General features: G+C 61.7%; 94 protein-coding genes and 3 pseudogenes (2 of these 97 cut by a window edge). 47 read left to right on the top strand and 50 right to left on the bottom strand.

Features of this window, described 5'->3' with window-relative positions:
- A pseudogene (locus ABEG21_RS19155) lies at window positions 1–326 on the bottom strand (response regulator); its annotated part reaches 94 nt to the left of the window's first position; the annotation flags it as partial.
- A 19-nt stretch (window positions 327–345) separates the two neighbouring features.
- Window positions 346–2,778 carry an ATP-binding protein gene (locus ABEG21_RS19150; protein ID WP_347557009.1) on the bottom strand — a complete coding sequence of 811 codons (2,433 nt, stop codon included), beginning with the start codon at window positions 2,776–2,778 and terminating at the stop codon, window positions 346–348.
- Between the two features lie 221 nt (window positions 2,779–2,999).
- On the opposite strand from ABEG21_RS19150, the gene yghX reads away from it, so the two are divergent.
- The 5 genes from yghX (at window position 3,000) to ABEG21_RS19125 (ending at window position 8,388) form a co-directional block, all read left to right on the top strand.
- Window positions 3,000–3,905, top strand: coding sequence for a YghX family hydrolase (gene yghX / locus ABEG21_RS19145; protein ID WP_347557008.1), 906 nt, complete (start codon window positions 3,000–3,002; stop codon window positions 3,903–3,905).
- Between the two features lie 120 nt (window positions 3,906–4,025).
- On the top strand, window positions 4,026–4,928 hold the full coding sequence (locus ABEG21_RS19140; protein WP_347557007.1) for a DUF3348 family protein: 903 nt from the start codon (window positions 4,026–4,028) through the stop codon (window positions 4,926–4,928).
- Window positions 4,929–4,938: 10 nt separating this feature from the next.
- A complete protein-coding gene (locus ABEG21_RS19135; RefSeq protein ID WP_347557006.1) occupies window positions 4,939–7,236 on the top strand; it encodes a DUF802 domain-containing protein in 2,298 nt (765 codons plus the stop codon).
- On the top strand, window positions 7,233–7,892 hold the full coding sequence (locus ABEG21_RS19130; RefSeq protein ID WP_347557005.1) for an OmpA family protein: 660 nt from the start codon (window positions 7,233–7,235) through the stop codon (window positions 7,890–7,892). The genes ABEG21_RS19135 and ABEG21_RS19130 overlap by 4 nt, the downstream gene beginning before the upstream one ends.
- Window positions 7,885–8,388, top strand: coding sequence for a DUF2894 domain-containing protein (locus tag ABEG21_RS19125; protein WP_347557004.1), 504 nt, complete (start codon window positions 7,885–7,887; stop codon window positions 8,386–8,388). Before ABEG21_RS19130 ends, ABEG21_RS19125 begins: the two co-directional genes overlap by 8 nt.
- Before the next feature lie 34 nt (window positions 8,389–8,422).
- Here the strand turns inward: ABEG21_RS19125 and ABEG21_RS19120 are convergent, their stop codons facing one another.
- Window positions 8,423–9,331 (bottom strand): SDR family oxidoreductase, encoded by a 909-nt coding sequence (locus tag ABEG21_RS19120; protein WP_347557003.1) that lies wholly within the window; start codon window positions 9,329–9,331, stop codon window positions 8,423–8,425.
- A 296-nt stretch (window positions 9,332–9,627) separates the two neighbouring features.
- On the opposite strand from ABEG21_RS19120, the gene ABEG21_RS19115 reads away from it, so the two are divergent.
- A complete protein-coding gene (locus ABEG21_RS19115) occupies window positions 9,628–11,163 on the top strand; it encodes a methyl-accepting chemotaxis protein (protein WP_347557002.1) in 1,536 nt (511 codons plus the stop codon).
- A 62-nt stretch (window positions 11,164–11,225) separates the two neighbouring features.
- On the opposite strand, the gene ABEG21_RS19110 is transcribed toward ABEG21_RS19115, so the two are convergent.
- A complete protein-coding gene (locus ABEG21_RS19110) occupies window positions 11,226–11,852 on the bottom strand; it encodes a glutathione binding-like protein (RefSeq protein ID WP_347557001.1) in 627 nt (208 codons plus the stop codon).
- A 69-nt stretch (window positions 11,853–11,921) separates the two neighbouring features.
- Here ABEG21_RS19110 and ABEG21_RS19105 point away from each other — a divergent pair.
- From ABEG21_RS19105 to ABEG21_RS19080, 6 genes and pseudogenes are all read left to right on the top strand, one after another.
- Window positions 11,922–12,032, top strand: a pseudogene (locus ABEG21_RS19105) (allantoinase); the annotation flags it as partial.
- A gap of 277 nt (window positions 12,033–12,309) precedes the next feature.
- Entirely contained in the window at window positions 12,310–13,494 is a 1,185-nt protein-coding gene (locus ABEG21_RS19100; protein ID WP_347557000.1) for a branched-chain amino acid ABC transporter substrate-binding protein, read from the top strand.
- 102 nt (window positions 13,495–13,596) lie between these two features.
- On the top strand, window positions 13,597–14,721 hold the full coding sequence (locus tag ABEG21_RS19095; protein ID WP_347556999.1) for an asparaginase: 1,125 nt from the start codon (window positions 13,597–13,599) through the stop codon (window positions 14,719–14,721).
- A 100-nt stretch (window positions 14,722–14,821) separates the two neighbouring features.
- Window positions 14,822–15,727, top strand: coding sequence for a LysR substrate-binding domain-containing protein (locus ABEG21_RS19090; protein WP_347556998.1), 906 nt, complete (start codon window positions 14,822–14,824; stop codon window positions 15,725–15,727).
- Window positions 15,728–15,795: 68 nt separating this feature from the next.
- Window positions 15,796–16,218 (top strand): annotated as a pseudogene (locus tag ABEG21_RS19085) (lytic transglycosylase domain-containing protein); the annotation flags it as partial.
- Between the two features lie 264 nt (window positions 16,219–16,482).
- Window positions 16,483–17,595: a hypothetical protein gene (locus tag ABEG21_RS19080; RefSeq protein WP_347556997.1), complete on the top strand. Its 1,113-nt coding sequence runs from the start codon at window positions 16,483–16,485 to the stop codon at window positions 17,593–17,595.
- Window positions 17,596–17,768: 173 nt separating this feature from the next.
- On the opposite strand, the gene ABEG21_RS19075 is transcribed toward ABEG21_RS19080, so the two are convergent.
- The 14 genes from ABEG21_RS19075 to ABEG21_RS19010 form a co-directional block, all read right to left on the bottom strand.
- Entirely contained in the window at window positions 17,769–18,554 is a 786-nt protein-coding gene (locus tag ABEG21_RS19075; protein ID WP_347556996.1) for a response regulator transcription factor, read from the bottom strand.
- Between the two features lie 523 nt (window positions 18,555–19,077).
- A complete protein-coding gene (locus ABEG21_RS19070; protein WP_347556995.1) occupies window positions 19,078–21,468 on the bottom strand; it encodes an HrpF/NolX family T3SS translocon protein in 2,391 nt (796 codons plus the stop codon).
- Window positions 21,469–21,845: 377 nt separating this feature from the next.
- Window positions 21,846–22,688, bottom strand: a complete 843-nt coding sequence (locus ABEG21_RS19065; RefSeq protein WP_347556994.1) for a hypothetical protein — start codon at window positions 22,686–22,688, stop codon at window positions 21,846–21,848.
- A 253-nt stretch (window positions 22,689–22,941) separates the two neighbouring features.
- Window positions 22,942–23,124, bottom strand: coding sequence for a hypothetical protein (locus ABEG21_RS19060; RefSeq protein WP_347556993.1), 183 nt, complete (start codon window positions 23,122–23,124; stop codon window positions 22,942–22,944).
- 202 nt (window positions 23,125–23,326) lie between these two features.
- Window positions 23,327–25,525, bottom strand: a complete 2,199-nt coding sequence (gene sctC / locus ABEG21_RS19055; protein WP_347556992.1) for a type III secretion system outer membrane ring subunit SctC — start codon at window positions 25,523–25,525, stop codon at window positions 23,327–23,329.
- The gene (locus tag ABEG21_RS19050; protein ID WP_347556991.1) at window positions 25,518–27,017 is read right to left on the bottom strand and encodes a helix-turn-helix transcriptional regulator; all 1,500 of its coding nucleotides are present in this window, start codon (window positions 27,015–27,017) and stop codon (window positions 25,518–25,520) included. Before ABEG21_RS19050 ends, sctC begins: the two co-directional genes overlap by 8 nt.
- A 249-nt stretch (window positions 27,018–27,266) precedes the next feature.
- Window positions 27,267–28,085, bottom strand: a complete 819-nt coding sequence (gene sctT, locus ABEG21_RS19045; protein WP_347556990.1) for a type III secretion system export apparatus subunit SctT — start codon at window positions 28,083–28,085, stop codon at window positions 27,267–27,269.
- Complete coding sequence (locus tag ABEG21_RS19040) at window positions 28,078–28,575, bottom strand: hypothetical protein (protein ID WP_347556989.1); 498 nt, start codon at window positions 28,573–28,575, stop codon at window positions 28,078–28,080. The genes sctT and ABEG21_RS19040 overlap by 8 nt, the downstream gene beginning before the upstream one ends.
- A gap of 7 nt (window positions 28,576–28,582) precedes the next feature.
- Window positions 28,583–29,905, bottom strand: a complete 1,323-nt coding sequence (locus ABEG21_RS19035; protein ID WP_347556988.1) for a FliI/YscN family ATPase — start codon at window positions 29,903–29,905, stop codon at window positions 28,583–28,585.
- Window positions 29,902–30,798: a type III secretion system stator protein SctL gene (gene sctL, locus ABEG21_RS19030; RefSeq protein WP_347556987.1), complete on the bottom strand. Its 897-nt coding sequence runs from the start codon at window positions 30,796–30,798 to the stop codon at window positions 29,902–29,904. Before sctL ends, ABEG21_RS19035 begins: the two co-directional genes overlap by 4 nt.
- Window positions 30,795–31,490, bottom strand: a complete 696-nt coding sequence (locus ABEG21_RS19025; protein WP_347556986.1) for a type III secretion protein HrpB4 — start codon at window positions 31,488–31,490, stop codon at window positions 30,795–30,797. Before ABEG21_RS19025 ends, sctL begins: the two co-directional genes overlap by 4 nt.
- Window positions 31,490–32,326, bottom strand: a complete 837-nt coding sequence (sctJ, locus tag ABEG21_RS19020) for a type III secretion inner membrane ring lipoprotein SctJ (RefSeq protein WP_347558088.1) — start codon at window positions 32,324–32,326, stop codon at window positions 31,490–31,492. The genes ABEG21_RS19025 and sctJ overlap by 1 nt, the downstream gene beginning before the upstream one ends.
- Before the next feature lie 28 nt (window positions 32,327–32,354).
- A complete protein-coding gene (locus ABEG21_RS19015) occupies window positions 32,355–32,834 on the bottom strand; it encodes a hypothetical protein (protein ID WP_347556985.1) in 480 nt (159 codons plus the stop codon).
- Window positions 32,835–32,845: 11 nt separating this feature from the next.
- Window positions 32,846–33,328: an HrpB1 family type III secretion system apparatus protein gene (locus ABEG21_RS19010; RefSeq protein WP_347556984.1), complete on the bottom strand. Its 483-nt coding sequence runs from the start codon at window positions 33,326–33,328 to the stop codon at window positions 32,846–32,848.
- A 266-nt stretch (window positions 33,329–33,594) separates the two neighbouring features.
- On the opposite strand from ABEG21_RS19010, the gene sctU reads away from it, so the two are divergent.
- The 13 genes from sctU (at window position 33,595) to ABEG21_RS18945 (ending at window position 46,164) form a co-directional block, all read left to right on the top strand.
- Window positions 33,595–34,692 (top strand): type III secretion system export apparatus subunit SctU, encoded by a 1,098-nt coding sequence (sctU, locus tag ABEG21_RS19005; RefSeq protein WP_347556983.1) that lies wholly within the window; start codon window positions 33,595–33,597, stop codon window positions 34,690–34,692.
- 58 nt (window positions 34,693–34,750) lie between these two features.
- Window positions 34,751–36,766 (top strand): type III secretion system export apparatus subunit SctV, encoded by a 2,016-nt coding sequence (gene sctV, locus ABEG21_RS19000; protein ID WP_347556982.1) that lies wholly within the window; start codon window positions 34,751–34,753, stop codon window positions 36,764–36,766.
- Window positions 36,763–37,767, top strand: a complete 1,005-nt coding sequence (locus tag ABEG21_RS18995) for a type III secretion HpaP family protein (RefSeq protein ID WP_347556981.1) — start codon at window positions 36,763–36,765, stop codon at window positions 37,765–37,767. The genes sctV and ABEG21_RS18995 overlap by 4 nt, the downstream gene beginning before the upstream one ends.
- 34 nt (window positions 37,768–37,801) lie before the next feature.
- On the top strand, window positions 37,802–39,016 hold the full coding sequence (gene sctQ, locus ABEG21_RS18990) for a type III secretion system cytoplasmic ring protein SctQ (RefSeq protein ID WP_347556980.1): 1,215 nt from the start codon (window positions 37,802–37,804) through the stop codon (window positions 39,014–39,016).
- Window positions 39,009–39,659 carry a type III secretion system export apparatus subunit SctR gene (gene sctR / locus ABEG21_RS18985; protein ID WP_347556979.1) on the top strand — a complete coding sequence of 217 codons (651 nt, stop codon included), beginning with the start codon at window positions 39,009–39,011 and terminating at the stop codon, window positions 39,657–39,659. The genes sctQ and sctR overlap by 8 nt, the downstream gene beginning before the upstream one ends.
- 4 nt (window positions 39,660–39,663) lie before the next feature.
- On the top strand, window positions 39,664–39,924 hold the full coding sequence (gene sctS, locus ABEG21_RS18980) for a type III secretion system export apparatus subunit SctS (protein ID WP_347556978.1): 261 nt from the start codon (window positions 39,664–39,666) through the stop codon (window positions 39,922–39,924).
- Window positions 39,921–41,129, top strand: coding sequence for a hypothetical protein (locus tag ABEG21_RS18975; RefSeq protein WP_347556977.1), 1,209 nt, complete (start codon window positions 39,921–39,923; stop codon window positions 41,127–41,129). The genes sctS and ABEG21_RS18975 overlap by 4 nt, the downstream gene beginning before the upstream one ends.
- Window positions 41,130–41,150: 21 nt before the next feature.
- Entirely contained in the window at window positions 41,151–42,593 is a 1,443-nt protein-coding gene (locus ABEG21_RS18970) for a hypothetical protein (RefSeq protein ID WP_347556976.1), read from the top strand.
- Between the two features lie 18 nt (window positions 42,594–42,611).
- Window positions 42,612–42,851, top strand: coding sequence for a hypothetical protein (locus ABEG21_RS18965; protein WP_347556975.1), 240 nt, complete (start codon window positions 42,612–42,614; stop codon window positions 42,849–42,851).
- A 133-nt stretch (window positions 42,852–42,984) separates the two neighbouring features.
- A complete protein-coding gene (locus ABEG21_RS18960) occupies window positions 42,985–43,209 on the top strand; it encodes a hypothetical protein (RefSeq protein WP_347556974.1) in 225 nt (74 codons plus the stop codon).
- A gap of 145 nt (window positions 43,210–43,354) precedes the next feature.
- Window positions 43,355–43,810: a CesT family type III secretion system chaperone gene (locus tag ABEG21_RS18955; protein ID WP_347556973.1), complete on the top strand. Its 456-nt coding sequence runs from the start codon at window positions 43,355–43,357 to the stop codon at window positions 43,808–43,810.
- A 16-nt stretch (window positions 43,811–43,826) separates the two neighbouring features.
- Window positions 43,827–44,282: a hypothetical protein gene (locus ABEG21_RS18950; RefSeq protein ID WP_347556972.1), complete on the top strand. Its 456-nt coding sequence runs from the start codon at window positions 43,827–43,829 to the stop codon at window positions 44,280–44,282.
- Window positions 44,283–44,478: 196 nt separating this feature from the next.
- Complete coding sequence (locus ABEG21_RS18945; RefSeq protein WP_347556971.1) at window positions 44,479–46,164, top strand: alanine racemase; 1,686 nt, start codon at window positions 44,479–44,481, stop codon at window positions 46,162–46,164.
- Window positions 46,165–46,458: 294 nt separating this feature from the next.
- Here ABEG21_RS18945 and ABEG21_RS18940 read toward each other — a convergent pair whose 3' ends face one another.
- Window positions 46,459–48,369, bottom strand: a complete 1,911-nt coding sequence (locus tag ABEG21_RS18940; RefSeq protein ID WP_347556970.1) for a hypothetical protein — start codon at window positions 48,367–48,369, stop codon at window positions 46,459–46,461.
- Window positions 48,370–48,747: 378 nt separating this feature from the next.
- Between ABEG21_RS18940 and ABEG21_RS18935 the strand changes: the two genes are divergently transcribed.
- From ABEG21_RS18935 to ABEG21_RS18915, 5 genes are all read left to right on the top strand, one after another.
- Window positions 48,748–49,830 (top strand): helix-turn-helix domain-containing protein, encoded by a 1,083-nt coding sequence (locus ABEG21_RS18935; RefSeq protein WP_347556969.1) that lies wholly within the window; start codon window positions 48,748–48,750, stop codon window positions 49,828–49,830.
- Window positions 49,831–50,086: 256 nt separating this feature from the next.
- On the top strand, window positions 50,087–53,353 hold the full coding sequence (locus tag ABEG21_RS18930) for an efflux RND transporter permease subunit (RefSeq protein WP_347556968.1): 3,267 nt from the start codon (window positions 50,087–50,089) through the stop codon (window positions 53,351–53,353).
- Complete coding sequence (locus ABEG21_RS18925; protein WP_347556967.1) at window positions 53,343–54,554, top strand: efflux RND transporter periplasmic adaptor subunit; 1,212 nt, start codon at window positions 53,343–53,345, stop codon at window positions 54,552–54,554. The genes ABEG21_RS18930 and ABEG21_RS18925 overlap by 11 nt, the downstream gene beginning before the upstream one ends.
- On the top strand, window positions 54,547–56,088 hold the full coding sequence (locus ABEG21_RS18920; RefSeq protein ID WP_347556966.1) for an efflux transporter outer membrane subunit: 1,542 nt from the start codon (window positions 54,547–54,549) through the stop codon (window positions 56,086–56,088). The genes ABEG21_RS18925 and ABEG21_RS18920 overlap by 8 nt, the downstream gene beginning before the upstream one ends.
- 263 nt (window positions 56,089–56,351) lie before the next feature.
- Window positions 56,352–56,681: a hypothetical protein gene (locus ABEG21_RS18915; protein ID WP_347556965.1), complete on the top strand. Its 330-nt coding sequence runs from the start codon at window positions 56,352–56,354 to the stop codon at window positions 56,679–56,681.
- 139 nt (window positions 56,682–56,820) lie between these two features.
- On the opposite strand, the gene ABEG21_RS18910 is transcribed toward ABEG21_RS18915, so the two are convergent.
- The 5 genes from ABEG21_RS18910 to ABEG21_RS18890 form a co-directional block, all read right to left on the bottom strand.
- The gene (locus ABEG21_RS18910; RefSeq protein WP_347556964.1) at window positions 56,821–57,564 is read right to left on the bottom strand and encodes a winged helix-turn-helix domain-containing protein; all 744 of its coding nucleotides are present in this window, start codon (window positions 57,562–57,564) and stop codon (window positions 56,821–56,823) included.
- 85 nt (window positions 57,565–57,649) lie between these two features.
- Window positions 57,650–59,065: a HAMP domain-containing sensor histidine kinase gene (locus tag ABEG21_RS18905; RefSeq protein WP_347556963.1), complete on the bottom strand. Its 1,416-nt coding sequence runs from the start codon at window positions 59,063–59,065 to the stop codon at window positions 57,650–57,652.
- Between the two features lie 9 nt (window positions 59,066–59,074).
- Window positions 59,075–59,755: a response regulator transcription factor gene (locus tag ABEG21_RS18900; protein WP_347556962.1), complete on the bottom strand. Its 681-nt coding sequence runs from the start codon at window positions 59,753–59,755 to the stop codon at window positions 59,075–59,077.
- A 173-nt stretch (window positions 59,756–59,928) separates the two neighbouring features.
- Window positions 59,929–60,180 carry a hypothetical protein gene (locus ABEG21_RS18895; protein WP_347558087.1) on the bottom strand — a complete coding sequence of 84 codons (252 nt, stop codon included), beginning with the start codon at window positions 60,178–60,180 and terminating at the stop codon, window positions 59,929–59,931.
- Window positions 60,181–60,452: 272 nt separating this feature from the next.
- Entirely contained in the window at window positions 60,453–60,701 is a 249-nt protein-coding gene (locus ABEG21_RS18890; RefSeq protein ID WP_347556961.1) for a pentapeptide MXKDX repeat protein, read from the bottom strand.
- 163 nt (window positions 60,702–60,864) lie between these two features.
- On the opposite strand from ABEG21_RS18890, the gene ABEG21_RS18885 reads away from it, so the two are divergent.
- Together ABEG21_RS18885 and ABEG21_RS18880 are read left to right on the top strand one after the other, a co-directional pair.
- Complete coding sequence (locus ABEG21_RS18885) at window positions 60,865–61,437, top strand: sigma-70 family RNA polymerase sigma factor (RefSeq protein ID WP_347556960.1); 573 nt, start codon at window positions 60,865–60,867, stop codon at window positions 61,435–61,437.
- Window positions 61,434–62,075 (top strand): DUF1109 domain-containing protein, encoded by a 642-nt coding sequence (locus ABEG21_RS18880; RefSeq protein WP_347556959.1) that lies wholly within the window; start codon window positions 61,434–61,436, stop codon window positions 62,073–62,075. The genes ABEG21_RS18885 and ABEG21_RS18880 overlap by 4 nt, the downstream gene beginning before the upstream one ends.
- Before the next feature lie 63 nt (window positions 62,076–62,138).
- On the opposite strand, the gene ABEG21_RS18875 is transcribed toward ABEG21_RS18880, so the two are convergent.
- On the bottom strand, window positions 62,139–62,912 hold the full coding sequence (locus ABEG21_RS18875) for an SDR family NAD(P)-dependent oxidoreductase (protein ID WP_347556958.1): 774 nt from the start codon (window positions 62,910–62,912) through the stop codon (window positions 62,139–62,141).
- 47 nt (window positions 62,913–62,959) lie between these two features.
- On the opposite strand from ABEG21_RS18875, the gene ABEG21_RS18870 reads away from it, so the two are divergent.
- Window positions 62,960–63,649, top strand: coding sequence for a TetR/AcrR family transcriptional regulator (locus ABEG21_RS18870; protein WP_347556957.1), 690 nt, complete (start codon window positions 62,960–62,962; stop codon window positions 63,647–63,649).
- Window positions 63,650–63,897: 248 nt separating this feature from the next.
- Window positions 63,898–65,343 (top strand): HDOD domain-containing protein, encoded by a 1,446-nt coding sequence (locus ABEG21_RS18865; RefSeq protein WP_347556956.1) that lies wholly within the window; start codon window positions 63,898–63,900, stop codon window positions 65,341–65,343.
- 22 nt (window positions 65,344–65,365) lie between these two features.
- On the opposite strand, the gene ABEG21_RS18860 is transcribed toward ABEG21_RS18865, so the two are convergent.
- Window positions 65,366–66,400 (bottom strand): NAD(P)-dependent alcohol dehydrogenase, encoded by a 1,035-nt coding sequence (locus ABEG21_RS18860; RefSeq protein WP_347556955.1) that lies wholly within the window; start codon window positions 66,398–66,400, stop codon window positions 65,366–65,368.
- Between the two features lie 139 nt (window positions 66,401–66,539).
- Between ABEG21_RS18860 and ABEG21_RS18855 the strand changes: the two genes are divergently transcribed.
- The 4 genes from ABEG21_RS18855 to ABEG21_RS18840 all read left to right on the top strand — a co-directional run bounded on the left by ABEG21_RS18855 (window position 66,540) and on the right by ABEG21_RS18840 (window position 73,757).
- Entirely contained in the window at window positions 66,540–67,532 is a 993-nt protein-coding gene (locus ABEG21_RS18855; protein ID WP_347556954.1) for a LysR family transcriptional regulator, read from the top strand.
- Between the two features lie 377 nt (window positions 67,533–67,909).
- A complete protein-coding gene (locus tag ABEG21_RS18850; protein WP_347556953.1) occupies window positions 67,910–69,472 on the top strand; it encodes a TolC family protein in 1,563 nt (520 codons plus the stop codon).
- Complete coding sequence (locus ABEG21_RS18845) at window positions 69,472–70,626, top strand: efflux RND transporter periplasmic adaptor subunit (RefSeq protein WP_347556952.1); 1,155 nt, start codon at window positions 69,472–69,474, stop codon at window positions 70,624–70,626. The genes ABEG21_RS18850 and ABEG21_RS18845 overlap by 1 nt, the downstream gene beginning before the upstream one ends.
- The gene (locus ABEG21_RS18840; protein WP_347556951.1) at window positions 70,623–73,757 is read left to right on the top strand and encodes an efflux RND transporter permease subunit; all 3,135 of its coding nucleotides are present in this window, start codon (window positions 70,623–70,625) and stop codon (window positions 73,755–73,757) included. The genes ABEG21_RS18845 and ABEG21_RS18840 overlap by 4 nt, the downstream gene beginning before the upstream one ends.
- A 104-nt stretch (window positions 73,758–73,861) precedes the next feature.
- Here the strand turns inward: ABEG21_RS18840 and ABEG21_RS18835 are convergent, their stop codons facing one another.
- Window positions 73,862–74,995 (bottom strand): alpha/beta hydrolase, encoded by a 1,134-nt coding sequence (locus tag ABEG21_RS18835; RefSeq protein ID WP_347556950.1) that lies wholly within the window; start codon window positions 74,993–74,995, stop codon window positions 73,862–73,864.
- 561 nt (window positions 74,996–75,556) lie between these two features.
- Here ABEG21_RS18835 and ABEG21_RS18830 point away from each other — a divergent pair.
- Window positions 75,557–76,864, top strand: a complete 1,308-nt coding sequence (locus tag ABEG21_RS18830) for an NAD(P)/FAD-dependent oxidoreductase (RefSeq protein ID WP_347556949.1) — start codon at window positions 75,557–75,559, stop codon at window positions 76,862–76,864.
- Between the two features lie 6 nt (window positions 76,865–76,870).
- Here the strand turns inward: ABEG21_RS18830 and ABEG21_RS18825 are convergent, their stop codons facing one another.
- Complete coding sequence (locus ABEG21_RS18825; RefSeq protein WP_347556948.1) at window positions 76,871–77,041, bottom strand: hypothetical protein; 171 nt, start codon at window positions 77,039–77,041, stop codon at window positions 76,871–76,873.
- Here ABEG21_RS18825 and ABEG21_RS18820 point away from each other — a divergent pair.
- Complete coding sequence (locus ABEG21_RS18820) at window positions 77,040–78,350, top strand: FAD-binding oxidoreductase (protein ID WP_347556947.1); 1,311 nt, start codon at window positions 77,040–77,042, stop codon at window positions 78,348–78,350. The two genes, ABEG21_RS18825 and ABEG21_RS18820, sit on opposite strands and share 2 nt — an antisense overlap.
- 7 nt (window positions 78,351–78,357) lie before the next feature.
- Here the strand turns inward: ABEG21_RS18820 and ABEG21_RS18815 are convergent, their stop codons facing one another.
- The 8 genes from ABEG21_RS18815 to ABEG21_RS18780 form a co-directional block, all read right to left on the bottom strand.
- A complete protein-coding gene (locus ABEG21_RS18815) occupies window positions 78,358–79,179 on the bottom strand; it encodes a glucose 1-dehydrogenase (protein WP_347556946.1) in 822 nt (273 codons plus the stop codon).
- On the bottom strand, window positions 79,176–80,180 hold the full coding sequence (locus tag ABEG21_RS18810; RefSeq protein ID WP_347556945.1) for an NAD(P)-dependent oxidoreductase: 1,005 nt from the start codon (window positions 80,178–80,180) through the stop codon (window positions 79,176–79,178). The genes ABEG21_RS18815 and ABEG21_RS18810 overlap by 4 nt, the downstream gene beginning before the upstream one ends.
- A 4-nt stretch (window positions 80,181–80,184) precedes the next feature.
- Window positions 80,185–80,856 (bottom strand): amino acid ABC transporter permease, encoded by a 672-nt coding sequence (locus ABEG21_RS18805; RefSeq protein WP_347556944.1) that lies wholly within the window; start codon window positions 80,854–80,856, stop codon window positions 80,185–80,187.
- Window position 80,857: 1 nt separating this feature from the next.
- A complete protein-coding gene (locus ABEG21_RS18800; RefSeq protein WP_347556943.1) occupies window positions 80,858–81,532 on the bottom strand; it encodes an amino acid ABC transporter permease in 675 nt (224 codons plus the stop codon).
- Between the two features lie 51 nt (window positions 81,533–81,583).
- Complete coding sequence (locus ABEG21_RS18795; RefSeq protein WP_347556942.1) at window positions 81,584–82,633, bottom strand: ABC transporter substrate-binding protein; 1,050 nt, start codon at window positions 82,631–82,633, stop codon at window positions 81,584–81,586.
- On the bottom strand, window positions 82,630–83,577 hold the full coding sequence (locus ABEG21_RS18790) for an allantoinase PuuE (RefSeq protein WP_347556941.1): 948 nt from the start codon (window positions 83,575–83,577) through the stop codon (window positions 82,630–82,632). The genes ABEG21_RS18795 and ABEG21_RS18790 overlap by 4 nt, the downstream gene beginning before the upstream one ends.
- Window positions 83,574–84,104 carry an ureidoglycolate lyase gene (locus tag ABEG21_RS18785; protein ID WP_347556940.1) on the bottom strand — a complete coding sequence of 177 codons (531 nt, stop codon included), beginning with the start codon at window positions 84,102–84,104 and terminating at the stop codon, window positions 83,574–83,576. Before ABEG21_RS18785 ends, ABEG21_RS18790 begins: the two co-directional genes overlap by 4 nt.
- Window positions 84,105–84,471: 367 nt before the next feature.
- A complete protein-coding gene (locus ABEG21_RS18780) occupies window positions 84,472–86,022 on the bottom strand; it encodes a methyl-accepting chemotaxis protein (protein WP_347556939.1) in 1,551 nt (516 codons plus the stop codon).
- 355 nt (window positions 86,023–86,377) lie between these two features.
- Between ABEG21_RS18780 and ABEG21_RS18775 the strand changes: the two genes are divergently transcribed.
- Window positions 86,378–86,623, top strand: a complete 246-nt coding sequence (locus ABEG21_RS18775) for a hypothetical protein (protein WP_347556938.1) — start codon at window positions 86,378–86,380, stop codon at window positions 86,621–86,623.
- A gap of 308 nt (window positions 86,624–86,931) precedes the next feature.
- Here ABEG21_RS18775 and ABEG21_RS18770 read toward each other — a convergent pair whose 3' ends face one another.
- Window positions 86,932–87,489, bottom strand: coding sequence for a hypothetical protein (locus ABEG21_RS18770; protein WP_347556937.1), 558 nt, complete (start codon window positions 87,487–87,489; stop codon window positions 86,932–86,934).
- Window positions 87,490–88,185: 696 nt separating this feature from the next.
- On the opposite strand from ABEG21_RS18770, the gene ABEG21_RS18765 reads away from it, so the two are divergent.
- Both ABEG21_RS18765 and ABEG21_RS18760 read left to right on the top strand, forming a co-directional pair.
- Window positions 88,186–88,752, top strand: a complete 567-nt coding sequence (locus ABEG21_RS18765) for a carboxymuconolactone decarboxylase family protein (RefSeq protein ID WP_347556935.1) — start codon at window positions 88,186–88,188, stop codon at window positions 88,750–88,752.
- 72 nt (window positions 88,753–88,824) lie between these two features.
- Window positions 88,825–89,496, top strand: coding sequence for a peroxiredoxin-like family protein (locus tag ABEG21_RS18760; protein WP_347556934.1), 672 nt, complete (start codon window positions 88,825–88,827; stop codon window positions 89,494–89,496).
- Between the two features lie 120 nt (window positions 89,497–89,616).
- Here ABEG21_RS18760 and ABEG21_RS18755 read toward each other — a convergent pair whose 3' ends face one another.
- Together ABEG21_RS18755 and gudD are read right to left on the bottom strand one after the other, a co-directional pair.
- The gene (locus tag ABEG21_RS18755) at window positions 89,617–90,549 is read right to left on the bottom strand and encodes a LysR family transcriptional regulator (RefSeq protein WP_347556933.1); all 933 of its coding nucleotides are present in this window, start codon (window positions 90,547–90,549) and stop codon (window positions 89,617–89,619) included.
- Window positions 90,550–90,714: 165 nt separating this feature from the next.
- Entirely contained in the window at window positions 90,715–92,064 is a 1,350-nt protein-coding gene (gudD, locus tag ABEG21_RS18750) for a glucarate dehydratase (protein WP_347556932.1), read from the bottom strand.
- 306 nt (window positions 92,065–92,370) lie between these two features.
- Here gudD and ABEG21_RS18745 point away from each other — a divergent pair, with 306 nt between their 5' ends.
- Window positions 92,371–93,075, top strand: a complete 705-nt coding sequence (locus ABEG21_RS18745; RefSeq protein ID WP_347556931.1) for an FCD domain-containing protein — start codon at window positions 92,371–92,373, stop codon at window positions 93,073–93,075.
- A gap of 112 nt (window positions 93,076–93,187) precedes the next feature.
- Here ABEG21_RS18745 and ABEG21_RS18740 read toward each other — a convergent pair whose 3' ends face one another.
- On the bottom strand, window positions 93,188–94,258 hold the full coding sequence (locus ABEG21_RS18740; protein ID WP_347556930.1) for a hypothetical protein: 1,071 nt from the start codon (window positions 94,256–94,258) through the stop codon (window positions 93,188–93,190).
- Window positions 94,259–94,481: 223 nt separating this feature from the next.
- On the opposite strand from ABEG21_RS18740, the gene ABEG21_RS18735 reads away from it, so the two are divergent.
- The gene (locus ABEG21_RS18735) at window positions 94,482–96,776 is read left to right on the top strand and encodes a TonB-dependent siderophore receptor (RefSeq protein WP_347556929.1); all 2,295 of its coding nucleotides are present in this window, start codon (window positions 94,482–94,484) and stop codon (window positions 96,774–96,776) included.
- 16 nt (window positions 96,777–96,792) lie between these two features.
- On the opposite strand, the gene ABEG21_RS18730 is transcribed toward ABEG21_RS18735, so the two are convergent.
- The 4 genes from ABEG21_RS18730 to ABEG21_RS18715 form a co-directional block, all read right to left on the bottom strand.
- Window positions 96,793–98,535 carry an ATP-binding protein gene (locus ABEG21_RS18730; protein WP_347556928.1) on the bottom strand — a complete coding sequence of 581 codons (1,743 nt, stop codon included), beginning with the start codon at window positions 98,533–98,535 and terminating at the stop codon, window positions 96,793–96,795.
- Complete coding sequence (locus tag ABEG21_RS18725) at window positions 98,535–100,052, bottom strand: ATPase domain-containing protein (protein ID WP_347556927.1); 1,518 nt, start codon at window positions 100,050–100,052, stop codon at window positions 98,535–98,537. Before ABEG21_RS18725 ends, ABEG21_RS18730 begins: the two co-directional genes overlap by 1 nt.
- Window positions 100,053–100,307: 255 nt before the next feature.
- Window positions 100,308–101,429 carry a DSD1 family PLP-dependent enzyme gene (locus tag ABEG21_RS18720; protein ID WP_347556926.1) on the bottom strand — a complete coding sequence of 374 codons (1,122 nt, stop codon included), beginning with the start codon at window positions 101,427–101,429 and terminating at the stop codon, window positions 100,308–100,310.
- A gap of 71 nt (window positions 101,430–101,500) precedes the next feature.
- Window positions 101,501–104,023 (bottom strand): glucose/quinate/shikimate family membrane-bound PQQ-dependent dehydrogenase, encoded by a 2,523-nt coding sequence (locus tag ABEG21_RS18715; protein ID WP_347556925.1) that lies wholly within the window; start codon window positions 104,021–104,023, stop codon window positions 101,501–101,503.
- A gap of 572 nt (window positions 104,024–104,595) precedes the next feature.
- On the opposite strand from ABEG21_RS18715, the gene ABEG21_RS18710 reads away from it, so the two are divergent.
- Window positions 104,596–105,117: a lipocalin family protein gene (locus tag ABEG21_RS18710; protein ID WP_347558086.1), complete on the top strand. Its 522-nt coding sequence runs from the start codon at window positions 104,596–104,598 to the stop codon at window positions 105,115–105,117.
- An 18-nt stretch (window positions 105,118–105,135) separates the two neighbouring features.
- Here the strand turns inward: ABEG21_RS18710 and ABEG21_RS18705 are convergent, their stop codons facing one another.
- The 6 genes from ABEG21_RS18705 to ggt form a co-directional block, all read right to left on the bottom strand.
- Window positions 105,136–106,251: a histidinol-phosphate transaminase gene (locus ABEG21_RS18705; RefSeq protein WP_347556924.1), complete on the bottom strand. Its 1,116-nt coding sequence runs from the start codon at window positions 106,249–106,251 to the stop codon at window positions 105,136–105,138.
- Between the two features lie 217 nt (window positions 106,252–106,468).
- Entirely contained in the window at window positions 106,469–108,184 is a 1,716-nt protein-coding gene (locus ABEG21_RS18700) for a thiamine pyrophosphate-dependent enzyme (protein WP_347556923.1), read from the bottom strand.
- 192 nt (window positions 108,185–108,376) lie between these two features.
- Window positions 108,377–109,915, bottom strand: coding sequence for a cytochrome c (locus ABEG21_RS18695; RefSeq protein ID WP_347556922.1), 1,539 nt, complete (start codon window positions 109,913–109,915; stop codon window positions 108,377–108,379).
- A gap of 16 nt (window positions 109,916–109,931) precedes the next feature.
- Complete coding sequence (locus ABEG21_RS18690; RefSeq protein WP_347556921.1) at window positions 109,932–111,713, bottom strand: GMC family oxidoreductase; 1,782 nt, start codon at window positions 111,711–111,713, stop codon at window positions 109,932–109,934.
- Window positions 111,714–111,791: 78 nt separating this feature from the next.
- Window positions 111,792–112,502 carry a gluconate 2-dehydrogenase subunit 3 family protein gene (locus tag ABEG21_RS18685; RefSeq protein WP_347556920.1) on the bottom strand — a complete coding sequence of 237 codons (711 nt, stop codon included), beginning with the start codon at window positions 112,500–112,502 and terminating at the stop codon, window positions 111,792–111,794.
- A 244-nt stretch (window positions 112,503–112,746) separates the two neighbouring features.
- Window positions 112,747–114,438, bottom strand: a complete 1,692-nt coding sequence (gene ggt, locus ABEG21_RS18680; RefSeq protein WP_347558085.1) for a gamma-glutamyltransferase — start codon at window positions 114,436–114,438, stop codon at window positions 112,747–112,749.
- 491 nt (window positions 114,439–114,929) lie between these two features.
- On the opposite strand from ggt, the gene ABEG21_RS18675 reads away from it, so the two are divergent.
- On the top strand, window positions 114,930–115,343 hold the 5' portion of the coding sequence (locus ABEG21_RS18675) for an MBL fold metallo-hydrolase (protein WP_347556919.1). 318 nt of this gene lie beyond the right edge of the window; the window shows 414 of its 732 coding nt (coding positions 1–414); it begins with the start codon at window positions 114,930–114,932; its stop codon lies beyond the right edge, outside the window.

Genomic DNA, 115,343 nt, shown 5'->3' with positions numbered 1-115,343 from the left:
CCCAGCTCATAGCTATCCAATAAATCCTGCTCTTCGCGCGAGGAAGTCAACATCACGATCGGGATGTGACGCAGGTCCTTATCCGAGCGAATGGCCGCCATGACTTCGTGCCCGTCCATGCGCGGCAACTTCTTGTCGAGCAGGACGACGGCCGGATCGTCATCGTCACGATCCGCCCAGGCGCCTTCCCGGCGCAAGTAGTCCATCGCCTCGACGCCGTCGCGCACGGTGATGACCGGATTGGCCAAACGGCTCTTCTCCAATGCGATCAAGATCAATTCAAGATCATTCGCACTATCCTCAACGATCAGGATCGGCTTCAACATCTGCTCACCTCACGATTTCCTATTTGCTATTTTTTGTTCGTGCTTCATGCCTGCCACCCTTGCGTACGCCGCCGGTGGGTGACAGTTCGCCCGTGGCCGCCAGCCGTGCGACGGCCGCCGCCGGCGTCTCGCGCACACCGCTTTGCGCCCGATAGTGCAGCGGCAAGGACAAGAAGAAGGTTGCCCCCTTCCCGGGTGCCCCCTGTGCCCAGACGCTGCCGCCATGCCGCTCCATGATCCGCCGCACATGCGCAAGCCCGATCCCCGTTCCGGTGAACTCGTCGTCTGCATGCAGGCGCTGGAAGACGCCGAAAAGCTTGCCGGCATACTTCATATCGAAACCGGCGCCATTGTCCCTGACGTACACGACATGCTGCCCCGCATACTGCGCGGGCACCTCGTTCGCCGGCAAGGTGCCGATTTCGATTTTGGGATGCGCCACCTTCCGGGAGAACTTCGCCGCGTTCGACACCAAATTCTGCAGCGCCAGTCGAAGGAATGTCGCGTCGCCTTCCACACGCGGCAAATCGCCGATTTCCCAGGTGATTTCACGCGGGTGCTCGGCGTCACGCTGCGACTCGGTCGCCAAGCGGGCTTCCCCAGCGACCACGTCGTCGACGATCGCGCGCAAGGACAGCTCGTGCACATCGAGCGCCGCCCGGCCCATCTGGGCGAACGCCAATAAATCATCCACCAGACGGCCACCGAATTCCGACGACGTCAGAATACGCTTAATGAAATTTTGACCGCGCGTACTCAGATTACCGCCATCGACCTCTTCCAGCAGCGCCGCGAAGCTATGGATATGCCGCAACGGCGCCCGCAGGTCGTGCGACACCGTGTACGAAAAATCTTCCAGCTCACGGTTTGCCTGGCCCAATGCCATCGCCAGTTGCGCCAGCTCTTCGGCGCGCGTCAGGACAATGCCCAGCATCGCCGTCCGGAACTCGAACGCCATTTCGCGCTCGGCCGCCAGCCAGGGCATCGAACGATCGCGCACCGTATCGGTCCACGTCTCGAAGCTCTCGCGCGGCGACAAGGTATCCGACAATGTCGCCAGTTTCGCCCGCGGATCGCCAGCCCATTCGACGGTCTGGATTACCTCGGGGCGGAACCATATCACATAATTTCGGAACACCTTGGAAAGCGATACGGCGAGCACACCGGCGATCGGACCGTCTGCCATCCAGGCGCACACGTCCCGTGCGCGGTCCGTATGCACGATATCGTCCGGTTGCTCGACCAACCAGTCGACCAGCTTCTCGATATCCCTGTCGGCCGGCGTCTCGCCGATCCGCGTGATCCGGCCTTCGAAGACAATCGCCGCACCGGTACTGGCAGTAAATGCCAACAGGTCGTCCTTGTCCGCCACGAGTGCATCGACAAAACTGTCCGTCTTCGCCATCTGGGCGAGCAAGGCGGACAGAATCTTTCGCAGAGAGAGCCGGTAAGCCGCCTCGAATTGCAGATCACGCGCTTCGATCTGCAATGACAGGATCTGCGCGATATGCGCGCAAGCCGTGCGCGTCTCGAACGGGGCGATCCGCGGCGCATCGTGATGGCAGGAGATCAGTCCCCACAAGGTGTTGCCGACGACGATCGACATCGACATCGACGCCGCTGTCCCCATATTCCGCATGTACTGCACGTGCACCGGCGACACGCTGCGCAGCGACGCCAAGGTCAGATCGGTCGCGGCACCGGTATCGGGGTGGAGCGCCGGCACCAACACCGCGGGCACATAGTCGGCATCGGGAATCAGCCGGATACGATTCAGCCGATACAGCTGCCGCGCCTGCGCCGGGATATCGGATGCCGGGAAGCGTTGTGCCAAAAACGAGGGGAGATCGCCACGCAGCGCCTCGGCGATGACATGGCCGTGGCCTTCGTGATCGAAACGATAGACCAACGTACGACCGAAGCCGGTGATTTTCGAGATTTGATTGGCCGCCAGGACGGCGAGTTCGCTTATCTCGATATCGCGTTGCAGTCCACCGAGAAAATCCTGCACCAGCGGATACATAGCGTTATACAGATCGCCCTGATGCTGGGCCTTCTCCAGCTCGACGACCCGTACGCCCTTGTATTGATGCAAGACGACAAACCAGCCGCCGGGCGCGCGCGGCGCCGCATCGCCGTCTCGCGCCGCCGCCGGCGCGTTGGCATCGACCACGCCCAGGACCATCGTCTCGCCTTCTTGCAGACGCGGCAAGGCGTCCGCGACCATGGCCGCCGGCTTGTCGCCCAGCGCGTCCGCCAGCGGCGCGCCGATGAGGCGATCCGGCGCATGACCGCACCACCGGTCAATATTCGCGCTCACCTGCGCCACGCGACCTTGCGCATCCAACGTCGCCAGATAGCCGTGCGGCTGTATCGCTCCGGGGACGTGGATGGGCTCTTTCGCACACGCATGATCCATCGGAGTGCGTGACTGCTGCGCGGATACGGACATGGGCAACCGGGTGGCGATCAAAAACCTATTGTCGCATGGGGCGACCCGGCGCATCCGGCTTTATCCCTAAATCCGATGATTTCAATATCCATCCAGCGACCGCCATGTCATAGTTTTGCGGTAAAAATGGCCGGCGCGCATCAAGCCTCGCCCCGCCGGCCGCCCTCAGCCGATTTGCCGCCTCATATCTGTTTTCTCAAAAACGATCCAGGGAGTGATGTATGCCGCGTTTGACAGCCAAGGACTTTCATCCCGCATTGCTGGAACTGTACGATCACTATGCGCATGGGCAGATCACCCGTCGGATGTTCCTCGATCGGGCAGCCAAATACGCGGTGGGGGGCATGACCGCCGCCTCGATTCTGAGCTTGATGAGCCCGGATTACGCGTTGGCGAGCCAGGTCGCGGCGGATGACCCCGACATCGTCGCCCAATACATCACCTATCCCTCGCCGAACGGCAACGGTACCGTGCGCGCCTATCTGGTACGCCCACGCTCGGCGCAGGCGCTCGGCAACGCGGCGGGCGGCCTTCCTGGCGTGGTCGTGGTCCATGAAAACCGCGGACTGAATCCCTATATCGAGGATGTGACGCGACGGCTGGCCAAAGCCGGCTATCTCGCATTGGCGCCGGACGGCCTGTCCTCGGTGGGCGGCTATCCCGGCAACGACGAGCAAGGCGTCGCGTTGCAGAATCAAGTCGATCCGACAAAACTGATGAACGACTTTTTTGCCGCGGTCGAATTGCTGCTGACGCCCAGCATGACGAACGGAAAGGTCGGCATCGTCGGATTCTGTTACGGCGGCGGCGTCGCCAATGCGGCGGCGGTCGCCTATCCCGAATTGAAAGCGGCGGTGCCGTTCTACGGCATGCAGCCCAAGGCCGAGGACGTGCCGCGTATCAAGGCGCCGCTACTGCTGCACTACGCGGGGCTCGATCAGCGCATCGATGCGGGCTGGCCGGCGTACGAAGCGGCCCTGAAAGCGAACGGGAAAGTCTACGAAGGGTATATCTATCCGGGCGTCAACCACGGATTTCACAACGATACCACCCCTCGCTACGACGAAAAAGCCGCTACGCTGGCCTGGGACCGCACACTCCACTGGTTCCGTAAGTATTTGGCCTAGCAGGATTTTCTCAGGATTTTTTGCGATTTGTCGCGCAGCGGCCGCGCGCAATACGCAAGAACCGACGGCGCGGGCGTCATCCCCGTGTAAACTACCGGCTTTTCGTTTGTCGTCGGTACTGTGCTCGTCCCCCCGCGCGCGTCACCGGGCAGCACGCCGCTGGCCCGCCTTTTGGCGGACCTTCAGGCCCGCCCGGTGCACGCCTCCCATTCCGTTTCCGCCCAGACGCTGTCTGACCAACTGAGCCATTGGCTGAGTTGGACGGACGCGATCGCCTTGTCGTCGGCGCTGTCGTCGGCGCTGTCGTCAGCACCGACGTCTGCCCCGTTGTCGGCATCGCAACCGTGCGCCCAGGGCGCCACGCATCCGGATGTCGCCATGGCGGCGCAGGTCCGGCGGGGGCTGACCGAGACGATCCATGCCGACAGCGCCTTCATGGCCCGCAAGCCTGCCCCGGGCGCCCGTCCGGGCACCGGCAGCGCCTCCCTTGCGGGACGGGGGGGTATCGCGGCGGGAAGTGACGCAAATCGAACGACCGCTACCGCTGCGCCCGCTGCTGGCCCGCGTGCGACGCAGGCCTTCGTCTCCGATGCCGCATTGGAGGAGACGTTCTTTCGGCAGCGTTGCCTGTCGTTGCAACAGACGATGGAAACCCGGATTGCCCATTTGCGCGCGCATCTGCGGCAATCATTGACCGCGTGTTCGGCGGACGGCGCGCGTCTCGCGGCCGTGGACGCCGTCCTGGAGCGCGCCTTGTCTCAGAAAGAGCGCGCGCTGTTGGCGGGCGTGTCGGATACGCTCGGCCGCTATTTCGGCCGACTTCATGCACACGCTCAAGACGTCGCAGCACAGGAATCCGGCGACGTCCCACTCGAACATCTTTCATTGCAGCCCGCACCGCGGGCCTGGATCGACGGTTTTCGCGACACGATGCGCGGCGTCATGCTCGCCGAACTCGCATTGCGCTTTGCACCGATCGAAGGCCTCGCCGCGGCGCTGCATGCACTACACACCTCTTGCTGAATAGGACGCCATGTCCCGATATCGTCTTCATTACGTCATTTTCCTGATCGGCCTGGCCGTTTTGTGCTGGGTAGGCGCCGGCTATCTCAGCCAGGCCGGCAGCAGTCCGCTGGCCTTCCTGATGACCGTCGTGATCGCCGCCTGTTATGCCGGCGGCGCGTTCGAACTGCATCGGTACCGCGGCGAGACGCGTGCCTTGGCACTGCGGCTGTCCACGCTGCAAGCGGCCCCGCCCGCCTTGGACGAATGGCTCGCGCCGCTGCCGGCGTCATTGCGCCATGCGGTGCGCACGCGGATCGAAGGTGAACGCACGGCCTTGCCGGGGCCGGTGCTGACGCCCTATCTCGTCGGCCTGCTGGTGTTGCTCGGCATGCTCGGCACTTTGCTGGGGATGGTCGTCACCCTGCGCGGCACCGGCACCGCAATGGCCAATGCGGCCGATATCGATGCGATCCGCGCCTCGCTCGGCGCACCGATCAAAGGCCTCGGCTTTGCATTCGGGACCTCGATCGCCGGCGTTTCCGCCTCGGCGATGCTGGGCCTCCTCGCCGCGCTGTGCCGTCGCGAACGCCTGCAGATCGTGCAGGTGCTCGACGGTCGCATCGCCAGCATCTTGCGTGTCTTCTCGCAACGGCATCAACGCGATACTTCGTTGGCATTGCTGCAGCGGCAGGCGGATGTGATGCCGGCACTGGTCTCGCGGCTGGAAGCCACGATGGCGGCGATCGAACAACAGCATCTGGAAGCGCAGAAGCGGCAAGCCGCGCAGCAACAGACCTTCCACGCACATACGGAACGGGTCTATCTCGAATTGGCGCGTTCGGTCGGCGAGGCCATGCGACAAAGCGTGGCCGAGGGCGCTCAGGCTGCCAGCGCCGCGTTGCAGCCGGTGGCACAGGCGACGTTCGACAGCATCGGCCATGAAATGCGCGAACTGCAACGGACCGTAGGCGAAGCAGTGCAGCATCAACTGGCAGGTCTGACGGACGGTTTTTCGAGATCGACGACGGAAGTCGCTACCTTGTGGCAGGACGCCCTCCACGCCCATACGCAAGCCGGGGCCGATCAAGCGATGCACTTGCGCGATGCATTGACGCAGTTCACAACCGGTTTCGAGACACACGCCCGCGAGATGCACGGCACGCTGGCGCAACAATACGAGACAAGCGTGCGTACTGCGGCGCAGGCTTGGCGCGACACGATCGCCGAACAAGCGCGCGCCGGCGATCAACTGGCCGCGCGGCACGAGAAGTCGCTGGTCGATGCGCATGCCGCGTTCACGAGCGGCGCGCAATCGTTGCTCGACAATCTGGGCGGTGCCCACACCGCGTTGCGCGCGCAGCTCGCCGACGACGAGAAGACGCGTCTCGACGCATGGCATGCACGGCTGGAAGCGACCACCAACGCCCTCCGCGACCAGTGGACGCAATCGGCGGCACAGGACGCCGCCCGCCTGGACGCCTGGCGTGCCCAGATGGAAGCTATCGCGGAGACGATGCGTACGCAGGTGGCAATGGGCGCCGATCAGGATACGGCCCGCCTCGACGCGTGGCGTGCCAATATGGATGCCGCGTCGGAAACGATGCGCGCACAGTGGGCGCAGTCTGCCGAGGAAACCACGCTGCGCCACCAGGCTATCTGCGATGCCTTGTCCGATACCGCCACGACCATCTCGGCGCAAAGCGCGGAACATGCGCGCGGCGTGATCGCGGAGATCTCGACCCTGGCCGCCGCTGCGGCAGAGGCACCGAAAGCCGCGGCTGCGGTGATCGGCGAGATGCGCGAACAACTCTCCGAAAGCGTGGCGCGCGATACCGCGACGCTCGACGAACGCGCGCGTCTGCTCGACACGCTGCAAACGCTGCTGCAAGGGGTTAACCTCGCGGCCACCGAGCAACGCACGGCGATCGATACGCTGGTCGGCCGCTCGTCGGACCTGCTCACGCAGATCGCGGCGGAATTCGCGCAACGGGTGGCGGACGAAAGCGGCAAGCTCGACGGCATCGCCGCGAACATCAGCAGCGGTGCGGCCGATGTTTCGAGCCTCGCCGAAGCGATGACGCACGCGGTCTCGCAATTCGACGCGGCGAACGGCACCCTTGTCACCCACCTCGAACGGGTGGAAAGCGCGCTGGACAAGTCGATGACGCGTAGCGACGAACAGCTCGGCTTCTATATCGCGCAAGCACGCGAGGTCATCGATCTGAGCATGCTGTCGCAAAAGCAAATCATCGAGAATCTGCAACATCTCAGCGCGCAGCGCGGCCATGACGTGCGCGGCACTGCGCCAGGAGCCGCCGCGGCATGAGCGACGACATCGAAGACGGCGTCAGTACGGCAACACCGGTATGGGCCGCATTCGGCGATCTGATGTCGGTGATGCTGGGAGCGTTCGTGCTGATTCTGGTGGGCGTGGTCGGCGTGCAGATGCAGTTGTCGGCCAAGCTGTCGCATGAAACGCAGCAGCGGCAACAGGAGATGGCGCGCCGCAAAACGTTGGAGCAGGCACTAGCAGCTCCGCTGGCCGCCGGCCGCGTCACGTTGATCAATGGCCGTATCGGCATCAATGGCAGCGTCTTGTTCGAAGTGAACTCGGATCAGCTGCAACCGCAAGGGCAGGCCTTGCTGAAGTCATTAGTACCTCCGCTGACCTCGTATCTACAATCGCACGACGAAATTTTGATGATCAGTGGTTTCGCCGACGATCGTCAGGTGCGACGCGTCGGCAATGCGCGCTTTACCGACAACTGGGAGCTGTCGGCGCAGCGGGCACTGACCGTGACGCGTGCATTTATCGATGCAGGGATCCCCGCGGCATCGGTATTCGCCGCGGCTTTCGGCTCGGAACAACCGGTCAGTTCGAACGATGACGATGCGGGACGGGCGAAGAATCGCCGCGTCGAAATCGCCGCGGTCCCTCGGCCGTCATCTGGCAACGCTGCCCCGGGGAAGACCAGTGAATAAGCCGTCTAGCGACGATGTCCGTCCCGCATCGGGCGAAAACGCCAAGCAGCCAGACGGCGGGCTGCGTGAACTAACGCGCTTGCTCAATGAGCGAACGCCGCCTCTCACGCTAGTGATGGAGCAGAGCGCGGGACCGGCAGTTCCGCGCTATCCCGAAATGGTCGTGCTGCCCTACTTCAGGCAGACGTGGGCCGCGCTGCGGCTCGATGGCCAGATGCGCCGCTCCTTGCAGTACGTCCCGGAGAACGCCGGTCCGTTGAACTCGCGAAGCCTCGTGCATCGCGCGCTATCGCTAATGCAAGGCACGGCCCCCGGCTATCTGCAGCATCTGCTGGCATACGTCGACGAGCTTAGTAACCTGTCCGCCGTCGCCTCTGCCGGATCGAATGAGGGTGTAGCCACGGCAGCACCAGCCAGCGGAACCGCGCGAAAGGCAAGCAAGACAGCCGGCAAGTCTTCTTCGAAAAATACCGGCAAACGTGCAACACCGGGCTGACATCAAAGCCCCGCGTGACACGCGCCTGCGCACTTTACGGCAGTGTTTGCCCGCCGGTGACCCCCATCACTTCACCGGTGATGTAGCTTGATTCCTGCGAAGCCAGCAAGACATACATCGGCGCGATCTCGGCCGGTTGACCGGGGCGCTTGAAAGGCACTTGCTCGCCGAAGGTCGGAATCGCTTCCGGGGGTTGTCCGCCTGACGGTTCGAGCGCCGTCCAGAAAGGCCCCGGCGCGACGGCGTTGACGCGAATGCCCTTGCTGATGACCTGTTTCGACAACGCTTTCGTGAAGGCGACGATTGCGGCCTTCGTCGGTGCATAGTCGAGCAGATTTTGCGACGGCTGATAGGCTTGGATCGATGCCGTGTTGATGATCGTCGCGCCTTCCGGCAAATGCGGCAATGCCGCCTTGCTGATCCAGAACGTCGCAAAAACGTTCGTACGGAAAGTCGATTCGAACTGCTCCGTCGTCAGATCCGCGATCTCCGCCTGCGCGGTTTGGCGACCCGCGTTGTTGACGACGATATCCAGCCCGCCCAAGTGTTCGACCGCATGGCGGACGACATTCTCGCAAACATCTTCTTTCGACAAATCGGCACTCAGGGCAAGCGCCTTTCGTCCCGCCTTCTCGATCAAGGCAACCACCTGCTTCGCTTCTTCCGCCTCTTCTGGCAAGTGTGTAAAGACAATATCAGCGCCCTCGCGTGCGTAGGCGATGGCCGTGGCGCGCCCGATGCCCGAATCGGCGCCAGTGATCAGCGCCTTGCGCCCTGCAAGTCGGCCGAAGCCCTGATAGCTGTTTTCGCCATGATCCGGTTTCGGCTGCATCTTCGCGGCCAGACCCGGGCGCTGCTGTACCTGATGCGCGAACGGCGGCTGGGGATATTGCGTCAACGGGTTGCGCATCTCGAATTGATTGCGGACGGTGTTGTCACTCATCGTTAGCCTCCAAAAGCGTTGGTGAACGTACCTACCCTGTCGCAAACCCCGTTCCTCGCCTCCGCAGTTATGGCCGACAGCCGTGCCTGGCGTGCGATTGCGCGCCCTTCCCAGATCGAGGGTCGACCCCTATCGCCCAGAATCGGCGCATGCAAAAAAGAACTTTTGACAATCCGCGCACACCCCCGGTGCGACAATCCGCCGCTTCATTCTGCCCTCTTCCCGCCGTTATCGAATCCGTCTGCGCGACTTCTGTAAAGCGTATCGCGGCGTTTCACGCCTTAACCGAGAATGCAATGAGTCTTACCATCAAGGCCCGTGTTGGCCTGACATCGGGCCTCCTGGCCGTCATGCTTGTGGCGATCGGTAGTTTGGGCATCTATGGCCTGAGCCGTTCCAATGCCGCGCTGCAAAACACCTTCCAGAATCAGATGCCGGCCGTTCGCTATGTCGGCGACTCGGTGCTGGGCGCCACGCAGGAACGCACCGCCGCACGGCAAGCCATCGAGGGCATTGGTAGCCCGGCGTTGGAAACCGCGATCAACCAAGGCATGGCGTTGCGCGCCGATTCCGATAAGGCATGGCAGACGTTCATGGCCATCAAGAAGTCGAAGGAATCGCTGGCACTGGCTGCCGGCATGCAGGAAAAGCGGCTCGCCATGCAACAGGCACTGGATAGCGTCTACGCGGCAGCGCGCAGCAACGACGGCAGCAAGGCGATGGATCAGATGCTCCAAGTCGGCACAGCCTATTCCGCGTTGCTGAAGTCCCGCGAAGGTCTGAACACCTTTCTATCGACGAAGGCAAGCAATGGCTACGACGACGCGACGGCAACGATGCATCTGGTCATGGACTTCACGATCGCCGCATTGATCGCCGGCGTGTTGCTGGCGCTCTGGTCCTGGTGGTCGCTGGGTCGCGCGATCGGCTTGCCGCTCCGTTCCGCGCTCAGCCATTTCGATGCGATTTCCGCCGGCGATCTGCGCGCACGCATCGCGGCGTCGAGCAACGATGAAATGGGCCAATTGATGGGTGGCCTCTCGAAAATGCAGGCCAGCCTGGTTCAGACCGTGTCGTCGGTGCGCACCGGCAGCGAAGCGATTGCCACCGCCAGCCAACAGATCGCGGCCGGTAACAACGATCTGTCCTCGCGGACCGAGCAACAGGCCGCATCGCTGCAGGAAACGGCTGCGAGCATGGAGCAACTGACGGCAACGGTACGCCACAACACCGAAAACGCGCGACAGGCCAATGGCCTGTCGTCGACGGCGCGCGAAGCAGTCGTCGAAGGCAGCGAGATCGTCGCGCAGGTCGTGCAAACGATGGCGGGAATCAACGAAAGCTCGGGCAAGATCGCCGAGATCATCGGCATGATCGAAGGCATTTCGTTCCAGACCAATATTCTGGCCCTGAACGCAGCCGTCGAAGCGGCACGTGCCGGGGAACAAGGGCGCGGGTTTGCGGTGGTGGCAGGCGAAGTACGCTCGCTGGCGCAGCGCTCATCGGCGGCGGCCAAGGAGATCAAGGATCTGATCGAGACATCGGGACAACGCGTACAAATCGGTACGGATCTGGTGGGTCGCGCCGGGGAGTCGATGGAGCGCATCGGCGGCGCCATCCAACGCGTGACCGATATCATGGGCGAGATCGCTGCGGCGTCCGACGAGCAAAGCCGCGGCATCGAGCAGGTTAATCAAGCCGTTTCGCAGATGGACGAAGTCACGCAACAAAACGCCGCGCTGGTGGAAGAAGCCGCCGCGGCTGCCGGCTCGCTTGAATCTCAAGCAGCGCAGTTGCGCGATCTGGTGTCTGTTTTCAAGATGGCTGCTTGAACCGGGAGCGCCTGGGATACAGGCGCTCGCTGAGTGCCGGGCGGCTATGCATTCCGCGCGCGTCAATCCAGTTTCACGGCAAAACCGCGCTGCACGGCGGGCCGACGCATCAACGTCTCGTACCACCGGCGCACATTCGGGAAATCTTCCAGCGCGACCTTATGACGTGGATGCCGCCATGCCCATGGCAAAATGGCGAAGTCCGCAATCGACAAATCGCCTGCCACGAATTCGTGTTCCCCCAGCTGCTTGTCGAGCACGCCGTACAAGCGGCGCGTCTCGGCGCTATAGCGCTTTAAACCATACTCGCGGTCAGTCTCCGATTCGACAGACAGAAAGTGATGTACCTGTCCAGGCATCGGGCCAAAACCCGCCATTTGCCACATCAGCCACTCCAGTACCGGAATCCGCGCCTGCAAGGGCTTCGGCAGAAATTGGTTCGTCTTTTCGCCGAGGTATAACAAAATCGCGCCTGACTCAAAGAGGCTGACTGGCTGACCATCCGGGCCCTCGTCATCGACGATCGCCGGAATTTTGGCATTCGGGCTTAGCTTCAGGAAGGCTTCGCCATGTTGCGCGCCGCTGCGAATGTCGATCGGATGCACCGTATACGGCAGCCCCATTTCCTCGAGCGCCACGCTAATTTTCCGGCCGTTCGGCGTGTCCCACGCAAATAATTTGATAGACATCTGCACTGTCCCCTAGAGATCCGTTATGTGCCGCCATCGTGACATGATAACGGGCATCGGGCGGGACCTCAGCGCTGTATCGATTCCGTGCAACAGCACGAACCGGTCTGGATCGCGCGTCGTATCGATATCGCCCGCCATCGGATTGCGCAGCATCCTTATGTCGCGCCGGGCGCGTAGCAGTCCGCAGAGACGAACAGCCCACGACGGTCATTTTGCCCCCTCCGCGCCGAATCGTCGCCGCAGCGGACAATGCCGTAATCAGGCGTCGCGTAATAGTAATTCGATCGATGTCGCGTTTGTTCTATTTTTCTGCCCGTACGTTCAATTCGAATCAATTTGGTGCCTCTACATTGGGCCCTGTCGTCTCGCGGTACTTGCAAAAAAACAGGGTGCGGGCCATCCCAAAAACGCTGCCGCTCTCGCCACCACGTTCACGAACAACGAGCCTATTCCTATGTTAATCAAGCCTCTGTCGTCGATCTTCGCCCTGCCGTCGAATAAAGCGGCGCTTCCGTCCATCGGTACCGCCCTGGGTGTCGGACTGCTGCTGTCCCTCAGCGCGCACGCCCACGCCGACGAAATTGTCAAAATCGGCAGCGCCGCGCCGCTGACCGGCCCGAACGCGAACTACGGCAAGGACACAGAGAACGGCGCGCGCCTTGCCGTCGAGGAAATCAACAAAAAGGGCCTGACCATCGGCGGCCAGAAGGTCACGCTGCAATTGGACGGACAGGACGATGCATCGGATCCGCGTCAGGCAACGCAGGTCGCACAGCGTCTCGTCGACGATAAAGTGGCTGCCGTCGTCGGCCATATGAATTCCGGGACGACGATCCCCGCCTCGAAGATCTATAGCGACGCGGGCATCGTCCAGGTGTCGCCGTCGGCCACGAACCCGGCCTATACCGAGCAAGGTTTCAAAACCGCCTACCGCGTGGTCGCCACCGATGCGCAGCAAGGCCCGGCACTGGCCAACTACGCCAGCAAGAACCTGAAAGCCAAGACCGTGGCGATCGTCGACGACGCCACCGCCTACGGCCAGGGGCTCGCCGACCAATTCGAGAAGCAGGCGAAGGCCAATGGCCTCACCGTGCTGTCGCATGACGCAACCAACGACCATGCGGTGGACTTCCGCGCCATCCTGACCAAAGTCAAGGGCGAGCGCCCCGACGTGATCATGTACGGGGGCATGGACGCCACCGGCGGCCCGTTCGCCAAGCAGGCACGACAACTGGCCATCCGCGCCCACGTGCTGGCAGGCGACGGCCTGTGCACCCCGACGCTGCCGTCGCTCGCCGGCGAAGCCGCCGACAACGTCATCTGTTCGATCGCTGGTGCCCCGCTGGAGAAGATGCCCGACGGTCCGGCCTTCGCCAAGCGCTTCACGGCCCGCTTCGGCCAACCGCCGCAAGTCAACGCGCCCTTCGCCTATGACGCGGTCAATGTGATCGTCGATGCGATGAAGGCCGCCAACTCGGTCGACCCGGCGAAGATCCTGGCCGCCATGCCGGCAACGAATCACCAAGGCGTGCTGGGCAGCGAGCAATTCACCTCGACGGGCGACCTGAAGCAAGGCGTCATCTCGGTCTACACCTTCAAGTCGGGCAAGCAAACGCTGCTGGACGCACTGAAGATGTAAGCCGCCGTACCAGGCATCAAATCAACAGACACAAAAAAGGGAGATACGATGCGGCCCGGGCGGATGATGCATCCTGCGCCCGGGCCCGCGCGTGAAAACCTCATGACGGGCATCGACACCCAAGCAGCGCCCCCGGCGACATCGCGCAATCGGCATAGTCCCCGGCTGCCGCGTAAGCCGCGCATCGTTTTAATCGGCACCGGAGGGACGATCGCCGGTCGAGGCGAATCGACCACGAATACGTCGGCCTACGACTGCTCGGTGGTCTCGATCACCGACATCCTGGCGGCCGTGCCGGCTGCCGCGGACGTTGCCGACATCACCGCGGAACAGCTGTTCCAACTGGGTTCGGAAAATTTCGGCAGCGCCGAACTGCTGCAGCTCGGCAAGCGCATCTCATCACTGCTGAAACGCGATGACGTCGATGGCGTCGTCGTGACCCATGGCACGGACACGCTGGAAGAAACCGCCTACTTTCTGCATTTGACGCTGCCGAGCGACAAGCCGGTCGTTCTCGTCGGGGCCATGCGTCCGCCCTCGTCGTTGAGCGCCGACGGACCGCTCAACCTGTTCAATGCGATTCTGGTGGCGGGATCGCCCCTGTCGCGCCGGCAGGGGACGCTGGTCGTCGTCAACGACGAGATTCATACGGCGCGCGACGTGGCGAAGGTCAATACTTTCAAGCTCGAAGCATTCAAATCGCCATTCGGGCCGCTGGGCTATGTGGTCGAAGGCGAGGTATTGTTTTACCGCAGCGTGGCGCGACGTCATACGATCATCAGCGAATGGTCCGTCGACGATATCGACACGCTGCCGTCGGTCGGCATCGTCTACGCGCATGGCGGCATCGACGCGATCATGCTCGAAGCCGTCTTGAAAAGCGACGTCAAAGCAGTGATCTACGCGGCAACCGGCAACGGCAATATCGCCGCCGATTTGATTCCGCTGCTGATCGAAGCGCGGCAACGGGGCATTCATGTCGTGCGGGCTTCCCGCACCGGCAGCGGCGTGGTCGTGCGCAACGCCGCGCAGCCGGACTATCGTTTCGGCTGGCTCGTGGCCGACGATCACGCGCCCCAAAAGGCGCGCATCTTGATGATGCTGGCTTTAAGCGGCGAGCAAAACGTCGCGGGCGCGACGGCACGAGATCACAGCGTGGCAGGCCACGCCTCTTCCGAAGGCCATGCAGGCGATGCGTCGCTACAGCAAGCCTTCTTCGACTACTAACGCGCGTTCGGAATCGTCTCGATGCTGGCACTGCAAGCACTCCTCGGTGTGCTTGCAGCGCTCGCGTCGGCGTCGGCTTCGCCGCGAATGGAGTGGATTCATGCGAGATTTCGATATTCCTGTGCTGCGCAGCTTCCTGTTGATCGCCAGCGGCAAGAATTTTATCGAGGCAGCCTCCCTGATGGGCCGCTCGCCCTCGGCAATCACCCAGCAAATCAAACGGCTCGAAGACGATCTCGGCGCCAAGGTATTCCGGCGCACGTCGCACCACGTCGTACTGACGCCCGACGGCGAGCGCCTGATCCACCATGCGCAACGATTGCTGCGTTTGCACGACGAGGCCTTGATGGCCTTTGTCGATGCACCCGGTCGACGCTTTCGCCTCGGCCTGACGCAGGACCTCGCCGACTGGTTCATGCCGTCCTTGCTGGCCGCATTCAATCAACGTTACCGCGACGTGTCGCTCGAATTCCGCGTCGATCGCACCGACAACCTCATCGTGATGGGCCGGCGTCAGCAACTGGATCTGGTCATCGCCGAGCGCCGCGACGACGCGAGCAATCAAGGCGAAGTCTTCTCCTTGCCGATGGTGTGGTTGGGCGCGCCGAATTTCACGCTGCCCGAGTCCGACCGGATCCCGGTGGCGATGCTCGAGGAACCCTGCCCCTTCCGCTCGACCGCATTGGCGGCGCTGTCTTCCTCATCCTGGTTCGGCGATGTCTTGTACAGCAGCCCCAGCCTGCAAGGCATCTTCGGCTATTGCAAATGGGGCGAAGCGGTGACGGTTCGTACCAGTCTCGCCTTGCACCATACGGGCTTGACCGATGTCGGCGAGCGCCTCGGATTGCCGCAACTGCCACTCGCCTGGTACTGCAGCTATAGCAGCAATCCGGATTTCAAGAAAATCAACGAAGACCTGATCGAGATGGTCAAAACGCAGTTACTGGGCGCAATGCGGCCACAAGCCATCGCAAGAAGGCTCGTCGGCGAAGCGGTTGCCGCCTGACCGAAATACGATCCACGCAAGCGACATCGTTCGGCCTATCCTCAAGCAGCCCCTATTCGAGGATAGCGATGAAGCTCCGGCTCACCTTCTACCTTCTGCTGCTCGCCAGTCCCGGCGCCTACGCCAACTGCTTCGATGCGGCAGCCGCCTACCATCACGTCAATGGCGATGTGCTGCGCGCCATCGCCTGGCTGGAATCGCATAATCAGCCGACGGCCGAGCACAAGAACGAAAACGGCTCGGTCGACTACGGCGTGATGCAGATCAATTCGATCCATCTGTCGCAGTGGTCGCGGTACGGGGTCGATCGCGCCGCCTTGATGCAGCCTTGCAAGAACGTCTATGTCGCGGCCTGGCATTTGCGTCATATGATGGATCGCTACGGCAATACCTGGGCCGCCATCGGCAGTTACCACTCCGCCACGCCGGTGTATCGCGATCAGTACGTCGCGCAGATCAAGCGCATTCTGCGCGGATGGCATCGCCTGCCCTACGGCACCGATACCGCGTTGGCCGATGCCGATATCGACGGGAGCACCGCGCGGCGCAAGGACGATGCGATCACGGTCGGGGCGCAGAACGGGCCGAGAACGAACGCCCTGACACGCTTCCGAAATGTTTCCGCACGCGCGGCCAACCAGGACTTGAACGCCAGCCAGGGCGCGCCTACCCTGCAATAAGCGTCCAACGCCGAACGAGCGCATCGCAGGTTCAGCGATGCGCCCTCGCCACCGGCTTATTTTGGGACATAGCTCATGCCGCCACCGTTAAAAATCGCTTCGCGCCTGATTCAGATCCTCGGCACCACCCTCCCGGGGACGGCGCAGCGCACCGCGCGTGCCAAGCCGCCGGCAGCAAAAAAAACGCAAGAGGTGTCGGGCACCTTGGCGGCATTGAAAAACAGCACCTCGGCCAGACCGAGCCGGGCCCTGAATGCGATGCCGACCGCGCGACGCGAGGTGGGTGGCAGCGCACTGCGCCGCACACAATCGATGCCGACAATGCGCAGCGACGCGTCAGCTTCCACGCCCCACGGCGCGCGCGGACCGCAGCAAACGGCAGCGTTGCAACAATCGCCCCAGGCGCCACACGTACCGCGCAAGCCGCTGCAATCCAATAGCGATTTGCAACAAGCGCTGACGGCAATTCCGCGTGCGGACTTCAAACCGCCGATCGACACTGCGGACGAAGCAGCGCAGTTGCAAACCGCGCTGGCCAATAGCCGAGCCGACAGCTTCCTGGAACCGTCGACCCACGGCGAGGAAGACGCACAGCTGCGAAAGGCCCTGCTCCATAGCCGCGCCGATGCATTCATGCCGGCACAGCGCAGCGATGATCCGCATGAGGCACAACTGCAGCAAGCGCTTGCGCTTAGCCGGGCGGAAGCGTTTAATCCGCCGATGAGCGCCAAGGATGAGGATGCGCAATTGCAGCAAGCGCTCGCGCACAGTCGCGCGGATGTATTCATGCCGCCGTCCGCGGGTCATGATGCGGAGGACGCGGCGCTTCAGCAGGCCCTGGCACTGAGTCGCGCGGACGCCTTCATGCCGCCGTCCAGCCTCGACGAGGAGGCGGCGCAGTTGCAGCAAGCGCTGGCGCATAGCCGTGCCGACGCCTTCATGCCGCCGTCGAGCCACGAGGAGGAAGCAGCGCAATTGCAGCAAGCGTTGAAGCAGAGCATCGCACAGGCACCGACGCCCGAACACCAGCCACCTGCCGCGGAAGAGCCGTCGCCCACCAAAGCGATGAATGCGCATGAATCGATCGCCGCATCGACCCTGATGCAAACGAAATTGCAGGCAGCGATCGAAGTCAACAAAGCCCGAACGATGGTCTCCAAGGCCACGGTCGACCTGACGCGGAACTGAAGCGCGCGCCGACGGCAGACTTACGCAGAGGAGCAGCGCATGGCGCGGCCGGATCACCCCGGCACGCGTCGTTATCGGATCAGGAGGTCATACAGAAAGGCGCGCGGCCGTGTGAAGGACACACGGCCGGCATGGAATAGATCAAAACGAGAAAGCGCAATCCGAGCCGACGCTCAGCTCCAGGCAATCGCGTGAGGATAGTGGCCGGCACGCTCGGACATCGCGTCGTTTGCCGACCGGGCATCGTCACGGAGGCCGCGCTGACTGCCCGGCGCCGGTTCGAGCCGATAACCTGCTGCATAAACCGCCTTCAGTTCGACACTGGCATCGCCCAGAAGGGACAGCTTGCGCCGCAATTTATAGACATGCTGTTCCAACGCGCGTCCCACATGATCCGAGGCCTGCCCCCAGATCTCCATCGCAATGCGCGGACGGCTCAACAACGCGCCGGGATTCGAAAAGAACAGCCAGGCAATGGCGAATTCGCGCGCAGTCAGTTTGACGTATTCGCCGCGATGGCTGACCCGCTGCGACCACTGGTCGAGTACGTAATCGCCTAATTCGATATGAGTGGTTTCGCGCTTCTGCGAACGCAGTTGCGTATAGCAGCGGGTTGCCCGTGCATAGACTTCACCGACATTGAAGTGTCCCACCACGATATCGTCGCCGCCCATCTCGAACGCGCGCGCCATCGCTTCGGCGGAAAGAAACTGTCCCAATACCAGTATCTTGAAATCCGAACGCGTATGGCACGACCGCCACGAGGCGATGCGTCCCACCGCTTCGAGATCTTGATCGGCATCGATCACCACCACGTCGATGGCCGCGCGGGACGTCAGGTGCCGGATCAGGTCCGTGCGTAACTCAAAATAGAGCGGCTGGCAATCCGCTTCCCTCTCGACGAATTCCGAAATTGCATTTCTTACCGTTTCGCTCTTGGTGAGTAAGGCAAATATCACGACGCTCTCCAGTATGCAAACTGACTCATGTCCAACGCCGGCGTTGAGCGCAGCGTTGTCAGCAATGCCGTTCAGTACCGAGAAATCATAATTCAAGAAATTTGCCGAGTGATTAATTTTTTTTCAATTGTAAATCTCTAACAAATCAACTTCACGCCCCGACGGTACTAATTTCCGAAAAGAACGACCATGCTGATGCGACAAGTCCGTCCTTTGATACATTTGATAAACTTTTGAAACATCTAAACCGTTAAAATTACAAATTGTTTGGATATTTGACATATTTTCATATGGAAAATGACCATAAGCTTCCTCATAAAGGCATCTTATAGTCACATTTAGTTACAATCGTAACGTCTGAAAGCAATATGAAACTTTTCCCAAAATAAAAAATCTGTGCCATGTCATACGCATGGCACAGATCAGTTAATCACCCATTGTCAAAATCTATAATCCCGGATAGGCGAAATCTATACAGATCGTCCTAATTGTTAAATGGGGCCAGGAACGCGCCCCATTATCATCAGGCTGCCGTGCGCTGTTGGTACTCCTGCTGCGCTTGGCTCGTGGCGGCGTCTTCGGCATTGTCCTTGGCCGCATCCGTTACGCCATCTTTCAGGCCGCTCTTGACGGCCGTGCTCGTGGCCGTAGTGGCAGCGTCGACGCCTTCTTCCGCGCCCTTCATCAACGCCCCACCCACGCCCGGCACCGTCACGGCGCCGATAGCTGCTTCGCCGGCACCTTCGAAGGCCTGCTCCTCGTCCTTGCCGATCTGCTCCTTGCTTGCGCCGCCGATGGCATCGGCGGCCACGTTCGCCTCGCCGGACACCAACTTTGTCGCCACCGATGCACCGGCAAAGATTTCGCCGATCCCCGGGATCTTCGCCAAGGCGCCCAGGATCGTGGACGCGACGTCGAGAATCTTCGAGAAGACGTGCAAGATGCCCTCGAAGAACTTGATCAGTCCGCCGCCCTTCGACTTCTTCTGCTCGGGCTGATCTTCGGTGCCAGCCTCCATCGCCTGGGTAGCGGCTTGATCCGCAGCCGTCGTCGGTTCGTGCGTGGCCGGCGTGCTGGCCACCTGCCCGGCCGTCGTCAGCTTCGACTTGAATGCCTCGAAGTCCCCCTTGCTGATCTTGCCGTCGTCCGCGGCATAGAGCAGATTACCCGAACTGCCCTTCTTGCCGTTGTCCAACATCCCGAACAGCATCGGATCGTTCAACAGCTGCTGCGCCGCGGTTTTCACGGCATCGCTGCTCTTGGGGTCATTGACGATCGAGGTCAACTTGTCGCGCGTCAGATTGCCATCGCCGAAGAAGGTGCTCTCGTTATCCGACAGCGTCTGCATCGTCGTGTTTTCGTTCTGGTCGAGCGTGATGTTTTTCGAGATCGCGTCTTCCATATGACCACGCGATACCGATCCGCTCGAACCGGCCACGGTCGACCAGGCACTCGGATTACTGAGCATGTATTCCGCCGCCGCCTTTAACTGCGCCGGCGCCTTGCCCTCCGAGCCGGTGCCGTCGACGATATCCTGCAGCGACTGTTTCGAGATATTCCCCGGCAGATAGTCGGAGTAGCGATACAACTCGCGCATCGCATCGTTCGCATCCATCTCGCGCGGCTTGGCGTCCGGGTCGTCGGTGTCGTCCGACGGAATGTAGTTATCGACATAGGACTGCGCCTGCTGCTCGTTATAGGCGACCATCTCCGGACGCTTCGACGTCAGTCGGCTGATATCCTCCTTACCGATCTTGCCATCCACCTTCCCGTTCTTGCCGGCATCCAGCATATTCAGCAGCGAGGGGTCCTTCTGCAACTGCTGCAAAGCCGCTTTCAGATCGGACGGCGTGCTCGGATCGTCGATCTTCTTCTGGATATCCGACGTCTTGCCGGCGATCGCATCGGCATGGCGATCCAATACCGACAGTGTCGACATTTCGTCGTCGGTCAACGGCGTGGACGTATCGTTCGCAACGTATTTGCCGAAGTCACCCGTGCTGGCCTTTCCGTCCTTGCCACCGATCGTCGCCTTGAATTGCGCACCGCCGTCGGACAACATTTCCTGCGCTGCCGCCTTCACGTCGTCCGATGCGCCGGCGCCCTTGCCGGTGCCGTTGACGATGTCCTGCAGATCGTCCATATCGATCGACGCATTCTTGCCTTGCGTCGTCGACGAGGTGTTCATCCAGTTGTTGAGCGTCTTTGCCGCTTGACCGAAGGTCGGCGCGCTGCTCGACGAGCCGTCGTCGTCATCGGACGTGACGCTGGCCATATCCGACGTATCGGTTTCCGCCGGCGTGAAATCATAATCCGGGTTGACCAGACCATTCGACAACATCTCCGAACTCGATCCGTCCGTGCTGCTGGAGGACGATGCGCTCGACGTGCTGCTGTTCGCACTGCTGCCCGTCGTCGAGGCGGTCGTGCTGCCGTCCGTCGTGGATCCTGTCGTGCTGCTATCCGAGGCATCGATGTAATCCGCGTCGGGGTTCATCAAACCGCCCGAAAACATCGACGACTGCGCGCTGCTAGTACCGCTCGTGCCGGAACCGGTATTCGTTTTCAGTCCGATAACCGTCGCGCCGCCGGCGACGCCGGCGCCCGTCGGCAAGACCGTGCCGATTCGGGGCTGCAGGAAAGGACTGGTTTGCGGCAAGCCGCCGGTGGTCGGCTGCAGCACCGTGCCGATGCTCGGCTGGAGCAGCGTCGTCTTGTTCTGCAACAGCGGGTTCTGTTCGTTCAGGCCGCCGCTGGAGGGCAGCGAGACGCCCGACAAGCCGCCGGTATTGCCGAAAATACCGGCCAGTTGATTCTTGATCGCTTCGGTATGCTCGTCCGCGCTGGCGGGATCGCCTGGCAGGTCCTCCAGCCCCAGCTGGTTCGGAGGTTGATTCGAGATGCGTACGTCCATGATAGCCTCACGGTGTGCTCTGAAGAACCCGGCGCGGTCGCCGGACTAGATTGCTTCTTTATCGAGATAACGCGTCCGCGGCATCGCTCCGCACGCGGCATCGGCTCAAGGCAACGCGAGACGCCGTGCAGGCGCGCGCGATGTCGACCGAGCGGCCGCTCGATGCGAAGCGCGTGAAATGGCAATGCCGGCATCGCATGCCGGGGTCTTGCGCCACGGTGCATGATGCGTCGTCAAGGGGAGAGACAAGGTAGAACCAAGCGAAGCGTTTGACGCCATCGCGAAAATTCTTACCTCGCCTTGTCGGAAGAGGCGCTAAAGCTTTCCAATACTTCCAGTGTCGCCTCGCGCGACGCAAGCACGCGGTGACGCAGTCATTACGTCTGCGCCGTGGCCGTCGTGCTGCTGTCGTCGCCCGAGTCGATATAGTTGGCGTTCGGATCCATCAGGCCATCCGAGGCCGACGAGGACGTATCGCCGGTATCACTGCTATCGCTGGTGCTGTCGCTGCCGGCGTCGATGTAATCGGCATCCGGATTCAACAGGCCATTGGACAACATCGACGACGAGTCGCCATCGGTCGTGCCGTCACTGCTGTCGCCAGCATCGATGTAATCGGCTTCCGGGTTCATCAGGCCATCCGACAACATCATCGAATCCGAACCGTCGCTGCTGCCGTCACTCGCGTCGCTTACATCGTCGACATCGGGGCTCGCCGAGGCGCCCGTCGAGGACGACAAACCGCTGGGCGCCGAAATACCGCTGGTGCCGGAGCCGCTCGAATCGCCGCTCTCGCCTTCCAGGCGTTGGAGCAATAGCTTGATCAGATCTTCATCGGACAAACCCGAACCTTCGCTCGACGCGTCGGATACCGGGCTGCTTTGCAGCGAGCCGCTCGAAGGCGTACCGGCTGCATAGGAAGAAGGCGAGGCGGCCGACGAAGACGACGGAATGCCGCTCGTACCGCTGGAATCGCTGCTGTCGCCTTCGAGGCGCTGCAACAGCAATTTCAGGATGTCTTCGTCCGACATGCCGTTGCTGCTGCCGTTCGCCAAGTTGGAGGACGAATCGTTTTGCGATGCGTTCTGCATCGGATTCTTCGACAGCATATTCGACAGCGCCGTCTTCAGCTCCTCCGCATCGGGCCCCGAAATCGATATCGTGTCCTGCGACGATCCCACATCGCCGACTGACAGCCCTTGTGTCGCGTTAATCTGCATGACCACCTCGATGGATAGATGATGAACCGGCAAACCGGCCGGGTTTGACTTCCTCCGAGATGATGTGGCGCGGGACCAAGGCATGGCCTGGCCGCAAGCGAAGCGTTTGACGTCGCTGCGAAACTCGGGCCGTGAAAGCGCTAAATTCGCCGGCGGCTTCGCCGCTTCGCTCTGCCGTCGACGGCGCGGCCGATCGGTTCTAGCCTAGGGGCTTCCGCGATCCATGACCAGGAGACCTGCGCACCATGAAAGTTCATTCGAGTTCCTCCAGTACCTCCAGTTCGACCAGCTCGGATACGCCTTCGACATCCTCGACAAGCCATCCGTCCTCATCCTCGTCGTCGAGCAGCAGCAAACCCAATAGCAGCAGTAGCACGTCCAGCACGACGCCGTCCTCCAGCACCTCGTCGACCGACACGACGTCTAGCTCGTCCAACAGCAGCGACGTCAGTCAGGCCCTTAACAGCCTGATCGTGCAAATGGGCCAGAACGTCTTGAATACGGCCAAGAAGAACGCCGCGATGATCAAGGATAACGACGACGACAGCGACAGCTGATACGGTCTTCGCAAAGCTCCTGTCTGCCATCGCGGGAGTGCAAGCTATTGCGTCACGGCCCTTCGCGGGCCGTGACTTTTTTTAAGACGAGCCGCCCTGGCGCACGTCTTCGCTCGGCGGATACGCGGCCGGCCCCGACGTCGCACGGCGCGAATGCACCGTCGGCCCGAGGACCCGATCCTGCGGCGCCTGCTCGAAGGTCCGGCGGCTCTGCGTTATGACCGCCTGATCCGCCATATCCGGGGGATCGGTGTATCCCATGGGGGGCGCGCTCACTTCGGGATCCTGCATCGGATCGTCGCGCGGTCCGCCCGCTACCAGGATATGCGGCGTCACGAGAAACAGCCGCTGGAACTTCTGGCCCGTATGGCTCTTGTATTTGAAGAGGCCGCCGATCAGCGGAATCTTGGAAAGCCCCGGCACGCCGGTGCCGGTTCGCTCGTCCTGATTGACTTCATAGCCGGCGATCAGCAGGCTTTGCCCCTGACTGATCAAGGCCTGCGTATCGATCGTGCTCTTCGAGACCACCGGCAGATTGCTGACCGTCTGCGTCGTCAGTTGGCCGTCCTCGATATGCACATTCAAGCGCATGCGGCTCGGCCCCCCGCCGTCTTCGTCCATGCCGCTGCCGCGCACGATCATCGGCAACACCCGTAGCGAGACGCCGGCCGAGATGCTGTAGAGATCCGCGGACTGATAGCCGGACACCGGCACATAGAAGGTTTGCTTGTTGTCCATCACCGCTTCGACGTTGTCGAGCGTCGCCACCTTCGGGCTTGCGTTGACGGTGGCCTGATCGGTCTGCTCCAGCGCGCTGATACGCGCCATCAGATACTTGCCGGCGCCACCCAATACGGCGGTGAAGACGCCTCCCACCGGCGTGGCCGCGACGGCGGACGTCGTGGAGGTCGTGGTGGAAGTGAGGTTCGGGAAACCGTTCGGGCTAACCGACGCAGTCGACCCCTGCACGTTCTGGCCATTGCCTATCTCGATATCGCCGTGACTCGAATGCGCGCGCCAATCCACGCCCAATTGCTTCAACGCGGTATCGGTAATCTCGATAATGCTCGCATCGATTTCGACCACGGCGGGACGCACATCCAGCGAGGCAATCAACGATTCGAAAGCAGCCATATGGTCGGGCGCACCCCGGATCAAAATCGAGTTCGTGCGCGGATCGGGCGTGATCACCGGCGCATCGCTGGGATCGATTCCGATCGATTGTCCGCCCGATCTGCGGCTGTTCATATAAACGCCGCCACCGCCACCGCCGTCGCCGTCCATGCCGACACCGTTCTGCGGAAAGGGTCCGGACGGCGCGGCACCGCCACCGCCGCCCAGCAGCCCTGGCAGGCCCGTGGTCCACGTGCCATTATTCGACTGCGGCTGCGCACGCGCGCGGCTGCCACCGCCATAGCCGATGTCGGCTGTCCCGCCGCCGCCCGCCGATTCGGCGACATTGCGCAGACGACGTGCATCCGATTCCGGCGCCGTCTGCGAACCGATCGGGCCACCTTGTTCCGAGTAGAGGCTACGCAGGATCGAGGCCACGCCGGTGATGCGAATCGTCTGGCCATCGACGGTGATCGTATGGTCTTCCGCCCAGGCATAGCGCAAGGGGAAGATTCGCACGCCCTGATCGCGCTGCGATGCCTGGTGATTCTGATCGACCAATTTCGAGATATCCGAGACCAGCTCGACATATCGCGGCGGTCCCGACACCAACGCCGTGCGCGTTGCGTCGTCGTAGCGCAGCGGGAAACGCGGATCCACCGTTTCCAGACGCGCCAGGGTACGTCGCAACTCCGACATCGTTGCCGTACGCAAGCCGATCGTCGTGCTCGTCATCTCGCTCGAATCGTAGATCCGCAGCACGGACCCGTCGTAATACCAGACGAAACCGAACGACGCCGACATACGGTTCAGCAATTGCTGCGGCGAGGTCTGGAAGTGGCCGGTCACGTTGCCCTCGACCTTCGGCGATATCCAGACAGGTACGCCGGCACTCGCGCTGACATCGCGCAGTACATCGCGTAGCGCCTTGTGATCGGCAACGTAGTCCAACTGCATCGTGCGCCACGGGATCGGCGCGGCCGAGGCGGTGCTGGGCGTAGCGGCGATGGTCGCCAGCACCGTTGCCGTGGCGGCCGCGGCGATCGCGTGCCGGTTGAATCGCGTACCGATGCGTGCGACGCGCCGTGCGGCGCCGGTTGCGGACGTCTTTGCATTGCGAATGGAACGGCGTGGCATCGTGCCCTCGGGTGCGACGGGTTTAGCCATTGATGGTCTCTGACGGGGACTCGTTGAATTGTTTGCGATAGCTCTTGATCAGCGCGGAACGGCTGGTGACGCCCCAGCGATTCGCCGTATCGAGCACCGAGGGCACGACATGCGACTCATCCTGCAACTCGCGACGAATGCCCTGCAGACGAAGCTGGCGAATCAGCGCGCTGGGAGAGAGACCCAGCGAGCGCTTGAACACGATCTGCAGCGAGCGTTCCGTGACGTCGATATAGGCCGCGACTTCGCGCGTCGCCAAGGTGCTGTGCGCGATGTTGTCGACGATGTAGCGGTAGGCCGGCCGATATTTCGGCGGCAGGCGTCCGATCACGTCGTCGCACCGCGTGGAGACGGCCCGGTCGAAACGCGGATCGAGGGAATGCATCGCCAGCACTTCCGTGCGCAGGCAGTGCAAGGCGCCTTGCGAATAATTGGAATAAAGCGTCAGGGCATTCAAGGTCTTGCCGCGCAATGCCGCCACCTTGGCATCGGCGTACATGAAATCGAGATGCGAGTGGATCGCCGACATGCCGGCATCGCGGCGCCCCACCGCATAGTGCAAACGCTCGGCCATGGCCGCATAGCCGCCGGCCAATGCCGCCAGCAAGGCGCTCAATTGCATCTCGGGAAGCAGGCTGGCACTGCCGCCATGACGCATATCGTCGAGCAGGCGCGTAAGACGGTCCGCGGCGACATCGTCGCCGACACCGGTCTGCGCCAGCCATTCGAGATAGTCGCGATGACGTTGCATCACTTTCGGTACCGGCGCGGTGCCATGCACTCTGCCATTCAGGGCGGCGGGCATGCCGGCGCGCAGGCCGGAGCCGACGACGGCGGCCGGCGCACCGTCGTCCAGCGTCGCGAGTGGCGGGCGATAGCCGCTGGTCACGCGCGCCGATTGCCAGAAGACGTGATCGGACAGCGCGCCGGAACAGCGGATCGCCGTTTGAATCTCGATATCGTCGATCAGCAAGGCGACGACTTCCGCCCAAAGCGGATCGGTGAGATGCTCGGCGAAGCCCATCGCATAATCGAGCGCCTGCACGGCGGTGCCTTGATGCCCGAGTCGATAATCGACCAAGGCGAGACCGATGCAGGCTTCGGTGGCCTGTTCCGCACTGGCGGCTTCGTCGCGCACGATGCGGGTGAAGCAGTTACGGGCCAAGCCGAAGCGATCACGCTTCAAGGCCTGCCAGCCCGCATTGCGGCAGGAGATCATGCGGATCTGATCATCGCCCCGTCGGCAGGCACGTTGTGCACGCGCATAGGATTGCTCTGCTTCCTCATCGAGGTCGCGCAGCGAAAGCGCGTCGGCCAGTGCAATCAGACGGAGATCGCCATCCGGCTGTGACCGATCGTTATCGTCGGCAATCGACGCAACGGCACTATAAGCGGCCTTCCAATCGCCATCGAGCAAAGCATTCGAATACGTGGGCAACAACGACCGTGAGGCAATACCCGAAACCAAGGCAAAGTAGATTCTGCCAAGCATGAGATTCACCCTTTCGCAAGACATACCCTTAGAGAAACATCTGCAGCACGCCGCTGAACATCAGGCATACAGATGTTTGCTGGAACTGGGTACACAATAACGAAAAGTGCGAATTCGAATAATCAAGAAATCGGCTGACGATTCTCAAGTAAATGCATGCGACGAAGCGAAATTTTCCCACCGTTTTCGCGGCACAGAACAATCCGTCTTTTCTGTCGAACGACTGTTTACCGTAGCAGGCGCCACCTTTTATGGTTGATTGGTAAGCCCCGAGAAAATCGAGGCGAAGCCCGTGAAATGCAGTGCGTCCCTGACCTGTACGGCGACCGCCGACGTCAAGGCGATCAACAATACGACCGCCACGAGGCCGCGTACCGGCTGACTCATGGACTGCGGTTCGAGCTTTCCCGCCGCTTTGCCGATGGTGCCCAGACCGATGTCGATCAACACAAGCATCAGCATGATCGGCGTGCAGATCTTCGCCGCCATCACGAAGATATTCTGACCTTGATGAATCGCGAGGTCCGCGGCGGCGGCGTGAAAATCCGGCACCTTGCCCGTCAACGGCCACCATCGATATGACTCGAACAAGGCCCCAAGCAGCACCGTCATGCCGCCCGACACATAGAACAAGGTGATCGCCAATTGCAGCAGCAGATTGGCCACCGGCGTGCTCTGATCGCCTTGCTGCGGATTGGTCATCTGCACATTGTTGAAACCGGACAGATCGTCGATCAAGGTCCCCGCTGCCTGCGCGATCCAGAAGATCGTGGAGGCGACATAGCCGATCAACAAGCCGATAAAAGCTTCCTTGCCGGTCAGCAGCAAGAGTTGGGGAATCGAGTCGTCATCGAAGGCGGCCGGCGTCTGCCCCGCCGCAATGAACCAGGTCATCAGATAAACCACGCCGGTACGGGCGGCGCCGGGAATCGCCTGCGAGCCGGTGGCCGGCAGCACGGTGAAGATGCACATCGTGCGAATGCTCGACAGCGCCAGCATATACAGCAAACTCTGGACGCTCGTATGCACGCCGGTAAGCGATTCGGCAAGCGTTTGCAGATCAGGCATGGGCCATCCTATAAAGCCGCTGCGCGGCGGTTTCGCACGACTCCTCGTCGGCGGCTTCGTCGATGGCCCGCGCCCGTTTGTCCTTCAACGCCTTTTCTTTCTCGGCACACGCCTTTAGCGATGCCTCGGCGCGCGTCAAGATCTTCTGCGCCTGATCGACCAAGCCTTGCGCATGGGTCGCGTGACGGCGCGCGGCGTCACAGGCCTTACCCGCCTCCTCGATATCGCCGTCGAGGCGTTTCATATAGGACTTGTGCAGCAGATACGATTCGGGATCGAAATTCGTCGCACTGGACAGCGCGTCGTCGAGGGTGAATTTCGCCGCATCGCGTTGCTGCTGCTTGGCAGCGCGTTCCGCTTCCACGGTATTCAGCGCCTGCATGCGCTTCTGCCATTCCTTGCGGCAGGCCAGCAGGCTTTCCTCGGCGCGATCGCGCGCCCGCTGCTTCACATACAGGATCGTGCGCCAGGCACGCAGCGCGTCATTCATCGCGATCTCATGTCGGCGCGAACTGGCTCACCAGATCCGCGGTCTCGCGCGCATCGGCAAGATCGGTCGTGCGCTGCGTCAGGAACGCTTCGAGCCAGTCATGACGTTCGATCGCTTCGTCCGCCACCGGGTCATTGCCACTCTGATATTCGCCCACCTGCAGCAGCGTCTCCACTTCGCCATACCGCGCCATCAGTTGCCGCATCCGCGATGCGCCGGCCAGATGCTCGGGCGTGACGATCAGCGGCATCACTCGGCTCAAGCTATTTAAGATATCGATTGCGGGATAGCGATTGCGGGCGGCAATATCGCGCGACAGGATCAAGTGCCCGTCGAGAATACCGCGAACCTCTTCGGTGACCGGATCGCTACCGCTCTCGTCTTCAGCCAGCACCGTATAGAGCGCCGTGATCGATCCGACCGCACCGGTACCGGCGCGCTCGAGCAAGCGCGGCAATTCCGCGAAGATCGACGGCGGGAAGCCGCGCCGCGTCGGCGGCTCGCCTGCGGCCAGACCGATCTCCCGCTGCGCACGCGCGAAGCGCGTCAGCGAGTCCATCATCAGCAACACGCGCAGCCCTTTGTCTCGAAAATATTCGGCCACCGCCGTTCCGACATACGCCGCCTTTGCGCGTTCGATCGACGAGCGATCCGAGGTCGCGCAGATCACCACGGTCTTGCGCATGCCCTCTTCGCCGAGAATCAGCTCGATGAACTCGCGTACTTCACGGCCCCGTTCGCCGATCAGTACGATGACGCTGACGTCGCAATCGGTACCGCGCGCGAGCATGCCGAGCAAGGTACTCTTGCCGACGCCCGCAGGCGCGAAAATACCGAGACGCTGCCCCTCGGCGAGCGTCATCATGCCATCGATCGCGCGCACGCCCGTGGCCAGCGGCGTATCGATCAACTTCCGCGTCATCGGATCCGGCGCGGGCGCATAGACCGACGCATAGGCCTGCGCCGCGATCGGTCCCTTGTTGTCGATCGGACGCCCTAGCCCATCGATCACCCGCCCCAGCAAGGCGTTGCCGACACCGATGGCGAGCGGACTGCCGCTGCCCATGACCCGCGTCGATCGCGACAGGCCGATGGTGTTGCCGAACGGCGCGAGCAGCAGGTATGCACGACTGAAGCCGACGACCTCGGCACGCTGCAGCACGGTGCCGTCGGGCGCCTGCAGTTCGCAGATCTCACCGAGTGCCGCGTCCATGCCGCCGACCTTCAACAAGGTCCCCGACACGTCGATGACTTTGCCGAAGCGCTGCGATTGCTGCGTCTGGTCGAGGGCGAGATCGAGGCGATCGAGAAAATCGGGCAAGGCGCTCATCGTACCCCCTGACCCTGGGCCGTCAACGGATGTCCGATCGCGTCATGCGCGGCGTCATGGTCCGAGGCGTAGTCGCTTTCGTGATCCGCTTCATACGCGTCGTCATCGTCGTAGGCGTGGTCCGCGGACGCGTACAGCCCGCCTTCAGGAACCGCCGCGTCATTGTTGGCGCCATGAACGCCGCCCGCCGCCTCCGCGGCGCGATCCGCCTCTTCCGGTTGCGCGAGCAGCGCGCGTCGTATCGCACCGAGTTGGGTGTCGAGGCCCGTTACCAAGACACCGTAATCCCATTCGCATACGCAACTTCCCAGCGCCGCATCCGCATCGACAATCACATCGAAACCGCCGCGCCAGCCCGCGCTTTCGGCGGCTTGCTGCAGGGCGACACGCGCCCGCGCGGCATCGTCGCCGTGCACGCGCAACGTCAGATACGATTCGCTATCGATCAGGCGCTGCAAGGTCAGGCCGATGCGCGCGAACAAGGCGTCCCGATTCGTCTCGTAAACAATCTGTTCGACCGCCTTCATCACGACGCCTGCCAGCCGCCGCTGCGCTTGCACCGCGGCCTGACGCGCGTCCCAGACCTTGACCTGCATCGTCGTATGCGCTTCGTCGAGCGCACGCCGCAGGCCGGCCGCATAGCCCAGTTTGCCGCTGGCGGCATAGCGCTCCTCGGCGCGTGCGGCGCTTTGCGCTGCCGCCTCTCGCGCCGCCGCCAGCAGGGCATCGGCTTCCTCCCGCGCCGCGGCGACGATCTCGGTCGCCGTGCGCTGCGCGCGGACCAGCGTGGCATCGGCATCGAGCAAGGCAGCGTGCTCGTCCGCCCGCAGCACATCGCCGTCCACGCCCAGATGGGCCGGATAACGTTCGCCCTGATTCAGCCAAAGGATCATGACAACTCCGGTATCAAGTACGGCAGACGCTCGAAAAAAGACGCCGACTCACTGCTCACGACGCATGCGCCGCGCGCGTCGGGCAGCCCGTCGCCCTTATCGGGGTTTGTATCGATGCGCGGCGGTGCACCGTCGAGCTGCATCAGGACGAAATGCACGACCACCGGGCGCATCGCCGGGGACTCGCGCCGCAGCCGTGACAAACCGTCATGGGCAAGGTACATCGGTGTCAGCATGGCCGGCAGCGGCATGTCGCCCTCCACGCCTGCCAGCCGCTGCAGACGGTCCAGCCTTTCTCGCCCGGCCGCGCCGTCGCCAAGCGCTACGCGCAGTTGCGTCAGGACCGTGCGATCGATGCATCGGCGCACCGTCGACCGACGCGCATATAGCGCCCTGGCGACCAGTCCCGCCAGCATCAGAGGCGGCTCCGACAAGGCCAGCCGCACGGCCGGATCGTCGAACAGCGGCGCCGGCAAACTGCCCATCGCGGCGGGCAGCACCATTTCACGGTGCCAATGCCAATCGGCCAGTTTGCGCGGCGACGGGCGGGAGACAGCGCCCGTATCGGTCACACCGGCACCGAGTGGGCGTCCCAGACCCTTTATCCGCGCATCGTAGCGGCGCAGCGCCGCGACCAGGTCCTGCAGGCGCTCAGGCGCAACCGTGAGGTCCTCAGCCGCGGGTTCGGCCATCACGTCGCCTCACGCGGCTTACCCTTCGCATCCTTGGCGGCCGCGCGACGGGTAGCGAGCGCGTCGGTCAGATTGGACCACGCCTGCGCCACCCGTTCGCGGAAGACGATGCCGAGGACGATCAAGAGGATCAAAGGGATGACCGTGGACAGTGTCATCACCCACGGGAATGCCTGGGGCAACACCTGCGTCGGGTCTTCGGGCATCGCCGCGGGCACGAAGGTCACGCTGACATCGTCGTAGCTCAGGCCTTCGACGCTGTGCACCACCATGTTCTTGATGCTCGGCAACAGCGTGGCCACATCGGTGTTGGGGCGATATTTGATAAAGACCGCCGCCGACGACGGCTTGATCGTGTTCGACAAGGGATCGTTATTCGGCAGGACGATCTCGACATTCGCATAGGCGACGCCGTCGATCCGCGACAGCACCGACGACAGCTGCTGGGACACGCCATAGATGAAGCGAACGCGTTCCTCCGTCGGCGTGGAAATCAAGCCGTCCTTCTTGAACATGTCGCCGAGATTCGTGTATTTCTGGTGCGGCATGCCGTGTGCGCGGAGCACCCGCATCGACTGCGGAAACTGATCATCCGGTATCGACACGGTCCAGGTCTTGCCGCCGTCGGGCGTGTCCTTGTCCGGACTCAGCCCCGCGTCGAACAACACGCTGAGCATGTCGTCCGCATCCTGCTCGGTGAGCTGCGAATACAGCTGCTTATCGCACCCGGCAAGCGCGGCCACCATGCAGAGCGCCAGCGCCAGCCGCACGCCACGGCGCGCCGCACCGGTCGCGCGCGGCCGCTGCCGCGTCGCATCGTCTGTCGTCTGCCGCATCGGGGTCGATTTCATGTCGGTCACCGTCTTACTGATTCTTCATCAGATTCTGCACGGCGCTCTTGCCACCCTGCGCGAAGCCTACACCTAGCTCGATCCGCGCCATCGCGTCGGCCACCTGGAATTGCATCCGCACCATCGTCGCGGTGAATTCGCGCGGGTCCATCGTCGTGGCATTCGCCTGGAACGATTGCATCTCGGAACCGATCTGATTGAATGCGGCGTCTTGCGAGTCCACCACGTTCGCGATCGCCGACGGGCCGGTGGACGCGTGTGGATTCGACTGCGCGTTCAAGGTCGCCTGATCGAGCATCGTCTTGAATTTATCCACCTGATCGGCAGACGCTGGCGCGATCGCGTCGGGCGTGCCGCCGGTGCCGCTGGCGATGTTCGGCGTGGCGGTGGCGGCGTCGGGCCGGGCAAGCGAGGCCGCCGCCGAAGCGGCGGAAGTGCCACCGACGGGATCCACGGCGCTAACCCGCGTAATCGAGGAATCGAATGTCATCATCGTGATCGGCCTCAGGCACGCATGAAGAAAGCGGTGGAGAACGGCGACACTTCCGGCGCCGAGCGCTTGACGCTGGCCGCCGTCGACGACTTCACTTGCGCATGCTCGTCCTTGACGCCCATCAGCAGATTGACCAGGGCGACCGACTCCGGATCCTCTTCCCGCGCGATGACCTCGTTCGCGAAAATGCGCCAGCTGGGATCACGCACCGAGAACAGGCAGATCGCCATCAGCGCCGCCACGTAGGCGTTGTACGGCGCCTGCAGCTGCTGGCTCTCCAGCGTACGCAGCAACTGGATGGCATCGACGAAGCGGTTGCGGCCCATCAGCAACCAGACGTCGTAGACGTGCAATTCGCGAAAACGCGGCCGCATCACATGCAAGGCGGCCAACAGCCGCTCGGCCTCGTTCAGATACTGCTTGTTGACGGCGGTGACCAAAAGTTCGATCAGCGACGAAACGAATTTGTCGGAACAGGATGTCAGGTCGAGCACGATATGCCTCCAGGGTTTGACCCATCGCTCAATTTGCCATCCCGAAAAAGCGCCGAATTCGGCACCGGTAGGGGATCGCGAGCCGTGTGTATAGCCGGACCTTATCCCTCCCCCCTGTCCCAGCCGGTCCCATAAAGCGAAACGGATGCGCCAAGGGCGAATTCTGCGACAGAGTTTCGTATTTGGCGCGCCGCCTTCGCCGCCACGCCGTGGCGCGTCCCGCGCACGCACGATCATCGGCTGGCTTCCTTACAAGGCAGAGCGACATGGCCGACGAAAAAACCGAGCAGCCTACCCAGAAAAAGCTGGACGACGCCAAGCGCGACGGCAAATCGCCGAAGAGTGCCGACCTTCCCGCCGCCGCCACCTTTCTGGTGGGCGCCACCGCGCTGTCCTTTACCGGTGCGCAGCTGAGCGAGCATTTGCGCGATCTGATCCGAATCGGGCTGGATGTCGGACGCGCCACGTCGCCGCAACTCGACATCGCGCAGCAGATCACCGCGATCATGGTCGATGCCGCCTGGATCCTGATACCGGTGCTGATCGTCGCCCTGGCGATCCCGATCCTGGCACTGATGGCTCAGATCGGCATCAACATCACGTTCAAGCCACTCGAATTGAAGTTCGATTCGATCAATCCGGCAAGTGGGCTGAAGCGCATCTTCTCGCTACGCTCGTTGCTCGATCTGGTGAAGATGGTGATCAAGGCCGTCGCGCTGCTGGCCGCGCTGTACGAGCTGACGATGATGATGATTCCGGTCACGGCAAGTCTCTCCTACCAGCCGGTGCTCGATGTCATCGCGATCAGCTGGATGGTGTTGTGCCGCTTCATCGCCGTGGCCGGTGGTGTCTTGCTGGTACTCGGCGTAGCCGATTACGGCTTGCAATATTGGTTCTTCATCCGTGAACACAAAATGACCAAAGACGAAGTCAAACGCGAATACAAGGAATCGGAAGGGGATCCTGAAATCAAGGGCAAGCGCAAGCAGATCGCCAAGGAAATCGTGAATTCCCCCCCGCCGACCCGCGTCGCCGATGCGCAGGCGGTGATCGTCAATCCGACGCACTACGCCGTCGCGATCCGCTACGTGCCCGAAGAACACGGCTTGCCGCGCGTCATCGCGAAAGGCGTGGACGCCGATGCCCTGGAGATCCGTCGCTTCGCCCAGGAGTGCGGCGTGCCCATCGTGCCCAGCCCGGCACTGGCACGCGCGCTGTATCTGACGCCGGTCGAGCAGGCCATCGCCGACCCCTTATTCGAAGCAGTCGCCGAGGTGCTGGCATGGGTCGGCTCGATGTCCGGCCAGGTGGGCGCGGCAGGCGAGGAACGCACGGCCTTCTCCGACAGCCGACTAGGACTGTGACCGCTTTGCTTCACCTTGGCGCGTTGACCGCGCTTCTTCTCCTGACAGGAACAGCATCATGATTCTGCGCATAAAGGAATATTCGGGCGAATTCAGTATTGCGACATTGATCGTCGCCATCGTCGCCCTGATGATTCTGCCGCTGCCGACGTACATGATCGACATGCTGCTGTCGATCAACATCACGCTCAGCGTCGTCCTGCTGACGGCCACGATGTATGTACCGAACGCCACCACGCTGTCGGCGTTTCCGTCGATGCTGCTGTTCACGACGCTGTTCCGCCTGTCGCTGAATATCGCTTCCACGAAGTCGATTCTGCTGCACGCCGATGCCGGCCACATTATCGAGAGCTTCGGGGAACTGGTGGTGGGCGGCAATCTCGTCGTCGGCCTGGTGGTGTTCCTGATCATCACGACGGTGCAGTTCATCGTGATCGCGAAGGGCTCGGAACGGGTGGCCGAAGTGGGTGCGCGCTTTACCTTGGACGCGATGCCAGGCAAGCAGATGAGCATCGATGCCGACGTCCGCGCCGGGAGTCTGACACCCGAGGATGCCCGCGAACGTCGCGCCATGCTGGCCGTCGAAAGCCAGTTGCATGGCGGCATGGATGGCGCGATGAAGTTCGTCAAGGGCGATGCGATCGCCGGCCTCGTGATCACGCTGGTGAACATTACCGCCGGGATCGTGATCGGGACCAGTTATCACGGGATGACGGCCGGCGAAGCGGCGGCACGATTCTCCGTGCTGTCCATCGGCGATGCGATGGTGTCGCAGATCCCGTCGCTGTTGATCTCGGTGGCGGCGGGCGTGATGATCACGCGCGTCTCCAAAGAACACGAGAAGCCGCGATCGCTCGGCATGGAAGTGGCCGCGCAATTGACGTCGAGCTCACGCGCCTTGACGACGGCATCGGTGCTGTTGGCGGGCTTCGCCTTGGTTCCGGGCTTTCCGAAGACGATCTTCCTGTTGCTTGCCGCAGGGCTGTTTTTCGGTGGGCATGTCGTGCGCCGCGCCATCGCAAAAAAGAATCCGATCGGCGATGCCACGCTGTCGTCGCTGCAGCGCGAGGGCGCGAAGATCGAGGTCAACAATATGCTGACCACCGCGCCGGCCTTTGCCGCGCCGCTGGCGGTCAGACTGGCCAGCGATCTGGCGAGCAAGATCGATCCCCGACGCCTCGATCAGGCTTTCGAGAAAGGGCGTCGTATCGTCACCGAGGAACTCGGCCTACCGTTTCCCGGGATCGTCTTCTGGGCGTCGGATCTCGTCCCCGCCGGTTCGTACGAAGTCTTGATCCACGATGTGCCGATGGCGACGATCGGCGCCGTGCTCAACCCGGCCCTCACGGCGCCGGTCAAGTCAGCCGACGCGGCCGCGTCCGACGCCGGTGAGACTGCCGTGGCATCGCAGGTGGTTCCGGCCGCCGACGCCACGCCGGATCGCGAACAAACGATCGCCGAACAGGCCATCCGCACCCTTCGCAGCGAGGCCCGGCTGTTTATCGGCGTGCAGGAAACGCAATGGATCCTGGATCGCGTCACCGTCGAATATCCGGGCCTGGTGGCCGAAGTACAGAAAGCCTTGCCGGTGCAGCGCATCGCCGAAGTGTTGCGCCGTCTGCTGGAAGAGCAGATTCCGATCCGCGACATCCGCTCTATCCTGGAAAGCATGGTGGCATGGGGACCGAAGGAAAAGGACCTGATCATGTTGACCGAATATGTGCGCAGCGATCTGGGCCGGATGATCGCGCACCGCGCCACGCAGGGCTCGCGCAGCCTGCCGGCGATCGTCCTGGACCAGGATCTCGAACAGACCATCCGTCAAGCAATCAAGCCGACGCCGGCGGGGAATTTCCTGACGCTGGAGCCACGCCAGGTCGAGATCATCCTGGCGCATCTGGACCGCCTTGTAACATCAACGCCACCCGAAAACCTCGCCGTGGTGACCGCCGCGGACATCCGTCGGTACTTCCGCCGCATGATCGAAAAGCGGCTCGGCTGGCTCAATGTCTATTCCTTTCAGGAGCTGAACGGTGAAATCGATCTGCAACTGGTGGGAAGTCTGCGCCTATGAAGACGCACTTCCCGTTTCCGGGCGCGATGGACGCTTCGCCCCCGCCTCCCGCGCATGACACGCCCGTGCACCCTGCCGCGAAGGCGGGCGATCCGGCCACTGCCGATGCCGCCCAGCCCGAGGCGGCACGGCGTTTTCGGGCGCTGATGGCGCAACAGCAAGACGCGGCAGCGGCGGCACGGCAGCAGGATGACATCGCACCGGACAGCGCGACCGAAGGCGACAAACGCCACACCGCCGCGGACGCGCTCCCGCCTCAGGCACGACCTAAGCGCGACGAAAGCGTCGAAAGCGTCGAAAGGGCCGACGACGTCGATGCAAGCGACCCATTCGGCGCGCGCGATGCGGAGACGGCCAACGCCGCCGACGACGCTATCGGCGCTAACGGCAGCGCCCGCCAGGACACCGCCGGCGACGCGAGCGCCGACAACGCCGCCACGTTCGCCCCAGGCGATGACGCCGTGACCGACAAGCGTTCCTGGGGCGCCAGGGCCACCTCACCCCTTTCAGCCGCCCCATCACTCCCGGCAGCGCTTTCGCACGGTCCCACCGGCACCGGCGCGGGCACCTTCGCGACCGCGCTCGACCGTCGAGCACGGTCGTCGTCGCGTACGCGCCCCGCATCGGGCGTTGGCGGCACGACCTCGCAGCGGCTGCGACACGCCACGGAGGAGAGCGACGATCCGGGCACGGAGCGCGCCGAGACGCTGAGCCGACTCGTCGCGCACACGCTGGCCGAGCAGGCGCCCGTCCACTCTGAGAAGGCGGACGGCGACATCGGCGCATCCGACCACACCCTCGGCACCGCCATTTCGATCCGCATCGACCACGTTTTCCCAGAAACGCTGCTAACCCTCACGATTTCGGAGTCGTCTCTTTCTCTTCGTTTTGAGAGCGGATCCGCCGAATCGCGTGCCCTACTCTTCGATCAACGACACGCACTTTCGTCCCGCGTGACGAAGCGTACCGGACGGCCGACCCATATCGACATTGTCGCCTGACGCATCGCCCTGAGCCGAGACGAGCAACGCCCCTATGGACCGACAACCCTTCGCCATGCGCTTGCGCGACCATTTGCCTGCCTATGCGCAGCCGGTGGCGGCACTGTCCCGGATTGCCTCGCCGCTCTTCCGCGCGTTGCCGCCGGGATATCGCGTCGAGATGCATCGGCCGGGCCAGCTGACGCTGACGACGAATGTCGGCGACCTGCGCATTCGTTTCGATCTGGCCGCGCAGCCGGCATTGGAAAGCATTGCGCTGGATCCGGAGCCGCGTCGCCGCGTCGCGCTGGCGAATCTGTATCTGCAACCCTGGTTCGACACGCTGCAGCCCTACCTGGCCGCCTACGGCGTCGACACGCCGATTGTCGACGATCTCGTCCCCGCGGACGATCGCCTGGCCGTCACGGTCGGCCTGAGTGTCGCCTGCCGCCTGCCGGAAGGCACGGACGGCGAGGACAGCGCGGCGGCAACGCCTGAGGTTTTTTACGACGACGGCGCGTTCCTGTGCATCGTCGAGGCACTGTCGCCCTCGCTCGTCGAGGCGTTCGCCGCGCGGCACGCGGGCGAGGCGCCGTCCGCGGCGACTTTGCTGAACCGGCTCGACGGGATCGCGATCCCGACGCGATTGCGACTCACGTCGCGACGCTACAAGGTGTCGACGCTCCGCAGCCTGCGGCATGGCGATGTCCTTCTCGGTTGGCCCTGGCAGTACGCAGTCGGCGCATCGGCCGCGGAGACCGGACAGGACGACGCGGAAAGCGCGCCGCGTATCGGCGGCCACTGGCTGTGGGGCGCGGCCGGACAGCGGCAATGTCGCCATCCGGTGTACATCGACGAGAACAGCATTCACATCATAGACAGGCCGGACATGACTGACGATCGCATCGACTTGCACCATCCGGATGCCGGAACCGATCACCTCGACTTCGCCGCATCCGGCGCACACGCCGAGAGCCTGGACGACGACGCGCGAGACACGTACAGCGACGAAGCGGATGCCGCCGATGCCGACACCACCTTGCTCAACGACGTCGATCTGATGGTGCATATCGAGATAGGCTGCGTGGCGATGCCGGCGGCCGAATTGGCACGCGTGCGCCCCGGCTACATCCTGACCTTGCCCGAAAAAATCAGCAATGCGGCGGTGAATCTCGTCGTCTCGGGTCGGACGGTCGCGACCGGCGAACTGGTCGCCGTCGGCGATCAATTGGGCGTACGCGTGCATCGGAACGGTCACGCTCATGGGTAATGGTTTAAACCTCGCGTCGCTGCTCATCACGCTGCTGGCGCTCGGCTTACTGCCCTTCATCGCCATGGTCGTCACGTCGTACACGAAGATCGTCATCGTGCTGGGGCTGCTGAAGAACGCGATCGGCGCGCAACAGGTTCCGCCCTCGACGGTCACCAACGGCATTGCCTTGATCGTCTCGTGTTTCATCATGGCGCCGGTCGGCATGCAAGCTTACGACGTGGCGCAACGGATGCAAGGCGACGGCGGCAACGGCGCCAATGTCATCACGCTGTTCGAGGCGGCGCGCGAACCGTTCCGGCAGTTCCTGGAAAAACATACGTCGGACCGGGACAAGGAATTTTTCATGCGCTCGGCCAAGCAGATCTGGCCGGCGGACATGGCCGCGAAAATGACGCCCGACGACTTGATCATTCTCGCCCCATCCTTCACGGTCAGCGAATTGACATCGGCATTCAAGATCGGATTTCTGCTCTACCTGGTTTTTATCGTCGTCGACCTGATCATCGCCAACGTATTGATGGCGCTCGGGCTATCGCAGGTGACGCCGACGAATGTCGCGATCCCCTTCAAGCTCTTGCTGTTCGTCGCGCTGGATGGCTGGTCGCTGCTGATCCACGGCCTCATTTCGACCTATAAGTGAAGACATGGACTACGAAAACATTGTTCGACTGACCACGAGCGCGTTGACGGTCTGCCTGCTCGTCTCCTTACCGGCCGTCGCGACCGCCGCCTTGTCGGGTCTCGTGATTTCCTTCCTGCAAGCGATCACCTCCTTGCAGGATTCGAGTATTTCGCAAGTCGCGAAGCTGATCATCGTAACCGTGGTCATCCTCATCGCCGCACCCTGGGGCGCCTCGGCCGTACTCGAATTCGCCCGCTCGGTGATGACGGTGATCTTTCCATGAGAACGCATCACGCCGGTGCTTCCGCGCGGCTGGATCTCGCCTACGAGCGGGAATCGGCGGAGAAAGAGGCACATCACCACAACAAGCAAACGAAGCAGCCGAACGCCCGTAAGCCGCGTCCTCGGCCGCTGCAGAAGAAGCGCAGCAAGCGCACCGACGGCGCGCAGGACATGGCGGGAAGCGAACACGCGGATGACATCGAAGCGATCGTTCAAGACGAGATGCCGACCGAGTTCGAGAGCCTTTATGAGTTGAGCGAGAACCATCCGCGCTTCGGCCATCGGATGGGTTCGAAGCGTCGGCGCGGCAAGAAAGGCGGCGGCGGAACGGGCGTGACCGGTACCGATTCAGGCGATGACAGTGTCGAGTCCGACGATTACAGCATCGGTATCGACGAACAAAGCGCGGAAATGCTCGCGGACCTGGTGCTGTGCGCCGGATCCGATGACAGCGGCAGCACCGAAAATCACGAAGGCACCGAAGAGGAACGCCGCTTCGCGCGGATGGATTCATTCGAAGTCGACATGGCAGCGCCGCAGGACACCCGCACGGGAGCGCAGGCGGACGCGACGCGTCATGCCTTGCCCGGCGCATTGCGTACCAGCGGGTCCGAACCTGCGGCACGTGGCTTTGCCGCGCGTGCGAACGTCGAACCGAAGGCGACGCGCGAATGGGCCGAGGCCGCGCTGCTCGCGCTCGTGCAACGCAATCGTCCGGAGGCCGTGGAAACACTGCAGCTGGTGCAGCCGGCAGGTTCGACATCGGTGACGCGGCCGACGCGTGGCGGTAAGGTCAATGTCTTGCCGGCCGCGGTACGCGTTCTACAGCGCTTTTTAGCACAGCAGGCGATCACACTCGCCGCCGCCGCACCGACGGCGAAGACGCGTTCCGACAAATTCACGGCGGCGGTCCCGTCGCAGCCGGGCCGTCGCGGCGAAAAGGACGGCGCAGGCGTGCCGGGCCATCGCGCGCGGCTGCCCTTCGCGGCGACGGTCGAGGCAGCGCGCCAGCGTCTCGTGGATGGCACTGCCGCATACGGCCACATACCTGCGCCGAAAGGCACGCTTGGACATGAGCAGGAACTATTCAACCTTACCGTCGTCTTGTTTCAACTGGCCCTGCATACGCCGCGCCTTCCCGCGCAGCTGGGTATTGCACGCGCACGTCGGCGCACGTTGGATCGTCGCATGATCGGCGCCGAATAAACGACCTTGCGAGTTTCGGTTATGACCAAACAATTTCGTATTCTGACCGGATGCCATGCGGGTGCCCGCTTAAATTTGCAGTACGGCATCTGGACGGTCGGCAGCAGCGAGCAAGCCGACGTGCAGATCAGCGACTGGGAAGGCGAGACAATGTTTCTGGAATATCGTAGCGATGGCACTGTGACGATGACGCCGCCCGCGGGCAAGGCGCCGTCGAAGTCCGTCGCGCAAACATTGCTCGACTGGATGCCGCGTCGTAACGGGCAAACGGTGTTCTGCGTCGGCCCGGCCGACGCAGAATGGCCTTCGGAAGTCAGCCTTTTTGAGAAGTTGCTGCAAGCGGTGGAAGTGGCAAAAGCGGATGACGGCGCTGCCGCAAAAGCAGCGGGCGCTGACGCGCCGGCCGCCCCGCTCAGCCGACGTGAACAAATCATCAGCGAACAGAAGCGCGCCGATGGGGCGCTGAAAAAGCGCTGGGCCTATAGTGGTGGGGCCGGTGTCGTCGTCGTGGGCCTGATCGTCGGATTGACGCTGGTCCTCACCGACGGCTCGTCGGAAAAAGCCCGCGCCGCGATTCGCCCGACGCCCGTCGCGCCGACGCTGACGCTGGCCGAACAGCAGGACAAGTCGATACGTGAGGCGCTACTGCGCTTGAATGAAACGGATGTGACGGTGACGCACGCGGATGGTCGGATCGTCCTCGGCGGCATCGTCGCCTCGGCCGGTGATGCGCTGGCGATCCGCCGCGCACTGCAGGATCTGGCGGCGGTGCCGCACAGCAGTACGGCCAAGGCGGCAATCGATCAGCGTTATTCGGTTGCAGCAAATATTGCCGACGATCTGCAATCGTCGCTGGGCGACCGGCATTTGACGGTGCATTACGACGGCCAGGGCGTCTTTACCGTATCCGGCCCGACGCACAACCTCGATAGCATGCGCACGCTGCTGTCGAGGACGCAGAACGACTACGGTGGGCGGATTCGTCGGATCAACGACCGGATGACGCAAGCGTCGCTGCCGAGCACCGGCGCCGAAGCGATGCTCGATGCAGACGGCGTGCGTTACATCCAAATGCCGGATGGCAGCAAGAGTTTCGCCCCGGATCCGACACCGGATCCCGCGGTCGCGGCGGCAACGACCGGCGCGGACGGCGCGACGGCGCTTGCCACCGGCGCGGCAGCAACAACCGCTGCTTCGGGGACGTCGGTGACCGCAGCCGCCGCAGCGACATCGGGCGCCGCGACCATGGCAACGGCAACCGCAGGCGCACCGGTAGCGTTAGCGGGACCGGCCCCTCTGAACGGGGCGACAGAAAACGCCGGCAGCGTCGGCAATGTATCGACGAATGTAGTACCGCGGCCGCATGCGATTTCGCAGGTCGCCCCGATCGTGGTGAAGTCGATGGCAACGCCGCTTGCCTCGACGCTGCCACCCGGCGAGGCGCCGCTTCCCTCGCAACCTTGAACGCATGGAGCATGAGCGATGTACCAATCCGTTACGCCGCAACTGCAGGAAGATTTGGATCAGATCAATATCATCGTCGCACGCAATGCACATGATCCGCGCGTCGCGCAGGCCATTGCACAGTTGCAGCAGGTCTCGGCCGATGTCGCAAAAGCAGCGATTTCGGAAGCGGAACTGCAAACACGCAGTGCCGCGAATGTGATTTCCGATGGGATGCTTGCCGCCGCCGCGATATGCGGTCGGCTGCAGGATGCCTGAGGGGTGTTGTAGAGGTGGTTTGTCGTGCTGCGACGAGAAGCGTTCATGCAACTCGAAGCGGATGTTGTGTCCTTCCGGGCTCACCGGATACCAATCGGTTTATTCATTCAGTCACTCTCATAGGAGAACTAACATGGGTGCTTCCAGCGCAGTTTCGAAGGGTAACACGGCCAGCAACGTTGTAAGCGACGCGAGCAGCGCGGCGGAATCGGCAGTGGGCACGACGTCGGATACGACGTCGGCGATCGCTCAGATCAACCAAGCGGCAGAAGCGGAAAACGCGATCAACCTGGCACAAACGATGGCGCAGTTGAAAGAAGCCGGCCCGAAAGCCATGAAGTCGCTGACCCAAGGCTGATCCGCGGTACGCATGCATCAACCTGGGTATCGGACCACCGTGCCAAACATTGCGAGCCGTATCGTCGCAATCGGCCCGGTGCCGATGCCCATCTTGCTTTACGTTTGCTGTTCCCTATTCCCCATACGTAAGGTCGACCGTCAGCATGAGCCTAGAGCGCCGCAACAAATTGATCGTCGAACTCTGCGAGGAGCTGGACATCCCGGGCGCCGACGCGATCGTGGAAGCGGGCTTCCTGGAAGCAAGCGGCTTCGACCTTGCAATCGATTATCTGGAAGAAGATCCGGATGCGATCTATCTCAATTTCGAGTACGGCATTGTCAGCAGCGGGCGTACGCTGCGCATCTTTCGCCTCTTACTCGAATCCAATCTATTGATCTACGCGCAGGACCAGGCACAACTCGGACTCGACCCCAGTACCGGCGGCATCATTCTTCTGCTGCGCGTGCCGTTGACGGCCGACGTCGATGGCCTTTACCTCGCCGAATTGGTTGCCCATTACGTGGAGCACGGCCGCTACTGGCGCAAGAACATCCTGGAGTCGTCGGACGAGATGTTCGATAACTTGGCAAGCGGTGCCTTCGTCTGGATCAGGGCTTGATTCCACCTTTAACGAGATGAACGGTTTGGTAACGGTGGCGGGACCCGACGAGATACAGCAACGCGTAAGCGCACTGACACGTGATGCGTTCGCCTTGCTCCACCAGAACGCGGAAGATGCCTACCACGCGTGGCGGGACGGCATGCTGATGGTCGAAGGCGGCTGGGTCGCCGTGAAACCGACGCAAGTCTATGTCGATCGCGTCGAAGGCATCGAGCCCGGTGTGTTGATCAGCGCCGAATCCGGCCTGTCGCTGAGGGAATCCGCCACGGCAAATCGCATGCTGCAGCTGTCCGGCCATCTGCTCGCCACCTTCGGCGCGGCGATCGGTTGCGATGCCAGTGGCTGGTTGATCCTACAGCGGGTAATCGCCGTACGCGAGACCACAAGCGCGATCCTGGCCGATGAGATCGTCGCCACGCGCAGACTGCAACGTCTGCTCAACGAGCCCTCTCTCGGTTCCGATCAGTGATCGTCCGCACCGCCGCACCGCCGCACCGCGTGATTATGCACTCGCATCGATGTGTTTTTCGTGACAGGCATCACCGGTTCGTTACTACCCCAAGGCGCACGTTTTACCAGCAGAAAATACACTCCATGCGTTTCGCGAAACCAATGCGGGGAGTGCGACGCAATCATTTCCACTTTCATTTTGGGATAATCAGACCATGCTAAGAACGCATACGCCCGTCGCCGGTTCTTCGTCGGCGGCCGCCCTGGCGGAAGAATCGTCAACAACGTCGACACAGCGCGCCCCGCAGCAGCCGGCCAACGGCGGATCGCGTCGAGGCAGCCGCTCCGATGATCTGCTTCGCCCACGCGCCGACAACGGTTCCCAATTGCGCAGCCCTTCCCCAGCCGCCACGACGCGACGCGAACCCAAGCAGGGTATCTTCGCCAAGACGCGCGATAAGAGCGTCCCTGATATGGAAACCGCGCATCCCCAAGTACGCGAACTGGTGACCGCCATCGATAAAGCCGAGGCGTATCGGCAAGCAGGCGCGGCGGCGGGCGCCACGATCACCGTCAACAAGAGCGCCATCCGAGACAATATTCGCGCGGCCAAGGCGGAAATCGACAGAGCCGGGTCCGGTGCAACGCTGTCTGCCGTGATCAAGGCGGACGCCTATGGTCTCGGCGCGCCAGGTTTCGCGCGACTGCTGCGCGAAGAAGGCGTAAAAGACTTCTTCGTTGCGCGAACGATCGAAGCGGTCGAACTCCGCAACGCGATGCGTGCGGAAAATCCCGCGACCGGTGACGATACCGCCGTGTTCCTGCTGGATGGCCCGCCGGCCCATGCCAATATGGACTATCTGATCGAGCACAAGATCACGCCGGTCCTGAACAGTCTGGAACAGATCGCGCAATGGAACGATGCGGGTGCGCTCCACAGCGTCAAATTACCGGCGATCCTGCAATTCGACACGGGGATGTCGCGCGCGGGCATGAGCGTCGACGAGCGCGCGTTTTTAAAGCCGAGACGGGGCGCGAATGAATCGGACGCCGATTTCGCGACACGCCAGGCGCAAGGCAATGCCGCCTTGTCGAACATCAACGTGCTGTACGTGATGAGCCATCTCGGCACCGCTGGCGGCGCCACGCGCAACCCCGACGGTACCTATACGCCGAATGCGGATACGGCGGCGCAACGCCAGAATTTCGAAGCGGTACGTGCGGATTTCCCGGGCACGAAGGCGACGCTGGCAGCGTCGTCCGGTATCTTCCTCGGGCCCGACTATCATTACGATATGGTGCGCGGCGGCGGCGTATTCCACGGCCAGGCACCCTTCGGCGCCGACGAAAACCCGTTGCGCCCGGCCGTGAGCCTGTCCACGACGGTCGAGCAATCGCGCACGCTCCAGCCCGGCGATAAGGTCGGCTATGGCGGCAACTTCGTCGCGACCGCGGAGACCCAGGTCGCCGTGGCCAATATCGGTTATGCCGACGGTCTGTCCCGCATCAAGGGCAGCAATGCCAACGGGGCGCCCCCATTGACGGCAAAGGCGACCTTCGTCGCGAGCGACGGCAGCCGTCACGACGCCAACGCGATCGCGGCCACCTCGATGGACATGAATACCTACGATGTCACATCGCTCCCGCCGGAAGCTGTCCAGCGCGGTGCGAAACTGAATCTGATCGACGACACCACGACACTCGATCACTTCGGCGGTCAGTTCGGTACCAATGCGGCGGAGTTCGAAACCAAGATTGCCAAGCGCGTGCATCGTGAATTCGTGGTGGATCCCGAGGACGTGATCAAGACCCGGAATGACCTGCCGAAGCCGATTCCGGCCGGCGCATCGCCGAACGCATGGGCGGTGATCCCGAAGCCGCAACCGGATCTGGATGCTTGACGCACCGAGCAGACGGGGCGTCCCTATACCGTCTGCTTGCAGCGCTACCACCTCCTGGAAGCGCTGATATGATCCCCTTGTAACACCTCGATCGCCCGGATGGCCAGTGTCTGCCATCCGGGCTTTCTGCTATGGCGGCCCGCCTGCCTTGCCCTGCGTTATCACGGGCCGTTCGCGCGCTATCGGTCCACCCTGCCACGGCGACCCATACAAAAATGCCGCTGCGTAAGGCGGGCCGTGCAGGGTATGCACGACACGCCTTACGCAGCGGCATCTCGCCGCCGCGCTGCCGTCTTAGACGTTGGACTGACGGGGCGTTGCGGCCGCCTCGGCGGCTTCGACATCGGCATGGTTGGTCATGACGACATCCGGCGACTGATACGTATGGCTGGCGATGGTGCGCAAGGACGCGGTTTCGGCATCGTCATGCGCCGAGGCCGGCTGCGGCTGCGCCGAGCCGGAATTCGCGAACGGCTCGTATAGCACACCATTCAACAACGCATAGAACATATCGCTGATCCCTTCCAGCTCTTCGGCGGAATGTGCCGGTGTCCCCAGGTGCTGCGCAATGATGTTCGACCCGATCAGGGACATCCCGAGAATGCCGGAGCGAACGGCCCAGGGGCCGAGCGCGGCATTGGTCACGCCATTCGGTGTCCACTTGGCATCCTTCAGCGCCAGCTGCAACGGCCGGCTCTCGCGGTAGGCGGGAATCCCGTTGAACATCAGATCCTCGGCGACTTCACCGGCGAAATTGATGCCGCCCCGACGGGCCGCGTTGCCTGGATTCAGTCCGGCCTTATTGATAAAGGCCGTCGGCCCCGAGGGCGACGCCTTTGTCGACATCGCGAGGTTGACGAGGCCCTGGTCCACGCCATAGCCAACGCTGATCAGGCCGAAGTGCGTCGCATCCGGCTGCGTCCCGGAGGAATTCACATTCTCCAGCTTGATGCGTGATTGGACGATCAGATCTCGCATCGCCGTATAAATCGTGAAGGCGATAATCTGGACAGCAGTCTCGCGCATCACGCCCGTCGACAAACCGGCCACGACCGCCGCAAGCGTCAAGCCCCCCATGATCGCGCGGGAGCGAACGCTGGTGAACGTCTCCGTCGCCGCCGTATGATCGCGCACCGCGCCGACCATATGCAGCGCCACCGGCAGCAAGGCAACCGCGGTGCCCAGTGCGATCCGCCCATGGTCACTGACATGGGCATCCGTCATGCCTTTCTCGATGCCATAGCTAATCATCTGACGGGCCGTAGTCGGAATCAGCACGGACAAGGCGTTGCGGGCACCGACGTTCGCCACCGATGCCGCAAACTTCGCCGTACCGGACTCGAAATCGTTGGCCGCCACGCGCGCCGGAAAGGCCTTGCCACTGGCGAACGCCTCCGACATGCGCTGCATTAGCGTCGTTGTTAGCGCGGCACTCCGCTCTTCGGGCGTCGCGTTGTGTCCCACCATCCGCGATGCATCGGCGATGACTTGCTCGCTGAGCCGCTCGATCGCCAACTCGTTCTCCGTCGCGCCGATCTGCGCACCCGACGTCGATGCCACGGTGCTCACCCCTTTCGTCACGAAGTCCTGGATCTGCGTCGCGCCTTTCTCAGCGGCCTTCTTTTCCGGCGGCGTCAGTTCGATAGCCAGCGAGTCCGAGCTGGACTTAGCCGTCTTCAACAAGGAATCGATCGTCAACGGTACCGGCGTACGCGCCGTCCCCAACATCTCGCCGATGTCGGTCTCCGGTTCGCGCAAACCGGCGAACGCCGTGGTGTCTGCCTGTTTTCCCTTCGCCTTGTCGCTTGCGCCCGGCGCCGCGAAGAAAGACTTGATGAAAGCCATTTCCTTGCCCTCGCCGGGAACGCGTTCCATCGCCTCCAGCAGGCTGTTCCGTGCCTGCTCCACCATTGCCGGCGTGACCGATTGCGGGACATCGGCACTGCTTGACGCCGTTCCGCGCGTCCCCGCCGCCATGACCGGCTCCCCTAACGGCAGCGTGGTCGATGACAAGGGCCGGCGCTGCTGTTCGACCGACGCCTGACGCCGTGCCAAGCCGCCCGTCACGGACTCGTTCCGGTCCCGCGACGTAGCACGCCCGGTGCGGCCGGACTCCCCGGGGACGGTCGTCGTAGTCTGCTGGGGGGGCGTCTCGATCGGCGTCGTCGACGGGCTCGGGGAGCGCGATGTAACAGGAGTAGGCATGACGTGAATTCCTTGAGAATGGGATAAAGCGCACAAGAAGCGCAGTTCATCCTGGCGTGATGGAAACGCCACAAGGATGCAGGCGCTCATCGCCGCTCCGACACGCCTATTCTAGGAAACCCCTATGCCGCTCACGAGGCCCAACCGAATCGTCTGTGCCTGGAGCGAAATAAATATCGTCCCGTCCGTCACTTTCACACAGCGGAAACGCAGCGGGCCCTGGTGGATCCCAAAAACGCCGGTGCACGAGAAAGACGAACCCGTTTAATGCAAACGCTATAATGGTGGCGTGTTGCGGCGCCGCTCCGCAGCCATCGTTCCAACCGCGATGACGCCGAGCACGTCCACGCTGCCATTCCGTGGCGCCTTGGAGAATCCATGCCGTTGCCTCTCGAAGAAACAGATCTCGTACGCCCCGATTCCTACGCGGGGCGGGAACTGGTCGAGCGTCTCGATCGGGACGGCCCAGCAAGCGCTCGCGCGCGCAGCGGCGCGGAATTGCATATCGGCTTACTGTTGCTCCCAACCTTCCCGCTGTTGTCGCTGGCCGGTTTTTGCGATGCGTTGCGCCACGCCGCCGATCTCGGCGATCAAAGCCGGCCCTTGCGTTGCGCCTGGACCTTGCTCGGCACCCAGGCGGGCGAAGTCCACGCCAGTTGCAACGCATCGGTCCGCGTGGAAGGGATCGACCAACATCCGGAAAAATTCGATTACCTGGTCGTCATCGGCGGGCTGCTCTCCCACCTCGACGGCATCGACCGGCGTTTGTGGGATTATCTGGCGGCAAAGGACGCGCAACATGTCCCCTTGATCGGCATGTGTACCGGCAGCTTCGTCCTGGCACTGGGCGGTTATATGAAGGACCGCGTCGCCTGCGTCCACGCCTACCACTATGAAGACTACAAAAGGATGTTTCCGGGTCTCGGCGTGATGACTAACGCCGACTATCTATTGGACGGTAATCGCATCACCTGTGCCGGCGGCGTCTCGGTGATCGAGCTGGCCACGCGCTTGATTGGCTTACATTGTGGCGCGGACCGTGCCGCCAAGGTGATCCACCAGATGACGGTCAGCCGACGCGGCGGCGCCTCCTTCATCGAGCGGCGCCAGGCACTCGGCTATCCCAGTGTGGACAATGTTCAGGCGCGGCACGCGATCGTGCTGATGGAAGAGAACCTGGAAGCACCGCTGACGATCGAAACGATCGCCAAGATGACCGGCACGAGCGTACGACAACTCGAAAGGGTATTTGTCGGATCGCTCGGCGTATCGCCGAAAAACTTCTACCGCACGATGCGGCTGCGATACGCCCGTTGGCTGCTCTTGAATTCGGCACGTCCACTCAACGATATCGCCTACGGATGCGGCTTCGCGGATCTCGCCCACTTCATTCGCAGCTTCCGCACCGTTTATGGGATGACGCCGGGGAAACTGCGCGCCTCAGGCAAAGAATCGGCGTAAAAGCAGCATAAAAGCCGGCGCCACGCTTGCCGCGAGTCGAGATCAAACGCGCGCGCCGCGCACACATCGCCTGCAATGGGCCGTGTAAGAGCAGCAACACGCTCGCTCCGCCACCTTCTTAAATTTCTTTTCATCCTTCGCAACGCGTCCCTTTCGGGTGTCGCCACGAGAATCGCTGCTATCTCGTCCGGAAAACCGTATCGCATTCGATGTAATACGGTTTTCCGGCGGCGCACCCATTGAAGGAACGGTCCTCATGCTGAAGATAGTACGTCTCGCGCTGGTGCGGCCTTACACGTTTATCGTGCTAGCACTGCTTATTCTGATAGTGGGGCCTCTAGCGGCGCTTCGCACCCCAACGGACATCCTCCCCGATATCAAAATCCCGGTGATCAGTGTGGTCTGGAGCTACACCGGCTTACAACCTGATGACATGTCGGGGCGCATCGTCACCTACTACGAGCGAACCTTGGGCACGACCGTCAACGACGTCGCGCACATCGAATCGCAATCCTATCGCGGATACGGCATCGTCAAGATCTTCTTCCAGCCGGATGTCGATGTCCGCACGGCGACCGCGCAGGTCACGTCGATCTCGCAGACGGTCCTAAAGCAAATGCCACCCGGCATGACGCCGCCGATGATCTTGAACTACAGCGCATCCACCGTCCCGGTATTGCAGATCGCGCTGACCAGCAACAGTCTGAACGAAAGGCAGATCGGCGACTATGCGACGCAGTTCATTCGCCCGCAACTGCTATCCGTGCCCGGTGTCGCGATTCCGGCGCCTTATGGCGGCCGGAATCGCATCGTCGATATCATGCTCGACCCGGCGGCGCTGCAGGCCCATCACCTGTCCGCAACCGACGTCGGCACGGCGTTGACGCGTCAAAACCAGATCATTCCGGCAGGCACGATCAAGATCGGCAGCAACGAGTACAACGTCAAGTTGAATAACAGTCCGCTCGACTTGGACCGTATCAACGATATGCCGATCAAGGAAGTGGACGGCACGACCGTCTACATCCGCGATGTCGCGCGCGTGGTCGACGGCAGTACGCCACAGGCGAACGTCGTGCGACTGGATGGGCATCGCGCGGTTCTGATGAGCGTCTTGAAAAATGGCAGCGAATCGACGCTGGACGTCGTCGCCGGGGTCAAGGCGCAGATGAAGCGCATCGAGCAGACGCTGCCGCCATCGTTGCATGTGGTGCTGCTCGACGATCAATCGGTCTTCGTCAAAGGCGCGGTATCCGGTGTCGCCCGGGAAGGGATCATCGCTGCGGCGCTGACGTCCTTCATGATTCTGATTTTCCTCGGCAGTTGGCGCTCTACGCTGATCATCGCCGCGTCGATTCCGCTGGCGGTGCTGTCGGCCATCGCCTTGCTGTCCGTATTTGGTCAGACCTTGAATACGATGACCTTGGGCGGACTCGCACTGGCCGTCGGCATCTTGGTCGACGACGCCACCGTCACGATCGAAAACATCAACTTCCATCTGGAGCAGGGCAAGGCCGTGCCCCTTGCGATCATGGACGGTGCCGCGCAGATCGTCACGCCCGCCCTGGTGTCTTTGCTGTGTATCTGCATCGTTTTCGTACCGATGTTCATGCTGGATGGCGTGGCAGGATTCCTCTTCGTGCCGATGGCGGAATCGGTGATTTTCGCGATGGTGTCGTCCTTCATCCTGTCGCGCACCTTCGTGCCGATGATGGCGCAGTACGTGCTGAAGCCGCACGCCCACGCCCACGCACCGCACCACACCGACGCCGAAGGTGAAACGACAGCCGTCTCGCGCAATCTCCCGATGCGCTTCTTCGCGGCGTTTCACCGTCATTTCGAAAGCGGCTTCTCCCGCGTGCGCGCATCGTACGCCGCCTTGCTCGCTGCCGCGCTGACAAAATCGAGACGCTTCATCGTCGTTTTCCTGGGTCTCGTGCTGGTGTCGTTCGCATTGGTGCCGTCGCTCGGCCGAATCTTCTTTCCCTCGGTGGACGGCGGTGCGATGTTGATTCACGTTCGCGCACCGGTCGGCACGCGGATCGAGCGGACCGCCGAGATCTTCGATCAGGTCGAGGGAACGATTCGTCACGTGATCCCCGCGAATCAGCTCTCCAGCATCGTCGACAACATGGGCTTGCCCAATAGCGGGATCAATCTGACGTATAACAACTCCGGAACGATGGGCCCCTACGACGGTGACATCACCGTGTCGCTGAACGCACATCACGACCCGACGGCAGGTTATGTGAAGACGCTGCGGACCCTGTTGCCGCGGATGTATCCGGGCGTGACCTTCTCCTTCCTCCCGGCGGACATCATCTCGCAAATCCTGAACTTCGGCTCGCCGGCGCCGCTGGACCTCCAGGTCTCCGGACGCGACCTCGCCGCGGATCACCGCTATGCACAGACGCTGTTGGCCGACATCCAGAAGATTCCGGGCATTGCCGATGCGCGCATACAGCAATCCGCGACCTACCCACAACTGTCGATCAATGTCGATCGGTCGCGCGCCGCGCAGGTCGGGCTGACGGAGCAGGACGTCACGAATGCCGTCGTCGCCAATCTGGCCGGCACGGCCCAGGTTTCGCCGCTCTATTGGCTGAACGTCCAGAACGGTGTCTCTTATCCGGTCATCGCACAAACGCCGCAATATTGGATGTCGTCGGTTGGCGACCTCGATAATCTGATGATCACCGATCCGAATGGCGGCGCACAGACCTTGGGGGCGATCGCCACGCTGAAGCCGAGCGAAGGCGACGCCATCGTGTCCCACTACAACATCCAGCCGGTCATCGATATTTTCGCGACTACCCAGGGCCGCGATATCGGCGCCGTTGCCACTGAGATCAAGCACGTCATCGCGGCACATCGTGCAACGTTGCCGAAGGGCGCGCAGGTTACGCTGCGCGGCCAGATCGTGACGATGAACGCGACGTACGCGGGCCTGATCTTCGGCATCGTCGCCGCCATCGGTTTGATCTATCTATTGATCGTCGTGAACTTCCATTCGTGGCGCGATGCCTTCGTCATCGTCTCGGCACTCCCCGCCGCGCTCGCGGGGATCGTCTGGATGCTGTTCATCACGGGAACCCCCTTGTCCGTGCCCGCCCTGACCGGTGCGATTCTCTGCATGGGCGTGGCCACCTCGAACAGTATCCTGGTGATCAGTTTTGCCCGGGAACAGCTAGCCGAACTCGGCAATGCCCTCGACGCCGCAACGAATGCAGGCTTCACGCGCTTTCGCCCGGTCTTGATGACGGCCTTGGCCATGATCATCGGCATGCTGCCGATGGCGCTGGGCCTTGGCGACGGCGGCGAACAGAACGCACCGCTCGGACGCGCAGTCATCGGCGGTTTGATGTGCGCCACCGTTGCAACGTTGTTCTTCGTCCCGGTCCTTTTCAGCATCGTTCATCGCCGTGACACCGTTGCACGTTCGGTAAGCGGCACACCGCCGAGCCTGACGCACGCGCCGGCGGACACCCTCGCGCACATTCCCGGAGAACCCCATGTCAACTGAATTCCAGGCTCCCGCCGCCCCTCGTACTCGATCGATGAAGCCCTTCGCCGTCATTGCAGTGCTGCTGGCCTGCGGCGTGGTCGCCAACGGTCTGTGGAGCCGGATGCATGCGCATACGGCCCTGACCACCTGGACCAATGCACAAGCGGAACCGACCGTAGCCACGCTGCATCCGACCGCCCTCGCCGCAGCGCATAGCCTGTCCTTGCCAGGCCAGTTGAATGCCTGGACCAATGCGCCGCTCTATGCCCGCGTACCTGGTTATCTGCATGCTTGGTATGCCGACATCGGTGATCGCGTCAAGGCCGGTCAGGTGCTGGCACGGATCGACAGTCCAGAGCTGGACGAGCAACTGGCCCAGGCCCGTGCGCAGCTGAAGAGCGCGATCGCCAACCAGGATCTGGCACGCTCGACCGCGCACCGCTGGGACGACATGCTGACACAGGACGCCGTCTCCGCGCAGCAGGCGAATGAGAAAGACAGCGCCTACACCGCGGCACAAGCAAACGTGGCCGCAGATCAAGCGAATGTCTCGCGACTGGAGGCTACGTCGGCCTATAAAGCCATTCAAGCGCCCTTTTCCGGCATCGTCACGGCACGCAATACCGATGTCGGTGACCTGATCACCGCGGACGGTACCTCGCAAAAACCGCTATTCGCGCTCTCCGATGAAAGTCGATTGCGCGTCTATGCGGATGTGCCGGAAGCCGATGCCGCCACGCTGCGCCCTGGGATGCAAGCGTCGATCACCGTGCCCGAACATCCGGGGCAGACGTTTATCGCAAAAATCACCGACATGGCTGACGCCATCGATCCGTCCTCCGCGACACAACGCGTCGAACTGGCGATCGACAATACATCCGGTGCGCTGACAGCCGGTGCCTACGCGCAGATCAGTTTCCGTGTGCCGAATCCCCCCGGCGGCCTCACCGTGCCGTCCAGCACGCTGATATTCCGTAGCAACACGGTACAGGTCGCCGTCTATGGCGCCGATGGCCACGTGCATTTCCGCGACGTACGCATTGCTCAGAACTTCGGCGATCGCGTGGCATTGGCATCGGGCCCGACAAACGGCCAGGCCCCGCTCCAACGGGACGATCGGCTCGTCAATAATCCGCCGGACGGATTGGTCGACGGTGAAGCGGTTCGCTTACCGGAAACCTCGCCCGACCACGCTACGACGGAGGATACGCATGGCTGATTTCATGTTCGTACCGCGTCTGCGAACGCTTTATCGTCCGTTGCTCGCGGCGATGCTGTCGGTCGGACTGGCTGCCTGCTCATTCGCGCCGACCTATCACGCACCGAAGATGAACTTGCCGAATGCATTTCAGGGAAATGCACCGGCCCATGCATCGCAGTGGCATCCATTCGATGCCGATGCCGGCAAGGCACGCGGTGCGTGGTGGCTGGCATTCGACGATGCCACGCTCGATGCGCTAGAGCCTCGCGTCGTCGCGGCAAATCCCACGGTGCAAGCCGCCGTTGCGCATCACGATGCCAGCGTGACGACGCTTCGCGTCATCGGTGCGTCCTTGCTGCCGACTTTGGGGTTCGAGGGCGCCGTCGATCGGCAACGACAGTCCGACACGCGACCGCTTCGCGGTAGTACCCAACCCGACGAGTACAACGACGCGAGCGTCAAGCTCGGCGTGAACTATGACCTCGATCTATGGGGGCGAGAGCGAAACCGACTTGCAGCGGGACGGGCCATGGCCGGCGCCGCGGCGGACGACCTCGCGGCGCTGCAACTGGATATGCAAGCCACGCTCGCCAATACTTACTTCCAATGGCGTGGCGCGGCGGCGACCATCGGCGTCCTGGATCGAACCATTGCGGCGTATCAACACGCTTTGCGCCTGACGATGAGCCGCTATAACGGCGGACTGGCGACGAAGATCGACGTTTCCCGGGCAAGGACACAACTCGCGGATGCGCAGGCGCAAAGGATCGACGCACAGGGGCAGTGCGATCTGCTGCGTAATGCGATGGCCACCTTGGTAGGCGTGACGCCCGAACAATTCGTCCTGCCGACGGTGGGACAAAGCGTTGCCGCAACGGTGCACACGGCGCTGCACGTCGGCAGCGCGCCCGACGACCTGATGCGCGTGCCTTTACCCATCACGCCGACCGGCCTGCCCTCGACGTTATTGCAACGGCGCCCCGATATCGCCGCGGCAGAGCGGCGCGTCGCCGCAGCGAATGCCGACATCGGCGTTGCACGTGCTGCCTATTTCCCTGATATCGGCCTGGGCCTGTCCGGTGGCTATGAAAGCGACACCATGGCGAACTGGCTGGCAGCACCGAATGCCGTGTGGATGCTCGGACCCTCGGTGGCGGCGACGATCTTCGATGGTGGCCGACGTCATGCCGAAGTCCTCGGGGCGAAGATTGCTCGCGAGCAGGCGGCGGACCGCTATCGCGCCACGGTGTTGAAGGCATTCCAGGAAGTCGACGACCAAGTCGATCTTGAACAGGTGCTTGCGAACGAAGCGGTGCGCGTCAACGATATGCGTGCGGCAGCGGCGCAGACGCTGGTCTTGGCGACGGTCCGCTATCGCGACGGCGCGAGCGACTATCTGAACGTCGTCACGGCGCAGCAGGCAGCCCTACAAGCGGAGGAAAAGGCCCGTACGCTGCGGGTGCGTCAATTGCAGGCGGCCGTGTCGCTCATCCAGGCGCTGGGCGGTGGCTGGCAGCAAGGTGCACTGCCAAAACCACCGCTCGCATCATGAACTATTCTTCATTTATGCGGTAATCGGATTCGCTATACTTGTTGCGTGGGTCCCGTATTGTTCTCCTCACCCCCGAGGTTGTCCGTTGATCTAGTCCCCCGGATCAACGGATTTTTTTTGCCCGATGCGGGCCAAGACAGAAACTAAAAAAACATTCATGGCTGCGAGCGCGGTCGGATTCGCCTGACGCTCTACTATTTCATCTAAGGACTGCGATCAATCGATCGCATCTCACAATACCCGATGAAACCAGGAGAAACACCATGAGCAACAAGACGAAACTTGTCCCCTACCTCTTTTTTGCATTGATCTCCGCCGCATGCGGCCTGACCTCCACTGCACACGCCGCGTCGCTACCAGTATTGACGCCGCAGGAATGCCACGAATATCCGTTCGTCCATACCTCGCATATCGATCACAAAGACGAAATCACGGAAATGGGCGAACTCGAAGCAGCCGGCTATAACCCGGCGGGACAGGATCCGCTCTACCCTGCCGACTACGATCGCGCCGAACACCGTCTGCACGTCGCCTATAAAGCGGACTGCCTACCTCCCCAGGCCGCATCGGCAAGGACACATCATGCGTTGTAACGTCAGGGCGTCATTGCCGCCAGCAGCTTCGGCATTTCCGTGAGAATGGCCTCGATCGTCGCGTTGACCCGCGCAAATAACAGCGTGCGGCAAGCGCGCGATCCCGATTCATCGGAAACGCATAGCGGCGCTGACAATGTCACGCGCCGAAAATCAAACGATAACCGAAACGTGGAACGGATTCGATCTTCACCGCCATGCCGGCGTGTTGCATTCGCTTGCGCAATCGCAGTGCCGTCTGTCCCACCACGGACTGCAAGACGTCGTCGTTTTCGGACCAGCAGTACTGCAACAACTGTTCGTGCGAAACGGGATGCGGCGCTTGGTGCAGCAGACAATCGACGAACAGATATTCTCGAGCCGACAAGCTGAGATGCACGCCAGCGAAAATCAGTTCACGCCGTCCCGCGTCCAGGTAGCCGACTTCCGCACCGGACGCGTCCGCATCGAGCGTCTGACCGCCTCTCCCCACCCTATCCGTCGCCGCCCTCTTTTCCGGCTCACCCAACGCTTCCTCCTGCGCTGCGGAAGGCACACAACGACGAAATGCGCCCAAGCGTGCCTGCACTTCGGCAAAATAAATGGGCTCGCAGAAACAGGCATCGGCGCCGGCTCTCAAAACGGTGGTACGCAGAGACGATGTGGCCGAATCGCACAAAACAAAGATCAGCGGCTGGCGCCATGTTTCAGGTGAACGCGACCGCACCGTTTCCCGCACCGCCCGGGTGTCCTCGGCGACCTTTGTCTCCGACTCCCCCGCGCGCTCGAACAAAATGACCGCGTCGAAGTCTTCCGTGTGAAGTAGCCAGTTCGCCCCATCGATATCGGTGACGATCGAGACGCTGTGCGCGCTTTCGCGTAAGGCCTTTTCAAAATAGGCCACACGATTCGACGATCCCGTACATAACAGTAATCTCACCGCTGCCCTCTTCTTCTTTAAAACGCCACCGACGATACAAAGCGTATTCTCAGACGTCCGCGCTGAGATGCTGAGGCCAACAACGTACCTCGACCCGCGTACCCCGGCCGTTCTCGGGTACGCCGATCCGGAAGCCGAATCCGTGCAAGGTCGTGACGGCGACCACGATACTCAAGCCAAGCCCAGAGCCCGGTATATGCTGCGTTTCCGCGCCTCTGTAGAAGCGCTGCAACACCGCCTGGCGTTCATTTTTCGCGATGCCGGGCCCTTCGTCCTCGACCGCGACGATCGGACCCAGTGGGGTATGGGTAAGCGTCACACCAACACGCCCGCCCCTGGGTGAGAACTTGATGGCATTGCCGATCAGGTTGGACAACGCTTCGAACAACAAGGCCGCATCGCCATGCACGGGATCGACGGGGCCGTCGTGCCGCACGTGCCACATCAAGCCCTCGTCCTCGGCAAGCGGCTGATAAAGTTCGTCCAATTGCTGAACGATCTGACCGAGCATCGCATCACCAAAGCCACTTCGGCGTTGCAACGATTCGATTTCCGAGATACGGAGAATGGCTCTGAAACGCAACAGCAACGCATCCGTACGCTCCTTCGCCGTCTCGAGATAGGCATGCAAGGTCGGATCGTTCGACGTCGGGGAGCGCGATATGGCTAGTCCCAAAATACTACGTACCTGGCTGAGCGGCGTCCGAAGGTCATGGGCGATACCATCGCAGGACACCTTGACCTCCCGCATCAAACGCTCGATCTCTTGCAGCATATGGTTGACGAGGTGTGCCATCATGTCCAGCTCGTCGCGACCGCCCACGGGCAGCCGCTTGGACAGATTTCCTTCGGAAATCTCCAAGGTCGTCAGCCGTATCGTTTTGAGGCGCCGTGCCTGCCGGTAACCGATATAGCCGCCTAGCAAGAGATTGGCCAACAAACAAAACGCGCCGGCCCCGAGCACCGTGTCGAGCATGACGCGGCGTACATGCCGGACACTTGTCAAATCCCGTGCGACAACGACGTAATTCCCGTCCGGTCTACGACGCAGCATCGCCCGCATCCGGATCGGCTCGCTCATGGAGAAAGATCTGGCATTTACCGTGTGCCCGTGGGCGTCGTCAGCGAGATCTTTCGGGATCGCGACAATGTCGCCGAGCAGGTAGTGTCGTTGCGCATTGAATAAACCGAAGTAATTACTGTGCACCGGCGACTCTTCCATCCGCCGCTCGATGATGACCGGTAATTCCGCGCTCGTCGTCGAATCCAGATAGAGCACTTGCCACCACAGCACCGCGTCCGCGTCATGGGCGACCTGCTCCGTCACAAAATACGCCAAGGCGCCCAGTATTGCCATGACGGATAAGCTGAAGACCACGGCATAGGCAGCAAGCCATCGCAGCAAGGGGCTATACCAACTCGCATAACCGTGGCGGCCAAGTGTTGCACTATCGGGGGATTGCATACCGCAGCCTTACTCGAGTCGATAGCCTGCGCCGCGAACAGTGGCAATCACCGCGGGGCGCCCGGGTACGTCCAGCTTCTTTCGCAAGCGGCCCATATGTACATCGATCAGATTCGTACCGGGATCGAAGTGATAACCCCACACCGTCTCGAACAGCATCGTGCGCGTGATGGTTTGCCGCGCATGTCGCATCAGGAATTCGAGAATGCGGTATTCGGTGGGGAGCAGATTAACCACGTCGCCCGCGCGTTTGACGATCCGACTCACCAGATCGATCTCGATATCACCGACAACGAGATGCGTGGACGCCGCGCTCGGATCAGCCTGCCGGGTGCGCCTTAGCAGAACCTCCAGTCGAGCGATCAGTTCATGCGGATCGAATGGCTTCGTCAAATAGTCGTCGCCGCCGGCGCGCAAGCCCCGAATGCGCTCGTCGACATCGCTCAGCGCACTGAGCATCATGACCGGCGTGCTCACGTGCGCCGCGCGCAGCGTCGTCAAAACCATCAAGCCTTCGAGGTCAGGCAGCATGCGATCCAGGGTGATCGCATCATAGTTCCCCGAGATGGCACGCGCCAGGCCTTCGCTTCCGGTGCGCACCCAATCCACCGTGAATTCGGCTTTCCGCAATTCCGAGACAATCGATAAACCGGTCAGCTCGTCGTCCTCTACCGTCAGGATTCTCGCCATATCTCAATCTTACAATTCCGTTTGTATCCCTGAAGGAATAACGTAACGTGGATTCGTCAACGTCATTTCTTCTTTTCAGGGTAAGCGCGAAAGCTTAAACCGAACTTAGTGTGGCGGACGAAAAGAGCCGCCGCGACGCTTCGCCGCAACGGCATGAAAAAAAGGAATGGGGCTTATCGGTGGTCGACGTTCGCGCAGTCGGCTTCGTACTCGCGATGGAGTCGATGCTCGGCGACATCTAGTTGCGCAGGATAGGTGGGGTCCTCGGCAGTAGGCTGATAGCCGACCGCCTCGAGTTCGGACAGTTCCGTCATCAACGCATGATGCGACACGTGATGAGTCTGAACGAAGGGATAGGTGCGACACTCCTGTGGCGTCAGACCGTCGTTCGTTGCTGCATGCGCACCCATCGACAACAAGCCCATTGCGGCACATGCCGCATAGGCCAGACGGGCCCAAATCGTCTTCTTCCGTTTCATGATCGCGCTCCTGATGTATTAGCCGACGTTGGTATTGGCTGTATTGCGTCGTCGGAACAGAAACAAGGTTATCGGAGCGCGCTGTATAAACCGTGTTCGGCAATATGAATTTTGCTTCATGTTGGGACGGGCTTGCCTATCCGTCCCAACACGCGAATCGCATCATTTCATTGAACGTGCGATCAGACGCCATGTCCTTTCACACGCGATCGCTACCATCAAGGCTTCATACCGTCTTTCGACATCGCATCGTGCGACATGCCGCCCTTCTTCATCCCGTCGTGCGACATGCCATTCTTGGACATCGCGCCCTTCGACATCTTGTCTTTCGACATTCCGTCATGGGCCATCTCCTTATTCGACATGCCTGTTCCCATGGCGCCACTTGCTTGAGCGAAGACAGCTCCGCTCGACAACAGGGCGGCGACGGCAGCAACGGCGACAACGGCGGTGGTGAACGTTTTCATAGATTCCTCGAAGAGTGAACACGCAAACGATCAGGTCGATCTTGACCTGTCTGATAGGTAATTCGTTGCGGGAGGCAATCCGGTTACAGCAATCCGAAAATAAATATTTCAGCCGACAGCGTAGAATTCGGACGACAATAGCGAGATAGACGAAGGGTGATCGATGGCGCGACGTGACGACCGCAGCGCGTTTCAAGACAAAGAGCAACACCTGCAGGCCTTGCTGCTGAAAGGACTGGGCGGCGATGCCTCGGCCTACCGCGCGTTCCTCGATCGCCTCAGCAGCCATCTTCGCGCCTTCCTTCGCCGGCGTCTTGCGAGCCGTCCGCACGATGTCGAGGATCTGGTACAAGAGGTCTTGCTCGCCGTGCACAATGCGCGCGACAGTTACCGGCCGACGCAGCCGGTGAGTGCCTGGGTGCAGGCCATCGCCCGGTACAAATTGGTCGATCATTTTCGTGCCTATGCGCGACAGGACGCGCTGCACGATCCGATCGACGCGTCGATCGATCTGCTTGCAAGTGAAGACAGTGACGGCGCCGAGTCCTCACGCGACCTGGACAGTCTGCTCAGCAGGTTGCCGGACAAACAGCGACTGCCAATCGTCCATGTCAAATTGGAAGGCCATTCCGTTGCGGACACGGCGCGAATGACAGGCTTGTCGGAATCGGCGGTGAAGATTGGCATCCACCGCGGCTTGAAGGCATTGGCCTCGATCATACGAGGTAAATCATGAAAACGGACGACCTGATCTCTTTGCTGGCACGTCAAGCGCCACCGATCGATCGGCACCTGCCAACGAAGCGCTTTACGCTGGCACTGCTGATCGCTTTCGCATCGGCAAGCGTATTGATGCTGAGCCTGTTAGGGCTGCGGCCGGACATCGGCAGCGCGATCGCCTCGACGCGGTTCTGGATCAAAGCGGCCCTGCCCGCGCTGCTCGGCATCGGCGCGCTGTGGATGGTTATCCGACTTGCGCGGCCCGGCATCGCGCCAGGGCCGAGCGGCTGGGTCGTGCTGACGCCTTTGCTCGCGGTATGGATCGCGTCGGCGGCGGCACTGCTGGGCGCGCCGCCCGCCGACCGACTCGCGCTGTTATTGGGACAGACCTGGCGCGTATGCCCTGTGTTGATCGCGCTACTGTCGCTGCCCGGCCTGATCGCGCTCTTCTGGGCATTGCGCGGCCTGGCACCTACCCGTCTGCGCTTGGCCGGCGCGGCCGCCGGTTTGCTGGCGGGTGCCACCGCGACGCTGGTCTATTGCTTCCACTGTCCCGAAATGGGCGTTCCGTTCTGGGGCTGCTGGTATGTCTTGGGCATGGCGGTGCCGACGCTGATCGGCGCCCTGCTCGGACGACGCTGGCTCGCGTGGTAAGGTGCCCTTCACGTCGCGACACCGCCAGCGCGTGACGCCGACGTCACGCCCGGTGGACGCCGCTCACCCCCGACGCATCGCCGCGACGGACTTGCCCAATTGCTTGGCCCCAAAGCTCGGCGCCACTCGGCCCAGCAGATAGAGGGCACGACTCAAGCCGGGTTTGACCTCTTTTGTGCCTCGCACGCAGCCCTCGATGGCATGCCGTGCAAGCTCGGCGACATCCATCGATTTGACGCCTGCCGTGTCCTCCTTGGTGAACGCGTCGCCCAATGGCGTCTCCGTCAGCGGCGGCGCGACCTCAACGACTTCCACCGACGTCCCCGCCAGCTGCAGGCGAAGCGATTGCGAGTAGGAGTGCAAGGCCGCTTTCGTCGCGCAATACACCGGCGAGACGGCCATCGGAACGAAGGCCAGCCCGGAAGACACATTGACGATCGTCGCCCGTTTCTGCGCAAGCAGATGCGGCAGATATTGCTGCACCATCCGCACGGGGCCCAACAGATTGGTCTCGATTTCCTTCCCGATCGTGCTTACGTCGTTGGCGGGATCCTGAAGATCGATCTTTCGCATCACACCGGCGTTATTGATCAGGACATTCAGCGCGGGGAAGGCCGCGATCACGGACGCATGCAACGCGACGATGGCCTCCGGATCGGTCACGTCGCTTTGAAAGCAATGCACGCCCGGCAGCGCTTCCTGCGCGCTAGCAAGACGGGCGGCATCGCGCCCTGTGATGATGACCGTATTTCGGCGCGCCAATAGCTGTCGCGCCATTTCCAGGCCAATGCCGCTGCTGCCGCCTGTAATGAGAATCGTATTGCCCGTTGCGTTCATGACTGTTCCGTTTTGGTTAAAGGCCGCGATCTCGCCAGTGCGTGCCCGTGACTGCGCCCTTCACCGATCCTCCAGCGGGCGTTTGTCGTTTTGACATTTTTCGTCAATATGTCAGTGTAGAATGGACATTTCCCGGACATTTGTCAATACACCCCCTGATGGCGTCGCAAAAAACAGAAAAAGTGGTCGAAGCCGCTGCGAAGGTGTTCCTGCGACTGGGCTATAAAAAAGTCACGATGGGCGATCTGGCGGAGGAGGCGGGCATGTCCCGCCCGGCGCTGTATCTCGTATTCGAGTCGAAAGAAGCCGTGTTCCGCGCAGTGCTTCAACGTTATTTTGATACAACGATGTCGGAGGTGCTGGCAGGCATGCTTCCGTCGATGTCTGTCAAAGAGCAGTATATTTTCGCGCTCGACGTCTGGTGCGTCCGCCCTTTCGAGATGACGCTTCTGAACCCGGACACCAAGGATCTGCTCGGTAGCGGCTTTGCATTCGCCGAGGACATTGTTAACGCCTATTTCACCGCCTTTGAAGCGCTACTGGCAAAGCGCCTCGAACCAGCGGTCCGCAAGCTGGGACACCCCGATATCTTTCCGCACCGGGTTGCGCACATGATCGTCAGCAGCGCCGTCGGGTTCAAGCTGGCGTGCGACAGCGTGGGCGCCTTGCGGGAGATGATTGCCCTCTTACTGACGCTGACCCTCGCCGGGCTGGATGCCACGCCCCTACAAGCCTAGGCAATTACTGGCATACCCCATGCGGAGGCAACGCCGCCTACCATCAGCACACGCGCCATACCGTGCCACATTCGGGGACAGAATGGCCGGTCTACTTTATTAGCCAAAAAACCGCCGTTTTCGCACATTCCCGTCGCTTGTAGCCGACATATTTTTAATATGGGCTCGACTAAAACAAACGACCGTAATACTGTCCCAGTATCGTTATTGCCGGACTCCGTAGCAGACTGCGATCGAAGGATAGTGTGGTGACAGAACATAATAAAACCGCCAATGTGCTCGCCCGTTTGTTCGCCGCGATGGAAGAACGCGGGGAACTGCCATCGCTTCAGGGTGCCTCGGAGCGGATCGTCAACAATGTGAACACCGAAGAGGCCTATCTCGCGGACTTGACCGCGCTGGTTCTCGCCGATTTATCGCTATCCCAGAAAGTAATCCGGCAGGCCAATTCGGCCACGCGGCGCTCGTTCGGCGACGGCATCATCTCGATGACCCGTGCAATTCAAGTGCTTGGCGTGGAGACCGTCGAACGTTTCAGCGCCGAGTTGCCGGATATCGCCGATTTCCAGGGCACATCGATCCACGCCGCCGGCGGCCGCGCGGCACTGAAGCGCGCGATGATCGCTGCCGAATTCGCACGCAACCTGACGCATCGTCACTCCGCGCAGGCCAGTGAGGAAGCCGTCCTGTCGACGCTGATGCATTTGCTCGCGCCCACGGTCCTCGCGCTCTACCTCGAGGACGATTGGGAAAAGGTACAGCAGTTCATCCGCACCTATCCCACCACCTCGATTCGCGACGCCTGCCGCGAAGTACTCGGTATCAACTTGTCCGAAGTCGCCGCGGCATTGGCGCAGCATTTCAATCTTCCAGAGATCATCGCCGACTGCATGGAAGCCACCTTGCCGATTCCCGGCCGGCGCACGGAAAGCCACACGCAGTGGTTGTCGATGATTTCGACGATGTCGGCCGAGGTGGCGTCGATGGTCGAAACCAAGCAGCCCCACCCTGAGATCACGCGCTTCGTGACGCCCTTCCTGGGTGCGCTGGGTGCGGACGCAGGCACCTTGGATAAGGCGCTGGAACAGGCACAGGGCGTGTCCGCAAAGGTCGACCGACAGGGACGCGGCAAGTCGGCCGCCGAAGATACCGGCGTTTTCGAGATGCCGGCAAATCCGATGGAACGACTCGGAAGCGCCCTGGCCCAGGTCCGTTCGATTGCGCCGACGTTGAATTCGGCGGGATTGATTCCCTTGGTCGTCGAGAATATCGGGCAGTGCCTCAATTTGAACAGCGGCTTTCTGTTGCTGCTGAATATGAAAGAAAACGTCTTCACCGGGAAAGTCGCCTACGGCAACGGCATCCGCGAACTGCTGCCGAATCTGCGCTTCGACCTCGGTGTCATCGACGATATCTTTCAGCATGCCGCGTCGATTCGCAATCCCACGTTCTTTGCCGATGTTCGGGCCGACAGCTTCACGCATCGCGTTCCGGACTGGTACAAAACGCAGTTCCCCATGGCCCGCTCGTTGGTGCTGGTTCCGGTGTACCTGAAAGAGCGCTGCATTGCTCTTTTTTGCGGAACATGGGGCGCCACCGCGACGGCCCGCGGCCTGTTGCATGGTGAAATTCAAAGTGTGAAAGCCCTTGCCGACGAGATCTCGCTCGGCGTCGAGCGATCGATCCGCCGTTGACGGCGGAGTCGGGCGAGCGCTGCTAGGCCGGTGCCCCGCTGATGATCGTTTTCCCGAAATGGCCGCCTGCGGCGAGATAGCGATAGGCATCAGCGGCGGCATCGAACGGAAAAACGCGATCGATCACGGGCGCGATGCCGGCGGCCGACAAAGCGGACACGGCGTCACGCAATTGCGCAGTCGATCCGGTTTGACTGCCGATAATGCGCAGCGTCTTCACCATGACCGGCAAGGCCGGGATCGTCAGCTCCATTCCGCCGACAAAGCCCACGACATACAGGCTGGCCCCTATCGCCGCGGCGTTGATCGATTGCGCGAACGACGGTCCTCCCACCGTCTCGACGATCAAATCGGCCCCCCGGCCCTCCGTCGCATCGAGGACGGCCTGATCCCACTGCGGTTGGCGCCGATAATGGATGAGGACATCGGCACCGAGCGCCTTGGCGCGCGCCAGCTTTTCATCCGACGAGGACGTGATGATGACGCGCGCGCCGGCCGCTTTCGCGTATTGAAGCGCGAACAGACTGACGCCACCGGTGCCGCGCAACACAACGGTCGAACCCGGCCGCACACCGCCGGTCACGATGGCATTCCATGCCGTGGTCGCCGCAATCGGCAAGGTCGCCGCTTCTGCAAATGACAGCGCATCCGGGATGCGAACCAGTGCGCTTGCCGGTACGACGGCGTACGTAGCGAGCGAACCAGGCATCGTTACCCCGCGCAGCCGCGCGCTATTGCCGGCAGTCAGACGGCCATCGTGCCAATCGACGATCGATCCGGCGATCACGCGCTCGCCAACCTGCCATCCACCGGCTTCCGGACGTTGCGCCAACGCGCCGACGGCAACGATTTCGCCGGCGCCGTCGGTGCCGGGGACGAATGGCGTCTGCCCATCGCGCGCATCGCCAAAGCGTCCCCACGCCACCATCAGGTCGAGGTAGTTCAGACCGGCCGCGCGGATACGAAGCAGCACTTCGTCTGGCGCGGGCGTGGGTGTCGGTATGTCGCGAATGTCGAGACGATAGGGCTCGCCGGCGAGCAAACGGTAGGCTTGCATGACTTTCCTCCAAGAGTGACGGGTCGCGCCGCGCTTGCGCCGCGGCGCAGTGCGAATGAATGGCCTATCCACATCGTATTCCTGCATGCCGCCCTATAATGCATAGACATCACAAGACACTCCTGCACGGGAAACACGAATGAATGCCGACGACGCGGAGCAATTCGCGGCCTTTTTGGCCGTGGTGGACAGCGGCAGCTTCACCGCTGCCGCCCGCCGACTCTCGCGCGATGCCTCGGTCATCTCGCGGCGCGTGGCGGCATTGGAAGCCCGATTGGGGGTGCGGCTGCTGGAACGCTCGACCCGGCGTGTGGCGCCGACCGAGGCGGGCCATATATTTCGAGATAAGGTCCGCCTGGCGATGGAGGCCGTCCAGGAAGCGGAAGATGCCGCGCGCGCGTTGTCCGATGCGCCGGCGGGCTGTCTGCGACTGAGTCTACCTGCCGGTTTCGGTCGAAAATGGATTGCGCCACGTCTCCCCGATTTCCTCGCCCGTTACCCGGCGCTCGGCGTGGAGGCCTACTATTCCGATCGCTTCGTCGATCCGATCGCCGAACAGTTCGATGTCTGCGTCCGCATCGGCCAGCTCTCCGATACCCGACTCGTCGGCCAAACCGTCGCCACGCTGAAGGGCCTGATCTGCGCTTCCCCGTCATATCTCGAAACACACGGCAAGCCGCGTGTGCCGGCGGATCTGCAGCAGCATCGCTGTATCGGTTTCACCCCGTTGTCGACTCACCCGATCTGGCATTTACGCCAAGTCGAGCGTCAGGCGGCAGAAACATCTTCCGCGCGAAAACCCGGCCCGACGCGGCATGCAGGCACATCGAAAACACCGCCGCTCCAGGCAGCGGTCCGTATTCAGGCGCGCTTGCTTACCGACGATATCGACACTGCCGTCCATGCGGCCCTGGCGGGCGAAGGCATGTTGCTCGGTGCGGACTGGTTGGTGTCGGAACACCTGCGTTCGGGCGCCTTGCGCGCCGTGTTACCCGGCTGGCAATTGCGCAACGACGCGCAACTCAGCGTGGTAAGAGCATCGTCTCAACATACGCCCGCGAAGACACGTGCATTCCTCGCGTGGTTTCAAGCGCAATTCGCGCATGCGCCCTGGCGCCTTTCTGTCGGCTGACGGTGCTTCGCGCATTGCGGATTAAAAAATATATTGATCAGCAAACCTAATCATCTATTTCGCGGAAAACATCAATTTCGATGATCTTAAGCGATATTGCCTTAAGAAATGCTGAAGTGCGCCGCGACATTCCTGATATGCCCAACCTTCCCGACCAATTTTCACGCTAGCCCGCGTCCTCACTCCGCACTAAGGAAACAATAAGCCTCCGGATTTTACTATGCACCTCTGAAAGTGCGGTCGGCTCATGCCGCCGTACAAGGAGCGCCTGGACTGGCGCGTGGTTTCGTCACTTGTCGAGGTGTCCGGTGCTATTACGGTTGTTATCCCTTCCCCTAATCAAACAAATGCGCCTGACACATCGGCGCAGACGATTCGTGCGAATCGGCATGATCGGCGTGATGTCGCTATTGGCAGGATGTCAAAGCTATCAGCCTAAACCATTGACGGTCGATAGCGCCGCGCTCGACAAGACCCGTTTTGCCCACTTGTCGATCGATCCCGCAACCTTGCCTCTCCCCGGTCTGCGCGCTTATCGTTTCGACCCTTCCGATGGCTTCGATCCAATGGAAGTCGCGATGATCGCAGTGACGAATAATCCAGATCTGCGATTGGCGCGGGATGACGCGCATATTGCACAGGCGCAGGCGTTTGCCGCGCACTTGCTACCGGATCCGCAGATCCAACTGAGCGGCACCGTGCCGACGCCAGCGCTCGATGGCAACAACATCACGGCCTACGCCTATGGTCTGGACTACGATCTGATCACCTTACTGACGCATCGCATCGCCGCCGCATCGGCGAACGCCACGGCAAAGCAGGCCGACCTCAATATGGTGTGGCAAGAGTGGCAAACCGCCCTGCACGCGCAGCAATTGTTCTACCGTGTGCAGCGCGATCGCGCCGTTCTACCGCTGCTGGATCAGCAGCAGCAATTGGCAACGGAACGCCTGAAGGCATACCAAAATGCGCGGACCCAACGCGCGGTCACCGACGATACGCTCACCATCGCGCGTGTCGCATGGCAAGACGCCCACAAGCAATTCGATGACGCCGCTCGCACGGCGAATCAGGACCGACACGACTTCAATCTTTTGCTGGGCTTGACGCCGGATGTGGTGCTCCCTTTAAGCGATGCGTCAGGCAAGTTCGATGCAAGCACGACGACGAACGACGCGCGCGTCCATCGCGATGCAGATCGCGGCACACCAACCTCCCATGCATCCGATGCCGGCAGTCCGACCTGCCTTTCTGCCAGAGCGATCGACGATGCGCTGCAATCGCTGCCGCAACGTCGTGCCGATCTGCTGGCGTTACGCGCGGGCTATGTGTCGCAGGATGCGAAATACCGTCTCTCGATCTGGCAGCAATTCCCCTCGTTCAACATTGGCCTGAGCCGTCAGCAGGACAACTCTGGGTATAAGGATCTCGGCATCACTGCCGGATTCACCTTGCCGATTTTCAATCGTAACCGCGGCAACATCGCCATCGAATCCGCCACGCGCCAACGTTTGTTCGACGAGTACAACAATCGCGTCGACGCGGCGCATGCGGACGTCGCGCAGGCCCGCGCCGACTGCGCCGTATTGATGCAACAACGTGCGACGCTCGACGAGGCACTGCCGCATACGGCATCGGCTGCCGATGAAGCAGCCCATGCCTATCAGGATCGCGACGTCACGATCGGCGTCTACACGGACGCGATGATCGCGGCGCTGACGCGTCGCGTCGAAAGTCTGACTTTGCACGAAGCGCTCGCGGAGGAAAGGCTGACCTTGACGACACTGCTAGGCCTGCCGCTCGACGCCGGCTCCCTCGCTACCCCGCCGCAATCGGCGGTCGCGCAAAACAGCGTCGCGCCTGCGCCTGCCACCGCCTCGCCCGCCACCCACGTGGCCGACCCGCGCCAGACTCTCCCTTCCCTGGAAGCATCCCAATAATGTCGACGATCTTTCTCACGCAAAAATCTCTCATTGCCGTTGCGGCCACCCTGCTATCGACCGGCGCATTCGCGGCCGGTGCCTCGCAGGATGCGCTGGCGCCGCAACCGTCCGTGACGACGCTCGTCGTTTTCCGGGCGCCAATGCCTGCTGAAGTCGTCGGTTACGGTCAGGTTGGCGCTTCGGAAGCAGACTTGACGACGATCAACTTGCCGTACGCGTTCAAACTGGATCGCCTCTACGTGCAGGCGGGCCAGGCGGTGCGGAAGGGCGCGCCACTGCTCACCGTCACGCCCGATCCGGCGGCCTTGCTCGCATCCCAGCAAGCGCGTAGTGCGGTGACGTTCGCACAAAAGGATTTTGCCTCGACGCAGTCGCTATACGACCAGCGCCTCGCCACGGCGTCCCAGCGCGATATGGCAAAGAAGGCACTCGACGACGCCCAACAAGCCTACGCCGCGCAGCAACGGCTGGGGCCTGCCAGCGGCACTACGACGATCACAGCAGCAGCCGATGGCGTGATCTCGGCCGTCTCCTTCGCCCAAGGCGATCGCGTCGCCGCGGGCGCGGCCATCCTGCAATTGTCGGCGAATAGCGCGCCGGGAAGCGGCCAGCCGAACGTGCTGCTGCAAATCGAGCCCGACGATGCGGCAAAGCTGCGCCTGGGCGATCGCGCGGTCATCACGGGCCTCTCGAGCGCCTTGTTGCAACAAAAGGAGATAGGGAGCGTGACGCGTATCGGCGCCGCGATCGATCCGATCACGCATCAAGTAGCCGTCGGCGTCAATGCAACGCTGACCGGCACGCCCTATCTGACCGGAACGCCGGTGCAAGTACGCATTGTGGCGCCGACAGACCGCGGTGGCGACGTGCACTGGATCGTGCCGCGTAACGCGGTGCAAAGCGTGGACGACGGCGCCACGCAAGCCAACGGCAGCCCCGCGTCGGCCTATCTGTTCCAGATCGATGCGAACCATGTCGCCCATAAGGTGCCGGTGCGTATCGCGGTCGAGAGCGACCGGCAATATGGCGTCGATGGTGCGCTGGATGCCAGGCGCGCGATCATCACCGATGGCAGCTATGTCGTGCAGGACGGTCAGACGGTACGTCCGACAGCGCCGGCCGTCAAGAACACGACGGGAGCAGCGCAATGACGTTTAGTCGCTGGATACGGGCGCATCAGCGCTCCTTGCTGTTCGCCGTCTTGCTGCTGGCCGCCGGGGGCGTGTTCAGCCTGTTCCAATTGCCCATCTCTTTATTCCCGGATGTGCAATTCCCCCGTGCCGTCGTCGAGATGAGTGCCGGCGACCGGCCAGCAGAACAGATGGCCACCGAGGTCACGACGCCGGTGGAGGAAGCGTTACGCAACGTCCCCGGCGTGCGCGACGTCGAATCGAAGACCAATCGCGGCGGTGCGGAAATCTCGGTCAGTTTCGACTGGGGTACGGACATGGTGCAGTCGACGTTGCAGATGCAGGCCGCCATCGCGAATATCCTGACCAGCTTGCCGTCCAACGTGACGATGCAGGTCCGGCGAATGGACCCGACGCAATTCCCGGTCATTGCCTATAGTCTGACGTCGAGCAGCCAGTCGCCGACGGCGCTCTACGATCTTGCGCAGTACCGAATTCGACCGATGCTCTCGTCGATTCAGGGCGTTGCCACGGTTGCCGTCCTGGGTGGCGCGCAGCAGGAATTGCAAGTGAGCGTCGATCCGCATCGGCTTGCCGCGGCAGGACTCGCGCTGTCCGACGTATCGCGCGCGATCGGTGCCAGCAATCTGCTGATGGCCAGCGGCCGCATCGAGGATCACGACAAGCTGCTGCTGGTCGTCGCGAACCATCCGGTAGACAGTATCGACGCGTTGAAAAAGGTGGTCTTGCGCAGTGCTCGCGGCGGCATGGTCCACCTTGGCGATATCGCCGACGTGTCGAATGGCGTCGTCCCGGAATGGATTCGCGTGAATGCGAATGGCAAACCCGCGGTGCTGCTGAACGTCTATCAGCAGCCGGGCGCGAATAGCGTCGCCATCGCAAAACAGATTCGCATTCAGCTGCAAGCGTTTCAGGCAACGCTGCCCGCCAGCACACATCTGTCGAACTGGTATGACCAAAGCGATCTCGTCGTCGCGTCGGCATCGAGCGTGCGCGACGCGATACTGATCGGTGTCGTGCTGGCCGCGCTGACGTTGTTCGTCTTCTTGCGTAACGTCAAGATTACCTTGATCGCCGTCGCATTAGTGCCCGTCGTGATGGCATCCACCGTGCTGTTGCTGCAGGTTTTCGGGATGGGCTTCAACATCATGACCCTGGGCGGCATGGCGGCGGCGGTCGGCTTGGTGATCGACGACGCGATCGTGATGATCGAACATATCGTGCGGCGTCTGCAGCAACCGCATTCAAATGCCGATGCCCCGGGGGCGCGCGACGTCCGCACTGCACGCGAAACGGCCGAGGCAGCGGCACACGTCCGCTCGCCGCTGTCGACGCGGATGCTGGACGCCGCCTGGGAATTCACGCGCCCGTTGAGCGGATCATCAGCGGCAACGCTGGTGATCTTCGCGCCGCTGGCTTTTCTCAGCGGCGTAACGGGTGCATTCTTCAAAGCGCTGTCGATCACGATGGCGAGCGCGCTGTTTCTGTCATTCCTGATCACTTGGCTCGCGATTCCGATCCTCTGCCAGCGCTTCTTGAACCAGAAGGACGCGGCACATAAGGCACCCTCGGCATTCGCGGTGAAATTCGATGGTGGCTTTCGCCGATTGCTAGCCCGTTTGATCCGTCAGCCGCTCTGGTTGCTGGTCGGCGTCATCCCGCTCCTCTGCGCCGGTAGCTTTGCCGCGACGCAGGTCGGCACCGGCTTCATGCCGACGATGGACGAAGGCGGCTTCGTCATCGATTACCACACCCCGCCCGGCACCTCGCTTGCGGAAACCAGCCGTCTGATGCAGCAGGTCGAGTCGATCATCGATCACGATCCTGCCGTCGCCTCCTACAGTCTGCGCACCGGCACCGGGCTGGGCGGTGGGCTTGGCGAGGCGAACAAAGGCGATTTCTTCGTTCGCTTGACGCAAGACAAGCGGCCGCCGATCGACGCGATCATGTCGCGCCTGCGCACGCAAATCGAGACACAGGTGCCCGGCGTGCAATTGGAGATGGCGCAACTGATGGAGGATTTGATCGGCGACCTGACCGCCGTGCCGCAGCCTGTGCAGATCAAGATCTTCTCCGATGATGCGAATGCCTTGAACGACAGCGCAACGCGGGTCGCCGCCGCGATCGGCAAGATTCCCGGCATCGTCGATGTTGCCGACGGGATCAATCCGGCCGGCGATGCCTTGCAGGTGGACGTTCGTCCCGACGCCGCCGCGGCCGAGGGCATGGATCCACAGGCGGTGGCGCAGGCGGTTTCCGACGCGCTTGCCGGCGTGGTCAGCACCCACTACGACGCCGGCCCGAAGGTGGTCGGCGTGCGTGTCCGCGTCAACGGCGCGGGCGGCTTGACGGAAACCGCGCTCGGCAATCTATCCGTTCGCGCCCCTGACGGCCATATGTTTCCGCTGCGTCGGGTCGCCGTGTTGTCGGTGCTGACGGGTCAGTCCGAAATCACCCGCGACAACCTGAAACGCATGGTCGGCGTGACCGCACGTATCGAAGGCCGTGATCTTGGTTCGACCATTGCCGATGTGCAGCATGTCCTACAAAACAAGTCTCTGCTGCCGCCGAATGGTTATTACACGCTGGGCGGCCTTTATCAACAGCAGCAGATTGCTTTCCACGGGCTGATGATCGTTTTTGGGACAGCCGTGGCGTTGTTATTCGCGCTGCTGCTGTTCCTGTATGAGCGCATCCGCATTGCCCTTGCCATCGTATTGATGCCGCTGTCGGCCGCCGGTGCCGTATTCGTCGGTCTCTGGATAACGGGCATCGAGCTGAATATCACGGCAATGATGGGTATGACGATGATTCTCGGCATCGTCACGGAAGTCGCTATTTTCTATGTATCGGAACTCTATGCCCTGCAGCTTGAGCACGATATGCCGTTCCAGCAGGCCCTGGTCGATGCGGCACTGAATCGGCTGCGACCCATTGCAATGACCACGATCGCGGCCATTCTTGCGCTCCTGCCCTTGGCATTCGCGCTGGGTCAGGGATCGGCAATGCAGCAACCGCTAGCCGTTGCCATCATCGCCGGCTTGATCCTTCAGTTTCCGCTGGTGCTGCTCGTCTTGCCGGTGCTGCTGAAGCTGTTGTTGAGATCGAGCCCCGTGCGCGTTCCCGAATGAGCCTCGCCGACGTCGACCTCGCCGTCGCTACGGACAAAAAAAGCGTCGTGTGTCGGCCTGACGTCACGCGTCGTGTGCAAAAGTCCATGCCGTACGATACGCCATCAGGTAGGCAACAATTGCTTTTGCAGGAAGGTCAGTGCCCGTGCCGTCGTGTCGTCGAACGGTGGCACGACGGCGGCAGATGCGACACCCACGGTATTGCCATCGTCCAATGCCGCCATCCGCGGCACGGCCAGTGAAGACGCCGCGCCGGCAGTCACCACCGGCGGCGTCTTGGACACCGTGCGGCGATGGTAGAACCCATGGTCTTCGCCCGGATAGCCGTGCACTTCGCAGACGGCATGCGCGTTGCGCGCCTTATCGCAAAACGCCCGCACCGACGCGATCGCGACCCGTTGATCGCCTTCCCCGTGCAGTATCAACGTCGGCGGCAAGCCTTGGACGGAAAGGGTCGTGGGCGAAATCTGCCTTGCGAGCGGCTTTAAGTACCAGCGTGCCGAGCTGACCAGATCGACCACGGGATTGAACAACACGAGCGCGGCCGGCTTCCTGTCGGAACGGGCCTCCATCGCAGTGACCAGGGCCAGTTGGCCGCCGGCAGCGCCGCCCGATAGCACGATCTGCGTGGGCGCGATGCCGAAGTCCGCTGCGTGCTTCCGGAGCCATTTGTAGGCAGCGCGTGCATCCGACACGGCAGCCAAAGGCGTGGTGCCATCGCGGCAACTGACACGATAATCCGCCAAGACCGCGACATACCCTTGCGCGGCAAAGGCGTGGGCCTGATCGACGAACGATGCGACCGACCCGCTGCGCCATCCGCCACCGAAGAAGAACAAAACGGCCGGCGATGGCTGCGTACTGGTTTTAGCGGGAGGGAATACAAAGAGCCGCAACGGGCGCTTTGAGGCAGTCCGGTAGACGATGCTCTGCGCGCCAGGAAGGGACTCCGGCACCGCGGCGACATCCTTGCAGCCGCTTTCGCCCGGCTCGGCAGTGAAGCCGGGAACGGCCGCACGCATCGGGTCGTGCGCTTTACCGGACACCGCGGCATCCGCACCGCGTGGCGTGTTTTTGGAACATCCCGTTAGCGCAAGGGAACCGATCAACGTGCAGGCCGCCAGCAATGCAACAGCCCACCCGCTGCCGCGCACGTGCCGGCGATCCGGGCACGCCATCTCACTCGGTGCCGCCCCCAGCTGCGCACCGGCCCCCGTGATTCCATCCCGCTCGTTCACAATCCGCTCACTTTCGTATTTTTATGCGGCGCCACGGCATGTTTCCGCGCGCTTGCCATCTATTTTTGGGCCAAGGGCGATGCCCCCTTATGCTCGCCAGACGGTCAAATTTGACGATAGCGGAAATCGATGCCAACCGCATCAAGGGCAGACCCTGCACGGCCGGCTGATCCCAAAAACAACGGTGGACGCCAGCAATCGTATCAGTTCCTGCCGCAGCAAAAAATCATGTTCTTTCGGAGCGGACACCGCCACGGCTAACGTGAACGTAGGATAACCCGGCGTCCAACCATCGTAGTAAGCAATCGGACAAATCGCGTATAGACCATGCAAGCGCATCAAGCGCTTCCTCGTCGTAATCCGCGACGTCAAGTGCGATAAGGCGACCCCATGTCGCATGCACGACATTTCGCGCACATTACCCGTTTATATTCATGATTTAAAAAGCATAAACAGAAATAGTCAGACACCCTACAAAGTCACGCACCGCTACGCACTTTGACCTGCTCACGTATCATCTAACGTAATGCGGGCCGCCGTGGTTCCAGATTGAGGATGCTTATGTCGTATCGAATTGTGGTTGTTGGAGGCGGGGCTGGCGGACTAGAGCTTGCCACCCGCCTGGGCCGGACGCTGGGGAAATCCGGAAACGCGGAAATCATATTGGTAGACGCTGCGCCGTCCCATCTGTGGAAGCCTTTGCTGCACGAAGTGGCCGCGGGGGTATTGAGCGTCGCCGAGAACGAAGTCAGCTATATCGCGCAAGCCAGTTGGAACCACTTCGAATTTCAGATCGGCCGACTGTCCGGCATCGATCGCGCGTCCAAACAGATTCAGTTGCAGCCCGTCGCCGACGCGTCGGGGCTGGAAATCGTGCCGGCGCGAAAAATTCGATACGACAAACTCGTCATTGCCGTCGGCAGCAACACCAACGACTTCAATACCGCCGGTGCCGCGGAACACTGCCTGTTTCTGGACTCCACCGCGCAGGCCGCGCGCTTCCATACGCTGCTGCTGGCCGAATATATCAAGGCACATTCCAGCGATAACGCCCAAAACGAGCTTCGTATCGGCATCGTCGGTGCGGGAGCCACCGGCGTCGAATTGGCTGCCGAGCTGAAGAATGCGTCCCTGGGTCTGGCTGCTTATGGCATCAAGGGGATTCGACCGGACAAGCTGTTCATCTCGATTATCGAAGCCGGACCGAAAGTGCTTCCTGCCTTGCCGGACCGCGTCAGTCGTCCCGTGCATCAAACGCTCGAGAACATTGGCGTGGAAGTGCTGACAGGATCTCCCGTCAAAGAGGTCGTGGAAAACGGTTTTCACACGGCCGACGGACGGTTTATTCCCGCAACGCTCAAGGTCTGGGCTGCAGGCATCAAAGCGCCGGCCTTCCTGACGACGATGGACGGCCTGGAAACGAATCGCATCAACCAATTGGTCGTCCGACCCACGCTGCAGACAACGCTCGACGACGATATCTTTGCGCTCGGCGATTGCGCCGCCTGCCCGCTCGATCCGTCCGAGGAAACGCCGAAAAAATTCGTCCCGCCCAGAGCGCAGGCGGCGCACCAGCAAGCCGAATTTCTGGCCAAGGCCTTGCAAGGGCTACGCAAAGGCAAAGCGATTCCGCACTATAAATATGTGGACTACGGCTCGCTGGTGTCCTTGTCGCGTTTTAGCGCGGTCGGCAACTTGATGGGTAATCTGATGGGCAGCATCAAGGTGGAAGGCTGGTTGGCGCGGATGTTCTACATCTCGCTCTACCGGATGCATCAGGTGTCGATATACGGCTATTTCCGCACCGGTCTGCTGCTGTTGAGCGGGCGCATCAGCCGCAGCGCCAAGCCCAGTTTGAAATTGCATTGAAACCGATCAGGCGTCGCGGCAAACGCGGCGCGCAGCAAAGGAGAAGCAGTTTTTTACATGAAGGTGTAAAAAACCGCTTTTTTTCACGAAATAAATTTTTCTTGAAGTCGGGATTTTCTCTGGACAGAATAAGCGATCGATCACGCTCTCCGCGCCACTCAGCCGGTCTTTCTTCATGTCTTCGGCTTTCCGTTCCTCCGCTGCAGCGCCCGCTCCCCCTTCGACCCTTCCCGACAGTATCGACGTCGCGATCATCGGCGGCGGCATCATCGGTCTGAGTACCGCCTGGGAGCTTGCAAAGCACGGCTTGAAGGTCGCCATTTTCGAGAAAGGCCGGATTGCGGGAGAACAGTCGTCGCGTAATTGGGGGTGGGTACGCAGCCTGTCGCGCGATGTCCGCGAATTGCCTTTGGCCGCAGCCGGCGATGCGGCCTGGCGCGAGATCCAAGCGCTGCACGATGTTGGCTATCGTCGTACCGGTCTCGCCTACCTCGCGAACACCGACGAGGACATGGCGCGACACGCGAAGTGGATCGAAGCGGCCAAGCCCTATGGCTTCCGCGCGAGCTTGCTGACGCCAGAAACCCTTGCGCAGAAGCTGCCGCCAAAGCAGCGCGATTGGGCGGGCGCACTGTATTGCGAAAGCGATGGTGTGGCGGAACCGTCGCTGGCATCCGAGGCGATCATGGCGCTTGCGCTGGACGCCGGCGTATCGATCCACACCGACTGCGCGGTGCGCGGTCTCGATATCGCCGCCGGTCGCGTCACCGGCGTCGTGACGGAACACGGCACCGTTCGCTGCAGCAACGCGATACTGGCCGGTGGCGCCTGGTCCCGATTATTTTGCGGCAATCATGGCATCGATTTGCCGCAGCTGCGGGTCTGCGCATCGGCCATGCGTATCGATCCGCTGGATGCCGGCCTCGATCTGACACTGAACGCCAGCGACTTCACGGTGCGCAGACGCCAGGACGGCGGCTATACGGTATCGCAAGCCGGCACGTCGACCGCGGATCTGACGCCCGATAGCATCCGGCTCTGCCACCGCTTTCTGCCCGCGTGGATGGCGGAGCGCAAGTATCTTAAATTGCGGCTCAGCCGGCGTTTTTTCGAGGAGCTGCTGACGCCGCGGCGGTTTTCCACCGCGCAGCCCACGCCGTTCGAGAAAGTTCGCACCTGGGATCCGGCACCAGCCACCGCCATGCTCGACGGCGCGCTGGCCAATCTGCAGCAGGCGTTTCCGTCGTTCAAGGGGGCGCGCGTCGCGCAGGCATGGGCCGGCATGATCGACGTCACGCCAGACTCGCTGCCGGTCATTTCGGCGGCCGATTCGATACCGGGTTTCTTCATTGCCACCGGCTTTTCCGCTCACGGCTTCGGTATCGGTCCCGGTGCGGGCGGTTTAATGGCGGACATCGTGCGCGGCGTGACGCCGCGCGTCGACCCAGCCGTGTTCCATCTCTCGCGTCTGGCGTCGGCACGTTGAATGCCGTTCAGGCAGCCATCCAGCCGCCATCGACCAGCAGATTTTCACCGGTGATATAGCTGGCGTCGTCCGACGCCAGGAACAACGCGGCACCGGCGACATCTTCCGGACGGCCCAGGCGGGGCATCGGCGTCCGCGCTTGCGAATAGGCGATCGCCTCCGGCGAGCCGGCCGGACCAGGCTTTCCGGTCAGCACCTTGCCCGGCGCCACCGCGTTGCAGACGATGCCGTCCTGCGCATAGTCGACCGCCACTTGCTTTGTGAGATAAACGACCGCGGCTTTCGACGTGCCATAGGCGACGTTATTCGGCGCGCACACCATGCCGTGTTGCGACGAGACGTTGACGATCCTGCCCCGTGTTTGCTGCACGCCGTCATCACCGAGCCGCAGCGGCTGCGTCAGCATCGCGCGAATGGCGGCGCGGCTCATCAGAAAGACGCCCGTCAGATTCACGGACATGACACGGTTCCACTCGTCCAGCGAGGTATCGGTCAGTCGATGGTTCGTGTTGATCGCGGCGTCGTTGACAAGGACATCGATACCGCCGAAGCGGGCCACGGTCTCGTCCACGGCCGCTTGCGCCGCCGCCTCCGACGACACATCGGTGGCGATGTAATGCGCTTCGACACCGGCCGCCTGCAGCAAGGCAAGCGTCGTTTGCCCGCCTTCACGCGGTTGATCGGTCACGTCGGCCAATACCAGACGCGCACCGTGGGCGGCGAAGTGCAAAGCGATCGCGCGCCCGATACCCGACGACGCGCCGGTAATCAGAATGCGGCGTCCTTCGAGGCGACGCCTCGGAACGGCGTTGAGCGCGTCGTGCGTCATGCTTTTCTAATCCATGCGAGATAGTCCGTCGCCGCAGCGCCCATATCGAACTGCGGCGCATAAGCGGTGATCCGTTGCAATGCGTCGATGCGCATGGCGGGACGTTGCGCCGGCATCGGACAGGCAATCGTCGGCACCGCTTCCGGGCCGTCGGAGACCCGCCACTGCATATCCGGCAGATGCGACTGCAAGGCCTCGCACCATTGCGACAGCGAAGTGCGAATGCCGGATCCGACGTTATAGACCGGCACGCCGCCGTCGGGCGCGGCACCGATATCGTCGGCGAAGGCGAGCCGCGCGATGCCGTCCACGACGTCCCGCGCATAGACGAAGTCGCCGCCCGCATGATTCGGCAGCACGATCGGCGCGCCTTCCAGCGCGGCAATCAACACCTGATACGGCGGACTCATCAGATCACGCAAGCCGGTGGGATGCTCCCATGGGCCATAAACGGGGCCGACCCGCGCCACCGCCAGGTCCAGGCCATGCACGACGGCCAAGCGACGCAACAGCAACTCGCTCGTCCATTTCGTGATGCCATACAGCGTCAACGGCGTCGGCTGCGTTTCATATTCATCGAGACCATCCTTCGGGCCGCGATCGCCTTCCCCATACGCCGCCACCGAACTGAGGCTGATCATGCGGGGGCGCTTGCCCGATTGCGCGCCCCATCGCGCCACGGCCTCCAGAAAGGACACCGAGCCACCAATATTGACCGAGACGACACCCGACGCATCCAGACGTTCGCGGTCGCCGGCCGCGGTCACCGCGGCCGCATGCACGATACGATCGAAGGGACGGGAGGCAAGCAGCGCATCGACCGTCTTCGCATTGCGAATGTCGCCGCTGACGATCTCACACTGCGGCAAGCGCGCGACGCGATCCCGCAACGACGCGGCAACGGCACCGCCGAACAGCACGACGGGCTCGCCGCGATCGCACAAATGCTCCGCCAATGCCAGGCCGACAAAGCCGGTGCCGCCGGTAATCAAGGTCGTCATGTGCCTATCTCCGAACCATCATCTGCCGTTCGAGGCGTGCCACCCAGCGCGCCAACGGCCATAACGCAATAAAGAAGATCACCGCAGCCGCCATCAGCGGCGTCGGATTATAAGATTGCTCTTGTGCCACGCGCGCGGAGCGCAGCAGATCCGGCAGCGCCACCAGCGACGCCACCGAGGTGCCCTTGATCAGTTCGAGCGAGTTGCTGGCCAAAGGCGCCAGCACCTTGCGTACCGCCTGCGGCAGCACGACATAGGCCACTTCCTGCAAGGGCCCTAGACCGAGCGCCCGAGCCGCCTCACGCTGCCCCTTCGGCACCGATTGGATACCGGCGCGGAATATCTCACCGTAATAGCCGGAGTTGTTCAGGCCCAAGGCCACGATCACCGCGACGAAGGCATTCAAGGTCAGCCCCAGAAAGGGCAGCCCGTAGAAAATCAATACCAATAAAACGATGATCGGAAACGATCGGCATAGATCGATATATACGATCAGGATGCGATTCAGCCAGCGGATATGGAAGCTGTACACCACGCCCACCAGCAGCCCCAGCGCCATCCCCACCGGCAAGGCGGCGATCGACAGCAGGATCGTCATCCACAAGCCCTGCAGCAGCAGCGGATAGGCGTCTTTCAGGGAATCCCAGTTTGCAAAATTGTCGAGAAAGAGTTCCATGTCAATGCGCCGGGCCGCCAAGGCGGCGTTCGAGATAACGGCTGAAGATCACCAGGGGGACAAACAAGGCCAGATAAAATCCCGCCGCCAACGTCAGCGGCGTCGGGCTGGCCAATACGCCAATCAGGCTTTCCGCTTGCCCTAACGTTTCCGGGAGCGCCACCGCCGTGCCGAGCGCGGCGCCTTTGCTTACCGCGATCGCGCGATTGGTCAGCAGCGGCACGGCAAGACGAATCGCCTGCGGCAGGATGATCGAAAAGAGGATACGTCCGCGCGACAAACCCAGCGCTTCGGCGGCTTCCCACTGACCACGCGGAATCGCCTGCATCGCCGAGGTAAAGATCTCGGAAGCGAACGCGGAAAGAATCGCCGCCAGCCCCAAGGTGACGGACGTCAGGGGCGTCAGCGTAATATTGATATACGGCAGGCCAAAATACAGCAGGACGATCACGACCAGCTGCGGCAAGGTGCGCAGGATATCAATGTACAGCGTGATCAAGGCATTGACCACGCGCAGTTCGGCGCAGCGGATCAAGGCCAGCACGAGACCGAAGCCGATGCCGAAGACGATCGTCATCAAGGTGACGGCGATGCTGTACTTGAACCCGCTGAGCAGCACCGGGAAGGTCTTCTCTAGAACCGCGAGATTGAAAAAATTCTCCAATAGTTGATGCACGCGGCCTCCTACCGGTTACTGAGATACATCGTGAAGCGTGAAATAAAACGATTATTTGCAGACGGCCGGATGGGCGGCTGACTCATAACCCTTGAAGCCCGGCGCGCCATAGCCCGGATAAATCGTGTCGACAGCCGAGCCCTTGTCCGGTGCGGCGCCGTACCACTTCACATACAGCTTATGCAAGGTACCGTCGCCCTTCATGCACTCGATCGCCTGCTCGACCTTATCGCGATACGCCTGGTCGTCGAGGCGGAAAGCGAAGCCGAAGTTACGACCGTCGAGTTCCTTGAAGCCAACCTTGACCATCTTGTTCTTGCTGGCGGCAAACGCAACCGTCGGAATTTCGTTCAACGTCGCGTACGCACGGTTCGTCAACACGGCCTGCATCGTGTCCGGGAACGTATCGTAGCGATCCACGGTGAAACCGTATTTCGCGGCATTCGCGGTCGCCCACGTATCGCCGGTCGTACCACGATTGACGGCAAGCACCTTGCCCTTCAGATCGTCATAGCCCTTCATCTCGGTGCTCTTCTTCATCAAGAAGCCGTTACCGGTCGAGACGACCGGTTCGGTGAAGAGCATCTTTTCGGCGCGTTCCGCCGTGATATTGATCGGCGCGATGGTGAATTCGATCCGCTTCGAGAACAACGCCGGGAAGATGCCGGAGAAATTGATGTCTTCGATCTTCGCACCGGGTCGACCCACGCGCTTGGCAATTTCATTGGCCACATCGACGCCGAAGCCTTCCGGACCGTTGGCGGTACGCACCATCCAAGGCGCGAGACCGAAGTCGCTGCCGACGGTGACCGGTTGGTCCATCGGATGATCGGCTTCGGCGGCGCTGGCGGTATGGGAGGCGAGTCCGAGCGTCAATGCCAGGCCGAGCGTGGCAACGCCGGCGGAGCAATACGCCGCTACACGGCGCAAGCCGCCATTCAGACCCGCGGGCAGGCCGGCGGTCGCGCGGGAGTCAGCAGCGCCGACGGCGCGGGAGGAAGCAATCGCCTTCATCATCATCGTGTTGTCGAGGTGGTCTGTTGCGTTAAGGTGCGAGGGTGCGGTTTTTAAGACATTCTGGTGCGACGCGGCAGCGCTCATTCCGACGCGCCGCCATACGGGTGATGGGCAATCCAATGGCGTGCGATGTCGCCGCGACGGCATACCCAGACATCGGGATGCGCCTTTACGTGATCGAGGAAGCGTGCAAGGCCAGCCGCCCGACCGGGATGCCCGACCAGTCGGAGATGCAAACCGACGGACATCATCTTCGGCGCAGTGGCGCCTTCGGCATACAGGACGTCGAAGGCATCGCGCAGGTATTCGAACAGGTCGTTGCCGGTGGCCATGCCACCTCGGATGAATTTGGCGTCGTTATTCGCCAGTCCGTAGGGGATGACCAGATGCGGCTTGTCGCCCACCTGGGTCCAGTACGGCAACTCGTCGTTATAGGCGTCGGAGTCGTAAAGAAAGCCGCCCTCCTCCGCCAGCAGGCGCCGCGTGTTCAAACCCGGACCGTAACGGCAATACCAGCCAAGCGGCCGCTCACCGACGGTACGGCGCAGGCTTTCGATCGTGTGCGCGATACGCTCGCGCTCTTCCTGCTCGCTCAACTGGATATGCTTTTCCCAGCGCCAGCCATGCGCGCACACGTCATAGCCGAACTCCTGGATCGAAGCGCATACCTCGGGGTTGCGCTCGAGCGCGAGGCCACAGCCCAGCACGGTGGCGGTAAAGCCGCGCGCGTTGATCATCTGCGTGACGCGCCACCAACCGATGCGGCTGCCATACTCGAACATCGATTCCGCGGCGAGATCACGCAGCTTCAGTCCGTCGTTGCCGCCTTCGGTCAAGCCTGCTTCGCTTTGCGGGTCACCGTCGAGTACCGACGGTTCACCGCCCTCTTCGTAGTTGATGCAGAGGTTCAAGGCAAGGCGGGCGCCATTCGGCCAGCGCGGATCCGGGGGCGTTCGCCCATAGCCGACGAAATCGCGCGGCAGGCCGCCGTCGTCGACGCCGCTGGATGACGATAACGAATAAGTCATGGGAGCGTATCCATTACGATTTCGACCGGCTCTGACAAGGGGACGAATACATCGTCGTCGTCGTTCCGGTAGTCGGCCATTACCGTCACGAAGCGCGACGGCCGGTCCAGGACGGTCAGGCCGTGATGCCAGACATTGATACCGTACGTCACAGCCTGCGTTTCATCGGCGATAAAGGCTTGCAAGGTATGAACGTCGGGAGCGCCATCGGCGCTGGCTTGTGCCACCACGACGAGATAACGGCCGGTTTCGATCGGCACGAAGGTCTGCGTGGCATGCGGATGCCGTTCCATCTTCTCGATAGTCAGCGGCAACGGCCGCACGATCGGCGGCAAGCCGATCCAAATCTCCGGCCCCTTTCCCGCGTGATCGCTGTCGAATGCCTGTTGCAGATAGGTGCGGCGTTGCGCTTCACGCAAGCTCGTCACCTGCCCGAACGGCGCGAATGCGTCCGCGGTCAGGGCTTTCGCCCCAATCCGCATTGTTGCCGGCACCGATGTCGGCGCTGTTTGCTTCCCGTCGCTCATCCCGAAAAACCCGTCTGGTTCGATTTCCGACGATTGGAACAAGCCGAAAAACAACTGTCATATGCTTAAGTTGCTACCACGTATAACGGATTGTTATTCGATACGCGTAACGGACCGCAAGCGGGGACTGACACGTCAATGCGGGAGAGAAATTCGAGATGCCGCTGGCGCTTTGCCGAAACGACAAAGGAACGCGTGGGAACGGCGGAGATGGATGGTTTTTTAAGACAATTAGCGGGCGCGGCAGGCCGGCGCGCGGGAATGCGGCTCGACGGTACCGCGCGTTACGGTGCTGTTACGTGTCACGTAACGCCACCGTAACGTCATGGCACGACACCAACGCGCGCGACGCTGAGTCGCGGATCGGTCAGGCGTGATGTGCCAGACGGAAGGTCGATACCGCGTCGGTCAACTGGCGCGTCTGAGCATGCAGCGAGGCCGCCGCGGCAGCCGCCTCTTCCACCAGTGCCGCATTTTGCTGCGTCATGCCGTCCATCTGCGTCACGGCCTGGTTGATCTGATCGATCCCCAGGCTCTGCTCCTGGGACGCGGTGCTGATTTCGCCGATGACTTGGGACACGCGCGCGATTGCCTGTGCCACTTCCTTCATCGTCGTACCGGCTCGGCCGGCACGTTCCGATCCGTCCCGGACTTGATCGGCCGATGAATCGATCAAACCGCGAATTTCCTTCGCCGACTGCGCGCTGCGTTGCGCCAGCGCACGGACTTCTCCTGCCACCACGGCGAAGCCGCGGCCTTGCTCGCCTGCACGCGCGGCTTCTACCGCCGCATTCAGGGCGAGGATATTGGTCTGGAACGCAATGCCGTCGATAACCGCGATGATCTCGCCGATACGCTCGGAGCTAGCGGCGATATCGCGCATGCGCGCCACCACCTCGTCGACCGCGCGCGCGCCGCCGGACACGACATCGAGCGCCGTACTAGCGAGTGCATTCGCCTGCGATGCGTTTTCGGCGTTCTGACGCACGGTCTGCGTGATCTGCACCATCTGACTTGCCGTCTCGCCTAGCGAAGCCGCCTGACTTTCCGTACGTGAGGACAGATCCGCATTGCCGGTGGCAATTTCGTCGGCACCGAGATTGATGCCATGGGCGGTATCGCGCACCGTTTGGACCGTTCCCGCGACGCTCGTCTGCATCGCCCGCAAGCCGGAGAACAAGCGGCCGATTTCATTGGTACCACGCTCAGGCACTTCGGTGATCAGGTCGCCCTTCGCAATACGCTGAAAGTGCAAGCCCACTTCGTCGAGCGGCTGCACCACATGGCGACGCAGCATCGTAAAAACGATCGCGATTACGGCCGCCAAGGCCAACAGAATCGCGCCGCCGATCAGGCGGAACGCGTTGAGGCGCGCATCCACGGCGTCCACGTAATGACGGCTCGCCTCGTTGCCGAAGGTCACGAACTTGCTTTGCGCGGCGAGATAGCGATCTTGAAAACCCTGGGTCGGCTGGTCCAGGAAAGCCTGAATATTGTTGCTGTCGAGGTATTGCACCAGTTCGCCCAGGGCCTGGTGATAGGCGCGATAGTTCTCGCTCAGCGCATCGGCGAGTTGCGTATTTTGCGCATCGATCTTCGGGGCGCTGGCGAACGCATTGAACGCCTGTTCGGCGGCATCGATCTGTTCTTTTCCATGTGCGACGATGTCGGTGGGTTCCGGCTTTCCGCCAATCATCCGCGTTCCCGCACGGGACAGATTGATGCGCGCATCCATCAAATGCTGCGTGGCGCTGTTGATTTCATTGACCTGCTTCAGCGCAATACTGGAGAGATTTCCGACATCGTCGTGTGCGCGGGATAGCGCAAAGAAGCCGACGCAGACCGTGACGGCCTGAAGGACAAAAAAGAGACAGAGCACGGTAAGGAGACCGCGCGACAAACTGAGACGTTGGAGCATGGCGTGGGCGAGGAACAGGGAGGACGAAAAAGAGGCCGTCCGACATCAGGGTTAACGGCTGCGCGAGCCCAGTTCTTGAGCATTTCCAGCGTTGCGCGCACCTGCCGCTTGCTACGGCGCGACACACGCATTTGATCAGAAAAATCGACCGATTACGTATCCAAAAAAGATATGAAAAAGGTAATTAAAACAGTTTTAATTGCTTGATTTTACGTAGATTTATCAAACTTGTAACGAAACACAACTTTATCGAAATTGGCCCTTCAGAGGCACGGTCGCGCGTCGTTTACAGGGGCATCACAAGAGCAAATCGTCTCCGCTTCAGAGAAGATGGCACCCGTATAGGCGATTGCAAATGAACAGCGGCACACAACAGCACACAACCCCGATCGGGGTGATTTCGATGCCCTCGGTGGACTACACGTCCGTCACGCCTTATTCTGAGATATCGCCCGCGGTACGAAGCGGTGCGTTTGACGACACACAATTGCAGACGCTGCCGCTTGCCCTGCATGTCCCGTCGGACACGCAACGTGTGCTGGACACCGTCAAGATCGCCCTGTCTTTCATGGCGCCGCCGGAAATCAGACGGAAACAGTGATTTCGTGAGCGGTGCGCCGAACTTTCCGCGACAAACCCGGCTGCAGTGATGGTTGGCACTCGTTGCGACGCACAGGAGCGAGTACACGTCCCATGCGAAGTGCCGCGGGTCCCGCTTCTCGAGTATGGCCTACTGGAAGTTCCTCACCGCGACCAATGGACGTGCGCTTGAGTGCAATGCATTGCATGCAAAACGGACTAAGCCAGCATTCATCGACACTGCGCATCGCATGACAGTATAAGTCCGCCATAAGTAGCGTCGTGCAGATGATAAGTCTCGCTGGCGATCGTCGCGACGCTGTCGACCGGCTATTTCGCTGGCATCACCGAGATAAGCGCCATTGTTACCGTGGTGTGTGCCTCCTTGCTCAGCGTCCGAAAAACCAAGGTAGTCCCCGTGCCGACATAATCTCGCCACACGATGACCGGCGCGCCTGAAGGATCGATGCTCTGCGCGGTGGGCGCGATTTTCATTTGCTTCAAAAATGCCGCGCGAAACGCTTCTGCGTTGCCGACCGAGCCAACCACGCCACAAGAGGTGGCGACACCTTTAGGGCCCGTCACTTCATCGGCGAGCAAGCCAAATGTGCCCGTCGTCAGCGAGCCAGTCCATCCTTTTCGCTTGATCGGCGCTCCGTATGTCGAAGACGAGGTCACGTCAGAGACAACATGCATCCGCATCGCCGTCGCCTTCGCATCGATATGCGTGAAGTTCGGTAGCTCGAGATTACACATCACCTCGAAAGCGTTGATCAAGGAGTCGTTTCGGTTCATCGGCAGCTTATCCGTCTGCGCAACGGTGAAACGTGGCAGAAACGATATGCATGCTAACAACAGGACGATTTTCTTCCGCAACATGACTTCCATACTAAAAAAGAGCGCCGATGGCCGGAGCATCGAAAGAGGATCCAATGCTGCAAGTTACATTGATCTAATGATATTAGCGTGTGAACGGACAAGCATGTAAGGAAATTGTCGAACGCCAGGAAGTGAATAAGACTCTGACGGCGCTTCACGCGTATGCCTTCCCGAAGCTGGTCCACGATGTTTTTCAACATGAACCCCCGTAATTAACTCAAACGCAATCCGACCTCGCCTTTCAGGGCTTGCGCGAATTTTTTATGCCGTTGTGGCTGGACGATTCTATGTCGAGCAGCGCGGCGGGTTCGCCCTCCGACCACCACCATCATCACGTCGGTGGTCACAGCGGTTCGAGTCTAGACCAATCGGGCGGCAGCAACTGTAGCAGCGGCTCAAGCTGTGGGAGCGGTTGCGGTGGTGGTAGCAGCACTGGGGATTGAAGGGATCCCGTTAGCAAGGTCTACGCTCGATCTTTGATCATGTTTCATTTGATCCACCCCGTCCCACTTTGTCTGCGCATTTTTTTCGTAACGATGTCTCGACGTCGACGTCAGCCGGATCACCCTCTCTCCCTATCGCCGCAAATCCTCCGGCGCGCTTTATGCCTCCCAGGAATGGATGTTATGAGGGCGGCCTGCCTACCTCATAAGCTCGTCTCCCGTCATTATTTGCTCACCGACACACACCCCTCAGGAGCAAACGATGAACACCTTCCAAACCTACACGATCGACACCGCACCGGCCGCCTCGAAGGAAAGCCTTGCGTCCACCAAAGCGGCATTTGGCTTCGTGCCGAACCTGCAAGCCAATATGGCAGAGTCCCCGGCGCTGCTGGCGGGCTACGGCGCGCTGTGGGACCTGTTTTCCAAAAGCACGCTGACGCCGCATGAACAACAGGTCGTCTACCTGACCTCGAATTTCGAGAACAACTGCCATTACTGCATGGCCGGCCACAGTACGCTGGCCAAGATGATCAAGATGGACCCGGCGGTTATCGCCGCGCTCCGCGCCGGCGGCGCTCTCCCGGACGCGAAACTGGAAGCACTGCATCGCTTCACGACGTTGGTCGTACGTGATCGAGGGTTTGTGTCGGACGAAGAGGTTGGCGCTTTCCTGGCCGCGGGCTATACCCGCGAAAACGTCCTCGAAGTGATCCTTGGCGTTGCAACGAAGGTGATGAGCAACTACACGAATCATATCGTCCATACCGAATTGGACGCATTCATGAAGGGCAACGAGTGGACGAAGCCCGCCGCGGTTTCCGCCTGATCCGGCGTAGCGCCAGTCAATACGCGACGCGCCCACGCAGGTTCAACCCCTTCGTTTCGACCGAGAAAAGTCATGTCTTTACAAGATAAGCTGAATGCTTTCAAAGCAGATTTCAAGGGCGGCAAGGCGCCGTACTTCGCACCGCCGGACATTCATCCAGTAATGGAACGCGCCACGGCGGAACTGATTGCTAGCGGCCAAGCCGGCCGCGCGATCAAGGCCGGCGACCGTGCGCCGCAATTCACGCTAAAGGACCAAGATGGCAATGTCGTGTCGTCGGCCGAGTTGCTGGCAAAGGGCCCGCTGATTGTCACGTTCTATCGGGGCGTCTGGTGCCCCTACTGCAATATCGAATTGCAAGCGATGAACGAGGCATTGCCGGAGTTTCGAGCGCTCGGTGCAAACGTGGTCGCAATCTCTCCGCAAACCCCGGTGAATAGTCGCAAGGCGGTTCGCACAAACGCGTTGGATTTTCCCGTGTTGAGCGATGTGAACGGTCAGACGGGCGCGGACTTCGGCCTCCGTTTTGCATTGCCGGATTACCTCGTCGATCTCTACAAAAATCTGAAGAACGACTTGCCGGCGTTCAACAACGACCCAAGCTGGACTTTGCCGATGCCGGCACGTTACGTCATCGGTCAGGGCGGCGTCGTCTTATATTCGGAGATCAATCCTGACTACACGCGTCGGCCCGACCCGTCGGACATGCTGCCGGTGCTGGAAAAAGCGGCCACGCAGGTCTAACGGTAAGCCTTGTCTACCGCCGCCGCGCTCGTCCCCGTGCGCGGCATTTTTACTTTGAGCCTATTATCCGACGAGACCGCCTTCATGACCGGCCAGACCCTGTATGTCGACGGTGGGACTTCAATCGGCAAGCTCGCTTTCTGAGAGGCCATTCTCGGCACTCCCCGCGGCGACGCCCAGCACCTCTTCGACAAAAGCGACAAACGCGCGCGCCTTGGCACTGACGAGGCGGCCAGCCGGAAAGACCGCCCACAGGTCGATTGGTGGCAACTCCCAATCGTCGAGGATCGTGACGACGGTGCCGTCTGCGATTTCGGGGGAGAACATCCATTCGGAAGCAACGGCGATGCCCATATCGCCAAACACGGCGGCACGAATGCCCTCGGCAGCGCTCACGCTGACGCGTCCCGATACGACTACGGCGGTTTCCTTTCCATCCTGACTGAATGACCAGGATTCACCACCGCCGCGCAGAGAATAGACAATCGTCTGGTGCTGGCTCAGTTCGGCAGGCGTATTCGGCGTCCCCGACTCGGCAAAGTAGGCAGGGGTTCCGACCACGACGCGGCGACTACGTGCGATGCGTCGCGCGGTCATCGTCGAATCGCTGAGCGTTCCCATACGGAGTGCGACGTCGACGCCTTGCTCCAGAAGATCGATGGTGCGGTCGTCCAGTACGATATCAATCTGCAAATCGGGATGTCGGCGTATGAATTTCTTCAGCCCCGGAAGAATATGCAATCGCGCGAAGGTTACTGCGGCACTGACACGCAAGGTTCCCGACAAGCTGGATGAGGCGTCGCGAACGACATGCTCAGCGAGTTCCACCTCCTCGATGGCACGCTTCGCGTGTTCATAGAACCTCAGGCCCGCATCGGTCGCGGTAAGGCCGCGGGTCGAGCGCAATAGCAAGCGCACGCCAAGACGTTCTTCTAATTGCGCAATCGACTTAGACACGGCCGGCTGGCCCAATTTGAGCCGCTTCGCCGCCGCGGAAAACGATCCCGCCTCGACGACACTGACATACGTTTCCATTGCGGCCATGCGGTCCATACCAGGATATCCTTCAAGATGTGCGTGGCGTTGAAGCCTTCGGCGTGAAGTCTAAACCAGGTATAGGTCGGTGTCTTCGCTTAAGAACAAGACAGCAAAATGCCCACGTGGCGGTATGAGCCCGGCACGTGGGCAATTATTTTTCGAGGCCGCGTGTATGACGGATCAACGCACCAGGCAAGGACGTTTGTTATCGAACTGCCAATCCGGCACCAGATATTGCATCGCCACGCTGTCGTCGCGCGCACCCAGACCGTGTTGCAAGTAGAGCGCGTGTGCCTTCTCCAACTCGTCGTAATCAATCTCCACACCCAGACCCGGTGTTTTCGGGACGGCGACCTTGCCGCCGACGATCTGGAACGGTTCGCGCGTCAGCCGCTGCCCATCCTGCCAGATCCAGTGAGTATCGATCGCCGTGACCTTGCCCGGTGCGGCCGCCGCGACATGCGTGAACATCGCCAGCGAAATATCGAAGTGATTATTCGAATGCGAGCCCCATGTCAGCCCCCAATCGGCGCACATCTGGGCGACCCGCACGGAGCCTTGCATCGTCCAGAAATGCGGGTCGGCGAGCGGAATATCGACGGATTGCAGTTGGACCGCATGCCCCATCTGACGCCAGTCGGTGGCGATCATATTCGTCGCCGTCGGCAGGCCGGTCGCACGCCGGAACTCCGCCATCACTTCCCGTCCGGAATAGCCGTTCTCGGCACCGCACGGATCCTCCGCATACGCCAGCACATGATGTTGATCGCGGCAGAGACGGATCGCCTCGGACAGCGACCATGCGCCGTTCGGGTCGAGCGTGATGCGTGCCTCGGGGAAGCGTTCGGCCAGCGCCGTCACCGCCTCGATTTCGGCGTCGCCCGCCAGCACACCGCCCTTCAATTTGAAATCGTTGAAGCCATAGCGGGCCTGCGCCGCCTCCGCCAATTTGACGACGGTTTCCGGCGTCAGCGCTTCCTCGGTGCGCACGCGCTCCCATTCGTCGGCCGGCTGCGATGCCGAGACATAGTCCAGCGACGTTTTGCGTCGGTCACCGACATAAAAGAGATAGCCGAGCATTTCCACCGATTCCCGCTGCTGCCCCTCGCCGAGCAAGGCCGCCACCGGCACGCCCAGATGCTGCCCGAGCAAGTCCAGCATGGCCGCTTCCAAGGCCGTCACCGCGTGAATCGTCGTGCGCAAATCGAAGGTTTGCAATCCGCGTCCGCCGACGTCGCGATCAGCAAACGCTTCGCGCGCCTGATTCAACAGGCCACGCATATTGCCGATCGACTGTCCGACCAGCAGCGCTCGCGCGTCGTCGATGGTCTGACGGATTTTTTCGCCGCCCGGTACTTCACCCACGCCGGTATTGCCCGCGCTATCCTTCAGCAATACGATATTGCGCGTGAAATACGGTCCGTGGGCACCGCTCAGATTCAGCAGCATGCTGTCCCGGCCCGCGACCGGAACGACGCGCAGTTCGGTAATGGTAGGAGCGCCTTTGGCGTTGAGGGAAGGGGCAGTCATCGAAAAATCCTCTCGGTAAGCCTGGGTTTAGCAATCGCCGCGTGCAGGTGAGCGCTACACGCGAAATGGGGCGTTGCAAGTAAAATCGGTTGTCCGACAACAAGTCTACTGAAGTTGTCCGACAAGGCCAATTCGGCGTTAACCCGTATTACGCCCAAGCGTATAGCCTGCAAAATGACGTAACCCGCTCATTGGAATGCCAATAACTTATATGACGTCCTACATCTATCAAGACTGCTTTGGCCTTCGTAGCGCGTCCCATCGATTGGACGCGTTGCGGGTCTGGCCGCTCCGCCGGGGCGCGTCATGACGTCTTTGACCGATAAAGTCGTCGCTACCCTGTTGCGCGACATCTCGGATGGCACGCTTCAGCCAGGGATGCGCCTACCGACGGAGAACGGCCTGATGCGTCGATTCGCCGTGAGCCGCTCCGTCGTGCGCGAGGCGATATCCCGTATGCAAGCAGAACGCATCGTCGAAACCCGACACGGTGTGGGCAGCTTCGTGATGACGCCCGCGGCAGACGTGGTCCAATTGGACGCACCGGTGCGAACGACATTGGTCGATGCATTCGCCATTCTCGAATTCCGTACCGAAATAGAATCGGCCGCTGCCGCGTTTGCGGCGACGCGTCGGACGGAAGCGCATTTGACGCAAATGGCGCGGGCGCTGGAACACTTCGACAGCGCCTTGCGCACCGGCAGTACCGATGTGGTCGCGCATGACGTGGCGTTTCACACCGCCATCGCGGCGGCCAGTGGCAATCGGTATTTTCTGGATGTGCTGCAACAAATGGGGCGCGGCGTCAGCCCTCGATCACAGCTGAAGGCGAAGGAAATCGCGGCGCTGGACCGGGTCGCGCTGTTATACGAGGTGCTTCGCGAGCATCGGATGATCGAGCAGGCCATCGTCCGGCGCGACGCCGACGATGCCCGTGCCGCGATGCGAATGCATCTTGCTCATAGTCGCGAACGCTTAAGGGCCGCGTCGGGCCTGGCGCAGACCTATTGAAGCCGTTGCGCCATCTCAGCGATGACGATCAGGTTCAGTCATTAGAAGATGCCCCATGACGTGGGGACGCCGCGGTCGTCCCTTTTTCATCGATGGCGCGGATCCCACCGCCTTATCTCTCCGTCTCCTGCGCCGCTGCGTTCGGATCCCCGCGCAACACGGCTCGGGCTTGACGCTCGGTCAGCACATAGCCGAAGAAATCACGATAGAACTGCTCGGTCCGCGCGACCATATCGACGTCGGTGAATCGGTCGGGATGCAACACGGTGGCGGCCCACAGGATCTGCAAAGCGGACTCGGGCCCATAGCGATCCCACGGAAACACCCCCGCCGGATTCGGCACCACGCGCACCCCTTCCTCCTTCGTCAGCCGCGCGAAAATCGCCGATTGCTCGGCACTCTCGTCCGGCATGGCGCCCGCGCCGATGATGATCACATTCGGGTGCCAGGCAATCAGCGACTCCAGCGTCGCTTCCTTCATATTGCCGCGAATGCCCCCCTGCGCCGCCGCATTGATTCCCCCGGCAAGATGAATCCAGGCATCAATGATCGTGTCGCTGCCATCCACACGCAACGGGTTCAGCGACACGATATGCACGACGCGAGGCAGGGCCGCCACCGGCAGGCCTTCGACGCGCTGTCGAACCTGCTTTTCAAGATCGTGAAGGTAGTGCAGGAAGGCGGCGGAACGGGCGCGCGCCATATCGGTGTTCAGCGCCTGCGCGGTGACCCTGACGGACTTTTCAAGACCGGGATAACTGTCGAATCCCACCAGCGCCACCGGCAGCCCGACGCTGCGATACGACGCCGCATTGGCCCCCTCCTGTGGATCGAAAACCAGATCGACGTGATGCGCGAGCAAGCGCTCGCGATCGAACTGATTGCCGTTGGCCGATTGCGCATGCTTCATATAAGGCGACACGCGATACATCAGCGGAAATTTATTCTGACTCGCGACGGTATCGGTCAATTGCCGATCGCCCCCCAGCATGATCAGAATCGCGTTATGCGCGTACCAGCCATCCGCGATATGCGCGGGGAGCGTCGGCACGCGAACGCTCGCGCCGCTCACGTCGCTCAGGGTGCGATCGCCCACCTGCGCCGCGGCCGCCTGCCCCGCCATCAACATACAAGCGATCAGCAGCCACACACGGCGACCGATACCTTCATGAACCTTCCGCAAAACAGTGCCTCCGAACGAGATTGAAATTGAGATAAAGACGTGCGCCATCGGCAAGCCGTTTCTCGAATGGAGAAGCGATTTACGCCTTGCACGAAAGGAACAATCGGCTGACGTCTCATAAAGCCGCCAGCATGCGACATATCACCGCGGCGACTCGGAACCCACAGTCTGGTTATTGCTTACGCAATATACTGCGAAATATAACGCATGGATATTACGCAACGTGACAGATCGATCGACGCTTCGCCGCACCCGCAAAAACACCTTCTCCCCCTCCGCTGCTCCCTTGAAGCGCTTGCTGTCGGTCACCTCTCCCGCGACGCTATCGAGTCTGCTCGCGATCGGTGCCATCGGCACCGCGCACGCGGCATCGATTGCCCCAGCCACGCAATCGACAACGACGCAAAGCACCGCATCATCGACCACGTCGAGCACCGCCACGCCATCGACGCTATCCCAAAACAGCAGCACGGTCCGCGATACCGCGGCATTGCCGACGGTAGCGGTCAGCGCATCTCAGACGGCAGCCGAACAAGGCGTCCGCGTGGATACCGCAACGATCGGTCCGCTGGGCGAGGTAAAGCGCGTGGACACGCCGTATAGCATCAGCGTCGTGCCGCAAGACGTCATCGCCTCACAGCAGGTGCGCACGGTCAGCGATGCACTGCACTATATCCCGTCGGTACAAGCGGATACGGCGCGCCCGCAGACGCGTGGCATTCAAGGCAGCGTGGTACAGAATAGCCGCATCGATGGCCTCAACGCGGTATCGACCACCGAATACGCGACGGACCAATTCGACCACATCGACGTGCTCAATGGCCTGTCCGGATCGCTCTTCGGCCCGGCCAATCCGGCAGGGACGTTCGACTTCGTGCAGAAGCGGCCGACCGATGCGCAACACGTCAGCGTCACGTTCGGCTATCAATCCCACGACCTGTTCCTGCGCAGCATCGACGCATCGGGCTCGGTCGGCAAGGACCATCCGCTGGGCTATCGGATGATTCTGTCCGATCAGACCGGCACGGGCACGACGCCTAACAGCAGCATCCGCCGTCAGTTGGCAAGTTTCGCCTTCGATTTCCATTTGACGCCGAACACGGTCATCGAAACGAACTTCACGCATTACCACTCGGTATTGCTGGGTCTGCCCGCCACGTTCACGCTATCGACCGGCACGCATTACCCGGCAGCGCTCGATCCGAGCAATCCCTCCTATGCCTCGCGTAATGGCGGCAGCGACAACACAACCGATACCGCCACGCTGTGGATCAAGCATCGGATTAACGCCAATTGGAACGTCGATGCCGGCGTGCTGCGTCAAGTCGCGGACCGCCAATCGACGCAACCCACATACACCTTGTTGAACAACGCCGGCAGCTATCGCGCGGCGTTTTCCACCGCGACGGCCACGCAGTTCACGATCACGAGCAACGCCGTCTATCTGCACGGAAAATTCGAGACGGGTCCGGTGCGACATGCGATCAGCATCGGCACCAGCGGCTTTATCTGGAACAGCTACAACCCGTACCAGAGCGCCACTTACACATTGGGCACGGCCACGCTGGCCGCGCCGATGTCGTTTGCCACGCCCTGGCCGAATTTCACGAACCGCTACCAGAGCGCCAACACCTGGCAGCAGTCGCTGATCCTGTCCGACGATGTAACGCTCAGCCCGCACTGGACGGTCTTGCTGTCCGGCAGCCAAAGCTGGCTCTCCGCGAATAACTACACCGCCGCCGGCGCGCTCAGCAACGGCTCGACCGATAACGGCCTGAGCGGCTCGGCCAGCCTCGTCTACAAGCCGCGAGCGGACATGAGTGCCTATGCCACTTATGCGGACAGCTTGCAGCAGGGCGATGTCGCACCGGCCGGCACGCAGAACGCCGGACAGGTGCTTACGCCCTATCGCAGCAAAGAATGGGAAGTGGGCTATAAGTGGTCGCCCGAACCGTTCAACACGTCGCTGGCCTTGTTCCGCATCACCCGGCCCTACGCCTATACGACCGCCAATAACGTCTATCAATCGGCCGGCGAGCAACGCAATGTCGGCGCGGAATGGACGATCGATGGAAACCTGACGCGCGACTTGTCGCTGTTCGGCGGCGTGACCTGGCTCGACCCGTTGCTGTACGACACCGGCAGTGCGCAGACCGACGGCAAGATGATCGTCGGCTTGCCGCGCTTCGCCGCGAGTCTGCTGGCGCAATACCGGATTCGCGCCGTGCCGGGCCTCAGCGCCAGTGCCGGCGTGCGCTATGTCGGCGCGCGGGCCAGCGACGATGCGAATACGACATCGGTCGCGAGCTATACGACGCTCGACCTGGGCGCAAGTTACGTGACCTCGCTGTTCAGCCGTATCACGACGGTGCGCTTCACCGTCGATAACGTGACGAATCGCCATTACTGGACCGATGTGCATCCGGGCGGCTTGAATGGCTACACCGCCAGCGGCCTCGCGAGTGCCGAACTGGGTGCGCCGCGGACCTTCATGGCGAGCGTGCAATTCGATCTGTAACGCGCCACAGACAGCCTCAGATCACCTCGCCGGTGGGCAGCGGCACGCCGTTGACCATCGAGAGAATCATGTCCGAGAGCCGGGTCAAGGCAAACGGCTTGTGCAGCACGCGCGCGTTCGAAATGCCATCGAGCGCCGCCGTATCGGTATAGCCGGTGATAACCAGCACGCGCAGGTTCGGATAGTATTTCTGCGCCGCGCGCGCGAGATCGGCGCCGTTCATATTCGGCATCGAATAATCGACGAGCAACAAATCAGGCGGACTCTGCGCGATCAATTCGAGACCCCGCGCACCGGACGAGGCATCGGTGACGACGAAGTTTTCACTTTCGAGGCCGGCGACCAAGGAGTCGCGCACATTGTCGTCATCGTCGACGAGCAGCACCTTGATGCCACTGCCCACGCCTTGCGCGACTTTGACCGCTGCCGGCAGGACGCGCTCCACCACCGGCTGCGGGGCCAGCGCTACCGGAAAAAACAGGCAGAACGCCGTCCCCTCTCCCTGCACGCTGCGCACTTTCACGGTGCCGCCGCATTGGTGCGTGATACCCCACACTTGCGACAATCCGAGCCCCGTTCCCTTCCCGACCGGTTTCGTCGTAAAGAAAGGATCGAATACCTGACGCACCAGCTCCGGCGCGATCCCCACGCCGGTATCGCTGACGCACAATTCGATATAGTCGCCCGGCGCCAGCTCCGCGGGCAGGTTCGTATTGCGTGGCGCGTGCGTGTTGATCGTGATGCGACCACCGGCCGGCATGGCATCCCGTCCGTTGCTGACGAGATTCAAGATGGCCAATTCGAGCTGGTTCGGATCCGCCGTCAGGAAAGCGCCCGGGGCGCCCGGGAGAAACTGCAGTTCCTGCGTGGCGTCGAGCGAATGGCGCGCCAGCGCCGTCAATTCGCCAATCAGGTCGTCGACAGCCACCGGCTGCAGCGTCAGCTTCTGCGTCCGCGAGAACGCCAGGAGCTGGCTCGCCAGACGGGTGCCGCGTCGCGTCGCGCCCAAGGCATTGGCTATGAAGGGTGCGGCCGCGTGGGCGCCCGCCAATTGCCGATCCGCCAATTCAAGATTCGCGCTCAGACTCATCAAGAGATTGTTGAAATCATGGGCGATGCCGCCGGTCAAACGGCCCACCGCTTCCATTTTCTGCGCCTGCGTCAACGCCTCTTCGATCCGCTGGCGTTCGAGCGCCTCACGTCTTAGCTCATCGTTCGCCCGCTCCAGCTCGGCCGTGCGCGCCGCCACCAGTCGTTCCAGCTCCTCGTGACTGCGTGCCAGCCTTGCCTCGGCCTGCCGCAGCAGATCGTTGGTCGATGCCGCGGCGACCAGTTCGTCGCGGATCTGAAATTGCCGACGTCGCCCGGTCAAGGCGGCTTCGGTCGCGCTGACGAGAACCAAGGCGCTCATCGGACGCTCGATATACACGACGTTCGTCATCCGCTTCGGCAAGCGCGCGGCCAGCCGCTGCTGCGCCGACGAATCGGCGCGCCCCCGCTGCGCAAGGACAATGAAGGGGATATCGGACCAGGGCGGCTGCGCATCCAGCCGATCCGACAAGGCCTGGATATCGATGCTCCACAAGGCGTCGTCGGTCATCATCACCGCACCGATCGCATTGTGCAGTTGCGCCAAGAGACACTGTGCGGTCGGGCACACGACGGGCGCGATATCAAGCGTCCCCAGGATCTGCGTCAGAATGGCCGCATCGCGGCCATAAGGCGCGAGAACAATGACCTGCCTTGAAAACGGGATCATTATCGTCGTTCCGTTCCGCTCTCCTGCTCGGTCGAAAACAGGTCCCCCACTCCCCCGATAAAGGTCGGCGTACCCGTCAAGATGCCGTCGAACGCGGTCAGCGGCGGACTGATCTCGATGCCGGCCGTGCTGATGACCAACTCGCGGATCGTGTCCTCGTGCTGGTTGCCACGGTTCTTGATCACCGACAGCGCCTTGCGCACGCGCCCCTTCGCTTCGAAGAAACGCAGCAGAATGACGGCATCGGCGATATAGCTGATATTGATCGAGCCCACGTTCATGCTGCCGACCAGCCCCATCTGCGGCACGATCAGGAAGGTGGCAACGCCTTGCTGATTCAAGAAGGACAGCAACTCGTGCAATTGCAGCACCAGTTCCTTTTCCTGCGGCATTGCCGACACATAGCCATTCAAACTATCGATCAGGATGACGCGCGCCTTTTTCTCGCGCACCTCGCATCGAACCATCGTCGTGAATTCGCCAGGGGAAATCTCGGACGGATCGATTTGCCGGATATGCAGTATGCCCGAGTCGATATGCCGCTGCAGATCGATGCCCACGCTCTTCGCTCGGACCAGCATCGTGCCGATGCGCTCGTCGAATTCATACACCACGCTGCGCTCGCCGCGTTCGCATGCTGCCGCGATGTATTGCAGAGAGAGCGTCGTTTTGCCAGCGCCGGCGGGCCCGGTGATCAGCGTGCTGGTGCCGCGCAAGGGGCCGCCGCCGAGCAAGGCATCGAGTTCTTCATGCCCACTGGCCAACGGGTCGTCGGCGAAAGTGACGTGATGTTCCAGGGCGACGAGCCGCGGAAAAACCTGGATCCCGCCCGCCCGAATGGCGTAGTCATGGAAGCCTTCGCGGAAGGTACTCCCGCGCAGCTTCTGCACCTGCAGCCGACGTCGCGCGATACCGAAGTCCAACGTCAGCCGCTCCAACGTCAACACGCCATGCGCAAGGCTATGCAATTCGAGATTGTGTCCATGGGGGGACGTCATATCGTCCATCAACAGCACCGTTGCCTGTTGCGAGGCAAAGAACTGCTTCAAGGACAGGATCTGGCGGCGGAAGCGTTGCGGCTCCTGCGACAGCAATCGAAGTTCGGACAGGCTGTCGAAGACGACGCGCGACGGGGCCGTTTCTTCGACCTGCGCCGAGATCATTTTGACGACTTCCGTCAATTCGGCTTCCCACGAGTGCAGGATCGATTGGTTGTCTTCGAATCGCAGCGCCGCGCCGGACTCACCCAACTCGAACAAGGTGATGCCTTCGAGCGACCAGCCATGCCCTCGCGCCACTTCCTCCAGCTCCTCGACCGTCTCGGACAAGGTGATGTAGAGGACTTTCTCGCCTTTCGCGATTCCATCACGCAAAAATTGCAGCCCTAGCGTGGTTTTTCCCGTTCCCGGCGTGCCTTCGACCAAGTACATCCGCTGCGGCGGGAAACCGCCGTACAGAATGTCGTCGAGTTCCGCCAATCCGGTCGATACGCGTGCGGTCGTGCTATTCGTTTCCATCTTATAAAACAAGCGGGGGGCGGTGCCGACAGGCGAAAGGTCGACACGGCCTATTACAGGACGGTATTCGCCAGAAAACGTGTATAGATGCTCAGCCAGTCTACACGTCGACGCCAAACTTTATTGAAGTGCGTGCGGTGACGCTTCGGAGAAAATGCCGGGCGGTGTGAACAGGCAACAAAATATGTAAATATTACCGCTTACGACAAGGGATGTACGACGCCGGCGTCGGCAACCGTTAAGAGCGCGCGAATATCAATACGTACCGCCCCGCGCGGCAACGGGCCACACCGCTTCGACGCGGCCCTGGCGCACGCCGACGTACCAGTCGTAGCGATCGACGGTCGGATCGCAATGGCCGGGAATCAGCCGAAGCTTTTCCCCGTATGAAACGGCTTGCCCATACGCGCCGGCATCCCAGCGCAGCGTGCCGTGTTCATCCGACGCGCCGGCAAACAGCACGCCTTCACGATTCGCCACCAGCGGCAACCCGCTGTCCGTGGCCACCGCCTTGAGCCCGACATCGACCACCGCGGCGCCGTCACGGGTCTGGCTCATCACCGTTCCTAAAATAAAGAGCGCATGCTGAAAGCCCGCGGCACGGCCGCCGTGGTTGCGCGCGTAATCGGCGTCCATGAAGCAATAGCTGCCCGCTTGGATTTCGGTATAGATGCCGCTCTGCAATTCGTATTCGAAAGTGCCGGTGCCCGCTCCTCCGACGATATCGCACTGCAGCCCCTGTTCGCGCAAGGCGTCGACCGTGCGCACCGTCAACGCCGCGGCCGCGCCAATCGCCGTCTCGCGTGCGTCCGGCGTGCGCAGATGCTGCGCGGCGCCATGGTAGGCCTGCAGTCCTTTGAAAATGAGATGTTTCGATCGCGCGATGCGTTGGGCAAGCAGCACTGCCGGCGCGCCCGGCGCCACGCCACAGCGATTCATCCCGACATCGATCTCGACGAGCACGCCAACCCGGCGTCCGGCATCGGCGGCCATGCTTTCCAGCGCCTCGATCTGCCGGATATCGTCCACGCAGATCGCGAACTCCGCCATGCCGGCCAGCGCCACGAAACGCGCGAGTTTGCGCGTTCCCACCACTTGGTTGGTCACAAGAATATTGTCGATGCCGCCCCAGGCGAGCACTTCCGCTTCGGCGACTTTCTGCACACACTGGCCGACGGCGCCACGTTGGCGCTGCCAGTGCGCGATCACCGGCGACTTATGCGTCTTGGCGTGGGCTCGGAGCCGCGCTCCGGTTGGGGCAATCAGCGCCGCCATGCAATCCAGATTTGCCTCGAAGGCATCCAGATCGACGATCAAGGCGGGGGTGTCCGCTTCTTCCTCGCGCATGCCTGGATAGGCCGGCGGCACGTGCATCATGACAGGGGCTCCTCATAACACCGTTTCGGTATGCGGGAACGGCATACCTGGACGGCATTATGCGGGTGTCATTATTTGGCGTCAGGCAGGGCATAGGCGATCACGTAGTCGCCGAGTTTCGTGCCGAACGAGCCATGGCCGCCTGCCGCGATGACGACGAACTGCTTGCCGCCTGCTTCATACGTCATCGGCGTCGCCTGCCCGCCTGCCGGCAGCCGCGCCTGCCACAGCTGATCGCCGGTGTTGGTGCTGAAGGCACGCAGATAGTTGTCCGCGGTCGCGCCGATGAAGAACACATCGCCGGCGGTCGTCATCGGGCCGCCCAGCATCGGCATCCCCATCTTGAACGGCAGCGGTATCGGCGAGCTGTCCCGCACGGTACCGATCCGCTTCTTCCAGACGATTTGATTCGTCTTCAAATCGACCGCGGAGATATACCCCCAGGCCGGTTCCTTACACGGAAAACCAAGCGGCGACAGGAAAGCATTCAGCTTCACGCCAAAAGGCACGCCGTATTGCGGTTGCACGCCGGATTCGGATCCCGTACCACCGTTGCCGCCGGCGGGGGGCTCCATCGGGTTGGACGGACCACGCGGCACCAATTGCGAGACAAAGGGCAAGGCGATCGGGTTTGCGATCGCGATTTGACGATCGGTATCGACGGCCAGGCCACCCCACTCGAACATGCCGAGATTCCCCGGGAACACCAAGGTACCCTGCGTCGAGGGCGGCGTGAACGTGCCTTCGTAGCGGAGACGATGGAACATGACGCGACACATCAGCTGGTCGAACATCGTCGCGCCCCACATATCGGCACCGGTGAGCTTATTGCTGGGACGGAAGGTCAACTCCGAGAACGGCTGCGTCGGGGAAACATGATCGCCTGCGGCGGCGCCTTGCGGAACCGGCTTTTCCGGCGCCGGTACGACCAGGGCACCGGTCCGGCGATCGAGCACGAAGATATTGCCGGTCTTCGCCGGCGCGTAGACCACCGGCACGACTTTACCGGACTTGTCGGTGATATCGGCCAGCGTCGGCTGTGCCGGCAGATCCATATCCCACAAATCATGGTGGACAGTCTGGTAGAACCAGGCGAGCTTGCCCGTGGACGCGTGCAGCGCCAGCAGACTACTCGCGTAGTGCTCTTGTTCCGGCGTGCGGTTGCCGCCCCAAATATCCGGCGTCGTCACACCAATCGGCAAGTACACGAGATCGAGCTTCGGATCGTAGACCGACGGCGCCCACGAATTCGGCGAATTCAAGGAATAATGCTGGCCCGGCGGCAGAATCGTGTTGGGATCTTTCGCGCCCGGATCAAATGCCCAGACCAGTTTGCCCGTTTCGACGTCGAAGCCACGAATCACGCCGGATGGTTCGCGCGTCGAATAGTTGTCCGTGACCGCACCGGCAACGATGATGACCTTGTCCGTCATGACAGGCGGCGACGTCGGCTCGTATTGACCCGCGGTGGTGACCGGCTGACCGGCCTGGAGATTCAGGTCGCCGTTGTCGGCGAAGCCCGGACACAACTGGCCCGTCTGCGCATCGAGCGCATACAGGTGGCCGTTGTTGACCGGCAAGAAAACACGGCGACGGCAGAGCGCCGGGGTCGACCCGGATGAAGCCGCAATGTCGCTTGGTGCAGCCGGGCTGGCCGGGGCTGCCGGAGCGGCCGATGCTTCAGGAACGGCCGACGCGTCCGACGCCGCGGCCGTCGCGGCGGCGGCATCCGAAGCGGGCGCCCCGCTTGCCGCAGCCGTACCGACGCTGGACGCAGCCGGGAGTTCGCGATACGACACACCCCGGCAGGTCACGTGCTGGAAGCTCGGATCTGTTTTGAGATGCGGATCGAAACGCCACACTTCCTTACCGCTGGCGGCATTCAGGGCAAACAGGATCTGGTGCGGCGAACACAGATACAACAGGTCGCCCACCTTGATCGGGGTGACTTCGTCCGTAATTTCGCCCGGATCCGACGAGCGCTTCATATCGCCAGTACGGAAAGTCCAGGCAACCTTCAGGTCCTTCACATTGTCCGCGTTGATCGAACGCAATGGCGAGTATCGCGTCCCGGCCTGCGTCCGGCCGTATGCCGGCCAATCGGCGGCAGCGACGCCATCGTCGCCGGCAGTCGCGGCAGTCGCTTGCGACAAACGACCATTGATCTCTTGCGGGTCATTGAACACCGCATAGACCAACACGACTGCGCTGACGACGATGCCGGCCGCCAGCGCACCCATCGGCGCGCGGCTCGTGTTTACCAGCGAGCGATAGACGAAGGGCAGCAGCAACCAGACGCCGAAAATCACCAACACGTCGAGCCGTGGCGCCAGCGCCCAGAAATCGAAGCCGGCCTCCCACACGGACCATGCCACGGTGCACAGCAACAGCAGTGCATACAAGCCCAAGGCCGCGCCGCGGCGCTTCGCCAGCATCGCGGCGACGACCAGCATCACCACGCCGGTAATGGCGTAGTACAGCGAGCCACCGATCATCGACAGCCATACCCCGCCGACCAATAGATACAAACCGGTCAGCACGGCAAAAACAACGCTGAGAAGACGTGGCACGCCTGACGGCGCTTGCTTTCCCATAAAACCCTCTTTCTTCGATAATTAGACAAACACGGCGGTGCCCGACGGAATCGACCGAACCCTCGCCGTTGTGACATATCACGCATGACGGCATCGGTCATGCGCGTTATTGCTATGGCATGCGACTCGTGATTTGGTTTGCAGTTCTGACGAACATCCTACCGGGGTTCCGCAAACGACGTGCGTCGCTGTCCCAAAATGGGCCGCCGATTCGGGACGTGCAAATCTGCGACGGATCGATTTGCCGCTGACGCCGCTCGGCACGCTCGGCACCTTCGGCACGACTGGCACGAGAAATGCTAACCACTCGACACTGGGCCCGGACGGCGCCCACGCCTTTGCTTGCGAAGCGCGTCCGATTCCGTGCCAGCCGCATTTGCCGCCTTTAGGAGAGCACTGTGTTTGAACGTAGTAAGCGCGCGGGTCGCGCCCTTTCCTCCCTCCCCTCGCGGACGGAAGCATTGACCGCGCTACGTGCGGATTTTCAAGACAGCAAACGCGCCCTGCGCGCGGCGGCGCGGCCGCCTTACTCGCCAGGCGCCATCGCAACGGTATCGCTCGCGGCGCTCGCCGTGACAGGCTTGAGCGCCTATGCCGCATGGCGTGGCTGGCAGGCAGCACGCCCGCGCGGCAACGCCGCGGTGCCGCAACCGGCGAAACCGGTCGACTTGGCGCGTTATGCGGGTCGCTGGTACGAATGGGCACGCTATGAAAATAGATTCGAGCAAGGCTGCGAACGCGTCACCGCCGAATACCGCCCCGCCCGCGATGGCACGCTGCGTGTAATCAATACGTGCGGATGTCGCCCCGACGATCCTTCGGCGCACCGCACGGAAGGCCGCGCCAAGGTGCGTCCCGGCACCGGAAATGCCAAGTTGAAAGTGTCATTCTTCGGCCCGTTTTACGTCGGCAATTACTGGGTCCTGGACCATGACGACGATTATCGCTGGTCGATCGTCGGTGAGCCCAGCGGCCGCTACCTTTGGTTATTGACGCGCGATGCAACGCCGGACGAGCATACCGTCGCCGTAATGATGGCACGCGTCGTCGCGATGGGATACGACACGACCTTGCTGCGACTGACGATGCAGTAAGTAATGCCATGCCGCGCCCTAGCGATGTTCCGCCAGCGCGCGCTGCAACGTTTCGCGAAAGGCGTCCATCTCCGACGCCGTCCCGATCGACACGCGAAGAAAGCCGTTCGGACCCGTTTCACGAATAAGGACGCCTTCGCGCAATAGCGCATTCCATATCGCATGCCGATCGCTGAATTCGCCGAACAAGACGAAGTTGGCGTCAGAGTCGGCGACACGAAGGCCGATACCGCGAAGCCAGGCCACCGTGGCATCGCGTTCCGCCTTCAATGTCGCAACCTGAGCCAACAGCTCATCACGCGCCGCCAGCGCGGCGCACGCCGCAGCCTGCGTGAAAACGGAAAGGTGATAAGGAAGTCGCACGAGCTGGATCGCTTCGATGATCGACGCCACGCATGCGCAGTACCCTACCCGTCCGCCGGCAAATTTGAATGCTTTGCTCAGCGTGCGTGACACGATCAGACGGGGATTGTCCGGTAGCAGCGAGACGGCGGTGGGGACACCATCGCGGCGAAATTCGGCATAGGCTTCGTCCACGATGACGATTCCCGGCGCGACATCGAGGACAGCCTGTATCGTGTCTATCGACAAGGCCGTTCCCGTAGGGTTATTCGGTGACGTTAAAAACACGACGGACGGCTGCACGGTCTCGATGGCATCGATCGCTTCGGCAAAGTCGATCTCGAAGCGCGCGTTTCGCGGCACGCGATGCAGATGCGTGAAGGTCGTCCGGCAATATTCTTCATACATGGGATAGGCCGGCGTAAACGCCAGGGCCGTACGCCCCGGACCGCCGAACACCTGAAGAATGTGCTGAAGCACCTCGTTCGATCCGTTGCCTGCCCAGATATGCTTGGCCGCAATCGCAATACCGCTGTCGTGCCGCAGGTATTCGGCCAGACTTTCTCTCAATTTCGCGAAATCGCGATCCGGGTAGCGGTTGGCTTCCTTTGCCACCGCTGCGATCGCTTCCGCGATGCGCGCGACCAGATCCGGTGAAGGCGGATAGGGATTTTCATTGACGTTCAAGCGGATAGGAACGTCGAGCTGCGGCGCGCCATAGGCATGTTGCGATTTCAAATCCTCCCGGATCGGCAGGTCGCCGAACGCCATTTCTTTCCAAGTTCGAGTCATCGTGTTCCCCTTCACTTTCTCGCGGGCATAAAAAAAGGCGCCATGGGCGCCTTGGTTGTTAAAGCCGGAAGGGAGTGAAGCTCCCCGATTCCTGGCTATGGACGTAACGAACCACGGCGCGCTGACGGGCGACCGTGATGATGATGGTGAGCGTTGCTCGGGACGTTACGATGTTCCATATTGCAGATCTTGCCAGATAAATCAGGTCTTGTGCGTATCAACTCAGGAAGTTGTCCTTGATCAGCGAAACGACATCCTTCCCGCGTCCATCTATGACCGCCTTTGCGGAATACAGGGCGGTCCCGAAAACCTGCTCCTTTGCGACCTGCGGCGGCATCACCAGTTCCATCCGATCGGTGGTGACATCCAGCAAAGCCGGTCCCGGATGCGCGAGCCATTTCTGCACGGCCTCTTCCAATGCCTCGGCGTTTTCGACACGACGCCCATAGATGCCGATCGCCTCCGCCACCAACGCGAAATTCGGGTTTTTGAGATCCGTATAGGCATCGAGCAGACCCTCGACCTTCTGTTCCAGTTCGACGAAACCGAGTGAACCATTGTTGAACACGACGAGCTTGACGTCGATCTTCTCCTGCACGGCGGTGATCAAGTCACCCAGCAGCATCGTCAATCCACCGTCGCCGCACAGACCAATCACCTGGCGATCGGGAAACGCCTTCTTTGCGCCCAGCGCCTGAGGCATGGCGTTCGCCATCGTCCCATGCGTCAGGCTGACAACGGTACGACGCTTCCCCGTGGCGCGCGTATGACGCAGTACCCAGACCATCGGCGAGCCACCGTCCGCGGTGAATACCGCGTCCTCCGTGGCGTACTTATCGATCACGGACGTCAGGTACTGCGGATGAATCGCACCACCGCGACCGATCTTGGCGCGCGAATCCCATTGGCCCTTGGCTTTGACATGACGTTTGACGCTATGCTCGAGAAACGCGCTGTCCTCGTGCGGGGTCAGCAGCGGCAGCAAGGCATCGAGCGTGGCGCCGATATCGCCCACCGCGCCGACTTCGATCGGATGACGACGCCCTAGATGCGACGCATCGATATCGATCTGCACGATCCGGGCCTTTTCGGGATAGAACTGTCGCCACGCGAAATCGCAACCGAGCAGCAGTAAGGTATCGCACTCGGAGACCGCCTCATAACCGGAAGCGATACCGAACACACCGGTCATGCCGACATTGTAAGGATTGTCGTACTCGACAAAGTCCTTGGCCCGCGACGTATGGGCGAACGGCGCCTTCAGGCGATCGCACAGCGCCATGATCTGCGCATGCGCCCCTTCGCAACCGGAGCCGCCGTACACCGTTACCTTCTTACCCGCATTCAACACCGCGGCGATGCTTTGCAACTCGGCGTCGTTCGGTCGAATCACCGGGTCCGCACGGTGTACCGCAAACGGCGGCGCGTCGGGCGCCTCCGCACTGGAGACGTCCACCGGCAGAATGATCACGGCAACGCCGCGCTTCGACAGCGCCGCCTGGGCTGCCATGGCGGCCACGCGTGCCGCCTGGGCAGGCGTGCGCACTTCCTGGCAGAACACGCTGCAGGTGTCGTAGATCGGCTTGAAATCGACCTCTTGCGGAAAATCGAAACCGAGTTCATCGCGCGTGATCTGGCTGGCGATCAGCACGACCGGCGCGCGATTACGGTGCGACTCGTACAGCCCATTGATGAAGTGCAAACTTCCCGGGCCGCAGGAACCGGCGCAGAGCGTCAAGCGGTCGGAAAGCATCGCTTCGGCGCCGGCCGCAAAGCCCGCTACTTCCTCGTGGCGCGTATGCACCCACTCGATCTCGCTTCGGCGAATGGCATCGGTGACGTAATTCAGCGTATCGCCCGGAATACCCCAGCAATGCCGCGCCCCGGCTGCCTGCAACGTTTCGACTATGACATCCGCAACACGCTTGCTCATCGCATCCTCCTGGTAAGTACCGGGTGAAATCCAGCCCGAGAAATAATCGATCTCTCTTTAACATACCGGGGATCGCGGCTTCGTGCACAAGGCCGCATTACAAACGCGCTATACGGAAACGGCCCCGCGGTGCAAACCGAAGGGCGTCTGCATCGCGGGGCCGTTTATCGACATGCGTCGGGAGAACGCGCGTTATTGCTTACCCGTCAGATTCGTGCCATGCGTATCCTGTCCCGGTCTGGCGTGGTGTAGATCCGGTTGTGGCGTCCAACCTTGCGCACTCACGGGCGTCGCGTCCTTGCGGATTTTTGCGACGTCCGCGGCGGTCGCGCTGCCCCCTTGATTACCCCAGGCGGTCTGGATATACGAGACGACATCCGCCACCTGCTGATCGCTCAACAGCTCCGCATACGGCGCCATCGTCAAGGCCGACGGTGCGCCTTGCGTTGCCGGCTGCGCGCCGCCCGACAAGACGATATGAATGGCAGACGTCGCATCCTTCGTCTGCAATACCGGATTGCCTGCCAGTGCCGGGAACGCCGAACCGAAGCCGGTGCCGTTCGCCCGGTGACACGCGGCGCAACGATCGAGGTAAAGCGTTGCGCCTGCCGTTGCCGGCTGCCCCGACAGCGCCGCGGCTGTCGCCTTGTCGTCATAGCGATAAGCCGTCGCTTCCGGATGCAAGGGCTGCAGCGTCTTCAAATACTTCGCCATCGCATTGAGATCAGCATCGCTCATATACTGCATCGAATCGACGACGACATCGTTCATGGCGCCGAAGGACGCCGTGTGCTCGTTGCGGCCTGTTTTCAGGAAGGACACGATGTCTGCTTGCGACCAGCCGGCAAGGCCGCCGCCATGCTCGTTTCGCAGCGACGGCGCCATCCAGCCATCGATCGGCCCACCGCCGGACAGGAACAGATGGCTGTCATCGTCGAACAGTCGCTTTTCCTGCATCGTCACGGCGCGCGGCGTATGGCAGCTGCTGCAATGTCCGAGGCCCTCGACCAGATAGGCACCGCGCGCCGTCTCCGCATCCATACCGGCCGTCGCGGAAAAAGGCTTCGGCTCCGGCGCGAAGAACATGCGCCAGAACGTCATGGGCCAGCGCATCGACAAGGGCCAGGGAATGCCGTTTTCCTTGTTCGCCTGTGCCGATGGGGGTACCGCTTGCGTGAAGTAGACGTACAACGCATGCATATCGGCATCGCTCAAGCGCGAATACGAGGGATAAGGCATGGCCGGATAAACGGTATAGCCCGCCTTCGTGACGCCGGTGCGCATCAACTTGGCGAAATCGTCATAAGACCAGTTGCCGATGCCATGTGCCTTGTCCGAGGTGATATTCGTCGAGTACATCGTTCCGATCGGCGACGCCAAGGGCAGACCGCCGGCAAACGGCGTCCCGCCTTTTGCCGTGTGACAGGCGATGCAATCGCCGGCGCGGGCGAGATAGGCGCCGTGCAGCATCTCGGTGTCGGCAGCCGACGCAGGTTTACCCGCCGCCTTGTCGGCATCGAGTTGTGCCTGAAGTGCCTCGTCGGGTGCCGGCGTGGCGACCGGCGCACGCTTCGCCTCGATCGTTTGCACACGATGCGATAACGCGGCCGCGGGCGGCGAAACGACGCTCAACGACGCGTCGGCAAAGGCCGTCTGTACGCTAAGCGTGACGGCGGTAGCGGCCAGCAGCACAGTGCCGGCCGCAAGCAGGGTGGATGTGGTTCTTTTCATGGGGAGGGCACCTGGATCAAGCGTCGACGAGCGGGCGTGGGTCTTTCAAATAAGTCTCGCGAATCGCCTTCGCGGACCAATACGCCAACGCCACCGCAGCGCCTGTCGGGTTATAGCCGATACCTTGCGCAAACACGCCCGAGCCCACGGCAAACACGTTATGCACGTCCCAACTCTGGAGGTAACGGTTCAGCACGCTGGTGTTGCGATCGGTCCCCATGGCCACGCCGCCGGCCCAATGCGTCGTCTGATAGGTGCGCAGGTCCAGATGGTCACCGGACTTCTTCACGCTCACGTTGATGGCCTTCGGATTCATCGCCTGCACCACCTTCTCGAGCTGCCCCGTGACATAGCGGCTCATATTGATGTCGTTGTCTTTCCAATCGAACGTGAAGCGCAACAGCGGTTGGCCGAAGGCGTCCTTATAGGTCGGATCGAGGTCGACATAGACGTCGCGATAGGGCATGTTCGCGCCATGCGAGTCCATCGACATCACATTCAAATAGCTGTCCTTCACCGCGGACTTCCATTGCTTGCCCCACTTCGGCGTCCCGGGCGGTACCGAGATGCCGGAAATTGGTTTGGCGCCGGCCGGGTTCGACCATACCGGGGAACCGCCGACAAAACCCAAGGGACCGTGATCGAAGTTATCGCCATTGAAATCGTCGATGGCGACGCCGTTGCCCCCCGCGCCGATGAATCCGTTAATGTTCTTGCCGGGCTCGAAGAACGCCTGCACCGATCCCATCATCTGGAATGCGACATTTCGACCAACCGTGCCGGTGCCGCTGACCGGGTCATATGGCTTGCCGATGCCCGACAGCAAAAACAGACGCGCATTGTTGTACGCGAACGTACTGGCAATAACGAGATCCGCAGGCTGATGCACGGTGTTGCCGTCGGCATCGACATAGGTCACGCCCTTGGCTTTTTTCTTCGTATCGTCGAGATCGATGCGCAGGACATTGCAGTTGGCGCGCAGCGAGAACAACTTGGACTGACGCAGTGCCGGCAGAATGTTGACGTTCGGCGAAGCCTTCGAATAGTTGTAACACGCATAGCCGGAGCAATAGCCGCAGAACGTACACGGCCCCATTTGACAACCGTATTGATTGACATAGGGTTGCGAGACATTGGCCGAGGGCAGCGCGAAGGGATGCAATCCCAACTCCTGTGCGGCCTTGCGGAAGATCGCGGACTGGTATTGCTCTTTCTGCGGCGGCGTTGGAAAGTCCGATGAACGATTGGCTTCGAAGTAATTGCCTTCCGGGTTCACCACCTTGCCATTGACACGGTAGGCGACGCCGGAGGTGCCCATCATCTTTTCACCGAAGTCGAAGAAGGGCTCGAGCTCTTCATACGTGACGCCCCAATCCTGCAGCGTCATATCCTTCGGAATGAAGTTCTTGCCGTAACGCTCTTCGTAGTGACTACGCATGCGCAACTCTTCCGGCAGGATACGCCAGTGACAACCGGACCAGTGCAAGCCCGCGCCGCCAACGCCGTCGCCCGGCTTGAACAAGGCCATCTGCCGATACGGAATCGCCGTGTCGGCCATTTTTTGGCGAAAGGTGAAAGACGACTTATTCAGATTCTGGAACAACTTGAAGCGCTGCAGGTACGTCAGTTCGTCGATCGTCTTCGGATAAGCGCCGTCGGGATAGGTATCGCGATATTCGCCCCGCTCCAGCGCGACGACGTTGAGTCCGGCTTCCGTCAATTCTTTTGCCATGATGGCGCCCGTCCAGCCGAAGCCGACGATAACAGCGTCCACCGCTTGCATGGTTTTATCTGCCATGTCTCGTATTCCTGCCTTTGCGTATGTGGTGATGCGATGCGATGCGATGCGCGCATCGGAGAGAGTCGATGCGACGAATCAGCCCCGCGATACCGGAGGCAGCGGATAGCGTTTACCGTACTGATCGACCCAGTCGTAATAGTCCGCGCGGGCGCCGGGGAAACCGATCATCTTCCAGGCCGCCATCCCTTTATTCCCACCGTGCACCGGATCGCAGAAATACCCTTCGTGCACGTTCTGCAATAGCTGCCCGAAGAACGCATCGCCCGGCAGATCGGCCAGCTTCAACGTGCCCTTTTCCAACGCGCCGACCACCAACTCACGTTGCGCGGCATCCATCTGCGTGAAGGACTTGCCGTACTGCGCCTGAACCGCTGTCTCGAAATTGTGCAAGCCTTTGCGATACAGCTCGCGGGGCGACTCGGGCAGTTGGTAACCGAAAACGGCCGGCGCGTCCGGCTGGTGCGGACCGTCCATATACCAAAGGCCGCCATGCGCGTAGGGCGTGTCCATCTGTTTGTCGATGAACTCGACGACACCCGCTTCCACCCCACCTGGGCCGGTTTCGTCGGCAGGAATCAAGGTGTCGACCAACGCCGCCAAGGTATCGAATTCCTGCTGCGAGAAATACGTCGGCTTATAAGGGCCGCTATCCTGGGCTTGAGCATCGCCGGCGAACAACGCCCCGGCGGACAAGGCGCCACTACCGGCAGCGACCGCCGCGGGCGCACCCGCCACGGCCTTGATGAGAAACGCTCGGCGGTTAGCCGAAATGCTGATTTTTTTCATTTCCGTATCGCGGAGACGGCGCCATGGCGCAGCGCCTGATTGGGGAGCGGCATACCTACTGTACATCGCAAACTGGCCGAACCTTACTATGGAACCGATCCCATTTTAAGCCCTTACGCCGCAATAACAAGATGTGTCAACTGTAATAATGCGACGTGGCGCCACATGCGACGCGGCGTACCACGCCGGCCGAACGACCAGCCGACGGGCCTTCGGTCGGGTTTACCGATGCGTGAAATGAAGTTTAATAGCCCGCCGCCGTGCCGGCCGGTCGACGCGGATCGTTCGCGCCATAGAGCCAACCGACGCGAACTTTCCCCGACACCCCCGCGTCGTTTCCGGAACTGGCCCCCGCTGCAACCGCGTCGGTACCGGGCAGCCCGACCAGAATCAGCTCGGCCGCGCCCCAGGGCGTTTGCTCGACCATTTTGTAGCCCATCTTTTGCATGATGCCGAGCGAATCCGGAGAAACGCCGCGCGTCTCGTAATAGACCTCGTCCGGCAGCCACTGCTGGTGAATCCGCGGCGCATCCACCGCTTCCTGCGGTGCCATCCCAAAATCGATGACATTCAATGCCGTCTCCAGTGTGATCGTGATGATCCGCGAGCCACCCGGCGAGCCGAGCACCATGAAGACCTTGCCATCCTTTGTCACAATCGTCGGCGCCATCGAGGACAGCGGGCGCTTACCCGGCGCAATGGCGTTTCGCTCGCCCTGGACCAAGCCATACAGATTCTGCGCTCCCACCTTCGTCGTGAAATCGTCCATTTCATCGTTGAGGAAGAAGCCGGTGCCCGGTGCCATCACGACCGCGCCAAAGCGACCATTGATCGTATAGGTCGTGGAAACCGCATTACCTTGCGCATCGGCAATCGAATAGTGCGTCGTCTCCGGCTTTTCATGCAGGCCATCACCGGGCTTGACGGTTTGCGAAGGCGTCGCACGATCCGTCTCGATATGCGTTCGGATATCGGCGGCATAACTTTTACTCAACAGCTTATCGAGCGGGTTATTGATGAAGGCCGGATCGCCCAGCAAGGTATTGCGGTCGAGATAGGCATGCCGCATCGCCTCGGCCATCACGTGCATCGACGCCGCGGATCCATAACCCATCGCGCGCAGATCATAGCCTTCCAGCACGTTGAGGATCTCGCACATCGTCACGCCGCCGGAGCTGGGCGGCGGTGAGGAGATAAAGGTGTAGCCGCGATAATTGCAGCGCAACGGCTCCGTGTCGTCCGCTTTGTACGCGGCGAAATCGGCCGCGCGCAGCAAGCCATTGTTCTTCTCGGAGGCGGCTTCGATGGTTTGCGGAATGCTGCCACGATAGAAGGCATTCGGGCCTTCCTGCGCAATGCGCTCCAGTGTGTTCGCCAGATTGCGCTGCACCAGCCGGTCGCCTGGTTGCAGCGGACTGCCATCGGGGCGCAGGAAAATACGACGCGCCTCCGCATCGTCCTTGAAACGCGTGATCGTCGTATCGAGGATGTCCGTGTCGGCCCGGGTCAGCACGAAACCGTCGCGGGCGAGCTTGATCGCCGGCAGCATGACCTGTCGCCGCGTCAGCTTGCCGTAGGTACGCTGCGCCAGATCGAGCCCCGCGACCGTTCCCGGCACGCCCACCGCGCGATAGCCGTAAAGACTTTCGCCTTTTCGCAGATTACCGCTCTCGTCCAAATACATATTGGCCGTTGCGGCGGCCGGTGCTTTTTCTCGAAAATCGATGAAGCGATCGCGGCCATCGGCAAGATGCAGCGTCATGAACCCGCCGCCGCCGATATTCCCGCAACACGGGTTCACCACGGCTTCGGCATAACCGACCGCCGCCGCCGCATCGATCGCATTGCCGCCCATTTTGAGAATGTTCACGCCGACGTCGGTCGCGAGCGTCTGCGATGTCACCACCATGCCGCTGCGGGCTTCCGTCGCCGGCATCGACGCCGCGTCGGCACCGATCGGCGCGAAAGTCAGTGTCAACGACAGCACGGCGAGCGAGGCGGCCGGCAGCGCAGTCGCGCGGCACAGTCGGTCACGCCCGCTAGACGATGTGCCGGGCGGCACCTGGCGCGCGCTCCCCGTGCCCAGACGCTGGACCTGCGCGGCAACACGATCAATGACAACGCGTGTCACGCCGAGCGTGGTGGTGAAACATTTCATCGGCCGTCTCCCTTATTTGGAAAAACCATTGTACTGATCCCGTAAATACTTCATGCGGCGTGCGCGTCCTGGGCGTCCGTTGCCGCGGGTAAGTCCGACGGGTCCCCTCTAAAAAATCCGCGGCGACATCGGGGGCGGACGCGACGGGGCGGGAAGGGTCCGATCCACGCCGGCCGGGTCTCAATTCCTCGAAAACACCCTGCACCTCTTTATTCTCAAAAAATATAAGCATATACTCCAATGTGATATAGAAAACTGCGGGAGTCCCCATGCTGTTCCGGCAAATTTTCGATCGCACCTCAAGTACCTATACCTACCTGCTAGCGTCCCGCCCCGGCGGCGAGGCGTTGATCATCGATCCGGTCAAGGAACATCTGCAGCAGTATCTGCGCTTGATCACAGAGCTGGATCTGAAACTGGTGCAGGCGATCGATACGCATACGCACGCCGACCACATTACCGCCCTCGGCGATTTACGAGACGCGGTCCAGTGCACGACGATCATGGGCGAGCGCACGCACGCCCATTGCGTTAGTCGGCATGTGCGTGAGGGCGAACGCCTGGACATCGACGGCGTGCGTCTGCAGGCGGTGTACACACCGGGCCATACCGATGAATCGTTCAGCTTCGTGCTGGAGCCGGACAAGCCGCGCGCGGTATTCACCGGCGACGTGCTTCTGATC

Source organism: Robbsia sp. KACC 23696, from assembly GCF_039852015.1.
GTDB lineage: Bacteria > Pseudomonadota > Gammaproteobacteria > Burkholderiales > Burkholderiaceae > Robbsia.
Note: the sequence above shows the minus strand (reverse complement) of the source record. Positions and strands in the feature narration are given on the sequence as shown.

What these genes read in the sequence shown, in the direction of transcription:
- ABEG21_RS18745 (WP_347556931.1), top strand. Translation starts at nt 92,371, where the DNA reads ATGACGTCTTTGACCGATAAAGTCGTCGCTACCCTGTTGCGCGACATC.
- ABEG21_RS18905 (WP_347556963.1), bottom strand. Translation starts at nt 59,065, where the DNA reads ATGCAATCCCCCGATAGTGCAACACTTGGCCGCCACGGTTATGCGAGT.
- sctS (WP_347556978.1), top strand. Translation starts at nt 39,664, where the DNA reads ATGGACTACGAAAACATTGTTCGACTGACCACGAGCGCGTTGACGGTC.
- ABEG21_RS18970 (WP_347556976.1), top strand. Translation starts at nt 41,151, where the DNA reads ATGACCAAACAATTTCGTATTCTGACCGGATGCCATGCGGGTGCCCGC.
- ABEG21_RS18930 (WP_347556968.1), top strand. Translation starts at nt 50,087, where the DNA reads ATGCTGAAGATAGTACGTCTCGCGCTGGTGCGGCCTTACACGTTTATC.
- ABEG21_RS18810 (WP_347556945.1), bottom strand. Translation starts at nt 80,180, where the DNA reads ATGACGACCTTGATTACCGGCGGCACCGGCTTTGTCGGCCTGGCATTG.
- sctQ (WP_347556980.1), top strand. Translation starts at nt 37,802, where the DNA reads ATGGACCGACAACCCTTCGCCATGCGCTTGCGCGACCATTTGCCTGCC.
- ABEG21_RS19015 (WP_347556985.1), bottom strand. Translation starts at nt 32,834, where the DNA reads ATGATGACATTCGATTCCTCGATTACGCGGGTTAGCGCCGTGGATCCC.
- ABEG21_RS18820 (WP_347556947.1), top strand. Translation starts at nt 77,040, where the DNA reads ATGTCTTCGGCTTTCCGTTCCTCCGCTGCAGCGCCCGCTCCCCCTTCG.
- sctJ (WP_347558088.1), bottom strand. Translation starts at nt 32,326, where the DNA reads ATGCGGCAGACGACAGACGATGCGACGCGGCAGCGGCCGCGCGCGACC.
- ABEG21_RS18845 (WP_347556952.1), top strand. Translation starts at nt 69,472, where the DNA reads ATGTCGACGATCTTTCTCACGCAAAAATCTCTCATTGCCGTTGCGGCC.
- ABEG21_RS19050 (WP_347556991.1), bottom strand. Translation starts at nt 27,017, where the DNA reads ATGCTTGGCAGAATCTACTTTGCCTTGGTTTCGGGTATTGCCTCACGG.
- ABEG21_RS19120 (WP_347557003.1), bottom strand. Translation starts at nt 9,331, where the DNA reads ATGAGTGACAACACCGTCCGCAATCAATTCGAGATGCGCAACCCGTTG.
- ABEG21_RS19135 (WP_347557006.1), top strand. Translation starts at nt 4,939, where the DNA reads ATGTCCCGATATCGTCTTCATTACGTCATTTTCCTGATCGGCCTGGCC.
- ABEG21_RS18760 (WP_347556934.1), top strand. Translation starts at nt 88,825, where the DNA reads ATGTCTTTACAAGATAAGCTGAATGCTTTCAAAGCAGATTTCAAGGGC.
- ABEG21_RS19025 (WP_347556986.1), bottom strand. Translation starts at nt 31,490, where the DNA reads ATGGCCGAACCCGCGGCTGAGGACCTCACGGTTGCGCCTGAGCGCCTG.
- ABEG21_RS18950 (WP_347556972.1), top strand. Translation starts at nt 43,827, where the DNA reads ATGAACGGTTTGGTAACGGTGGCGGGACCCGACGAGATACAGCAACGC.
- gudD (WP_347556932.1), bottom strand. Translation starts at nt 92,064, where the DNA reads ATGACTGCCCCTTCCCTCAACGCCAAAGGCGCTCCTACCATTACCGAA.
- sctR (WP_347556979.1), top strand. Translation starts at nt 39,009, where the DNA reads ATGGGTAATGGTTTAAACCTCGCGTCGCTGCTCATCACGCTGCTGGCG.
- ABEG21_RS18900 (WP_347556962.1), bottom strand. Translation starts at nt 59,755, where the DNA reads ATGGCGAGAATCCTGACGGTAGAGGACGACGAGCTGACCGGTTTATCG.
- ABEG21_RS18890 (WP_347556961.1), bottom strand. Translation starts at nt 60,701, where the DNA reads ATGAAAACGTTCACCACCGCCGTTGTCGCCGTTGCTGCCGTCGCCGCC.
- sctL (WP_347556987.1), bottom strand. Translation starts at nt 30,798, where the DNA reads ATGATCCTTTGGCTGAATCAGGGCGAACGTTATCCGGCCCATCTGGGC.
- ABEG21_RS18795 (WP_347556942.1), bottom strand. Translation starts at nt 82,633, where the DNA reads ATGAGCGCTGCCGCGTCGCACCAGAATGTCTTAAAAACCGCACCCTCG.
- ABEG21_RS18700 (WP_347556923.1), bottom strand. Translation starts at nt 108,184, where the DNA reads ATGAGCAAGCGTGTTGCGGATGTCATAGTCGAAACGTTGCAGGCAGCC.
- sctU (WP_347556983.1), top strand. Translation starts at nt 33,595, where the DNA reads ATGGCCGACGAAAAAACCGAGCAGCCTACCCAGAAAAAGCTGGACGAC.
- ABEG21_RS18915 (WP_347556965.1), top strand. Translation starts at nt 56,352, where the DNA reads ATGAGCAACAAGACGAAACTTGTCCCCTACCTCTTTTTTGCATTGATC.
- sctC (WP_347556992.1), bottom strand. Translation starts at nt 25,525, where the DNA reads ATGGCTAAACCCGTCGCACCCGAGGGCACGATGCCACGCCGTTCCATT.
- ABEG21_RS19095 (WP_347556999.1), top strand. Translation starts at nt 13,597, where the DNA reads ATGACGGGCATCGACACCCAAGCAGCGCCCCCGGCGACATCGCGCAAT.
- ABEG21_RS18815 (WP_347556946.1), bottom strand. Translation starts at nt 79,179, where the DNA reads ATGACGCACGACGCGCTCAACGCCGTTCCGAGGCGTCGCCTCGAAGGA.
- ABEG21_RS19130 (WP_347557005.1), top strand. Translation starts at nt 7,233, where the DNA reads ATGAGCGACGACATCGAAGACGGCGTCAGTACGGCAACACCGGTATGG.
- ABEG21_RS18730 (WP_347556928.1), bottom strand. Translation starts at nt 98,535, where the DNA reads ATGATCCCGTTTTCAAGGCAGGTCATTGTTCTCGCGCCTTATGGCCGC.
- ABEG21_RS18780 (WP_347556939.1), bottom strand. Translation starts at nt 86,022, where the DNA reads ATGCTCCAACGTCTCAGTTTGTCGCGCGGTCTCCTTACCGTGCTCTGT.
- ABEG21_RS19150 (WP_347557009.1), bottom strand. Translation starts at nt 2,778, where the DNA reads ATGTCCGTATCCGCGCAGCAGTCACGCACTCCGATGGATCATGCGTGT.
- ABEG21_RS18940 (WP_347556970.1), bottom strand. Translation starts at nt 48,369, where the DNA reads ATGCCTACTCCTGTTACATCGCGCTCCCCGAGCCCGTCGACGACGCCG.
- ABEG21_RS18965 (WP_347556975.1), top strand. Translation starts at nt 42,612, where the DNA reads ATGTACCAATCCGTTACGCCGCAACTGCAGGAAGATTTGGATCAGATC.
- ABEG21_RS18860 (WP_347556955.1), bottom strand. Translation starts at nt 66,400, where the DNA reads ATGCAAGCCTACCGTTTGCTCGCCGGCGAGCCCTATCGTCTCGACATT.
- ABEG21_RS19090 (WP_347556998.1), top strand. Translation starts at nt 14,822, where the DNA reads ATGCGAGATTTCGATATTCCTGTGCTGCGCAGCTTCCTGTTGATCGCC.
- ABEG21_RS18935 (WP_347556969.1), top strand. Translation starts at nt 48,748, where the DNA reads ATGCCGTTGCCTCTCGAAGAAACAGATCTCGTACGCCCCGATTCCTAC.
- ABEG21_RS18790 (WP_347556941.1), bottom strand. Translation starts at nt 83,577, where the DNA reads ATGACTTATTCGTTATCGTCATCCAGCGGCGTCGACGACGGCGGCCTG.
- ABEG21_RS18920 (WP_347556966.1), top strand. Translation starts at nt 54,547, where the DNA reads ATGGCTGATTTCATGTTCGTACCGCGTCTGCGAACGCTTTATCGTCCG.
- ABEG21_RS19035 (WP_347556988.1), bottom strand. Translation starts at nt 29,905, where the DNA reads ATGAGCGCCTTGCCCGATTTTCTCGATCGCCTCGATCTCGCCCTCGAC.
- ABEG21_RS18715 (WP_347556925.1), bottom strand. Translation starts at nt 104,023, where the DNA reads ATGGGAAAGCAAGCGCCGTCAGGCGTGCCACGTCTTCTCAGCGTTGTT.
- ABEG21_RS19100 (WP_347557000.1), top strand. Translation starts at nt 12,310, where the DNA reads ATGTTAATCAAGCCTCTGTCGTCGATCTTCGCCCTGCCGTCGAATAAA.
- ABEG21_RS18720 (WP_347556926.1), bottom strand. Translation starts at nt 101,429, where the DNA reads ATGATGCACGTGCCGCCGGCCTATCCAGGCATGCGCGAGGAAGAAGCG.
- ABEG21_RS18885 (WP_347556960.1), top strand. Translation starts at nt 60,865, where the DNA reads ATGGCGCGACGTGACGACCGCAGCGCGTTTCAAGACAAAGAGCAACAC.
- yghX (WP_347557008.1), top strand. Translation starts at nt 3,000, where the DNA reads ATGCCGCGTTTGACAGCCAAGGACTTTCATCCCGCATTGCTGGAACTG.
- ABEG21_RS18785 (WP_347556940.1), bottom strand. Translation starts at nt 84,104, where the DNA reads ATGAGCGACGGGAAGCAAACAGCGCCGACATCGGTGCCGGCAACAATG.
- ABEG21_RS19110 (WP_347557001.1), bottom strand. Translation starts at nt 11,852, where the DNA reads ATGTCTATCAAATTATTTGCGTGGGACACGCCGAACGGCCGGAAAATT.
- ABEG21_RS18765 (WP_347556935.1), top strand. Translation starts at nt 88,186, where the DNA reads ATGAACACCTTCCAAACCTACACGATCGACACCGCACCGGCCGCCTCG.
- ABEG21_RS18775 (WP_347556938.1), top strand. Translation starts at nt 86,378, where the DNA reads ATGAACAGCGGCACACAACAGCACACAACCCCGATCGGGGTGATTTCG.
- ABEG21_RS18960 (WP_347556974.1), top strand. Translation starts at nt 42,985, where the DNA reads ATGGGTGCTTCCAGCGCAGTTTCGAAGGGTAACACGGCCAGCAACGTT.
- ABEG21_RS18840 (WP_347556951.1), top strand. Translation starts at nt 70,623, where the DNA reads ATGACGTTTAGTCGCTGGATACGGGCGCATCAGCGCTCCTTGCTGTTC.
- ggt (WP_347558085.1), bottom strand. Translation starts at nt 114,438, where the DNA reads ATGCCGGCGACGGAAGCCCGCAGCGGCATGGTGGTGACATCGCAGACG.
- ABEG21_RS18975 (WP_347556977.1), top strand. Translation starts at nt 39,921, where the DNA reads ATGAGAACGCATCACGCCGGTGCTTCCGCGCGGCTGGATCTCGCCTAC.
- ABEG21_RS18945 (WP_347556971.1), top strand. Translation starts at nt 44,479, where the DNA reads ATGCTAAGAACGCATACGCCCGTCGCCGGTTCTTCGTCGGCGGCCGCC.
- ABEG21_RS18880 (WP_347556959.1), top strand. Translation starts at nt 61,434, where the DNA reads ATGAAAACGGACGACCTGATCTCTTTGCTGGCACGTCAAGCGCCACCG.
- ABEG21_RS18995 (WP_347556981.1), top strand. Translation starts at nt 36,763, where the DNA reads ATGAAGACGCACTTCCCGTTTCCGGGCGCGATGGACGCTTCGCCCCCG.
- ABEG21_RS19040 (WP_347556989.1), bottom strand. Translation starts at nt 28,575, where the DNA reads ATGAATGACGCGCTGCGTGCCTGGCGCACGATCCTGTATGTGAAGCAG.
- ABEG21_RS18875 (WP_347556958.1), bottom strand. Translation starts at nt 62,912, where the DNA reads ATGAACGCAACGGGCAATACGATTCTCATTACAGGCGGCAGCAGCGGC.
- ABEG21_RS18805 (WP_347556944.1), bottom strand. Translation starts at nt 80,856, where the DNA reads ATGGAACTCTTTCTCGACAATTTTGCAAACTGGGATTCCCTGAAAGAC.
- ABEG21_RS18695 (WP_347556922.1), bottom strand. Translation starts at nt 109,915, where the DNA reads ATGAAAAGAACCACATCCACCCTGCTTGCGGCCGGCACTGTGCTGCTG.
- ABEG21_RS18895 (WP_347558087.1), bottom strand. Translation starts at nt 60,180, where the DNA reads ATGGGCTTGTTGTCGATGGGTGCGCATGCAGCAACGAACGACGGTCTG.
- ABEG21_RS18685 (WP_347556920.1), bottom strand. Translation starts at nt 112,502, where the DNA reads ATGAAAAAAATCAGCATTTCGGCTAACCGCCGAGCGTTTCTCATCAAG.
- ABEG21_RS18770 (WP_347556937.1), bottom strand. Translation starts at nt 87,489, where the DNA reads ATGGAAGTCATGTTGCGGAAGAAAATCGTCCTGTTGTTAGCATGCATA.
- ABEG21_RS18755 (WP_347556933.1), bottom strand. Translation starts at nt 90,549, where the DNA reads ATGGACCGCATGGCCGCAATGGAAACGTATGTCAGTGTCGTCGAGGCG.
- ABEG21_RS19080 (WP_347556997.1), top strand. Translation starts at nt 16,483, where the DNA reads ATGCCGCCACCGTTAAAAATCGCTTCGCGCCTGATTCAGATCCTCGGC.
- ABEG21_RS18855 (WP_347556954.1), top strand. Translation starts at nt 66,540, where the DNA reads ATGAATGCCGACGACGCGGAGCAATTCGCGGCCTTTTTGGCCGTGGTG.
- ABEG21_RS19065 (WP_347556994.1), bottom strand. Translation starts at nt 22,688, where the DNA reads ATGCAGATTAACGCGACACAAGGGCTGTCAGTCGGCGATGTGGGATCG.
- sctV (WP_347556982.1), top strand. Translation starts at nt 34,751, where the DNA reads ATGATTCTGCGCATAAAGGAATATTCGGGCGAATTCAGTATTGCGACA.
- ABEG21_RS19115 (WP_347557002.1), top strand. Translation starts at nt 9,628, where the DNA reads ATGAGTCTTACCATCAAGGCCCGTGTTGGCCTGACATCGGGCCTCCTG.
- ABEG21_RS18825 (WP_347556948.1), bottom strand. Translation starts at nt 77,041, where the DNA reads ATGAAGAAAGACCGGCTGAGTGGCGCGGAGAGCGTGATCGATCGCTTA.
- ABEG21_RS18925 (WP_347556967.1), top strand. Translation starts at nt 53,343, where the DNA reads ATGTCAACTGAATTCCAGGCTCCCGCCGCCCCTCGTACTCGATCGATG.
- ABEG21_RS18705 (WP_347556924.1), bottom strand. Translation starts at nt 106,251, where the DNA reads ATGACTCGAACTTGGAAAGAAATGGCGTTCGGCGACCTGCCGATCCGG.
- ABEG21_RS18830 (WP_347556949.1), top strand. Translation starts at nt 75,557, where the DNA reads ATGTCGTATCGAATTGTGGTTGTTGGAGGCGGGGCTGGCGGACTAGAG.
- sctT (WP_347556990.1), bottom strand. Translation starts at nt 28,085, where the DNA reads ATGCCTGATCTGCAAACGCTTGCCGAATCGCTTACCGGCGTGCATACG.
- ABEG21_RS18955 (WP_347556973.1), top strand. Translation starts at nt 43,355, where the DNA reads ATGAGCCTAGAGCGCCGCAACAAATTGATCGTCGAACTCTGCGAGGAG.
- ABEG21_RS18690 (WP_347556921.1), bottom strand. Translation starts at nt 111,713, where the DNA reads ATGGCAGATAAAACCATGCAAGCGGTGGACGCTGTTATCGTCGGCTTC.
- ABEG21_RS18725 (WP_347556927.1), bottom strand. Translation starts at nt 100,052, where the DNA reads ATGGAAACGAATAGCACGACCGCACGCGTATCGACCGGATTGGCGGAA.
- ABEG21_RS19070 (WP_347556995.1), bottom strand. Translation starts at nt 21,468, where the DNA reads ATGGACGTACGCATCTCGAATCAACCTCCGAACCAGCTGGGGCTGGAG.